The organism is Streptomyces sp. NPDC002499 (assembly GCF_053595415.1).
On sequence record NZ_JBSFXO010000010.1, the window covers coordinates 1 to 115,343 of the forward strand.

Below are 115,343 nucleotides of genomic sequence, written 5' to 3' on the forward strand. Positions count from 1 at the left end.
CAGGGGGGACCCTGTGGGAGAGTAGGACACCGCCGAACAATTCTTGAGAAAACCCCCGTACCGTTTATTCGGTACGGGGGTTTTCTGCGTTTCGGGTCTGTATGGGGAAAACCCCAACCTCCAAGCTCCATTGCCGCTAAAGACGTCCCGCCGCCTTGAGAGCCAAATACGCGTCCGCCAAGGCCGGCGCCAGTTCCTCCGGTGTTTCGTCGACGACGGTGACGCCGTGCCGGCGGAGTTGTTCCGCGGTGCGGTGGCGTTCGCTCTGGGCCTGGGCGGCGGCTGCGGCCTCGTAGACGGCTTCGGTGTTTCCGCGGGCCGTGGCCATTCTGGCGATGTAGGGATCCGCCACCGATGCCACCAGAATCGTGTGGCGCTGGGTGAGTTGGGAGAGCACCGGGAGCAGGCCCTCTTCGACGGGGGCCGTGTCGAGGCTTGTGAGGAGCACGATCAGGGAGCGGCGGGGGGCCGTACGGAGAGCGGTGGCGGTCAGGCCTCTGGCGTCCAGTTCGACCAGTTCCGGTTCGAGGGTTGCCATCGCGTTGACCAAGGACGGGAGGACGTCTCGGGCCGTGCGGCCCTGGGTGAGGGCACGTACCCGGCGGTCGTATGCGAGGAGGTCCACGCGGTCGCCTGCGCGGGAGGCCAGGGCTGCGAGGAGCAGGGCTGCGTCCATGGAGGCGTCCAGGCGCGGTACGTCGCCCACGCGGCCGGCGGAGGTGCGGCCGGTGTCGAGGACCAGGAGGATGTGGCGGTCGCGTTCGGGGCGCCAGGTGCGTACGGCGACCGTGGACTGGCGGGCGGTGGCGCGCCAGTCGATGGAGCGGGTGTCGTCGCCGGGGACGTACTCGCGCAGGCTGTCGAATTCCGTGCCCTCGCCGCGGGTCAGCAGGCTGGTGCGGCCGTCGAGTTCGCGCAGGCGGGCGAGTTTCGAGGGCAGGTGCTTGCGGCTGGTGAACGGGGGCAGGACGCGGACCGTCCACGGGACTTTGTGGGTGCCCTGGCGCGAGAAGAGGCCGAGGGGGCCGTCGGAGCGGATGGTCACGCGGTCTGCCTGGCGGTCGCCGCGGCGGGTGGGACGTAGCCGCGTGGTGATGCGACGGCGTTCGCCGGCGGGGACCGTCAGGCGGTGGCGGGAGGCCTCGACCTCGGTGCCGGGCTGCCAGCTGCTCGGGGGCCAGGCGTCACGCACGCGTGCGCGGAGTGGGTGACCCGAGGAGTTGGTGATCGTGAGGGTCACGTCGGCGGGTTCGCCCAGGCGGGCCGAGGTGTCGCCGGAGCGGGCGAGGCCCAGGCGGCGTACGGGGGCGGCCAGGGCGAAGTCGCAGGCGCAGGCGAGGGCCAGGGGGCCGTTGACCGCGAGGAGGCCCCACCAGCTGGGCTCCAGGATGCCGACGGGGACGGAGCCGAGGGCCGCGAGGAGGGCGGCGCGTCCGGTGAGTGCCATCAGCGGGGGACGGGGACGTGGGCGAGGATCGCGTTGATGACCGAGTCGGCTGTCACGCCCTCCATCTCGGCTTCCGGGCGGAGTTGTACGCGGTGGCGGAGGGTGGGCAGGGCGAGGGCCTTCACGTCGTCGGGGATGACGTAGTCGCGGCCCGTGAGCCATGCCCACGCGCGCGAGGTGGCCAGGAGGGCCGTGGCGCCGCGTGGGGAGACGCCCAGGGTGAGGGACGGGGACTCGCGGGTGGCGCGGCAGATGTCCACCACGTAGGCGGTGATCTCCGGGGAGACCGTCGTCTTCGCGACGGCGGCGCGGGCGGCTTCGAGGTCGGCGGGGCCCGCTACGGGGCGTACGCCGGCGGCGCGCAGGTCGCGCGGGTTGAAGCCCTCCGCGTGGCGGGTGAGGACGTTGATCTCGTCCTGGCGGGAGGGGAGAGGGATCGTCAGCTTGAGGAGGAACCGGTCGAGCTGGGCTTCCGGGAGGGGGTACGTGCCCTCGTACTCGACCGGGTTCTGGGTCGCGGCGACCAGGAAGGGGTCGGGGAGGGGGCGCGGGGTGCCGTCGACGGTGACCTGGCGTTCCTCCATGGCTTCGAGGAGGGACGACTGGGTCTTCGGCGGGGTGCGGTTGATCTCGTCCGCGAGAAGGAGGTTGGTGAAGACGGGGCCGGGCTGGAAGGAGAACTCGGAGCTGCGGGTGTCGTAGACGAGGGAGCCCGTGATGTCGCTCGGCATCAGGTCCGGGGTGAACTGGACGCGCTTGGTGTCGAGTTCGAGTGCGGATGCGAGGGCGCGGACAAGCAACGTTTTGGCGACCCCGGGGACTCCTTCAAGTAGTACGTGTCCGCGGCAGAGGAGGGCGACGACGAGGCCGGTCACGGCGGGGTCCTGGCCGACCACGGCTTTGGCGATCTCGGCGCGCAGGGCTTCCAGGGAGGCTCGGGCGGTGCCCGGATCCCCGGTGGTCCCGGCGTTGTCAGTGGTCGGATCCATCATGGACGGCGTACCTCTCTTTCGAGGGCGTCGAGTTGATCGGCGAGTGCGATGAGGGCCGTGTCGTCGCTGGGCGGCGGGCCGAAGAGGAGGGACTGCAGGGTGGTCTGGCCGTCGCCGTGGAGGTGGGCGGACAGAGCGGGGAGCAGGGTCTCGGGCGAGTGCGCCTGGGTGACGGGGACGCCTACGAGGGGGGCGAGTCTGGTGCGGGTGGTGGAGCGGAGAGCGGCGGACGCGCGGTCGCGGGCGTTGGCCTTGCGGTAGAGGCGCGCGCGGCCTTCGACGGTTTCGGAGGCGCGGATCGCCACGGGAAGTCTTTCGGGCACGAGGGGGCCGAGTCGGCGTGCCCGCCACAGGGCGGCGAGGAGTGCCGCGACGAAGAGCTGCAGTGTGCCCCAGAGCCAGCCGGAGGGGAGCAGGTCGAAGAGACCCTTCTCGCCGGTGTCGGTGGCGGAGATGTCGGAGAGCGAAGGGAGGTACCAGACCAGATGGGGGCGGGAGCCGAGGAGTTGGAGGGCGAGCGAGGCGTTGCCCTGGTCGTCGAGACGGTCGTTGAAGAGGATGTCGGGCGCGCCGAGGACCACGGTGTCGCCGTCCCCGGAGGTGTCCGGGATGCGCAGCAGGGTGGCCAGGCGTTCGCTGGGGTAGCACTCGTCGGCGCCGAGGTGCGTGGTGGTGTAGCGGATGCCGCCGGTGTCGGCGCGGCCCGCGGTGCGTGCGGCGGGCAGCGCGCAGTGCGGGGAGAGCGTCGAGTCGAGGCTGGTGGCGGGGTCGGCGGTGACGCCTGGGGCGAGCCTCTCCACGGATGCGCTGCCGGCGGCGACGAGGACGGTGCGTCCGCCGGAGCCGTGGGTCGAGGCGTGCAGGCGGGTCTGTTGGCGGTCGGTCAGCAGGTCGGGGGCGGCGATCAGGAGCGTGGTGTCCGGAGCGGCCGCGGCGCGTGCCTCGTCCAGGGTGGTGACCACGCGCGTGGAGACGCCGCGGTCGGCGAGGAGTTCGGCAACGGCGCGGCTGCCGTAGGGGTCGACGGAGCGCGGGTCGAGTGTGCCGTGCCGGGCGTCGGAGCGGATGACGGCGATCACGACGGCCGTCACCAGGACGAGCACGACGCCGAGTGCGATGCCTCGCGCGCGGGTCCACACCTGGCGTGGGGTGGGCGAGACCGAGGTGGCGGGGAGCGTGGCCTCGACGGTCACTGGGCGGCTCCCTGGCGGGCGGTGGGGGCCGTGCTGGGGCTGCTGCTGGCGAGTTGGGGCCTGGTGCGTTCGAGGTCGCGGTCGAGTTCGGCGATGCGGTGGTACGACTGCTCGCTCGCCCTGCGTCCGCCGTATGTCACGTCGTCGAAGTCCCGGGCGGCGGCGCGCAGCCGGTCTGTCTGGGAGGGCAGCGTGCGGCCGGCTTCCGCCGCGGCCTCGTCGGCGGTGCGGCCGGGGCGGATGTCGAGGAGGGCCCGTTCCTCCAGGGAGCGGACGATGGCGCGCATGCGTTCCTGGACGGCCTGGTTCCAGTGGCCCTGGGCGGCGTGTGCCTCGGCGGCGGCGCGGTGTTCGGCGGCGCTCCGGGGGCGGTCGTCGAACAGGGCGGCGGCGGAGACGGGTTGGCGGCGCGGTGTGCCCAGGCGCCACCACAGCACGCCCAGTACGGCGAGGACGGCCACGATGACGACGGTGAGGCCGAGCGCCCCGCCCGGCGTCGCGGTCGAGGCCGTGCCGAACAGCTTGTCGACCCATTTCCAGAAGGCGTTCAGGGCGCGCTCGAAGAGGCCGGGGTCGTTCTCGTGGTACATCCGCTTGGACAGCTCGCGCCGGGCGGCCTCCCGCGCGGGATCACGCGGGATCGTCACCGGCGGTTCGTCGGCCGAGCGCAGCGACAGTACGGAGGTGTCGCCGGCCCGCAGCAGGGTCCGTACGGACGATTCGGCGGCCCGTGGCAGTGCTGGCACCGCTGTGAGAACTCCCCCCGCCAGGCTCACCGCATCAGCTCCCCGAGCCGGCTGCGGTGCCGTAGTCCTGGACGCCGGCGGCGCGGGCCAGTTCGAGGTCGAGGGCCTCGCGACGGATGCGCTGGTCGATGTAGAGCAGCACGGTGACGCCGGCCGTGATCGGGAACGTGATCATCGAGCCGATCACGGCGCCGACACCGCTGATGATGAGGTACGTCCAACCGACGTCGCCGGCACCCGCGTTGAGGAAGCCGCTGACGCCGTCGCCGCTGAATGCCGAGGCGATCAGGGTGAAGGGGATGACGACGATCGAGGCGACGATGTTGGCGATGACGGTGGCGAGGAGCTGGATGCCGAAGACCCGCCACCAGGAGCCGCGGACCAGCTTCACGGAGCGGCTCATCGACTTCGTGATGCTCTGCTTCTCCAGCATCAGCGCGGGCGAGGACAGGGAGAAGCGGACCATCAGCCACACGGCGACGACCGCGGCTCCGAGGCCGCCCAGGATGCCGAGGGCGGCGCCCGGGCCGTCCGCTCCGGCGACGGCCACGAGGAGGCCGGGCAGGACGCCCACGATGACGATGCCGAACGCGATGAGCAGCAGCAGGAAGATCAGGCCGAACAGCCTGAGCAGCTGCGGGCGGGCGTCGCGCCAGGCCTCGCCGATGGTGACGGACTTGCCGAGTACGGCGCGGCTGGTGACGGTCGTCAGGAGGGCGGTGGCCGTGATCGTGCCGATCAGGGAGACCAGGAAGACGACGCCGCTGCTGATCATGGTGTCGCCCAGGGCGCGGGACACCTCGTCGAAGCTGGCGCTGGGGTCTTCGAGGGCGTCCGTGCTGACGGTGTCGTTCAGGATCAGGCCCTGGACGAGGATGACGATGATCTCGGTGAAGACCGCGACGGTCAGCGAGATGCCGAGGACCGTGCGCCAGTAGGTGCGCATGGTGGAGACCGCGCCGTCGAGGATCTCGCCTACGCCGAGCGGGCGGAGCGGGATCACGCCGGGCTTGGCCGCGGGCGGCGGGCCTCCCCAGGCGCCGCCTCCCCAACCGCCGTAGGGATTGCCTCCGTAGGGGCCCTGACCGCCGTAGCCGCCGGGACCGTAGCCACCGGGGCCGCCGGGTGCGCCCGGGCCTCCGTAGCCACCGCCGGGGGGCTGTCCGCCCCAGCCGGGGCCGGGTGGTGGGGGCGGCGGGGCCTGGCCCGGGTTCGGTGCGCCGGTGGGCGCGGACCACTGGCCGGCCGGGGGCTGCTCCTTGGACCACTTCGCGTTCTGGTCCTGCGGGTCCGTGCCGGGCTGGCCGGCGGGCTCCGCCGGGCCCGGACGGTCGGTGGGCACGGCCGGGTCGGACGCGCCGGGCTCCTGCCCGTCGGACGGGGCAGATCCGGGCGAGGCCCAGCCCGGAGTGTCGTTCATCGTCGCTCCTTCACGGTGCCCGTCCGCGGTCGCGGTGGCAGGTTGGCTGCCATCGTGCCATGGGGTGGTCACCGGGGTATCGGCCGCGGTATGGGCTGCGCACCTTCAATTGTCGGCCCGGTAAGGGGCAGACTGACCGCATGGCTGATCAGCACGCGCAAACCGGCGAGGACCACAGGCCCACCGAGATACCGGCGATCCGATGGGAGGAGCCACCCGAAGGCCCCGTACTGGTCCTTCTCGATCAGACGAGGCTGCCGGCCGAGGAGGTCGAGCTGGTCTGCACGGACGCGTCCGCGCTGGTGGAGGCCATCCGTTCGCTCGCCGTGCGCGGGGCGCCGCTGCTCGGCATCGCGGGGGCCTACGGCGTCGCGCTCGCCGCCGCGCGCGGGTTCGACGTGGACGAGGCCGCGGCCGTGCTGGCGGGAGCGCGGCCGACCGCGGTGAACCTCGCCGTCGGTGTGCGCAGGGCCCGGTCCGCGCACCGGGCCGAGTTCGCCAAGAGCGGGGACTCCGAGCTTGCCGCCCGGGCGGCGCTGGATGCGGCGAAGCGGCTGCACCAGGAGGACGCCGAGGCCAGTGCCCGGATGGCCGAGCGCGGGCTGGCGCTGCTCGACGAGCTGCTGCCCGGTGGCGGACACCGGATTCTCACGCACTGCAACACCGGCGCGCTGGTGTCGGGCGGCGAGGGGACGGCGTTCGCGGTGGCCCTCGCGGCGCATCGGGCGGGGCAGCTGCGGCGGCTCTGGGTGGACGAGACGCGTCCTTTGCTGCAAGGCGCTCGCCTGACGGCATACGAGGCGGCTCGCAACGGGATGGCGTACACCTTGCTCACGGACAACGCGGCGGGTTCGCTGTTCGCGGCCGGTGAGGTGGATGCCGTGCTGATCGGGGCGGACCGGATCGCGGCCGACGGTTCGGTGGCGAACAAGGTGGGGAGCTATCCGCTCGCCGTGCTCGCGCGGTACCACCATGTGCCGTTCATCGTGGTGGCACCGATCACCACGGTGGATCCGGACACGGCGGACGGGGCGTCCATCGAGGTGGAACAGCGTCCGGGGTACGAGGTGACCGAGGTCGCCGCGCCCCATGCGCCGGTCACGGGAGCGGGCGGCGGGATTCCGGTGGCACCGCTGGGGACCCAGGCGTACAACCCGGCGTTCGATGTGACACCGCCCGAGCTAGTGACCGCGATCGTCACGGAAGAGGGCGCCGTTTCGCCCGTGACGGCCGAGGCTCTCGCCGAGCTGTGTGCCAGGTCGCGTGAGGTGACGACAGGCTGACGGGACGACGTCGCTTCCCTCGACGGCAACGGCCCCTCCACCTGCGGTGATTCGTAGGCCGAGGGGCTGTGACGTGCACGGTTGACGGCATGGCGATGCCAGGGGAGTCGGTGGGTTGCGGTGGCGTGATGTCGGCGCAATGAGGCCAATTCGCGACCTACTGGAATCTGGTCGGATTCAACCACACTTGAACACATGGGCGGTTTATCGGATCAGACCTGGTTCGTGTGCGATCGCTGCGGTAAGGCGGGCCCGTCTGTGCGTGAGCGGGGGCGAATCCCTCTCATGGCCAAGCACTGCGACGGCTGTTGGCGCGCCCTCGCCGACGAGATGGCCGAAGTCGATGGAGCCACGGCCCCGCCTCGGCCCGAGCCCGACCTCGACGACATGTCGTGGATCGAACCGCCCAGGTGTCCCGAGTGCGGAGCGCTGATCCGCGTGTACCCGACCAACTACGACCGGTGGGTCAGTCTCGCGACGCTGGAGCTCCCGGCCAAGGACGTCCCCGAGGTCTACCGCTGGCGTTTGACCACGCTGCGGGGTCGATCACCCGTTCCCACGGATATCGTGGCGGTACGAGTCCGAGGGGTCGACCCACTGCCCGGTGAGCCCGTGGTGCCGGCTCACCGCATGGTGTGTGTCCCCGACGAGGCGTGAGTTTCACGCCACCGTGTCGGGAGCCGTTCCGTCGGTGGCGGCCGAGTGAGCGTGCGTGCGCGTCGCCGAGCTGACATCCGTCGCTGACATCAACGTCGGGGGACGGGGGCAGACAGTGACGACCGCCTGCCACTATGGTCACGGGGCAGTGACCTGCCTCACCTGCACCTTCGCCGCCGTTATGAGAATGGGATGATGTCGTTTATGAAGGGACGAGTCCTTGTCGTCGACGACGACACCGCACTGGCCGAGATGCTCGGCATTGTGTTGCGTGGTGAAGGTTTTGAGCCGTCTTTCGTAGCCGACGGAGACAAGGCGCTGGCCGCCTTCCGGGAGAGCAAGCCCGATCTGGTGCTGCTCGACCTGATGCTGCCGGGCCGCGACGGTATCGAGGTGTGCCGCCTGATCAGGGCGGAGTCCGGGGTGCCGATCGTGATGCTCACGGCGAAGAGCGACACGGTGGATGTCGTCGTGGGCCTGGAGTCGGGCGCGGACGACTACATCGTGAAGCCGTTCAAGCCGAAGGAGCTGGTCGCCCGGATCCGGGCGCGGCTGCGGAGGTCGGAGGAGCCGGCGCCCGAACAGTTGGCCATAGGCGATCTGGTCATCGACGTGGCCGGTCACTCCGTGAAGCGGGAAGGGCAGTCGATCGCGCTGACGCCGTTGGAGTTCGACCTGCTGGTCGCGCTGGCGCGGAAGCCGTGGCAGGTGTTCACGCGTGAGGTGCTCCTGGAGCAGGTCTGGGGCTACCGGCACGCCGCCGACACCCGTCTGGTGAACGTGCACGTCCAGCGGCTGCGCTCCAAGGTCGAGAAGGACCCCGAGCGGCCGGAGATCGTGGTGACCGTCCGAGGCGTCGGTTACAAGGCAGGGCCGAGCTGACATGTCCGGTGACAGTGCCGCTTCGGCGTCCGGGCACAGCGGGGCCCGCGCGGGGCGGCCTGTCGGCCCGGAGACGGCGGGCTCCCGCTGGGGGGACCTGCTGGAGGGCGGGCTGCTGCAGGGCGGGGTCCAGGGCAGCCCGGTGCTCCGCCTGTTCATGCGCTGGCTGCGCCGGCCGCTGCTGCCCGTCATGCGGCTGTGGCGGCGCAACATCCAGCTCAAGGTCGTCGTCACGACCCTGCTGATGTCGCTGGGCGTCGTGCTGCTGCTCGGCTTCGTCGTCATCGGGCAGGTGCGCAACGGCCTGCTGGACGCCAAGGTGAAGGCCTCGCAGAGCCAGGCCACCGGCGGCTTCGCGGTGGCCAAGCAGCGTTCCGACGAGGCGGCGGCGGGGACCGGGGACGAGGGTGCCGCGGCGACCGCGGACGACCGTTCCTCGCAGAACGTCATCGCCTGGATGAGCGACCTCGTGTCGTCGCTGTCCAGCGGCGGGCAGGGCGCCTTCGACGTGGTCACGCTCCCCGTCGACGACAGCGGTGGCGGTGGCGGGCGCGGCCCGCGTGCCTCCGGTGGCGTCGACCCCACCGTGAGCGTGCCCGAGGCCCTGCGCGACAAGATCAACGACAGTTCCTCGGCAGCCCAGAGCTACACCCGCATCGTCTACAAGGACGGCGGCAAGGAGTCCCAGTCGGCGCTGGTCATCGGCAAGCAGGTCAACGACCCGAACGGTGACCCGTACCAGCTCTACTACCTCTTCCCGCTCACGCAGGAGGAGAAGTCGCTGAGCCTGGTCACGGGCACGCTGGCGACCGCCGGGCTCTTCGTCGTCGTACTCCTGGGGGCCATCGCCTGGCTGGTGGTGCGGCAGGTCGTCACGCCGGTGCGGATGGCGGCCGGGATCGCCGAGCGGCTGTCGGCGGGGCGGCTTCAGGAGCGGATGAAGGTCACCGGCGAGGACGACATCGCGCGGCTCGGCGAGGCCTTCAACAAGATGGCGCAGAACCTGCAGCTGAAGATCCAGCAGCTGGAGGACCTCTCGCGGATGCAGCGGCGGTTCGTGTCGGACGTGTCGCACGAGCTGCGGACGCCGCTGACGACCGTACGGATGGCGGCCGATGTCATCCATGACGCGCGCGTGGACTTCGATCCGATGACCGCGCGGTCGGCGGAGCTGCTCGCCGACCAGCTGGACCGGTTCGAGACGCTGCTCGCGGATCTGCTGGAGATCAGCCGCTTCGACGCGGGCGCTGCGGCGCTGGAGGCCGAGCCGATAGACCTCAGGGAGGTCGTCCGGCGGGTGCTCAGCGGGGCCGCGCCGCTCGCCGAGCGCAAGGGGACGCACGTGCGTGTGATCGGCGACCAGCAGCCCGTGGTGGCCGAGGCGGATGCCCGGCGCGTGGAGCGGGTGCTGCGCAACCTCGTCGTCAACGCCGTTGAGCACGGTGAGGGCAAGGACGTCGTCGTCAAGCTGGCCTCGGCGGGCGGGGCGGTGGCGGTCGCGGTGCGCGACTACGGGGTGGGGCTCAAGCCCGGCGAGGCCACGCGCGTGTTCAGCCGCTTCTGGCGCGCCGACCCGGCACGCGCGCGTACCACCGGCGGCACGGGCCTGGGGCTGTCGATCGCCCTGGAGGACGCGCGGCTGCACGGCGGCTGGCTTCAGGCGTGGGGTGAGCCGGGCGGCGGTTCGCAGTTCCGGCTGACGCTGCCCAGGACCGCGGACGAGCCGCTGCGGGGCTCCCCGATACCGCTGGAGCCCAGGGACTCGCGGCGCAACCGCGGACTCGACGACGCGGGGCTGCCGCGCGCGGGCGGCGACAAGGCCGCCACCGTGCCCGCGCAGCCGACCGGGGACCAGATACCGATGACGCCGCGGCTGACCGGTGCGACCGCCACGGCCGACCCGACGGCGCTGCCCGGCAACGGCGCGCGCGTGGTGCCCCGGCCCGTCTCGGGCGCACGACGACAGGACGGGAAGCCCGCCGCCGACGGCGCGCGGAGCGAGACCGCCGGCCGCCAGGACGCCGGGCCGGGGGACGCGAACAAGCAAGGGGAGGCATCTCGTGGGCGCTGACCGCGTCGGGGGCGCTCGGCGGGGGGCCACGCGCGCGACGGCGTACGCCGCCTGTGGCGTCGTACTGCTGGCGGGCTGTGCCTCGATGCCCGACAGCGGGGATCTGCGCGGGGTCGAGTCCACGCCCCGGCAGGACACCCAGGTGCGGGTCTTCGCGATGCCGCCCCAGGACGACGCCCAGCCCTCGGACATCGTGTCGGGCTTCCTGGAGGCGCTGACCAGTGACGATCCGGGGTACTCGACGGCGCGCCAGTACCTGACCCGCACGGCGTCGCAGACGTGGCAGCCGGGGCTGTCCACCACGGTCCTGCAGAACGGTCCGGGGACCGAGGCCATCGGGCACGAGGTCGCCAACGACCTGACGTTCACGCTGACCGGCACCAAGGTCGCCACCGTGGACGAGCAGCAGTCGTACGCGGCCGCCAAGGGGGCCTATGCCGCGCCGGTGCACCTGACGCGGGACAAGAAGACCAAGCAGTGGCGCATCGACAGGCTGCCGCAGGGCGTCGTCATGGGGAAGTCGGACTTCCAGCGCAACTACATGTCCGTCAACAAGTACTACTTCGCGTCGAACACCACGGCGACCACGCAGGCGCATACCGCGGCGGTCGCCGACCCCGTGTACGTACGCCGGTACGTGGACCCCACGACGGAGATGGTCCGGTCCCTGCTCAACGGGCCGTCGAGCTGGCTCGACCCGGTGGTCCGGACGAGCTTCCCGACGGGTACGGCGCTCAAGAAGGGCGTCAAGGCGCTCACGCCGGACGACCAGAACAAGCTGACCGTGCCGCTGAACGAGAACGCCGCCCGGGTCGGCACGGCGAAGTGCAGCGAGATGGCGGCCCAGCTGCTGTTCACCCTGCAGAACCTCACCCCGATCGTGGACACGGTCGAACTCCGTTCCGGCAGCAAGCGGTTGTGCTCGCTCGGCGACGACCCGGGGGACCTCGTCGACACGCGCGCGTCGGCGCAGCATCCCTCCTACCTGTACTTCATCGACAGCAAGAAGCGGCTGGTACGGCTGTCGGCCGCCAATCCCGGCACCACGCCCGACCCGGTGCCGGGCGCGCTGGGAGAGACCGGCAAGGCGCTGCTGTCGGTGGCCGTGTCCCGGGACGAGCAGTCCGCGGCCGGGGTCGCCGACGAGGGCAAGGACCTGTACGTCGCCTCCCTGGTGTCGGGCGGATCGCTCGGGGACGCCGTGCTGACCAGCCACGGCTCGACCGAGGCCAACCGGCTGACGGCGCCCAGCTGGGACGCGCACGGCGACCTCTGGGTGGCCGACCGCGACCCCGCCGACCCCCGCCTGCTCCTGCTGGAGCAGGGCAGGGGCGAGCCGATCGTGGTGAAGGCACCCGGCCTCGACGGACGCATCCAGGACGTCCGGGTGGCCGCCGACGGAGTGCGGATCGCGCTCGTGGTGGCCAAGGGCGACCGGACGTCGCTGCTCATCGGGCGGATCGAGCGGACCGGCGAGACCGGCGGCAAGGACGAGCGGCCGACGGTCTGGGTGCAGGAACTGCGCTCCGCGACACCGGAGTTGGAGGACGTCACCGCCATGTCGTGGGCCGGGGACAGCCGGCTCGTGGTGGTCGGGCGGGAGCAGGGCGGTGTGCAGACCATGCGGTACGTCCAGATCGACGGCTCCACGCCGGAGGGTCCCGCGCCCGCGGCCCTGACCGGGGTCAAGGAGCTCACGGCGGCCGAGGACGAGGGGCTTCCGCTGGTGGCGTACTCGGAGGACGGGATCGTACGACTGCGGTCCGGGGCGCAGTGGCAGAAGGTGGTCACGGACGGGACGGCGCCGGTCTATCCGGGGTGAGTCCCACTCCCAGTCCTGGCATCAGCCGAAGCCACTAACTCCGGCCCCCAACGGCAGCCACGGCCACCGCCGCGAGTTGTCCACAGGGAGTTATCCACAGGGGTGGTCGGGCGGCTCGGGTCTTGGCACAGTGGTGGGCATGCGGGGGTGGTGGCAGGACCTCACCGATCTGGTGCTGCCGGCCGAGTGCGGAGGCTGCGGGAGGCCTCGCACGGTGCTCTGCCCGGAGTGCCGTGCCGCCCTGAGCGGGGCCGCACCGTGCCGGGTGCGACCGGTGCCGGAGCCGCCCGGGCTGCCCGTGGTGCACGCGGCCGCCCGGTACGCGGACGCGGTGCGGGCCGTGCTGCTGGCCCACAAAGAGCGCGGCGCGCTGGCTCTCACGGCACCGCTGGGCGCGGCTCTGGCGGGGGCTGTGCGGGCGGGACTGGGGGAGATCGGCAGTGAGCGGGTCGGTGGGGAGTGGACCGGCGGGGCGGAATCGTCGGCGGTCGGGGCGCGACTCGGCGGGGCTGTGCCGGCGCGGCCTCGGGGTGGCGGTATTCAGACGTGGGCCCGGGGCGACCTGAGCGGCGGCGCTCCTGTGCTGCTCGTCCCCGTTCCCTCCGCGGGCGGTGCGGTGCGGGCACGCGGGCATGACCCGGCGCGGCGGATCGCGCTCGCGGCCGCCGGTGAGCTGCGGCGGACCGGGACCCGCGCGCGGGTGCTGGCGGTGCTGCGGCAGAATCGGGCCGTGGCCGACCAGTCCGGGCTCAACTCCCGGCAGCGGCTGGACAATCTCGCGGGCGCGCTGGCGGTGGCCCCCGGCGGTGCGGGGCTGCTGGGCGGAGGGCGGGTCGTGCTCGTCGACGACCTCATGACCACGGGCGCCTCGCTGACGGAGGCGGCGCGGGCCGTGCGGGCGGCGGCCCATGGCCATGCCGACGAAGATCCGCGGGCGGCCGTGTACGCGGCGCTGAGTCGGGCAGACGGTGGTCAACGTATGAGTGGATCAAGTGACGCCGTTGACGTGATCTGCGCAGCTGTGGTCGCGGCGTCGCCTGATTCCTTCGAAATAAACCGGAACTGACTGGAAACTTGCATCGTTGCAGGTAATGAGAGGGTCAATTCACCAGAACGGAGGTACGCGGCGGTAGAGGGTGACGACATCCGTCCGGGCGAGATATGTTCGGTTGTGAGGAAAAGGCCCAGGCCATACCTCGCGTATCGGAATGCCGTGCTGCGGGTTTTGCACAATCACCCGCGCCGGTGGGGTGGAGATCTTGCCTGTGGGGGAGGAGGAGGTGGAAGTCACCGAGTCCGAGGTTCCGGTGGTTCACCGGAACCGGGTGCAAAGGGAGATGCTCCGCAGGCGAAGCGGGGCTATCCGGGAACGGAGTTCTGCGTGGACATCGTCGTCAAGGGCCGCAAGACCGAGGTGCCCGAGCGGTTCCGCAAGCACGTGGCCGAGAAGCTGAAGCTGGAGAAGATCCAGAAGCTCGACGGCAAGGTGATCAGCCTCGACGTGGAGGTGTCCAAGGAGCCGAACCCCCGACAGGCCGACCGTTGTGACCGAGTGGAGATCACGCTCCGCTCCCGCGGTCCGGTGATTCGGGCGGAAGCATCGGCCAACGACCCGTACGCGGCGCTCGACCTCGCGGCGGAGAAGCTGGACGCCCGGCTGCGCAAGCAGCACGACAAGCGGTTCTCGCGCCGCGGTGCCCGCAGGATCCCGGCGGCCGAGGTCGCCGACCACGTCCCGGGCGCGGCGACGCTCAACGGGAACGGCCACCCCGTCCACGAGGACGAGGTGGACGGAATCCCCACCAAGAAGATCGGCTCGCTGGAAGTGAAGGGTGACGGCCCCCTCATCGTCCGCGAGAAGACCCACGTCGCCTCCCCGATGACTCTCGACCAGGCCCTCTACGAGATGGAACTGGTCGGCCACGACTTCTACCTGTTCGTCGACTCCGAGACCAAGGAACCGAGTGTCGTCTACCGGCGGCACGCCTACGACTACGGCGTCATTCACCTGAGCACGGACCCGATGGTGGCCCAGGTGCAGTCCCCCGCGCCGGGGGGCACGCTGGGCGGCTGACCGGCCCCGCAGACCACTGAGCCTGTGCCCCTGGAGCGCGTGTGCGCCCCCAGGGGCACCGGTGTGCGACCAGTTCGCGCCTCGCGCGGTCACCGCGTTGTCATCCAGGCATGGAATCATGGCCACAGCGGCTCAACCGGTGGGCCGTTGCCTTGGGTTGGCGATGGCACAGCACCACAGGCCACAGCCTTCAGGGGGAGGAACGATGGCGGACAGCTTCGGACCGATGCATGACGGAGATGCCGACGGCGGCACCGTCGCCATGGGCCCGGACGCGGGCACACCACGCAAGGAGCCGATCAGGGTCCTGGTCGTGGACGACCACGCCCTCTTCCGTCGTGGCCTGGAGATCGTGCTCGCGGCCGAGGAGGACATCCAGGTCGTGGGCGAGGCCGGGGACGGTGCGGAAGCCGTCGACAAGGCCGCCGACCTGCTGCCGGACATCATCCTGATGGACGTGCGGATGCCCAAGCGCGGCGGTATCGAGGCCTGCACCTCCATCAAGGAGGTGGCCCCCAGCGCGAAGATCATCATGCTGACGATCAGCGACGAGGAAGCCGACCTCTACGACGCGATCAAGGCGGGCGCGACCGGATATCTCCTCAAGGAGATCTCCACGGACGAGGTGGCCACCGCCATTCGCGCGGTGGCCGACGGACAGTCGCAGATCAGTCCGTCCATGGCGTCGAAACTGCTCACCGAGTTCAAGTCGATGATCCAGCGCACCGACGAGCGTCGGCTGGTGCCGGCGCCGCGATTGACCGACCGCGAACTCGAGGTGCTCAAACTCGTCGCCACGGGGATGAACAACCGCGATATCGCCAAGGAGTTGTTCATCTCCGAGAACACCGTGAAGAACCATGTGCGCAACATCCTGGAGAAGCTGCAGCTGCACTCCAGGATGGAGGCCGTGGTCTACGCGATGCGGGAGAAGATTCTCGAGATCCGCTGACGCCGGTCGGTACAGGACCTCCGGCGGCGCATCGCGTGAACTCGGTCAGCGCAGCGCGGCGGTCAGCGCGCGGGTCACCTCCTTGATGAGAGGCTCGCGCAGCTCCGGCGCGTCCACCCGCTCCACGCGTACGTTCGTGCAGTCCACCCAGCTCGCCGCCTCGACCAGCGCCTCCGCCACCTTCGGGACCGCTTTCGCGCCGTCCAGGGTGACCTGCCTGGCGATCAGGGTCTGGCCCTCGCGGCCCGGGTCCACCCGGCCGACGAGGCGGCCTCCGGCGAGGACCGGCATCGCGAAGTAGCCGTGGATGCGCTTCGGCTTGGGGACGTAGGCCTCCAGGCGGTGGGTGAAGCCGAAGATCCGCTCCGTGCGCGCCCGTTCCCAGATCAGGGAGTCGAACGGGGACAGCAGCGTGGTGCGGTGACGGCCGCGCGGAGGTGTCTCCAGGGCCGCGGGGTCGGCCCAGGCCGGCTTGGCCCAGCCCTCGACCGTGACGGGCACCAGGCCCGAGTCGGCAATCACCGCGTCGACCTGCTCGCCCTTGAGACGGTGGTAGTCGGCGATGTCCGCGCGCGTGCCGACGCCCAAGGACTGGCCCGCGAGGGCTACCAGGCGGCGTACGCACTCGGCGTCGTCCAGGTCGTCGTGCAGCAGCTCGTCGGGGATCGCGCGCTCGGCGAGGTCGTAGACCCGCTTCCAGCCGCGGCGCTCCACGCACACCACCTCGCCGTACATCAGCGCGCGCTCCACGGCGACCTTCGAACCCGACCAGTCCCACCACTCGCTGGTGCGCTTGGCACCGCCCAACTCCGTGGCCGTGAGGGGACCTTCGGCGCGGAGCTGCTTGACGACCTGGTCGTAGGTGCCGTCGGGGAGGTCGTGGTTCCAGTGCGGGCGGGCGCGGTAGGCGCGGCGGCGGAAGGCGAAGTGCGGCCACTCCTCGACGGGGAGGATGCACGCGGCGTGCGACCAGTACTCGAAGGCGTGCGGCCGGGCCGGGGCGGTGCCGGGGGTCGCCGTCTGCCAGTAGGCGTCCTCGACCGTCCTGCGGCCCACCGCGCCGAGGCGGGCGTACGGGATGAGTTCGTGGGAGCGGGCCAGGACCGAGATCGTGTCCAGCTGGACCGCGCCGAGATGGCGGAGGACGCCCCGGACGCCCGCCCTGCGGTCGGGGGTGCCCAGGAAACCCTGAGCGCGCAGCGCGATACGGCGGGCCTCGTCTGCCGAGAGGTCGGTGAAAGGACGCGGGGTCGTCATGGTCCGCACGATAGAGGGCGGCACTGACAACGCAACGTGAGCTGCGGGTTTGCCGCTGCGCCGGTCATGACGAAAGCGCCGGCCCCGACCGACGCACCGGCCCTACGCGGGAGCCGGCAGATACGGCGCCGTCGACGGCAGTCCCAGATCCGACGGCAGCAGGGAACCCACCCAACAGTCCCGTCGTACTCCCTTGTTGTTGATCGAGGAGCGCAGCGTGCCCTCGACGACGAAGCCCGCTCGCTCCGCCACCGCGCGGGAGCCCGTGTTGCCCACCTCCGCGCGCCATTCGACGCGGTCGATCGACATCTGGGTGAATGCCCAGTGGGAGGCGGCGAGGGCGGCCTCGGTGGTGTAGCCGTGGCCGCGGTGCTCCTTGGCGCCCCAGAAGCCGACCTCGGCCACCCCCAGGGAGCGCATCGAGAGGCTCAGCATGCCCGCCAGGTCGCCTTCGGGTTCGGGAAGGAAGACGCCGAACGTGAACATGGAGGCGTTCGCCCAGCCGTCCGGGACCAGTTGTTCCGTGAAACTCCGCGCGTGCTCGGGCAGATAGGGCGACGGAATCGTGGTCCAGCGCTGAATGTCCGGGTCCTGGGCGGCCGCGTACACGGCGTCGGTGTCCTGCGGACCGACCGTGCGCAGAAGCAGGCGGGCCGTCGTGAGCGTCACGGGTTCCATCGGCCGATTCTGCTCGGAACGCCCGTGAGAGCGCCATCTTTTAGCGCTCCGTGAGCGGGTGATCACAATTCGCGCAATTCGTCGGCGGGGCGCGGCACCATCGGCGGGGCCCGGCCGTTGTTCCCTTTGAAGAAGATTTGAAGCAGCGCGCGAAGCGGTGGAGGTCGTCGTCGCGACAGGCCTCCCGGCTTGGTGGTGTCCTCGCATACGATGGCCGTTGCTCAGTAAGTCCAAGGAAACCGACTCTGCCAGGCCCGACCGGCAAGGAGACCAACCCCCGTGTCCGTCCTCTCGAAGATCATGCGTGCAGGCGAAGGCAAGATCCTGCGCAAGCTGCACCGCATCGCGGACCAGGTCAACTCCATCGAAGAGGACTTCATCGACCTCTCCGACGCCGAGCTGCGGGCCCTCACCGATGAGTACAAGCAGCGGTACGCCGATGGTGAGAGTCTGGACGACCTGCTTCCCGAAGCGTTCGCCACCGTGCGCGAGGCCGCCAAGCGCGTCCTGGGCCAGCGGCACTACGACGTGCAGATGATGGGCGGCGCCGCCCTCCACCTCGGCTACGTGGCCGAGATGAAGACCGGCGAGGGCAAGACCCTGGTCGGCACCTTGCCCGCGTATCTGAACGCGCTGTCCGGCAAGGGCGTTCACCTGATCACGGTCAACGACTACCTGGCCGAGCGCGACTCCGAGATGATGGGCCGCGTCCACAAGTTCCTGGGCCTGGAAGTCGGTTGCATCCTCGCCAACATGACGCCGGCCCAGCGTCGCGAGCAGTACGCGTGCGACATCACCTACGGCACGAACAACGAGTTCGGCTTCGACTACCTGCGCGACAACATGGCGTGGGCCCAGGACGAGCTCGTCCAGCGCGGCCACAACTTCGCCATCGTCGACGAGGTCGACTCCATCCTGGTCGACGAGGCCCGTACGCCGCTGATCATCTCCGGCCCGGCCGACCAGGCCACCAAGTGGTACGGCGACTTCGCCAAGCTGGTCACGCGCCTCAAGCGCGGCGAGGCGGGCAACCCCCTCAAGGGCGAGGAGGAGAGCGGCGACTACGACGTCGACGAGAAGAAGCGCACCTGCGCGATCCACGAGTCCGGGGTCGCCAAGGTCGAGGACTGGCTGGGCATCGACAACCTCTACGAGTCGGTGAACACCCCGCTGGTGGGCTACCTGAACAACGCCATCAAGGCCAAGGAGCTCTTCAAGAAGGACAAGGACTACGTCGTCCTCGACGGCGAGGTCATGATCGTCGACGAGCACACCGGCCGTATCCTCGCCGGCCGCCGCTACAACGAGGGCATGCACCAGGCGATCGAGGCGAAGGAAGGGGTGGACATCAAGGACGAGAACCAGACCCTCGCCACGATCACCCTCCAGAACTTCTTCCGCCTCTACAAGCGTCACGACCAGGCGGGCAAGGAGCAGTCCGGCCTGTCCGGCATGACCGGTACGGCGATGACCGAGGCCGCCGAGTTCCACCAGATCTACAAGCTCGGCGTGGTCCCGATCCCGACGAACCGGCCGATGGTCCGCAAGGACCAGTCCGACCTGATCTACCGCACCGAGGTCGCCAAGTTCGAGGCGGTCGTCGACGACATCGCGGAGAAGCACGAGAAGGGCCAGCCGATCCTCGTCGGTACGACGTCGGTCGAGAAGTCCGAGTACCTCTCGCAGCAGCTCTCCAAGCGCGGCATCCAGCACGAGGTGCTGAACGCCAAGCAGCACGACCGTGAGGCGCCGATCATCGCCCAGGCCGGCCGCAAGGGTGCCGTGACGGTCGCCACCAACATGGCCGGCCGTGGCACGGACATCAAGCTCGGCGGCAACCCCGACGACCTCGCCGAGGCGGCGCTGCGTCAGCGCGGGCTCGACCCCGAGGAGCACATCGAGGAGTGGGCCCACGCCCTGCCCGCCGCTCTGGAGAACGCCGTAGAGGCGGTCAAGGCGGAGTTCGAGGAGGTCAAGGACCTCGGTGGGCTCTACGTCCTCGGTACCGAGCGGCACGAGTCGCGGCGTATCGACAACCAGCTGCGCGGTCGTTCCGGCCGTCAGGGCGACCCGGGCGAGTCCCGCTTCTACCTCTCCCTCGGCGACGACCTGATGCGCCTGTTCAAGGCCCAGATGGTCGAGCGCGTGATGTCGATGGCGAACGTGCCGGACGACGTCCCGATCGAGAACAAGATGGTCACGCGCGCGATCGCGTCCGCCCAGTCGCAGGTCGAGCAGCAGAACTTCGAGACCCGCAAGAACGTCCTCAAGTACGACGAGGTCCTCAACCGCCAGCGCGAGGTCATCTACGGCGAGCGCCGCCGCGTCCTGGAGGGCGAGGACCTCCAGGAGCAGGTCGTGCACTTCATGGACGACACGATCGACGCGTACATCGGCGCGGAGACCGCCGAGGGCTTCCCGGAGGACTGGGACCTCGACCGGCTGTGGGGCGCCTTCAAGCAGCTCTACCCGGTGAAGATCACCGTCGAGGAGCTGGAGGAGGCGGCGGGCGACCGGGCCGGCCTGACCGCCGAGTTCATCTCCGAGTCCATCAAGGACGACATCCACGAGCAGTACGAGGGCCGCGAGACCCAGCTCGGCTCCGAGATCATGCGTGAGCTGGAGCGCCGGGTCGTGCTGTCGGTCCTGGACCGCAAGTGGCGCGAGCACCTCTACGAGATGGACTACCTCCAGGAGGGCATCGGCCTGCGCGCGATGGCCCAGAAGGACCCGCTGGTCGAGTACCAGCGCGAGGGCTTCGACATGTTCACCGCCATGATGGAGGGCATCAAGGAGGAGTCCGTCGGCTACCTGTTCAACCTGGAGGTCCAGGTCGAGCAGCAGGTCGAGGAGGTCCCGGTCGAGGACGCGGCGCCGGTCGACATGGCCAAGCAGGACGCGGTGCCGGCCCAGGCGACCGGCCGTCCGGAGATCCGCGCCAAGGGCCTGGACGCTCCCGCGCGCCGGAACCTGCACTTCTCCGCCCCGACCGTGGACGGCGAAGGCGGCACCATCGAGGGCGACTTCGCCGGTGACGACGAGCCGGTGCGCTCCGAGGCCGACGGCCTCACGCGCGCGGAGCGCCGCAAGCAGTCCCGCAGCCGCGGTCGCCGCAAGAAGTAGCCACGAGCAGCAAGTGACGGCGCCCGGAGCGCCGTGACGCGGGAAGGGCCGGGTCACCCCAGGGTGCCCGGCCCTTCGGCGTGCGGTGGGGCACGCACGGCGTCGGGGCCGGGTGGCGGGGCGAGGCGCCTCTGGGCCGAGTGGGCGGGCAAGGAGCCTCTGGGCCGGGTGGCCGGGCAGCAGCCTCTGGTCCGGGGGTCAGTCGTCGTCCGTGAGGTGCGTCGGGCGTGGGCCGCCCATCTCCACCGCCGTGCAGCGCCAGCGCAGGTCGACGCCCTGTTCCAGGCGGAAGGCCATGGCCCGCAGTTGGTCGCCGGCGCCGATCCGGGCGAAGGCCTCGATGGCGCCCTCGCGCGGGACGAAGTAGCCGATGTCGCGGACGACGGGTCGGGCGCCACGCGTGCGCAGGGGCGTGCGGTCGGCGAGCAGGGCCAGTTCGTCGTAGGCGCGGCCCGCGGTGTGCCGGAGCATCCAGTGCACCGGGCGCTGACCGCTCAGCACCGCCAGGAGCCGGTCGGCGAAGACGTCGGTGGGACGGGGCTGCGGGGCGGGCGGCCGGCGCCGGGCCTGGGCGGGGACGGTCGTCCGGCTCGCGGGACCGGTGACACCGCCCGCGGTGACCGGGGCCGGGACGGTACCGGGTGGGGCGTGGGCGGGGGTGCGCGCGGAGGGCGCGGTGCCGGGGGCGGTGTGCGTGGTGAGGCCGGTGGCGGTGCGTGCGGTGGGGCCGGTGGCGGTGCCTGTGGTGGGGCTGTTGGCCGTGCGCGGCGCGGGCACCCTCGTGATGTCCCGCGAGGGCGTCGCCGGGCCCGGAGCGATGGCGCCCTGGGTCGGTGTGGCCGTGCCCTGCGGCCGCCTGACGGTGCCCGGGGCGCTCGTGGTGCTCCGGCCCGGGCCCGACGCCGGGCGGCCGTCCGTGGGCCTTGTGCGCGGGGAGAGGGTGCCTGCGCGGGAGCCCGGCGGGCGGTCGCCGTCCGGGGCCGTGAGAGGCGCTGTGCCACCCGGCGTACGGGGTGGGGTGCCGCCCGGGCGGCTCGGGTCGCGGCGGGCCGGCGGACGGCCGGCCGTGCGGTGCTGCGCCCTGGTCATGACCTTGTGCATGGGAGTCCCCGTTCGCTCGGCCCGATGCATACCGGGCGGTAACTTTTGCGGTGGGGCTCTTGTACGGCGACGGAGGCGGCCGGGGCAAGGAAGCGCCGGCCCGGGTCGGGGTGGCCGGGATGTTCACTTATCCGAGTGATCGAGGGGGCGGGAAACCCCGTGTTCTCCGGGGTGCCCCGGGTGAGTTCCGAGGACGGGGGTGGACGCCCTTCAAGGTGCGGGTGGGGACTCGAAAGGGGACTCCAACCGAGTCCGGCGCGCGTCCCGCACGTATCCTGAAGGCCCTCCGGGAGGCGCGGCTCAGCCCTCCCCGGGACCCCTGCGGAACCCACCGACCGAAAGCAGCCGGCCATGCGCGTGTACGTCCCCCTGACCCTCTCCGGTCTCGCCGAGGCGTACAAGACGGGCGAGTTGGCGACCGGACCGTTCCTCGCCTACGCCGTCACCCCCGCGTTGCGCGAGTGGTACCTCTCGGACGACATCGAGGAACTGGAGTACGCGGCGCTGAACCGGGCCGCGCTGGCCTCCCTGCGGCAGCTGGCGGCGGACCCCGCGGCGGTACGGCGCCGGGTCGTCGTCGCCCTCGACGTGCCGGACGGTGCCGCGGTCGCCGACCCGGACCGCGGGCTCGATCCGGCGGCGCTGGGCGAGGTGCGGGTCGCCGGGACCGTGGCGCTGGCCAAGGCGGCCGCCGTGCACGTGGACGCCGACGACGCGGAGACGGACGTGGCCGCCGCGGCCGACGCCGTGGGTGCGGCGGACGGCGGGGACGACGACGCGCAGTTCGTGGTGGACGGGGCCGAGGACCACGAGCTGCTGTGGTTCGCGACGCAGGAGATCCCGAACCTGGTGGGGCTCGGGAGCTGAGGCCCCGACGCCGGCCGGCCCGGGGACTGAGGCCTCGGCCACGGCCGGCCTCTTGATTGTCAGTGGCGGCGGGTACGTTTTTGGCATGGGGACGCAGACAGGGGCCCACATCGTGTGGGACTGGAACGGGACGTTGTTCCACGACAACGACGCGATCATCGGTGCGACGAACGCGGCCTTCGCCGAGCTGGGCCTTGAGCCGATCACGATGGAGCGGTATCGGGCGCTGTACTGCGTGCCGGTGCCGAAGTTCTACGAGCGGCTGCTCGGGCGGCTGCCGACCGACGCCGAGTGGGAGGTCATGGACGAGACCTTCCACCGGTACTACACCGAGCACCGGGTGGGGTGCGGGCTCACCGACGGCGCGGTGGAGTTGCTCGCCGGCTGGCGGTCGGCGGGGCGCAGCCAGTCGCTCCTGAGCATGTACGGGCACGACGAACTGGTCCCGCTGGTCCGGGGATTCGGCATCGAGCCGCACTTCCTGCGCGTCGAAGGCCGGATCGGGCCGTCCGGCGGCAGCAAGGCCGAGCACATGGTCCGCCACCTCGGCGCACTGGAACTGGTGGAGCCGGCCCGCACGGTGGTGATCGGGGACGCCGCCGACGACGCCGTGGCCGCGCTGCACGTCGGTGCGAGAGCCGTGCTCTACACCGGCGGTTCGCACGGCCGGGCCAGCCTGGAGGCGGTGGGCGTACCGGTGGTGGACACCCTGGCGGAAGCGGTCGCGGAGGCGGAACGCATAGCGGCGTAGCCCTCCGGGGGTGGAGCGGTGTGAAACCGACGGCACGTCGAGCGGTGCGGGCGACTCGGGCCCGCGGCGGCGTCGGCCCGTCGGGGCGCGACGTCCGCGAGGACACCGCGCCCCGCCGCCTGGTAGCACCGGGCCTCGCCGACCGGTCACGCCGGTCCGCCGATCGGATGCGCCAGCTTCGCCGACCGGCCCCGCCGATCAGTCACCCCGGCTCGCCGACCAGTCCCCCCGGCCCCGCCGACCCAACCCAACCCCACCCCGCCCCCGCCGACCCAACTCCGCCCCGGCCGACCGCCTAGGTCACCGGTGCCTTCGCCCTCAGCACCGTCAGGAACTCCCGCATCCACGCCGGGTGGTCCGGCCAGGCTCGGGAGGAGACCAGGGTGCCGTCGACGACCGCCTCGGTGTCCTGGAAGGTGGCTCCGGCGGCCTGCATGTCGGGCTCGAGGGCGGGGTACGCCGTGACCCGGCGGCCGCGAAGGCTGTCGATCGCCGCGGTGAGCAGGGGGCCGTGGCAGATCTGGGCGACCGGTTTGTCCGCGTCGAAGAAGGACTTGAGGATCTTGCGCAGCTCGGGGTCGTTGCGCAGGTACTCGGGGGCACGGCCACCGGGGATGACGAGGGCGACGTACTGGCCGGGGTCGACATCGGCGAAGGCCAGGTCGGCGGGCCAGGTGTAGCCGGGCTTCTCGGTGTACGTGTCGAAGCCGGGTTCGAAGTCGTGGACGACGAACCGGAGCTGCTTGCGAGTGGGGGCCGCGATGTGGACCTCGTAGCCCTCTTCGCGGAGCCGCTGGTAGGGGTAGAGGACCTCCAGGGACTCCGCCGCGTCGCCGGTGACGATCAGGATTTTGGCTGTCATGTCGGCAACGTGCCCCCGTCGGGCGCGCTTGCCAAGGGGGCGTGCGCCGAACGGAGGAGGGAGGGAGCGCATGGGGGAGTTCCGCCGAAGACGGTCGCCGTGTCCGCACTGTCCGCGGTCGCGCGGAATACGCCCTCGGCGCGTACTTCGCTCCTGTGCAGAACGTCAAAGTTCCACCCCTGGTTTTGTACACATACGGCTCATGACGGGGCCCCCGCAAGGAGCGATAGCCTTGGTGGCGTGATCAGCGCGATAGCTCGCGGGGGCACTGTTGCCCCTGCCCTGCGCCCGGTGAACACGGACCACATCCGTGTCCGGGCGGCGGTCGCTGGTCCGCGCGGGCGGGACGGAGGCGTGAGCGCCCCCGAGGCGCCGCGCACCCCCCGGGAAGAGGCGCCGCCGAGAGCAGCGTCACACCCCGCAGGGGCGCCGACATTGGCTGATAACCCCCCGCTCGTCTCACCTCGCGGCATAGCGTCGGAACGGACCGGAGAACCCGGGCCGTGGCGTCGAGCCGCAGGGGAAGACCCCGTACTTCCTTCTACGTCACGCAACGGCGCGCGACAGGAGCCAGAGGACAATGCAGACCAAGCTGGACGAAGCCAAGGCCGAGCTGCTGGAGAGGGCCGCTCGGGTAGCTGAGAACAGCCCGGTCGGGGGGAACCTACCGACCGGGACGGCGGACGAGGGCGATCCGGACACCCCGGACAGCGAATCCGTACTCGCGTTCCTCCAGCGCTACTACCTGCACACGGCCCCGGAGGACCTGGGCGACCGCGAGCCGGTCGACGTCTTCGGAGCCGCGCTTTCGCACTACCGGTTGGCCGAGAACCGTCCGCAGGGCACGGCCAACGTGCGGGTGCACACCCCGACGGTCGAGGAGAACGGCTGGACGTGCAGCCACTCCGTCGTCGAGGTCGTCACCGACGACATGCCCTTCCTCGTGGACTCCGTGACGAACGAGCTGACCCGGCAGGGCCGCGGCATCCACGTCGTGATCCACCCGCAGGTCGTCGTCCGCCGTGACGTGACCGGCAAGCTCATCGAGGTGCTCACCACGCAGTCGGCCGGCGAGCTGCCGCACGACGCGCACATCGAGTCCTGGATCCACGTCGAGATCGACCGCGAGACCGACCGCGACGACCTCAAGCAGATCACCGCCGACCTGCTGCGGGTCCTGTCCGACGCCCGGGAGGCCGTCGAGGACTGGGACAAGATGCGGGACGCGGCCCTGCGCATGGCCGAGGAACTGCCCAAGGAGCCGGTCGCCTCCGACCTGCGCGCACAGGACGTCGAGGAGGCCCGCGAGCTGCTGCGCTGGCTGGCCGCCGACCACTTCACCTTCCTGGGCTACCGCGAGTACCAGCTGCGCGACGACGACTCGCTGGCCGCCGTGCCCGGCACGGGCCTCGGCATCCTGCGCTCCGACCCGCAGCACGCCGGTGACGAGAGCCACCCGGTCAGCCCGTCCTTCGAGCGGCTGCCGGCCGACGCACGCGCCAAGGCCCGCGAGCACAAGCTCCTGGTGCTGACGAAGGCCAACAGCCGCTCCACCGTGCACCGGCCGTCGTACCTGGACTACATCGGCGTCAAGAAGTTCGACGCGGACGGCAACGTGATCGGGGAGCGCCGGTTCCTCGGACTGTTCTCGTCCGCCGCGTACACCGAATCGGTACGCCGGGTTCCGGTCATCCGTCGCAAGGTCGAAGAGGTCCTGGACCGGGCCGGCTTCTCGCCCAACAGCCATGACGGGCGCGACCTGCTCCAGATCATGGAGACCTACCCGCGCGACGAGCTCTTCCAGACCCCGGTCGACGAGCTGCAGTCCATCGTCACCTCGGTGCTCTACCTCCAGGAGCGCCGGCGGCTGCGTCTCTACCTGCGCCAGGACGAGTACGGCCGCTACTACTCGGCCCTCGTCTACCTCCCGCGCGACCGCTACACCACCGGCGTCCGGCTGCGGATCATCGACATCCTCAAGGAGCAACTGGGCGGCACCAGCGTCGACTTCACGGCCTGGAACACCGAGTCGATCCTGTCCCGGCTGCACTTCGTGGTCCGGGTCCCGCAGGGCACCGAGCTGCCGCAGCTGTCCGAAGCGGACAAGGACCGCATCGAGGCCCGCCTGGTCGAGGCCGCCCGCTCCTGGGCGGACGCGTTCGGGGAGGCGCTCAACGCGGAGTGCGGCGAGGAGAAGGCCGCCGAGCTGCTGCGCAAGTACGGCAGCGCCTTCCCCGAGGGCTACAAGGCCGACCACTCCCCGCGCGCCGCGGTCGCCGACCTGGTCCACCTGGAACAGCTCAGCGACAGCGACTCCGAGGGCGGCAAGGACTTCGCGCTCAGCCTGTACGAGCCGGTGGGCGCCGCCCCCGAGGAGCGCCGGTTCAAGATCTACCGCAAGGGCGCCTCGATCACCCTCTCCGCGGTGCTGCCGGTGCTCAACCGGCTCGGCGTCGAGGTGATGGACGAGCGGCCCTACGAGCTGCGCTGCTCGGACCGCAGCATCGCCTGGATCTACGACTTCGGCCTGCGCATGCCCAAGGCGCAGAACGGCAACGGGGACTACCTCGGTGACGACGGCCGCGAGCGCATCCAGGAGGCCTTCGCCGCCACCTGGACCGGCAAGGCGGAGAACGACGGCTTCAACTCCCTGGTGCTGAGCGCCGGGTTGACCTGGCGCCAGGCCATGGTGCTGCGGGCGTACGCCAAGTACCTGCGCCAGGCGGGCTCCACCTTCAGCCAGGACTACATGGAGGACACCCTCCGCAGCAACGTCCACACCACCCGGCTGCTGGTCTCCCTGTTCGAGGCGCGGATGTCGCCGGACCGCCAGCGTGCGGGCCACGAGATCGTCGACGCCCTCCTCGAAGAGGTCGACGCGGCCCTCGACCAGGTGGCCTCCCTCGACGAGGACCGCATCCTGCGGTCCTTCCTGACGGTCATCAAGGCGACGCTGCGGACGAACTTCTTCCAGGAGGCGGCGGGCGGCAAGCCGCACGCGTACGTGTCCATGAAGTTCGACCCGCAGGCGATCCCCGATCTGCCCGCGCCGCGCCCGGCGTACGAGATCTGGGTGTACTCGCCGCAGGTGGAGGGCGTGCACCTGCGCTTCGGCAAGGTCGCGCGCGGCGGTCTGCGCTGGTCGGACCGCAAGGAGGACTTCCGCACCGAGATCCTCGGCCTGGTCAAGGCGCAGATGGTGAAGAACACCGTCATCGTGCCGGTCGGCGCCAAGGGCGGCTTCGTCGCCAAGCAGCTGCCGGACCCGAGTGTGGACCGGGACGCGTGGCTCGCGGAGGGCATCTCCAGCTACAAGACGTTCATCTCGGCCCTGCTCGACATCACCGACAACATGGTGGCCGGCGAGGTCGTGCCCCCGGCCGACGTCGTACGGCACGACGAGGACGACACCTACCTCGTGGTCGCCGCCGACAAGGGCACGGCGACGTTCTCGGACATCGCCAACGGGGTCGCGGAGACGTACAACTTCTGGCTCGGCGACGCCTTCGCCTCCGGCGGCTCGGCCGGTTACGACCACAAGGGCATGGGCATCACCGCCCGCGGCGCCTGGGAGTCCGTGAAGCGGCACTTCCGGGAGCTGGACGTCGACACCCAGAGCGAGGACTTCACGGTCGTCGGCATCGGTGACATGTCCGGTGACGTGTTCGGCAACGGCATGCTGCTGTCCGAGCACATCCGCCTGGTCGCCGCCTTCGACCACCGGCACATCTTCATCGACCCGAACCCGCAGGCGGCCCCCTCCTACGCCGAGCGCCGCCGCGTCTTCGACCTGCCCCGCTCCAGCTGGGCCGACTACGACACCGCCCTCATCTCCACCGGCGGCGGCGTCTTCCCCCGTACCGCGAAGTCCATCCCGGTCAACGCCCACATCCGCGAGGCCCTCGGCATCGAGGACAAGGTCGCCAAGATGACCCCGGCCGACCTGATGAAGGCCATCCTCAAGGCGCCGGTGGACCTGCTCTGGAACGGCGGCATCGGTACGTATGTGAAGGCGTCCACCGAGACCCACGCGGACGTCGGCGACAAGGCCAACGACCCGATCCGCGTCGACGGCGCCGAACTGCGCGTCAAGGTCGTCGGCGAGGGCGGCAACCTGGGCCTGACCCAGCTCGGCCGGATCGAGTTCGCGCTGGCCGGCGGCAAGATCAACACGGACGCGATCGACAACAGCGCGGGCGTGGACACCTCCGACCACGAGGTGAACATCAAGATCCTGCTCAACGGCCTGGTCACCGACGGCGACATGACCGTCAAGCAGCGCAACAAGCTGCTCGCCCAGATGACCGACGAGGTCGGCCATCTCGTCCTGCGCAACAACTACGCGCAGAACACCGCGATCGCCAACGCGCTCGCCCAGTCCAAGGACATGCTCCACGCCCAGCAGCGGTTCATCCGCCACCTGGTGCGCGAGGGCCACCTCGACCGGGCCCTGGAGTTCCTGCCGACCGACCGCCAGATCCGCGAACGCCTCACCCAGGGCCAAGGGCTGACCAGCCCGGAGACGGCCGTGCTGATGGCGTACACGAAGATCACGGTCGCCGACGAGCTGCTGCAGACCACGCTGCCGGACGACCCCTACCTGCGCAGTCTGCTGGACGCGTACTTCCCGACGGCGCTGCGCGAGGCGTACCCGGAGTACATGGACAAGCACCCGCTGCGCCGCGAGATCGTGACGACCGTGCTGGTCAACGACACGGTCAACACGGGCGGTACGACGTATCTGCACCGGCTGCGCGAGGAGACCGGGGCGTCGCTCGAGGAGATCGTCCGGGCCCAGACCGTGGCGCGCCGGATCTTCAGCTCGGCGCCGGTGTGGGACGCGGTCGAGGCCCTGGACAACAAGGTCGAGGCCGCCGTCCAGACCAGGATCCGGCTGCACTCGCGCCGGCTCGTCGAGCGCGGCACGCGCTGGCTGCTCAACAACCGGCGCCAGCCGCTGGAGCTCGCCGAGACGGTGGAGTTCTTCGCCGAGCGGGTCGAGCTGGTGTGGCAGCAGCTGCCGAAGCTGCTGCGCGGCGCGGACCAGGAGTGGTGGCAGCGGATCCACGACGAGCTGACCGGCGCCGGGGTCCCGGACGAACTGGCCACGCGCGTGGCCGGGTTCTCCTCGGCCTTCCCGGCGCTCGACATCGTCTCGGTGGCCGACCGCATGGGCAAGGAGCCGATGGACGTCGCCGAGGTCTACTACGACCTCGCCGACCGCCTCCACATCACCCAGCTCATGGACCGCATCATCGAGCTGCCCCGCGAGGACCGCTGGCAGTCCATGGCCCGCGCCTCCATCCGCGAGGACCTCTACGCGGCGCACTCGGCGCTGACCGCGGACGTCCTGGCGGTCGGCAACGGCACCTCGACTCCCGAGCAGCGCTTCAAGGCCTGGGAAGCGAAGAACGCGCCGATCCTCGGCCGGGCCCGCACGACGCTGGACGAGATCCAGGGCTCGGAGGCGTTCGACCTCGCCAACCTGTCGGTGGCGATGCGGACGATGCGGACGCTGCTGCGGGCGCACACGTAGCCAGGAGGAACAGAAGGAGCCCCGGACCGCGTCGAGCGGTCCGGGGCTCCTTCTGCGTGCCGGGTGCCAGGTCGGCCGAGTGGTCCAGGTGCGTCAGGCCGTCACAGCCGCCGCGGGCTTCGGCTTGGCCTTGGGCTTCGCCTTGTCGCTCTTGTCGCCGGTGAAGGCCTCGTACTCCGCGAGGACGTCCTCCGTCGGGCCGTCCATGCGCAGCACACCGCGCTCCAGCCACAGCACGCGGTCGCAGGTGTCGCGGATCGTCTTGTTGTTGTGGCTGACCAGGAACACCGTGCCCGCGTGCTTGCGCAGCTCGCGGATGCGCTGCTCGGAGCGCTTGCGGAAGGCCGCGTCGCCGGTGGCGAGGGCCTCGTCGATGAGCAGCACGTCGTGGTCCTTGGCGGCGGCGATGGAGAAGCGCAGCCGGGCGCCCATGCCGGAGGAGTACGTCCGCATCGGCAGGGTGATGAAGTCGCCCTTCTCGTTGATACCGGAGAACTCGACGATGTCGGCGTAGCGCTCCTTGATCTGCTCGCGGGACATGCCCATGGCGAGGCCGCCGAGGTAGACATTGCGCTCGCCGGTCAGGTCGCTCATCAGGGCCGCGTTGACGCCGAGGAGGGAGGGCTGGCCGTCGGTGTAGATCCGGCCGTTCTCCACCGGCAGCAGGCCCGCGACGGCCTTCAGCAGGGTCGACTTGCCGGAGCCGTTGGTGCCGATCAGGCCGATGGCCTCGCCCTTGTACGCGACGAAGGAGACGTTCCGTACGGCGTGCACCTTGCGGACGCCGGATGCCTGGTCGGCCTGCTTGCGGCGCAGCATGCGGTTGAGGGCGGCGGTCGCGGAACCGCGTCCGCCGGTGGTGCCGTTGACCCGGTAGACGATGTCGACGCTGTCGGCGACGACGGTGGGGATGTCGCTGCGGGTGGGCTGCTCGGTCATGCGGTCGGTGATCCCGTCTGCGAACTCTGCGGTCTCTTCGGTGTACTCAGCCACGGCCGTAGGTCTCCTCGGCCTTCCAGAAGTAGATGAAGCCACAGACCCCGGCGAGCAGGGCCCAGCCCACCGCGAGCGCCCACACGTGCGGCGGCAGCTGGCTCGCGTGGAAGCTGTCGATGAGGGAGTAGCGCATCAGGTCGATGTACACGGCGGGCGGGTTGGCCTTGAGCGCCGGAGCCACCCAGCTGGGCAGGTCGTCGTGCTGCTTGGTCAGCTTGTCGATGCTCCACATGACACCGGAGATGTACATCCAGGTGCGCAGCACGAACGGCATCAGCTGGGCGATGTCGGGGGTCTTGGAGCCCAGTCGGGCCATGATCATCGCGATGCCGGTGTTGAAGGTGAACTGCAGCACCAGGGTGGGGATCGCCAGGAACCAGGAGAAGGAGACCGGGATCCCGAAGCAGAGCAGGATCACGACCAGGGCGCACATCGAGAACAGCAGCTGCTGGAGCTGCTGGAGGCAGAAGGAGATCGGCAGCGCGGCCCGCGGGAAGTGCAGGGCGCGGACCAGGCCGAGGTTGCCGGAGATGGCGCGGGTGCCGGTCAGGATCGAGCTCTGCGTGAACGTCCAGATGAACACTCCCGTAACCAGGAACGGGATGTAGTCCGGCACGCTCCGCTTGGTGTCGAGCAGCACGCCGAAGATGAAGTAGTACACCGCCGCGTTGAGCAGCGGGGTCATGACCTGCCAGACCTGGCCGAGCTTCGCCTGGCTGTACTGGGACGTGAGTTTGGCGGTGGAGAAGGCGGTGATGAAGTGACGCCGGGCCCACAGCTCACGGACGTACTCGGGCAGGGAGGGACGGGCGCCGCTGACCGTGAGGCCGTGTCGCGCGGCGAGCGCCGCGAGATCGTCGTCGGCCGCAGCCGCCGTCGGGGGCGGTGTGTGGAGTACCTGGCTCACATCCGCTGCTTTCGTTCGGGGGGTGGGGGTGCGGGCGAACCGGCCCGCCGGCCGGCCGGTCCGTCACCCGGCGTTTCCTTACGCTTCTCTTCACGTTCTCTTACGTCGGGACGGGACCGTATCGTCGCAACGTGAGCGTAGGCCGAACCGGCGTCGGAACGCAACCGTTTCGTCGTCACGTCCTTCGCCAGGACGAGACCGTTTCGTCGCCGGGACGGAACCGTTCCGTCGTGACGCGCTGCGTGGGGACGGGACCGTATCGTCGCAACGCCCTATGCTGGGCCGTATGACGACGAACGCCGACGAGCCCCAAACCCGTCCGCGCCGCCGCACCCCCGCCGGAGCGGCCGTGCTCCGTCCGGATGTGACGGAAGCCATTCGGGCCGCCGTCTTCGAGGAGCTCGCGGCCGTCGGCTACGCGCGGATGTCGATCGAGGGGATCGCGCGGCGCGCGGGCGTCGGCAAGACCGCGGTCTACCGCCGCTGGCGGTCCAAGCTGCACCTGGTGCTCGACGTCGTCTCGGCGCTCGCGGTGCAGGGCCTGCCGGTGCCCGACACGGGCTCCCTGGAGGGCGACCTGCGGCTGCTGTACGAGTTCACCTCGCGCGCGTTGCGCCACCCCATCGCCTCGCAGATCATCCCGGACCTCCAGGCCGAGGCGGCCCGCAGCCCCGAGATCGCCGAGGCCATGCAGAAGGCGCTGCGCGAGGGGCAGGACGGTGTCGCCAGCAAGATCGTGGTGGCGGCGGCCGAGCGTGGTGAGATCAGCGGCGACCTCGACCGGGACCTGGCCCTCGACCTGATCTCCGGGCCCCTGTACTGGCGTTCGGTGGTCATCCGCAGCCCGAAGCTGCCCAAGGGGTACCTGGGCGCGCTGGCGCGGGCCACCGCGGCGGCGATCAAGGCGCTGTGAGTAGGCTGCGGTGATCAGGCCGCCGGTGGCCGACAGGACGTCGCCGTGCGCACGGTGACCGGAGTTGAGGCGGAACTGCCGTGAGAGTCGTGATCGCCGAGGACAACGCCCTGCTGCGTGAGGGCCTGGTCCTCCTCCTGACCTCCGCGGGACACGACGTGGTCGCCGTCGCGAGCACCGGCCCCGAGGTGCTCCCCGCCCTCCTGGAACACCGCCCCGACGCCGCCGTGCTCGACGTCCGTATGCCCCCCGGCTTCCGCGACGAGGGCCTGCGCGCCGCCCTCGAGGCCCGCGAACAGATCCCCGGCCTCCCGGTCCTGGTGCTCTCCCAGTACGTCGAGGAGTCGTACGCCGCCGAGCTGCTGACCGGCGGCGCGAGCGGGCTCGGCTACCTCCTCAAGGACCGGATCGGCCGGGTCGACGAGTTCCTCGACGCCCTGGAACGGGTCGCCGCCGGCGGCACCGCCCTCGACCCCGAGGTCGTCACCGAACTCCTCACCCGCCGCAAGGACTCCCCCCTCGACTCCCTCACCCCCCGCGAGCGCGAGGTCCTCTCCCTGATGGCCGAGGGCCACGACAACGCCACCATCGCGAAATCCCTGGTAGTCACCGAACGAGCCGTCCACAAACACATCGGCAACGTCTTCCTGAAACTGAGCCTGCCCCAGAGCGACAGCGGGCATCGCCGGGTGCTGGCGGTACTGGCGTACCTCAACAACCGGTAGCCAACCCGGAGATGGGCTCAGCGACCTCCGGCCGGCGTCGGCCCGGGCAGGTCAGCCCCGCCCCACCCCCGGATGCCGTCGTACCCACCCCGCCCAGGCCGACGTGATCATGTCCTGGATGTCGTGTTTGGCCTTCCAGCCCAGTTCGGTGGCGGCTCGGTCGGCCGAGGCGACTACTCGGGCGGGGTCGCCGGGGCGGCGGGGGAGGGGGGTCGGGGGGCGGTCGTAGCCCGTGAGGGTGTTGATGTGGTCGATCATCTCGCGGACCGATACGCCCTCGCCGCGGCCGATGTTGAGGGTGAGGTCGCGGCCGGGGGCGGAGCGCAGCGCGTGGGCGGCGGCGACGTGGGCCTCGGCGAGGTCGACGACGTGGATGTAGTCGCGTACGCAGGTGCCGTCCGGGGTGTCGTAGTCGTCGCCGAAGATGCGCGGGGGCGCGTTCTCGGTGAGCTTCTCGAAGACCATGGGGACGAGGTTGAAGACGCCGACGTCGGCCAGTTCGGGGGCCGCCGCGCCCGCCACGTTGAAGTAGCGGAGGGAGGCGGTGGAGAGGCCGGTCGCGCGGCCCGTCGCGCGGACCAGCCACTCGCCGGCCAGCTTCGTCTCGCCGTAGGGGGACATGGGGACGCAGGGGGTCTCCTCCGTCACCAGGTCCACATCCGGCATGCCGTACACGGCCGCGGAGGAGGAGAAGACGAAGGACGGGACGCCGGCCGTCGTGACGGCCTCCAGGAGGACGCGCAGACCCTCGACGTTCTCGCGGTAGTAGTGCAGGGGGAGGTGGACCGACTCGCCGACCTGCTTCTTCGCCGCGAGGTGGACGACCCCGGTGACCTCGTGGTCGGCGAGCGTGCGCGCCAGCCGTTCGCCGTCCAGCGTCGAGCCGGTCACCAGCGGCACCCCGTCCGGCACGCGCTCGGCGATGCCGGTGGACAGGTCGTCGTACACCACGGCCTGTTCGCCCGCCTCGGTCATCGCGCGGACGACGTGCGCCCCGATGTAGCCGGCGCCACCGGTGATCAGCCAGGTCATGTGCGTCCGTCCCCTCGTCGATGTGTCCCGCGTATCAGTGAAGCAGGCGGGGGGTGTCGGGCGGGGACCGGTGTCCTCGCCGTCCTCATGCGTCGTCAATCATCTGTAAGTGCTTGTTAGTAGTACAAAATGACTTCCGTGGAGAGTGAGGGTGCGGACGTCAGGCGTCGAAAACCTACGGAAGCCGTCGTGGCCGTGGCAGTGCCCGCGGCCGTCATGCTCGCGATCGGGCTGTGGGGGCTCGACCGCGGCGGGATATGGCGCGACGAGGGCGTCACCTTCCAGGTCGCGCGGCGCTCGGTCCCGCAGATCTGGCGACTGCTGCACGGCGTGGACGCGGTGCACGGCCTGTACTACCTGTTCATGCACGCCGTCCTCGCCGTCCACTCCGGCGAGGTCGTCCTGCGCCTGCCGTCGGTGTGCGCCGCCGCCGCGACGGCGGGTCTCGTCGGAGCGCTCGGGGTCCGGCTCGCGGGGGCGCGCGTCGGGTTGTGGGCCGGACTGCTGTACGCCGTGACCCCACTGACCGGGCACTACGCGCAGGAGGGCCGGTCGTACGCCCTGGTCGCGGCCGGCGTCGCGGGGGCCACGCTGCTCCTGGTGCGCGCGCTGGACGGCCGGTCCTGGTGGCCGTACGCACTCGTGCTCGCCGTCACCTGCCTGCTGCACGAACTGGCCGTACTCGTGCCGGCCGCGCACGCGGTCACGCTGGCCTGGACGCGGGCGCCGAAGCGCGCGTGGTGGGGCTGGGCGCGTGCGACGGGGGCCGTGGGTGTCGTACTGCTGCCGCTCGTGGTGGTGTCGCGGGCGCAGTCGGACCAGGTGGAGTGGCTGCCGGTGCCGGGGTGGGGGAGCGCGGAACGGCTGCTGCGCGACTTCGCGGCCGGACCCACCGGGGTGGTGTTCTGGGCCTGCCTGATGCTCGTGGCGCTGGGGCTGCGGGTGCGTCAAGTGGCCGCCGTCGCCCTGCCGTTGGCGGTGGTGCCGCCCGCGCTGCTGATGACGGTCTCGCAGGTGCGGCCCATGTACGACGACCGGTACGTGCTGTACGCCCTCGCCGGAATGCCGTTGCTGGTGGCGGCCGGCGCGGACCGGCTGGTCTCCGCCGACGTCGGCCGGTCGACGATGCGCCGCCGCCTGCTCCACAGCCCCGCCGCGGGCGCCCTCGCCATCGCCCTGACCTTCCTCCACGCCCTCCCCATGTACCGCCAGGACCGCGCCCCCGCCCACCGCCCCGACGACCTCGCCGCCGTCTCCGCGCTCGCCGCCCGCCAACTGCGCCCCGGCGACCCGGTGGTGTACCTCCCGTCGATCGGCCGGCGCGCGGCGCTGGTGTACCCCGAGGGGTTCCGGCGGGCCCGGGACATCGCGCTCGGCGAGCCCGGCCCACCGTCCGGCACGCTCTACGGCCGTGAGGTGGGCGCCGGTGAACTGCGCCGCAGACTCGCGCGCGTGCACCGGCTCTGGGTCGTCACCGAGCCGTACGCCCTGCGCACCCGCTGGCACCCGGGCGACCCCACCGAACGCGCCAAACTCACCGCCGTGGAGGAGCAGTTCGAGCCCGCGAGCGCGCAGCGGACGCGCTATGTACTCGGAGGAGTGGGCCTCCGGCTCTACGTCAGACGGCCGGACGCGTTCGGTCCGACGGCGGGGGTGGGGCCGGGTGCGGCGGTGGGGCTCGGCCCGACGGCCACGGCCGGCCCAACGGGTGGGTCGAGCAAGCAAGTTGCGCCCACCCCCGCGCTCACTCCGACGTCTCCTCCAGCGTCGCCGCGTCCAGCGCCGCGGTGAGGTCGTCGAGGCGGGACCGCAGCGCCCGGATCTCGTCCACGTCGAAGCCGGTCGCGGCGGAGATGCGGCGGGGCACCGCGAGGGCGCGCTCGCGCAGGGCGGCGCCCTCCTCCGTCAGGCCCACCTCCACCGAGCGCTCGTCGCGGGCGCTGCGCTCGCGGTGGACCAGACCGGCCGCCTCCAGCCGCTTGAGCAGCGGGGAGAGGGTGCCGGAGTCGAGCCGCAGGTGTTCGCCGAGCTTCTTGACGGGCAGCTCGCCGTGCTCCCACAGCACCAGCATCACCAGGTACTGCGGGTACGTGATCCCGAGATCCTTGAGGATCACGCGGTAGACACCGCCGAACGCGCGCGAGGCCGCGTTCAGGGAGAAGCAGATCTGCTGGTCGAGGCGGAGCCAGTCGGTGGTGGGCGGAGTGGGAGTGGGCGTGGTCATGGGTCAAGGATAGCCTTTGCGAGCCATTTAGTTGTACGCAATTTAATTGTGTGCTCTACTGGAACCCGTCAGGCGGTCGAAGAAGCCGAAGCCGCCGGCAGATGACTTTGAGAGGGATGGTTTTCCATGGACGCGCTCTACACCGCTGTCGCCACCGCCACCCACGGCCGCGAGGGTCGCGCCGTCTCCTCCGACGGCAAGATCGACCTCCCGCTGGCCTTCCCGGTGGAGATGGGCGGCAACGGCCAGGGCACCAACCCGGAGCAGCTCTTCGCCGCCGGTTACGCGGCCTGCTTCGGCAGCGCCCTCGGTGCCGTCGGCCGGCAGGCGAAGGTCGACGTCAGCGACGCGGCCGTCACCGCCGAGGTCGGCATCGGCAAGGTGGGCGAGGGCTTCGCCCTGAAGGTCACCCTGCGCGTCGAGCTCCCCGACACCGTGGACGAGGCCACCGGCCACAAGCTGGTCGAGGCCGCCCACCAGGTCTGCCCCTACTCCAACGCCACCCGCGGCAACATCGAGGTCACCCTCGTCGTCGAGTAGGTCCGCCGAGCGATCGAGCGGTACGACCTCACCCGACCCGCGCCAGCACCTCCCCCGTCCGCGGACTCCACGCCACCACCACGGCCTCCGCGGGCACGGGGTGCCAGCGCGTCAGCAGCAGCCAGCGCACGTGGTAGCGGCGGACGACGGCGGCGCGCCCGGCGCGGGTCGACCCAGGAGCGAGATAACCCTGGACATCGGCCAGCCGGCGCAGCCGCTCCCGCTCGTCCAGGGCCGGGTCCGGCCAGGCGGGCGCGGCGAGGTTCGGGCCGTAGCCCGCGATCGCGTGGACGGCGTAGTAGCCGTCGGTGATCACCACCTCGCCGGGTCCGATGTGCCGCGCGGCCCAGGCGTACGAGGGCCAGCGCGGCGGCTGTGCGAAGCCGACCGGATCCAGCGACCGCGGCACCACCGCCCCCGCCTGCACGGTCACGAAGCCGACGCAGGCGGCCATCGCCGCGATCTCGCCCAGCGTCCGCCGCCGCACCGACCACGGCCGGGGCGCCGCCAGTTCCACGGCGAGCGCGAACTGGAGCGGCACGAGCGTCAGTCCGAGGATCCTGCCGTACGTGTAGTGCCCGCCGAGCCAGCCGTACGCCACCACCAGGCACTCCAGGCCGAACATCAGCACCAGCGGATCCCGCGCCCACGACCACCACGCGGCCCCCGGTGTCTTGTCGCGTGCCCGCCGTGCCCGCAGCCACAGCGCCGGCAGCCCCAGCAGCGCCAGCCAGAAGTGGCCGGTCAGGCCCGAGTACAGCCGCCGGTGCAGCGCGTCCACGCTGCCGTCGGCGGCCAGCGCGAACACGTCGAAGTACGGCCACACCACCGCCACCAGCAGGGCCGTCCCGCCCGCGAGCGCCCAGCGCCCCGCCGCGGCGAGCCCCCAGCCGCGCTGCCATCCCGCCACGAACGCCACCGCGCCGAGGACCGCCGCCACCGCGGTGATCGGATGGATCAGCAGGATCAGCCCGTACAGCGCGCCGAGCCCCGCGTATCCGACCGGGCCCGGCAGCCCGCTCGGGCCGACGTACCGCACCCGCTCCGCGTTCCGTGCCCGCGCGCCCGTCAGCGCCCAGGCCCAGAAGGCGAGGCCGATCGCGAACGTCGACGGGTAGCCGAGGTTGCCCGTCATCGACATCAGCCCGAGATAGCCGCTCCACCAGGCCCGTTCGGTGCCCCACAGCAGGGTCATCGAGGCGACCGCGAGGACCGGGGCCCACGGTCTCGGCGTCAGCACGCGCGTGAAGCGGCCGATGCCGGTGAGCAGCACGAGCAGGTTCAGCGGACCGGCCAGCCGCAGCACCTCCCAGCCGCCCAGGCCGGTCAGCCGCGCGAACGCACCCTGGACCACCGCGTAAGGCGAGTAGTACGGGCTGCCCGCGCCCGGCAGGTCGGCCATCGGGTGGCGTGGCCGGAGCAGGCTCGCCTTGAGGCGTTCGACGACCGCCGCGTGCTGACCGGCGTCGCAGCACAGCGGCACCCGCCAGTACGCCAGCGACATCACCAGCCAGAACAGGAAGCCGAAGGCCTGGTAGGGAGTGGGGCGCCAGGGTCGGCCGCCGCGCAGCGCCGTCGCGCCGCGCACGATGCGCCGGGTGGCGAGAGCGGTGCTCACCGGTGAGCTGCGGGTCGGGGAGCGGAGGGTCGGTGAGCAGAGAGCCGGAGGGCAGAGGGGCGAGGCATCTGCCGTATGTTCCCGTCGGGGTCAACGACACCACCCGAGATCACCTCATCGAGTGAACCGCCGGTTTCCCGAGGCCCTGCTCCGGCCCTTGCCCCGGCACCCGCGCCCTTCCGCGCACCACAGGTTCAAGGAGCAACGGCACCCCCACCACCGGCAGCAGCCACGCCAGCACGATCAGCCGGTCGCCCCAGATGGTGATGTCCGGGTGCCCGGCCTGCGTGAGGATCCCCGTGAACGCGGCGGCGGCGAGGAAGCAGCCGAACGCCGGTCGCCGCCGTGCGCCGCACACACCGGCGGCCAGCGCCGTCAGGAACAGCGGCTCCCACAGCTGCCGACGCAGCCACTCCACCCAGAAGTTGAACTGGAGATGCAGGAACTCCGGCCACAGCCTTGCCCGGTCGGGCCGGGAGAAGTGGTCGGTGAGCAGATCCTGGAGACTCTCCGACTCGGAGGGGTAGTTGAGCGCCTTCGCCAGGAGCAGCGTCCCGAGCGCGGCGCCCAGGCCGACCCACGCGACCGCCACGAGGGCCCGCCCCGGCGACCTGCCCCGCCTGCGCCGGTGCACGGCGATCAGCGCGCCCGCCGTCGCCAGGCACAGCCCGAGGAACAGTGCCTGCGAGTGCTTCACCGTGAACAGCGCGAGCAGCGCACCGCCGACCAGCCCGAGGCCCGCCCGTGCGCGCCGCCCGTCCAGGACCAACGCGCAGCCCCAGAGCGCCGCCAGGGTCAGCGTCAGCATCAGGCCCTCGGTCATGGGGCGCATCGCGGTCGCCCCGCACGGCAGGACGTGGAACAGCGCCTGTCCGGTCAGGGCGAGCGGCACCGGGACCGACAGCGTGCGCAGGATCAGGAAGACGAGGACCCCGCCCGCGACCGTGACGGCCACGCCCGACACCCACAGCCCCCACGTCACGCCGAACACCGTGACGAACGGCACCAGGAACAGCGGGTACCCGGGCCGCACCTCGAAGATCCGCATGAACCGCTCCGGCATGAACGGCACGGTCGGCCCGCCCGTCTGTCCGGACCTCAACCGCGCCTGGACGCCTCGCAGTTCGGCAGTCCGGCACTCCCTCATGACCCGCGCGGCCGGGTCGGGCGCGTGGAAGCGGACGACGTCCACGCCCTGGTTGCGGCGCGCGATCGACGCCTTGCCCGCGCAGGCGTAGTCGATCGTGGCGGCCGCCGCCTCCTCCTTGCTGTCGCCGCGCAGACTCAGGGCGTAGGAGAGGTAGTTCTTGGTGTCCGGGGTGTCCCGGCCGGTGACGTTCGCGAGTTGGAGCACGGCGAACACCCCGGCCAGGACCAGCACCCAGGTGCGCGGCCTCACGACCGGGCGAGCAGATCGTGTCCGGAGGGGGAGGCGGAGGCGGGCGCGGGGATCCGGGCGGCCGACGGCCGTGGCATCTCCTCACCGAGCAGCAGGGTGCGGACGACCCGCTCGGCGGCGCGCCCGTCGTCGAACGCGCAGTAGCGCGCCCGGAATCCGGCCCGCAGCCGCGCCGACTCCTCGTCCTGCCAGGTCCCGGAGGTCAGCAGCCACGCCAACTCCCGGTAGGAGCGCGACACATGGCCCGGCGCCTGGGCCGTGATGTCGAAGTAGGTGCCCCGGCTCGCCGTGTACGCGCCCAGGTCGTCGGCGTGGACCACGATCGGCCGGTCCAGGTTGGCGTAGTCGAACATCACCGCCGAGTAGTCCGTGACCAGCACGTCCGAGGCGAGCATCACGTCCTCGACGTGCGGCTCGTCCGTCGCGTCGATCAGCACGCCCCGCCGGTGCAGTTCGGCCAGGCCCAGGCCGCGCGCGGGGCCGGTGGCGAGGGTGGGGTGCAGGCGGACGAGGAGGGTGTGTCCCGCGCCCAGGTCCTCGGCGAACCGGGCCAGGTCGACGCGGTCCACGTGGCCGCCCCTGCGGTAGTCGCGGCGGGTCGGGGCGTACAGCACGACGGTGTGCCCGGCCGGGATGCCGAGCCGCTCGCGGACCGCCTGTCCGTGTTCCGAAAGGCCGCCCTGCTTGCGGGCGTTGACCAGGATGTCGTTGCGCGGGCTGCCGGTGCGCGCGGACGCGAAGTGGCACGGGTATGCCCGCTCCCACACCAGCTCGGAGTGGAGGTTGGCGACCAGGCTGTGGTCCCAGCGGTCGGCGCGGCGCAGCAGCTGTGGCACGTCGAAGCCGTGCCGGGCGCCGGGCCGCTCCAGCAGGTCGGCGCCCATGTACTTGAGCGGGGTGCCCTGGTGGGTGTGGATGTGGACACTGCCGGGGCGCTTGGCGAGCGTGCCGGGCCAGTTGACGTTGTTGACGAAGTACGTGGCCCGGGCGGCGACTTGGCGGTACTGCGGGGAGTCGAGCAGGACGTGCTCGACGTCCGCCGGCAGCAGGGCCGCCGTCTCCTCGTCCCGGACCACCCACACTCCGCGCAGCTGCGGGGCGATCTCGCGGGCCTTGCGGTGGATCGCGCCGGGGTCGCCGAGGACGCCCTGGTGCGAGGAGGCCGAGTAGAGGACGAGGTCCGGGTCGAGGGAGCGGCGCGCGGTCAGGGCGGAGCGGCCACGGGTGAGGCGTACGCCGGCCGCCGTGCGCAACTTCCCTGCCCGGCGGGCGAGTTCGCGCCGGGCCCGGTCCGTCTGTCGCTTGGCGCGGTAGGCCTGGTAACTCCCTTCCAGCACCCGGAGTTCGGGGGCCGTGGTGGAGCCCTCGGGGCGGTGCGTGCGGAAGAGTTCCGCCGTGCGCCGGAAGAACTCGGCCTTGTCGCGGGGCGGCAGCCGGTCCGGCTTGGAGAGGATGTCCAGACAGTGCTCGCCCATCTTGGCGTGCAGGTAGGGCCGCCAACCCGCCTGCTCCGGGCGGGCGGTGAGGAACGCGAAGACCCGCTCGTACTGGTCGTGGATGTCGAAGTGCTTGCGGCTGGTGGTGGACAGGATGTTGCCCTGGCGGCGCTGGCGGTAGTTCAGGCAGATCCGGTCGAGGGTGGCGATCCGGTCGGCGCTGAGCAGCACCGGGAAGGTCCAGGGGGTGTCCTCGTAGTAGCCGGGCGGGAACTCGAAGCCGTGCTTGAGCACGAAGTCGCGGCGGTAGACCTTGTTCCACACCACCATCAACAGATCGAGGATCTCCGGGCGTTCGGCGACCGTGAAGGTGGTGTCGGCGGCCTCCGCGAGCACGTGCGCGAGCACGTTGCGGCGTGTGCCGCCCCACCAGTAGGTGCGCGCGTAGTCGAAGACCAGGACGTCCGGGTCGGACGTCTCGTCGAGGCGGTCGGCCAGGGCGCGCAGGGCGCCCGGGGTGAGGGTGTCGTCGCTGTCCAGGAAGAACAGGAAGTCGCCGGTGGCGTGCGGCATACCGGCGTTGCGGGCGCGGCCCAGGCCGACGTTCTCCGGCAGGTGCAGCACACGCACGCGCGGGTCGCGGGCCGCGTACTCGTCGAGGATCGCGCCGCAGCCGTCGGGGGAGCGGTCGTCGACGGCGATCACCTCGATGTCCCGGTAGGACTGCTCCAGAACGGAGTCGAGGCACTCGCGCAGAAAGCCCTGCACCTTGAAGACGGGGACGATGACGCTGAAGCGGGGCACTGCGGAGGTCACTTCCTTACGAGGGTGGCGGCGGGGGCCGGGACGCGTCGCGCGAGCGGGATCACGGACGGGATCTCCTCCGGCGGCCGGCCGAGGAACACCCGCCGTACGACGCGCTCGGCGGCGTACCCGTCGTCGAACTGGCAGAAGCGGTCCCGGAATTCGGCCCGCGCCGCCGTCGACTCGGGGCCCGCCCAGGAGCCGTCGCGAAAGACGCGGGCCAGTTCCTCGGGCGTCCGGGTCACCGGGCCGGGCGGTGCCTTCAGCAGGTCGAAGTAGACGCCCCGCGTCTCCTGGTAGACCTCCCAGTCGTCGGCGTACACGACGATCGGCCGGTCCAGGTTGGCGTAGTCGAACATGATCGACGAGTAGTCGGTGACCAGCGCGTCGGCGGCCAGGCACACGTCCTCCGAGGAGCGGTGCGCGGTGACGTCGATGATCCGGCCGCTGCTGGAGCCCCGGCCCCGGTCGTAGAAGTAGTGGGCGCGCAGCAGCACCACCACGTCCTCGCCGGCCGCCTCGCAGAAGGCCTCCAGGTCCAGGCCGGTCTCGAAGCCGGAGTGGTGGTCGCGGTGGGTCGGGGCGTACAGGACCGCCGTCTTGCCCTCCGGGACGCCCAACTCCCGCCGGATCCGGGCGACATCGTCGGCCGTCGCCGTGTAGAAGACGTCGTTGCGCGGATAGCCGTACTCCACCTGCTCGTAGGAGCCCGGGAAGGCGCGCTCCCACATCTGGGTGGAGTGGCTGTTGGAGGAGATGTTGTAGTCCCAGCGGTCCACCCGGCCCAGCAGCTTGGCGAAGCTGCCGGTCGCGGCGGCCACCACCGGGTACGTCGACTGGTCCACGCCCATCTTCTTCAGCGGGGTGCCGTGCTGCGTCTGGACGTGCACGCTGCCGGGGCGCTTGACCACGCCCTCCGCGAAGTTGGCGTTGTTCACCAGGTACTTGGCGCGGGCCAGCACCGACCAGTACCGGCGGCTGCCGATGACCGCGTACTCGATCCCGTCCGGCACCGAGTCCACCGCGTCCGGCTCGACCAGGAACACCGACCGGATGTGCGGGGCGAGTTGGCGGGCCATGGCGTGGATCGCGGCCGGACTGCAGGCGTAACCGCGGCCCCAGTACGCGCAGTACACGGCGAGGTTCTCGTCCAGCGGCCGGCGCAGATCACGCGCGTACAGCAGTCGGGTGCGCAGGCCGCGGGGGCGCGGGAGGCGTTCCGCCGCGCGGGTCGCCGAGCGGTTGGCGATCCGCAGGGCGCGGAAGGCCGCGTACGAGCCGCTCGCCAGCAACCGGTGCTGCATGCCGAGGCTGCCGCCCGGGGCCCGGTGGCCGGCGGGGCGGTGCCCGCGGTACAGCAGGCTCGCCCGGCGGAAGAAGGCGCGGCCCGTGTCGCCGAGGCGTGCCGGGTGCGCGGCCGTCTTCAGCACGGCGGCGAAGAGCTGCTCGAAGAGCGCGACGGACCGCTCGGCGGACAGGCCCAGTTCGGCGGCTCGCGTGAGCAACAGCTCCGTCTGGTCCAGGAGTTCGAGGTGGTGCGCGCCGGGCAGACCGAGCCGGCTGCCCTGGCGGCGCACCAGGTGCCGTACGACGACCGAGTGCAGCACGGCGACCCGCTCCGCCCTCATCGCGGCCAGTCCGCAGAAGCCGACGTCGGTGAAGTGGCCCTCGGGGAAGGCGAGTCGGTGCTCGGTGAGGAAGGCCCGGCGGTAGGCCGCGCTCCAGGCCGGCAACTGGACGCCGGTGAGCTGCGGGACCTGGTCGGGGGAGAAGGCGCCGGGCGGGCTCTTGGGCAGCAGCAGCGCGGCCGGGTTGGTCGCCTCGCCCTCCCACCAGGGGGTGCGCTCGTGCTCGAAGTGCAGGATGTCGACCTCGCCGGTCTCCGTCAGGCGGGCGTCCAGCGCCGCGAGCGCGCCGGGGACGAGCACGTCGTCGCCGTCCAGGAACAGCAGATGGGTGCCGTTCGCCGCGCGGATCCCGGTGGTGCGCGCCCCGGCCAGACCGGCCGCCGGCGGCGAGTGCACCGGGGCCACCCGGGAGTCCCGCTCGGCATACCCGGCGACGACGTCCGCCGCGGGCGCGTCGGGGGCGTCGCAGACCGGGATCAGCTCGAAGTCGCCGAAGGACTGCGCGAGGACCGAGTCCAGCGCCTGGGACAGCCGTCCCGCCACCCCATGGGACGGGACGATGATGCTGAAGCGGGGCATTCTGCTCTTTCTGTAAGTGTTCCGTTGAGCTCAGCTGGTGGGGCGGAGGCCCGGGCGGCCGGTCGGGCGCCACGTGGTCGGGCGGGTCGGTGTGGGCCTCGACGGGCTGGACGGCATGTGAACTCCCCAGGGTGAGAACGGTGTTCAGAGGCGGTCGGCGACGGTCGGCGGACCGGCGGGCCGCGGCACGGTCGCCTGCGCCTCGGTCGTCTGCGGGGAGTGCGCGCGGTTCGCGGCCGTCGACGGCACCGGGTGGCGCGCTTCGAGCGGGATCACCGACGGCAGGTCGCGCTCGCCGAACACGACGTGGCGTACGACCCGTTCGGCGGCGCGTCCGTCGTCGTACGGGCAGAAGCGCTCGCGGAACGCGGCCCGCAGCTGGGTCGAGCGGGAGCCGCGCCAGTGGCCGGTGGCGAAGATGTCGATCAGCTCGTCCTCGCTGCGGGCGACGGCGCCCGGCGGGAAGTCACGCAGGTCGAAGTAGGTGCCGCGGGCCGCCTCGTAGGCCTCGCGGTCCTCGGCGTGGATCACGAGCGGGCGGTCCAGGCCCGCGTAGTCGAACATCAGGGACGAGTAGTCGGTGACCAGCGCGTCCGAGGCGAGGCAGAGGAACTCGACGCTCGGGTGGTCGGTGACGTCGACGACCCGGCCGCCGTGCTGCGCGAGCGGGCCGCCGTGCCGGAAGTGGGCGCGGGCCAGCACCACGAAGCGCGGGCCCAGCCGGCGCAGGACGCGCTCCAGGTCGAGGTCGACGCGCTGGGTGCGGCGGTAGTCGCGGTGGGTCGGCGCGTAGAGGATCGCGACCGTGTCGTCGGGGATGCCGAGGGAGGCGCGCAGCCGGGCGACGTCCGCCGAAGTGGCCTTCTGGAACACGTCGTTGCGGGGACTGCCGTACTCGAGGGTGGTGTAGGTGCCCGGGAAGACGCGCTCCCAGGTGAGGGTGGAGTGGCGGTTGGCGGAGACGACGTGGTCCCACTGGTCGACGCCCGCCAGGAGCTGCTCGAAGTCCAGGTCGTGCGCGGCCGCCGGGCGTTCCTGGAGGTCGAGGCCCATGTGCTTGAGCGGGGTGCCGTGGTGGGTCTGCACGAAGACCTGGCCGTCCCGCTTGCGCATCCGGCGGTCGAAGTCGGCGTTGTTGACGAGGTACTTGGAGCGGGCCAGCGCCGTCCAGTACGCGGCCGTGTCCGGGGTCAGCCGGCGGGTGCCCGTCGGCACCGCGTGGTGGTGCTCGGGGCGGGCGATCCACGCCGTGCTGATGTGCGGGGCGTGCGCGCGGAACGCCTCCTCCAGCGCGCCCGGGTTGCAGCCGTGGCCGCGCCCCTGGTGGGCGGCGAACACCGCACGGTCGGCGCGCAACGGGAGGCGGAGCTGGATGCCGTAGTGCAGGCGGAGGGTGAACGCCCGCACCGCGCGGAGGAGTTTGGCGGTGCGTTTGGCCGTCCTGCGGTTCAGGGCGGAGGCCGACTGGAGCGTGTTGTAGGTGCGGTGCAGGCTCCAGCGGACCAGCGCGTGCCGCAGCCGCGAGGAGAGCGGGACGGGGGAGCCGGGGACGCGGTAACGGCGGTAGTGGGCGCGGGCCTTGCGCAGGAACTCGGCGCGGGCCGCGCGGGGCAGCCGCTCGCGGTGCGTGAAGACCTTCGCCAGGTGGTCGACCATGCGGCGGAACAACACCGGGCGCCAGCGCGTCAGTTCGGGGTGCTCGGCGACGTACGCGAAGACCCGGTCGTACTGCTCGAAGACGTCGAAGTGGCTGCGGCTGGTGGTGGACAGGATGTTGCCCTGGCGGCGCTGGCGGTAGTGGACGCAGACGCGGTCGAGGGTGGCGATCGACTCGGCGGCCAGCAGGGTCGGGTAGGTCCAGGGGGTGTCCTCGTAGTAGCCGGGCGGGAAGGAGAAGTCGTGCTCCTGCACGAACTCCCGGCGGTAGGCCTTGTTCCAGGCCACCATCAGCAGGTGCAGCAGGCCCGGGCGGTCCTCCAGGCGGAAGGGCGCCGGGCCCTGCTCGGTGAGCTGTCCCGCGGCCTGGTTGCGGACGGTGTCGCCCGACCAGTAGGTGCGCGCGTAGTCGTAGACCAGGACGTCCGGCTCGCCCGTCTCCTTCAGCCGGTCGGCGATCGCGCGCAGCGCGTGCGGGGTGAGGGTGTCGTCGCCGTCCAGGAAGACCAGGTAGTCGCCGGTCGCGAGCGCGAGACCCGCGTTGCGGGCCGGGCCCAGACCGCCGTTCTCCGGCAGGTGCACGGCGTGCACGCGCGGGTCGCGGGCCGCGAACTCGTCGATGACCGCCCCGCATCCGTCCGGCGAGCAGTCGTCGACCGCGATCAGTTCGAGGTCGGGATACGACTGCGACAGCACCGATTCCAGACAGGCGTGCAGATACGCCTGAACCTTGTGCGCGGGGACGATGACACTGAACCTGGGCAAGACACATCCAGTCGGTCGGCGCGGGCGATAAGCCCGGTCGGGCCTTGCCCGGGAACGGCCGATGGAGTGACTTGGTTACGGTTTCGTACGGCATAAGGGGGACTCCGGGTGAACGGAATCCCCCTTTCCTGTTGATTTCCGGCTACTTGACCGCGCCCGCCATCACGCCGGACACGAACTGCCGCTGGAACGCGAAGAACACGGCCAGCGGGATCACCATCGAGATGAACGCGCCGGGCGCGAGGATCTCGATGTTGCTGCCGAACTGCCGTACCTGCTGCTGCAGTGCGACCGTCAGCGGCTGCGACTCCGAGTTGGAGAAGACCAGCGCCACCAGCATGTCGTTCCACACCCACAGGAACTGGAAGATGCCCAGGGACGCGATCGCGGGCGCGCCCAGCGGCAGGATCACCGTGAAGAACAGCCGGGTCTCGCCCGCGCCGTCCAGCCGTGCCGCCTCCAGCAGTTCACGCGGGATCTCCGCGAAGAAGTTGCGCAGCAGGAAGATGGCGAACGGCAGCCCGAAGCCGACGTGGAAGAGCACCACGCCGATGATGTCGCCGAAGATCCCGATCTTGCCGAAGAGATCGGAGAGCGGGATCAGCGCCACCTGGACGGGCACGACGAGCAGCGCGACCACGAGCAGGAACCACCAGTCGCGGCCCTTGAAGTCCAGCCAGGCGAAGGCGTATCCGGCCATCGCGCCGAACAGCACCACAAGGAGCGTGGCCGGGACCGTGATCCAGATCGTGTTGAACAGCGCGTGGGTGATCGCGTCCTTCTCCAGGAGCGTCTGATAGCTCTTGGCGGTCAGCTGGCTCGGCGCGGTGAACACCTTCCACCAGCCCGAGGAGGCGATGTCGGTCGGGTCGCGGAACGAGGAGACCAGCAGCCCGAAGGTCGGCACCAGCCAGAACAGCGCGACCAGGATCAGGAAGATCCGCATCGCCCCGCCCGCAGCCCCGCTCGCCACCCGGGAGGCGAAGGAACGCTTGCCGCGCACGGCCGAGTCGAGGGTGGTCACCGCTCACGCTCCTTCCGCAGCCGGCGGATGTTGACGAACATCACCGGCAGTACGAGCAGCAGCAGGATGACGCCGATCGCGCTGCCCACGCCGTAGTTGCCGCCCCCGCCGAACGAGGACAGGAACAGTTGCAGGGCAAGGACGTTGGCGTCGTCCTGGCTGGGCTGCGGCGCGATGATGTACACCAGGTCGAAGATCTTCATCACGTTGATCATCAGCGTGACGAGGACGACGACCAGGACCGGCGCGAGCAGCGGCACCGTGACCCGTCTGAACACCTGCCACTCGTTGGCGCCGTCCACCCGGGCCGCCTCCAGCAGATTGCGGTCGACGCCGGCCAGACCCGCCGCGATCAGCACCATCGCGAAGCCCGCCCACATCCACACATAGCTGCCGATGATCGCCGGGGTGACCAGCGTCGGACCGAGCCAGTCGATGCCGTCGTACGGCGCCGCGAAGTTCGAGCCCGGCAACCGCAGTTGGGCTCCGTCGGCCGAGGCCGGCAGTGTGAAGACGCCGTCCGCGCCGCTCTTGGCGGAGGCGACCACCTTGCCGTCCTTCACGGCCTCGACCTTGACGCCCTTCAGCGCCTTCTCACCCGGGTCGACCTGCCCTTTCGTCCCGCCGCCGCCCAGCTTGAAGTCCAGCCATACGGTGCCGGTGACACCGGAACCGCTCGCCGCCTTCGCGTCCTCGGGGGTGCCGGGCAGCTTGTTCGGGGCGATGCCCACGAGGGGCAGCAGCGCCGGCGTGCCGGCCTTCACCGTGCCCGTCGAGGTGAACGAGCCGCCGCCGGACGCCTTGAGGTCGCTCGCCGTCGCGTTCGGCCGCGCCTTCGGATAGACCGACGACGACACGAAGGTGTCGTGCACCGCCTTGGCGACCGCGTTGGCGGCGCCCTGGCTCGGATCCTGCTCGTAGACCAGCCGGAAGATGATGCCGGCCGCGAGCATCGAGATCGCCATCGGCATGAAGACGATCAGCTTGAACGCCGTTCCCCAGCGCACCCGTTCGGTCATCACCGCGAAGATCAGACCGAGCGCGGTGACCACGGCGGGCGCCACCGCCACCCAGATCGCCGTGTTGCGTACGGCGGTCAGCGTGGAGGAGTTGGAGAAGATGTCGCTGTAGTTGTCCAGGCCGACGAACCCCGAGCCGTCGGCGTCGTAGAGGCTGCGCCAGACCGAGTACCCGATCGGGTAGACCACGAGCGCGCCCAGCAGGATCAGCGCGGGCAGCAGGAACAGCACCGCCACCCACAACCGGGTCCCCATCACGCTCTTGCGCGGTTGCCCGGAGGGCGTCGGCAGTGCGCCGGCGCCCTCCGCCTTCGCGGCGGTTGTCATCGCTGCGGGTCAGCCGGTCGCATAAGCCTTGGCCGCGTCGGACTCCAGTTTCTTCTGGGTACCGGCCACGTCCGACGGGTTGCGCAGGAAGTCCTGAAGGTCCTTCCACTCGCCCACACCCTGCGTACCGCCGAACGCGGCCGGCGCCTGGTCGGACATGTCGAAGCGGAAGTTGTCACCGGCCGCGATCAGCGCCTCGGCGATCTGCTTGGTGACGGCGTCCTTGTACTTGGCCGGGTCCATCTCCTTGTTGGGCGAGATGACACCGCCCTGCGCCGTCCAGATCTCGGCCGCGTCCGTGGAGGCCAGGAACGTCAGCAGCGCCTGCGCGCCCGCGCCGTCCTTCAGCGCCACGGCCACGTCGCCGCCGCTGACCACGGGCGACTCGCTGCCGACCGCCGGGAACGGGAAGACCTTCGCGTCCGTGCCCAGCTTCGCCTTGGTGTCGGCGTTGATGTTCGCGGTGACGAAGTCGCCCTCGTAGACCATCGCGGCCGGGGTGTCACCGGAGAAGGTCTGGGTGACCGACTTCGGGAACTCGGTGTTCAGCGCGCCCTTGCGGCCGCCCGCGATCAGATCGTCCTTGCCCCACAGCTGCGCGAGCGTGGTGAGGGCGTCCTTGACCGACGGATCCGTCCACTTGATCTTGTGCGTGGCCAACTGGTCGTACTTCTCCGGGCCGGCCTGCGAGAGATAGACGTTCTCGAACCAGTCGGTCAGCGTCCAGCCGTCCGCGCCGCCGATCGACACGGCCGGGGAGCCGGCGTCCGACAGGGTCTGCGCGGTGGAGAGGAAGTCCTTCCAGGTCTTCGGGGTGTCGGTGATGCCGGCTGCCTCGAAGGCCGCGGTGTTGTACCAGACCAGCGACTTGTTGGCGGCCTTCGCGTAGATGCCGTACTGCTTGCCCTTCCAGGCGCCCAGGTCCACCCAGCCCTTGGAGAAGTTCTTCTCCAACTGGGCCTGGGCGTCCGCGCCGAGGGGCTTGAGCCAGCCCTTGTCCGCGAACTGGTGCAACACGCCCACCTGGGGCAGGAACGCGACGTCCGGTGGCTGACCGCCCTCGATCTTCGTACCGAGGAACGTGGAGGTGTTGTTGCCGGTCGGCACGAAGTCGACCTTGGCGCCGGTGCGCTTCTTGAACTCGTCCAGGACCTTGAGGAAGTTGTCCTGTTCGGGTCCGGTCCAGACGGCGGCGACCTCCAGGGTCTGGCCGTTGAGCTTCGGCAGCTTCAGACCGCTGCTGCTCTCCGAACTCCCGCCACTCGCACCGGAGTCGTCCTTTTTGTCATCGCTGCCGCCGCATCCCGTGAGCGCGAGTGCGAGTGCTGCCGCGAGGAGCGCGGCTGCGGATTTGGCGGCCCTGCGTGTCCGGATCTTGCTGCACGTGCTGCGCATGACTGCCCCGTTCTTCGAGCTTCGTCGAACGTTCAGCGCTGTTCCGTGCGATCCGGTCTACGCCGGGTGTGCGAGGGCGGCAAGACTGCGATCCGTGTCAAGTGGGCGATCGTGACCACGTTGTGATTGGGCCGCGGGTCGGTGGGGGTGCGGGTTGTGTGGAGGCGGGGGTCGGCGGAGGCGGGGGTCGGTGGGGGTGCGCGTCCCTGGGGGCTACGCCCCCAGACCCCCATCGGCCCGAAGGGCCTCGTCCTCAAACGCCGGACGGGCTGAGATTGCCTGGACCCACGTGAAAGATGACCCCTCGATCACAGCAGCGACGGGACCTCCGTCGCCGAGACCTCTCGGGTCGCTCGTTCCAGTGCGCTCGCCAGGAGGGCCAGGTCTGTCGGGCCGTTGCCCAGTTCGCGGACGTGGCGGCGGGTCGGGGGGTCGCCCATGCGTTGCCAGTCGACGGGGACGACCGTGGGGCGCAGGGTGGCCGTGCGGGGGATGCGGCCGGTGACCCGGCCGCCCTGGAAGGGCATGGCCCTGCCGTCGGACCAGGTCAGGCGGCCGCGGCCGGGGGACGGTTCGTCCGGACCCGGGGTCGGGGCGTCCAGGGTGACGCGGAGGGCGGCTCGGCGGGACGGCTCCGTCTCCGCCGTACGGCCGCCGGGGCTCGTCGCGGCCACGAGGTGGACGCCGAGTCGCTCGCCCTCCCGGGCCACCGCCTCCAGCGCCCGCATCACGGAACCCGCCGCCGGCCGGCCGGGTGAGCCGAGCGCGGGGGAGACCAGTGCGTCCAGGTCGTCCACGACCACCACCAGCCGGGGCAACGGCGGTGCCGACTCCGTCTGCCGCCGCGCAGCCGCCGGGCGCAGCCGCAGCGTCGAACTGGGCGGGGTGTCCAGGTCACCGGCCCCGGAGGAGACGGAGGAGACGGAGGAGACGGAGGTGCCGGACGAACCGGACGCGCCCTGCGCCGTCGCCGTCCCCCGCGCCGACGCCCGCTGCGATACCAGCCGGCCCGACATCTCCCGGCTCGCGTGCCACTCCGCGAAGTCGGCGCGGCCCAGCAACTCGCCCCGCCGCTTCAGCTCGGCGCTCAGGGACTGCGCGAACTCCCGCATCCGCACGGGGTCGTTGGCGGTCAGATGGGTGGTCACATGCGGTACGTCCGTACAGACCCGCAGGCCCTCGCCGTGACCGCCCGCCGTGCCCACGCTGTCCCGGCCGTCGATCAGGACGATGCCCAGCCGGTCGGGGCGCTCGGCCGCGGCCAGCGAGGCGACGACCGCCCGCAGCAGTTCCGTGCGCCCGCTGCCCGCCGGGCCCTCGATCAGCAGGTGCGGCCCGTCCACCACGAGGTCCGCGCCGACCGGGCCGCGCGGGCCGGCCCCGAGCACGGCGGCGGCCCGGCCGTCGAGCGCCTGGGTGTCGTCCGCCGCGTCCGCCCAACGCGCCATCAGCGACGCCGGAGTGGCCCTGGCCAGCCCCAACTCGTCCAGCAGTCGCGCCGCTTGGGGCAACGGCAGGGACACGCGCGCGTGCCGGTCCCGCCCGGCGCCGTCCATCCGCAACGGCGCCAGCGCCCGCGCGAACCGCTCGGCCCAGGCGAGCGAGACGGCGTCCACGGCGGCGACACTGCCCGGGCCCACGGGACCCGGCGTCTTGGAGTCAGAGGTACCGGAGTCGGAGGTGCCGGAGCCGGATCGGAGCTGGTCGGGAGAGGGGGAGGGGGAGAGGGAGGAGGGAACCGGTGCGGGTGAGGTGCTCGGCGTGAGTCGGGAGGGCGTCCTGGCATCCGTACCCGCCATCGCCTCCGGCGTCGGCGCCCCGCCCCGAGCCACCCGCATCAGCCGCAGCGCCGTCGCCACGTCACCGCTCAGCAGCGCGACCGCGCCGCACTCCCGGAACGCCGGTGCCACCGCGCACGCCGCCTCGTAGGTGTCCGTCACCGGAGACGCGGGCGACGCCGGTGCCGTCTCGGCGAGGCACAGCACATGGATGCCGACGCGCGGTCCCTCCACGGCCAGCCGCGCCACCGCCTCGCGCACGGCGGCGCCACCGGTGTCCCCGTCCACGATCACCAGGGTGTACGGCCCCGCGAAGCCGTCGGTCCCCTCGGCGCCGTCGTCCTTCGCCCAGGAAGGGCGCCGGGGCGTGCTCCGGACCTCGCTCCGCCGGGCCGCGGGGACGGTGTGCGCGATCGCAGGGGCCTCGTCCAGTCGGCGCAGGAGTTCGTCGGTGCGGGCCGTGGCCTGTTCGCGGTCGTAGGCGAGCAGGAGGCCGCAGTCCTGACCGTGTCCGGGGCGCACATGCGGGAGCCAGCCGAGCCAGGACCACTCGGCGCTGCGGTCCTCCGCGGGGCGGGCGCGGTCGGCGCTGATCAGGACGATCTCCAGCGCCTCGGGGGAGTGCAGCGCGGCGAGTTGGGCCACGACCGCGCGGGCCAGCCCGGACAGCCGGGTGCGGGGGCCGGCCAGGCCGAGGGCCCCGGCCTCCCGCAGATCCGCCGTCACCGGCACGGCCGGCAGCAGACCGGAGCCGTCGGGTGCCGTGCGGTCCGCCGTGCCGAGCCGCACCGTGAGCGCCTCGCGGTGTCCCGGCTCGCGCTCCCACAGCCGCGGTCCGGGGCCCAGCGCCGTCAGCAGCAGGGCCGCGAGGTCCGGCCAGGTCTCCGGGGCCTGGGAACGGCCGGCGGTCGACGCGGGGCCCGCCGCCAGGTCGGCGCCGGCATCCGTGTCGTCGGTCTCGTCCGTGTCGTACACGTCTTGGTCGGCCGCGGAGTGCTCCCCGCGTCCGCCGGTCAGCCGGCGCGCCCACCCGGCGATGCCGCCGCGCCTGCGCGAGAGCGACGGGTCGCCGTCGGGGGCCGTGTCGTGCGTGGTCGTAGAAGACGTATTCGTGGAAGAAGTGGAAGAAGGCGTGCGTTCCGCCGAAGCGGCTCCCGCACCGACCGTCCCCCTCCCGTCCCCGTTCCCGTCCGCGTCTCCGTTCGCCGTCCACGCCCCGACGCCGAACACACCGGCGTGCGTGTCGCCGCTGCCGCCCGCCGGACCCGCCGAACCCCGGCTCTCGATCCGGGGCGCGCCGCCCTGTCCGGGGACGAGCGGGTCGGCCGGGCCGTGGTTCTGGGTGGGCAGTCCCCGTGAGGGGGTGGAGGTGTCGCCGCCGTCGGCCACGCGTGCGTGGAGGGCGTCGGGGGAGCCGGTCTTCGGGTCGGTCCCGGGGTGTCCGCCGTCGCAGGACACGCGCACGTGCCCCTCGCCGTCCGGGGCCGTCGGCACGCGCGCGCCGGGACCGCCGGCCGGGGTGAGGCGCAGGGCGGACTCGCCGACGCGCAGCAGGGCGCCGGGGGCGAGCCGCACAGGGTGGGTGCTCACGCGGCTGCCGTCCAGCAGAGTGCCGTTCGTCGAGCCGAGGTCGGCGACCGAGACGCGACCGTCCGCGGCGACCGTGACCGCGCAGTGCAGCCGGGAGACGTCCGGGTCGTCGAGCGGGACGTCGGCGTCGGCGGAGCGGCCGATGCGGATCTCGCCGCCGTGCAGGAGGTGGACACCGCCCGCGTCCGGGCCCGCTATGACGTGCAGTTGGGTCGGGGCGTCGTCCAGCTCGGGGTGCGGCTCGGGCTCGGCCGGGGCGCTCAGGGACAGCACCGCGCCGTCGATCAGCGGGGGTTCGCCGAGGGTGCAGCGCTTGTCGTCGAGGCGCTCCGCGCCCACGTACAGCACCACTGGGCCGCCGCCCTCGCGGGCTCGCTCGGACGGAGGCGCGCCACCGTCGCCGGAGACCGCCGACGACAGCGCCGACGCCACCTCGGCCAGGGCCGTGCCGGCGGGCGCGGTGACCAGCACGTCGCAGCTCGCGGTGCGGCCCCGGACCCGATCGGGCGGGCCCAGCGGGTCTACGACGGTCAGCCGGATCTGCATCGCCGTCAGCGGTCCCTTCTGCGCGGGTCTGCGCGGGCGCGGACTTTTCCCCCCACCCCACACGAGCACGTCGGCCAGTACTCCACGCATCCTCGCACCTGCCACTGACAACACGCCCACGGTCCAGCCAGAAGTGATCTTGATTGGTCGGCTCTGCCCTCAAAAGTGCCTGATCAGTACTTCACTGACGACCGCTTGAGATCGGTCACGCGCGGATCGGGCAACCGGAGGGACCGAGTCGAGCGTCTTTCCTTCGAACATGTACGACAAGCGGTACGTAAGACGCACAGAAAGTTGAGAAGTCGGTGCCGAGGGTGTCGGCACTACAGTGGGTCGGAACGTAGGCAATCAACAGGGAGCGCATGACGTGCGGCCGGTAGGCAGCAAGTACATCCTCGAGGAGCCGCTCGGACGCGGCGCCACGGGGACCGTCTGGCGAGCCCGCCAGCGAGAGACCGCGGGCGCCGAGGCGGCCGTGGCCGGTCAGCCCGGCGAGACCGTCGCGATCAAGGTCCTCAAGGAGGAGCTCGCGAGCGACGCGGACATCGTGATGCGGTTCCTGCGGGAGCGCTCCGTCCTGCTGCGCCTGACCCACCCGAACATCGTCCGGGTGCGCGACCTGGTCGTCGAGGGCGATCTGCTGGCCCTGGTCATGGACCTCGTCGACGGCCCCGACCTGCACCGCTACCTGCGCGAGAACGGCCCGTTCTCGCCGGTCGGCGCCTCCCTGCTGACCGCCCAGATCGCCGACGCGCTCGCCGCCAGCCACGCCGACGGAGTGGTCCACCGCGACCTGAAGCCGGCCAACGTCCTGCTCGCCCACCAGGGCGGCCAGATGCATCCGATGCTCACGGACTTCGGCATCGCCCGCCTCGCCGACTCCCCGGGCCTCACCCGCACCCACGAGTTCGTCGGCACGCCCGCGTACATCGCGCCGGAGTCCGCCGAGGGCCGCCCGCAGACCTCCGCGGTCGACATCTACGGCGCCGGCATCCTGATCTACGAACTGGTCACCGGCCGCCCGCCGTTCTCCGGCGGCTCCGCCCTGGAGGTGCTGCACCAGCACCTGAGCGCCGAGCCGCGCCGCCCCTCCACGGTCCCCGACCCGCTGTGGACGGTCATCGAGCGCTGCCTGCGCAAGAACCCGGACGAACGCCCCAGCGCCGAGAACCTCGCGCGCGCCCTCCGCGTCGTCGCCGAGGGCGTCGGCGTGCACGCGAACGCCGCGCAGATCGCCGCCGCCGACTCCGTCGGTGCCCTGCTGGTCCCCGACGCCATGCCCGCCGCGGTCCCCGGCTCGGCCGACCCGACCCAGGTGCTCCAGCACGGCCAGGGCATGTACGACCCGAACGCGGCGACCAGCTATCTGCCGCACACCGGCGCACCCGGCCCGGCCGGCGCCGCCGACCCCACCGCCGTACTGCCGAACACGGGCGCGGCCGACCCGACCGCGGTCCTGCCGCCGGTGCCACCGGGGCAGCCCGGCCAGCAGGGTCAGCAGCCCGAGCAGCCGCACCCCTGGCAGAACCAGCTGCGCGCGGCCCGCGACCGCAACGAACAGACCCAGGTCCAGTACCTCGACCCGAACGAGGACCCGCTGCGCCGCCGCCCCCAGCGGCAGGTCTCCCGCGACCAGCAGCCGCCGCAGCGGCAACGCCCGCCGCAGCGACAGCAGCCCGCCCCCGGCTACGGCTATCCGCAGCAGCAGCAGCAGCCGCAGCAGTACGGCCCGCCGCAGCACCAGCAGCCCCAGCGTCAACAGCAGCGCCCTCAGCAGCCGCAGCCCCAGCGCTACGCCCCGCCGCCGCAGCAGCCTCAGCGCGAGCCCCGGGAGCCGCGGCAGCGCGGCGGCGCCAACCCGATGAAGATCCCCGGCCTCGGCTGCCTGAAGGGATGCCTGTTCACGATCGTCATCCTGTTCGTCGCGAGCTGGCTGATCTGGGAACTGAGCCCGTTGCAGGACTGGATCGGCACCGGCAAGGGCTACTGGGCGCAGCTGAGCGACTGGTTCGACACGGTGACGGGCTGGATCGGGGACCTCGGCGGAAGCTCGTCGAACTAGCGGGACGTCGCCCGACGGGGTGCGCGAACCAGCCGAACCCTGCGAGCGAACCAGCCGAATCGTGCGAGCGAATCAGTCGAACTGGACGAACCGACGGCAGGGTTGGTGACTTGTCGACATCTGGCGGGTGATTTCCGCCTCCGCAGTGAAGGTTGACCCCTCGGACGCGTAGTTTTAGCGACAACACGCGTCGGTAGGAGCAGTCTTGGCACGGAAGATCGGCAGCCGGTACACCGCGAACCAGATCCTGGGGCGGGGCAGCGCCGGCACGGTGTGGCTGGGCGAGGGACCCGAGGGACCCGTCGCCGTGAAGCTGCTGCGCGAGGATCTCGCGTCCGACCAGGAACTCGTCGGACGCTTCGTGCAGGAGCGCACCGCCCTGCTCGGCCTCGACCACCCGAACGTCGTCTCCGTCCGCGACCTGGTCGTCGACGGCAACGACCTCGCGCTGGTCATGGACCTGGTCCGCGGCACCGACCTGCGCACCCGCCTGGACCGCGACCGGCGCCTGGCACCCGAGGCGGCGGTCGCGATCGTGGCCGACGTCGCCGACGGGCTCGCCGCCGCGCACGCGGCCGGAATCGTGCACCGGGACGTCAAGCCGGAGAACATCCTCCTGGACATGCAGGGCCCCCTGGGCCCCGGCGGCGCGCACCCCGCCCTCCTGACCGACTTCGGAGTGGCGAAACTCATCGACTCGCCCCGCCGCACCCGCGCCACGAAGATCATCGGCACGCCGGACTATCTGGCCCCCGAGATCGTCGAGGGCCTCCCGCCCCGCGCGGCCGTCGACATCTACGCCCTCGCGACCGTCCTCTACGAACTCCTCGCGGGCTTCACCCCCTTCGGCGGCGGCCACCCCGGCGCGGTGCTGCGCCGCCACGTCACGGAGACGGTCGCCCCTCTCCCCGGCATCCCCGACGAACTCTGGCAACTCCTCGTCCAGTGCCTCGCCAAGGCCCCCGCCTCCCGGCTGCGCGCCTCCGAACTGGCCGCCCGCCTGCGTGAGTTGCTGCCCATGCTCGTCGGAATGCCCCCACTGGACGTCGACGAGCCCGACCTGGAGCCCGAGGAGGAACCGGAGCCCGCCCGGGGCGAACCGGCGCTCTCCACCGGCGAACCGACCCGCCGCCGAGGCGCGGTCCCCCTGGTCCCCGGCGCCAAGCCCACCGACTCCAACCGCGACACCCATACGTCGATGCGCGTCCCCGCCCCCGACGAACTCGCCGGCGGCGCCCGCGGCACGGCCCGGGTCCCCCGTCCCGCGGGCGCCCGCCGCCCCGGCTCCGCCCGCCACAAGGCCATCGCCCGCCGCCGCCGGATCGCCCTGAGCGCGGGCACGGTGGTCCTGGTCGCGGCGGTGGGTGCGGGCGCGTGGTGGGCGACGTCGGGGGACGACGCGGGGGCGACCCCGCAGGACACCAGCACATCGTCACCGGCGACGCCATGACTCAGCCCCCGGCACTACGGCACGGAAGGTGCCGGTCACAGCTCGGGGACGCCTCACGACAGACCTCGGTTGCCACAGCCGTTAGGCTGGTGACGTGGCAGTCGTCGATGTATCCGAAGAGCTCAAGTCCCTCTCCTCGACCATGGAGTCGATCGAGGCCGTTCTGGACCTCGACAAGCTGAGGGCAGATGTCGCCGTGCTGGAGGAGCAGGCGGCCGCGCCGTCCCTGTGGGACGACCCGGAGGAGGCCCAGAAGGTCACCAGCAAGCTGAGTCACCTCCAGGCCGAGATCCGCAAGGCCGAGGCACTGCGCGGCCGGATCGACGACCTCTCGGTGCTCTTCGAGATGGCCGACGAGGAGGACGACCCGGACACCCGCGCCGAGGCCGAGACCGAGCTCACCTCGGTCAAGAAGGCGCTGGACGAGATGGAGGTCCGTACGCTCCTCTCCGGCGAGTACGACTCCCGCGAGGCCGTCGTCACCATCCGCGCCGAGGCCGGCGGCGTCGACGCCTCCGACTTCGCCGAGAAGCTCCAGCGCATGTACCTGCGCTGGGCCGAGCGGCACGGCTACAAGACGGAGCTCTACGAGACGTCGTACGCGGAAGAGGCCGGCATCAAGTCGACCACCTTCGCCGTGCACGTCCCCTACGCCTACGGCACGCTCTCCGTCGAGCAGGGCACCCACCGCCTGGTGCGCATCTCGCCCTTCGACAACCAGGGTCGCCGCCAGACCTCCTTCGCGGGTGTCGAGATCCTCCCCGTGGTCGAGCAGACCGACCACATCGAGATCGACGAGTCCGAGCTGCGCGTGGACGTGTACCGCTCCTCCGGCCCCGGCGGCCAGGGCGTCAACACGACCGACTCCGCGGTGCGCCTGACCCACCTCCCCACCGGCATCGTGGTCTCCTGCCAGAACGAGCGCTCGCAGATCCAGAACAAGGCCAGCGCGATGAACGTGCTCCAGGCCAAGCTCCTTGAGCGCCGCCGCCAGGAGGAGCAGGCCAGGATGGACGCCCTCAAGGGCGACGGCGGCAACTCGTGGGGCAACCAGATGCGGTCGTACGTGCTGCACCCGTACCAGATGGTCAAGGACCTGCGCACCGACTTCGAGGTCGGTAACCCGGAGGCCGTTTTCAACGGCGAGATCGACGGGTTCCTGGAGGCCGGAATTCGCTGGCGCAAGCAGCAAGAGAAGTAACTTTGTCGACTTGACAACCCCCGAGCAACTGCCGTCCAAAGGGCGGCAGTTGCTTTATGTCTGGGTTTTACATCACAGTCACAGGCGCCAACCCACCGCATAGGGCCCTTAGTTGGACATTGCGCTCGCAACGGCCTTGACGTTGCTTTGAAAAATGGGAAAGGTGCAGAGTGGCATGCGTATCTCTGGGGCGCATGTGAACCGGGGGGCCTCCATTGAGCCACTCCCGTCGATCACGGCCCCGGGCGCTGCCTCACCGACGATCAGCTACTGGGGGTAGCAAGCATATGACGAAGAAGACGCGGATCCGTGTCGCACGGATAGCCGCGGGCGCGGTGATCGCCGCGGGCGCCTCGCTGACCGCCGCCGGTGCCGCTTCCGCACTGGACATCACCGCGAGCGTCGACGGCAACGGGGCCAACGTGACCGTCGACGCCGGCCTCGACGACGAGACGCCGCCGGCGACCGAGCTCCCCACCGACCCGCCGACCACGCCGGAAGAGCCGACGGACCCGCCGACCACCGAGGTGCCGACGGACCCGCCGACCACGGACGACCCGACCGAGCCCACCCAGGAGCCGACGGAGCCCACCGAGGACCCGACGGACGACCCGACCGCCACGCCCACCGAGAGCAGCGGCACCGGGAGCGGTGGCAACAACGCCGACCCCAACGGCGGCTCCGACGCCTCCGCGCAGGACGAGGGCTCCTCCGCCCTCACTGACACGGGCTCGGACACCACGGCCCAGGGCGGCGGCGACGAGCTCGCCGAGACCGGTGCCGGCCAGACCGCGTTCCTGCTGATCGGCGCCGCGACCATGATCGCCGGCGGCATCGGCTTCCGTTTCCTGCCGCGCCTCGCGGGCGGCCGGGGCGGCGCTGCCGCCTGACGGTAGTCACGCGCTCACGCAGCGTGTGTGACGACGTACGACGAGGGGCCCGGAGCGAGTATGTCGCTCCGGGCCCCTCGGGGTGTCTGAGGACCCGCGCTACGCGGTCTGGTGCGCCACCAGCGCGAACGCCGCGATCAGCACCGCGAGCAGTGCGATCAGCGCCATGGGGTTCAGTCCCGCGAAGAAGTTCTCCTGCTGCAGCCGCTCGCGGTTGGCACGGCACACATGGCACCGGCCCTCACTCACGGGCGACGCGCAGTTCGCGCACACCAGCCGGTCGTACGTCATGCGCGCCCTCCTTGCCCAATGGTTCCTAGGAGAGAACGCCCGTCGGTCGCCGAACGTTCCCTCCCTCCACTCTGCCAGGTTCCTCCGAAGGGCGCGCGGGGGTCGCGTCACAGCCCCACGCCCCTGCCGGCGTGCACATATGGGCACATCCGATACGCAACCCACTCCCGCGCCTGCGGCGGCACACCCGACTCGCGTATGGTCACGCTCATCTACCCCCGGCGACCCGTGGTGCACCCGTGATCCGATTCGACAACGTCTCCAAGGTCTACCCCAAGCAGACCCGCCCCGCACTCAGGGATGTGTCCCTGGAAGTGGAGAAGGGCGAGTTCGTGTTTCTTGTGGGGTCCTCGGGCTCCGGAAAGTCCACCTTCCTGCGGCTGGTGCTCCGGGAGGAGCGGACCAGCCACGGCCAGGTGCACGTTCTGGGCAAGGACCTCGCGCGGCTGTCCAACTGGAAGGTGCCGCAGATGCGGCGCCAGCTGGGGACGGTGTTCCAGGACTTCCGCCTGCTGCCCAACAAGACGGTCGCCGAGAACGTGGCCTTCGCGCAGGAGGTCATCGGCAAGTCCAAGGGCGAGATCCGCAAGTCCGTGCCGCAGGTGCTCGACCTCGTCGGGCTCGGCGGCAAGGAGGACCGGATGCCCGGCGAGCTGTCCGGTGGTGAGCAGCAGCGCGTGGCCATCGCGCGCGCGTTCGTCAACCGGCCCAAGCTGCTGATCGCCGACGAGCCGACCGGAAACCTCGACCCGCAGACCTCGGTCGGCATCATGAAGCTGCTCGACCGCATCAACCGGACGGGTACGACCGTGCTCATGGCCACGCACGACCAGAACATCGTGGACCAGATGCGCAAGCGCGTCATCGAGCTGGAGCAGGGCCGCCTCGTCCGAGACCAGGCACGCGGCGTCTACGGCTACCAGCACTGACCGCGACCGTCCACGGAAAGGCCTGAAGAAGACGCCATGCGCGCCCAGTTCGTACTCTCCGAGATCGGTGTCGGTCTCCGCCGCAACCTGACCATGACGTTCGCCGTCATCGTCTCCGTCGCCCTGTCGCTCGCCCTGTTCGGCGGGTCGCTCCTGATGAGCGACCAGGTCAGCACGATGAAGGGCTACTGGTACGACAAGGTCAACGTCTCGGTCTTCCTCTGCAACAAGAGCGACGCCGAGTCGGACCCCAACTGCGCCAAGGGCGCGGTGACGGACGACCAGAAGAAGGACATCCTCTCCGACCTGGACAAGATGACCACGGTCGTCCAGAAGGTCACGTACGAGTCGCAGGACGAGGCGTACGCGCACTACAAGCAGCAGTTCGGCGACTCGCCGCTGGCCAGCTCCCTGACGCCGGACCAGATGCAGGAGTCGTACCGGATCAAGCTGAAGGACCCGGAGAAGTACCAGGTCATCGCGACCGCCTTCGACGGCCGGGACGGCGTGCAGTCCGTGCAGGACCAGAAGGGCATCCTGGACAACCTCTTCGGGCTCCTCAACGGCATGAACTGGGCCGCCCGCGCGGTGATGGCCCTCATGCTCGTCGTCGCCCTGATGCTGATCGTCAACACGGTGCGCGTCTCCGCGTTCAGCCGTCGGCGCGAAACCGGCATCATGCGCCTGGTCGGCGCCTCCGGCTTCTACATCCAGGCCCCGTTCATCATGGAGGCCGCCGTCGCCGGACTGATCGGCGGGTCGGTCGCCTGCGGATTCCTGGTGGTGGCCCGGTACTTCATCATCGACCACGGCCTGGCCCTCTCCGAGAAGCTGAACCTCATCAACTTCATCGGCTGGGACGCCGTCCTCACCAAGCTCCCCCTCATCCTGGCCACGAGCCTGCTGATGCCGGCGCTTGCGGCGTTCTTCGCGCTGCGCAAGTACCTGAAGGTTTGACCGCTCCCCTCTCCCGAGGGAGGGGATTCCTGGCTCGGGCGGCCTCCTGGAGCGGCGCTCCAGGAGGTCTTGTGCCTTCGGCACCAGCCGGGTTCAGACCTGCCCGGACGAGCATCACGCGCGCGGAGTTCTTGTCCCTCGGGGACACGAGCCCGCATGCGGTGCAGTTGTAGGTGCGTTCGGACAGCGGGAGGGCGTGCTTGGTTCTCGCGCCGCATCTTCCGCAGTCCATGGTGGTGTGGGCGGGGTGCACCAGGTGTACGTCCCGCGCGTGCTTGCGGCCCATCTCGATCAGGGCCTGTTTGGTCGCACCGATCGCAGCGTCCGCCGCCTTGCGCGCCATCGATGTCTTGGCGAGGAACTTCGGCCGGAGGTCCTCCACCGCGATGGCGTCATGGTCCCGGACGACCTTCTTGGCCCACTTGCGGGCGGTGTCCTGCCGTTGCCGGGCGATCTTTCGGTAGGTCTTCGCCCGCCAACTCTTTGCCTCCCGGAAGCCTTTCGAGGCCGTACGGCCCTTCTTCGGTCTGCGACGAGCCATCATCCGGTCGTACCGGCACAGCTTGGCCTGGGCCTTCCTGCCGTGCTCGGCGTGGGGCAGGTCGTGGCTGTCGCTGGTGGTGGTCGCGGTCTCCCGCACGCCCCAGTCCACCCCCAGCGTCCGGCCGGTCCGGGGGAGCGGTTCGACCTCGGCGGGGACGACAAAAGGAGGCGTACCAGTGTCCGAGGCTGTCCCGGTACACCCGCACCGACGAAGGCTCGGCCGGCAGTTCACGCGACCACACCACAGTCAGGGAGATACCGCCTGCCAAGTGCAGCCGCCCGTCCTTCAACCGAAAGCCGCGCCGGGTGTAGTTCAGACTCGGGTCGCTCGCGTGCTTCTTCTTCGGGCCGGGCATTCCCGCCCGCCTGGCGACGGGCAGGCGGGCCTGGATGTCCTTCAGCGCTTTCGTGCGCGCCGTGGCGAAGTCACGGATGATCTGCTGCTGCGGCACCGATGCCCCCTGGGCCAGCCAAGGCGTGACCCCGCGGCTCTCGGTCAGCATCTTGTCCAGACGGGCCGGGCCGCACATCTCCCCCTCGTGCCAAGCCCGCTTGGCACGGGCGACGCACTCGTTCCACACCCACCGGCAGCGCCCCCACTCGGCGAGCAGCGACCGTCGAGCGCCGGACGACACACGCAGGCGGTACGTGAACCGGGCGCGTCCGGCCTGGTCAGTCCCTTGCCTCGCAATCACGTCTGCGCCCCCCCGTCACACCACCGGCCGTATGTCACCTCGGACCACCGGATTTCCAGCACAGACCGTATGCACGACACTCGAACGCTTGGGCCAACTCTTGTGCTCTTCATGCCAACGAGCGAATGCTCGTACGTCTGATCACTTCCACATGATTTCGCCGTGACCTGCCTCGGGTGCCTCGGTGACGCATGCCACGAGGGCCGTACGGTCAACCGCCCGTACGGCTCTTCGCGTTGTCCTAGACTCACCGGCATGTCAGGTCGAGACCTGTTCTGTCAGCCCCGCCGCAGGCGCCGTGGGGCCGCTCTGACATTGGTGTTCGCGAGTGTGCTGGTGGCCGGCGCGGCCACCGGGTCGTTGCCCGAAGGGGAGCGGAAGTCCGCTGCGGGGCAGGACCGTTCGGCCACTCCGGCCGGTCGCCATGAGGATGTCGCCAAGGCCGCCGCCGATGCCATGGCCGACGGGAAGTCACCCATGGAGGCCGCCGAGCGGGCGGTCAGCCGCAGTGGCGACCGGTGGGGGGCCGTGTACTCCGAGGGGGAGTACGAGGAGTTCGAGGAGGCCCTCGACGGGCAGTACACCGGCGTCGGGCTCTGGGCCCGCCGGGAGCGGGACGGGCGGATCGAGGTGACCAAGGTGCAGTCCGGGTCGCCCGCGGCCGCCGCCGGGATCCGCAGGGGCGACCGGCTGCGCAGTGTCGACGGGGCGCACGTGGACGGACGCCCGGTCACCGAGGTCGTCTCCTTACTGCGCGGCGACGCCACGGACGCGGCGGCCGGTACGGCGGTGAAGCTGGGCCTGGAGCGCGGCACGCACGCGTGGAGCGAGACTCTGCGGCGGGCCAAGCTGTCCACCGACTCGGTCACCGTGGAGCGGCTGGCCGGCGGGATCACCGTCATCAGGATCGCCGCCTTCACCAAGGGCTCCGGTGACGTGGTCCGCACCGCCGTCCAGCAGGCCCCCGCCGACGCCGGCGTCATCCTCGACCTGCGCGGCAACTCCGGCGGCCTGGTCACCGAGGCCGTCACCGCCGCCTCCGCCTTCCTCGACGGCGGCCTCGTCGCCACGTACGACGTGGACGGCGAGCAGCGCGCCCTGCACGCCGATCCCGGCGGCGACACCACCAGACCCCTGGTCGCGCTCGTCGACGGCGGCACGATGAGCGCGGCCGAACTGCTCACCGGCGCGTTGCAGGACCGCGGCCGTGCGGTGGTCGTCGGCAGCCGCACCTTCGGCAAGGGCTCGGTCCAGATGCCGAGCAAGCTGCCCGGCGGCGGCGTCGCGGAGCTGACCGTCGGTCACTACCGCACCCCCTCCGGCCACACCGTCGACGGCCTCGGCATCACCCCCGACCTGGACGTCACCTCGCAGGGACAGGCGGCCGTCGAGCGGGCCGAGACCGTTCTGAGCGGGCTCGGGGACGCTTCGTAATCGACTTTCCCATCGCCCCCTCCGTAGTGCGAAAATGGACGGCACTATGAGCAAGGGAATGTACGTACCCAAGGAGTCCCAGCCCAAGCAGGGCGGTGGGGCCGCCGCCGGCAAGGCCAGGGACGGCGAGAAGGGCGGCAAGCGCAAGATCGTCGCCCAGAACAAGAAGGCCCGGCACGACTACGCGATCATCGACACCTACGAGGCCGGGATCGTCCTCTCCGGCACCGAGGTCAAGTCGCTGCGTGAGGGTCGGACCTCGCTGACCGACGGCTTCGTCCAGATCGACGGGGGCGAGGCGTGGCTGCACAACGCCCACATCCCCGAGTACCACCAGGGCACCTGGACCAACCACTCCGTGCGCCGCAAGCGCAAGCTGCTCCTGCACCGCGAGGAGATCGACAAGCTGGAGGCCAAGACCCAGGAGACGGGTCACACGATCGTGCCCCTTGCCCTGTACTTCAGCAACGGCCGTGCGAAGGCCGAGATCGCGCTCGCCCGAGGCAAGAAGGAGTACGACAAGCGCCAGACCCTGCGCGAGAAGCAGGACCGGCGGGAGTCGGACCGGGCGATCGCGGCGGCGAAGCGGAAGCAGCGGGGCGAGTAGCCGCCGGGAGGCTCCTGGTGGGCCCCCGGGTGTCCGCCCGGAATACGGTGGCATCGGCGTGCGTTGGTCCCGTACGATGGCAACTGCACCCCACAGCGGGTGTGACGCCCCCCTCGGGGGGTTTTGAAAAAACAACATGGGGATGATCGGTTTCGACAGCGGCTGTCGAAGCAGGTGAAGCGTGTCGAGGAAGCGGCAATGATCTCGTTAACCATATGTCGCAACCAATAATCGCCAATTCCAAGAGCGATTCCCAGTCCTTCGCCCTCGCTGCCTAATAACAGCGACTGAAGGACCCTAAAAGGGTGTCAGCCCGGGAGTGTTCCCGACCCGGTTCCTGGCATAATCTAGGGAACTAAACCATCGAGCCCGGTCACGGGGTTCGATGGGAAATCAAACAGTGACTGGGCCCGTCGGCGACTTGTTCGCGTGATCACCGGGGCCGAGAAAATCACAGCGAACTGCACACGGAGAAGCCCTGATTCTGCACCGGTGGACGCGGGTTCGATTCCCGCCATCTCCACTCATCCCATGTTTCTAATTGAATACAGCGACAAAGGCCCCGCCACTTTCGAGTGGCGGGGCCTTTGTCATGCCCGCTCGGCGTGCACGGAAGGCCGCCAGGCCAGGCAGATCATCAATGCCGTCGCCGTCGCCGCCGCGGTCACCGGTACGCCGAAGCCCGCCGTCGGCGATCCGCGCTCCACCGTCCAGCCGCCGATCGCCGAGCCGCAGGCGATGCCCGCCAGCAGGCCGGTCACCGCGAGGGTCATGCCCTCGTTCAAGTGGCCCTCGGGGGTGCGTTGTTGGACCAGTGTCATGGTGGTGATCATCGTCGGGGCCGTCGCCATGCCGGAGATCAGCAGGGCGAGCGCCAGCAGCGGGAGCGAGTCCGTGCGGGCGGCGGCCAGCAGCGGGAGCGTGAGGAGGGCCGTCATCGCCGCCACGCACCAGGGGAGGCGGTGTGCCGCGGGGCCTGTCGGCCGCAGGGCCCCGAACAGCAGGCCCGCCGCGCACGAACCCGCCGCCTGAAGGGCGAGGATCACTCCCGCCGCCGCCCGATGGCCCTCGGTGTCCGCGAACGCGATCGTGACGACCTCCATCGAGCCGAACACCGCGCCCATGGCGAGGCAGCCGGCCAGGAGCGGCGGTATGCCGGAGGCCCGGAGCGGGGAACCCGTCAGCACGCGCGCGTGCACCGGCGGCTCCGTGGAGCGCTGTGCGGCGAACAGCAGCACACCCGTCAGCAGCAGTCCCGCCCCGACCAGCGTGCCCGCCTCCGGGAAGAACGCCGAGCAGAGGAAGGCCGCGAGGACCGGGCCCAGCATGAAGCACAGCTCGTCGGCGGCCTGCTCGAAGGAGTTCGAGGTGTGCAGGGCGTCGTCGTCGCCCTTGAGCAGGTGGGCCCAGCGGGCGCGGGACATGCCGCCGGTGTTCGGGGTCGTCGCGGTGGCGGCGTAGGAGGCGAAGAGGGTCCAGGCGGGCGCCTCGTAGCGCACGCACAGCAGGAGTGCGAGGGAGCCGAGCGCGGCGATCGCCGTCGCGGGTACGGCGATCCGGGCCTGGCCGTACCGGTCGACGAGCCGCGCGGTCCGCGGGGCGACGACGGCCGTGGCGGCCAGGCCGGTCGCGGTGACGGCGCCGGCGAGGGCGTACGAGCCGCGCGTGCCGGCGATCATCACCACCGCGCTGATGCCGAACATGCCCATCGGGAGGCGGGCCAGCAGGTTGCCGAGGGTGAAGGCGCGGGCGCCGGGGACGGCGAAGAGACGGCGGTAGGGGCCGGGCGGGCGGGTGCGGTCGCGGTTGCCGAAGCGGGGGCCGAAGTCGACGGCGACCAGGGCGTCGGCGGTGACCGTGTACAAGACCTTCCGGGGATCCGAGGGGTCCGGGCGCTTCGGGGCGTCCCACGGCGGCGGTGGAGTCGGTTGCGGCATGGGCATCACCGTCGCCCCCGATCGAGCACCGGGTCCAACACCTTCTTCGGGCCGATTCACGCACTTTCGTTGTGAGTTGGCCCGCTGTAGGTTCGCCGGATGGCCGCTCACCTGGACACCCGCCTGCTGCGGGCCTTCGTCGTCGTTGCCGAGGAACTGCACTTCACGCGGGCCGCGGCCCGGCTCTTCGTCGCCCAGCAGGCGCTGAGCCGGGATGTGCGGCGGCTGGAGCGGGAGTTGAGGGCCGACCTGTTCGTGCGGACCACCCGGCAGGTGACGCTGACGGCCGACGGGGAGCGGCTGCTGCCGTACGCGCGGCGGGTGCTCGCGGCGCAGGACGAGTTGCTCGCCGCGTTCGGGGAGGCCCGGCCGCTGCTCGTCGACCTGAACTCCCCGGGCCTGGTCACCGGGCGGCGGGTGCTGCACCGGGCTCGTGAACTCGCCCCGCAGTGCGAGCTGATGGCCCGCTTCGAGAGCGGTCTGACGGGGGCGGCCGCCGAGCTGCTCGCGGGGCGGCTCGACGCGTCCTTCGGGCGGTTCGCGGGCCTCGATCCGGTGCTGCGGGCGCAGTTGGAGCAGCAGCCCGTGCGGTACGAGCCGATGGCGGTCGTGCTGCCCGAGGACCACCGGCTGGCCTCGCTGACCGAGGTGCCGCTGGCCGAGCTGGCGGGCGAGACGGTGTACGCCGGCGCGGGCAATCCCCGTACGCCGGAGTGGACGGATCTCGCGCGCCGGCTCTTCGAGGGGCGGGGTGTGTGGATCGCTCCACCGGCGCCGCTCGCGGTCGGGGACGAGGAGTTCGAGCGGATCATGGCCAAGATGCGGCGGCCGATTCTGGCTGTGGTGGATTTTCCGGCCATGCCCGCTACGGTCGTGCGCCCCCTGGTCGATCCCGTTCCCTGGTCACTCGTGTCACTGGTGTGGCGGAAGGGACTGGTGCACCCGGGCCTCGAAGCCCTCCGACGGGCCGCGGCGGAGCTCGCCGCCGCCGAGAGGTGGTTGCACCGGCCGGTGGAGGGGTGGATTCCAGCCATCGATCTGGACGCTGCCGGGACCAAGTAGTGACACGTGGCAAACACACAACCCGCACGTGCGCTACATTCTTCGCCTGAGCACTATGTGGTAAATGGGGCGCTCGGACCGGGTGGGGGCTCGGTTCGACGACGGGTGCTTGGGTCGTGGCGCACCGGATCTGTCCCGTGGGGGGATGTACGTGCGCGTGAAGAAGTGGCGAGAAGACGCCCAACCGGAATGGCCCCGATCTGCATCAGAGGTGCGGGCCGCGCCGAGGTCGGCGGGTGACACCCAGACGTTTCCGGAGACGGCGTTCCCGGACGTCCCGGGGGCGCGAATAACCGGAGCGCCGGGCGGAGTCGGCGCCGACGCCGACGAGACCGAGCTGCTGAGACCGGCCGGATTCCCGGCGGACGCGCGCACGGCCGCCCTGCGCGACCCCTGGGGGGAGTCCGCCGACGCCGAGCACACCCATGACCCGCACGAGGTGACCGTCCAGCTGGACGCCGTCAGCCTCCAGCAGGACATGCGTCTCAAGCAGGCGGCCGGTGCCCCGGACGGTGGCGCGGACGGCTCCGACGGGCCGGTCTTCGTCGACGAGTCGGGCCGCCGCAGCCGCCGGTTCCGCCGCCTGGGCATAGCCATCGGCCTGGCCTGCGCGGTCTACGCCGTCGTCATCGTCGCCACACTGCTGTCCGGCAGCTCCGACGCGCCCTGGCTGCCCGTGCCGGGCCAGCAGGACGACCAGCCGGCCGGCCAGGTCGACACCACCCCGAGTCCGGGGGCGTCGGTCAAGCCCTCCGGCACCGGCAGCGTCTCGCCCGGCGCGACCCCGACCGCAGGCGCGGGCACCGTCCCGACGCCCGGCTCCACCGGCACCGCACCCGGCCTCGGCACCCGCACCGACGGCACCGGCGCCTCCGCCGACACCGAGCCGACGGCGACGAAGACCACCACGAAGCCGGGCACCGACCCGAGCGACCCCGATCCGTCGACCTCGGTGGTCGATCCGCCGGTCACCGAATCGACCGACCCCAGCCCCACCACCTCGCCCGACCCCAGCGTCTCCACGTCCGGAGGCGGCACCGGCGTCGGCCCCGGCACGGTCGCCGCCGGCCCCGGCGAACCCCGTCCGATCGCCGTGGACCCGAACGGTCCCGCGCCCCACTCCCCGTCCCCGGAGCACATCCTCTGATGGCATCCCGCACCCGCCGTCACGGGGCCGCGCCCCCCGACAGCTCCCCGCGCCGCCGCCTGCCCATGCGCCTGCTGCTGCCCATGCTCGTCCTGGTCGCGCTGGTCGCGATGCTGATGCTGCGCGGCTACGTGCACAGCGAGATCCTCGCCGACCACCGGATCCAGCCCGAGGCCTCCACCGACAAGGTGCCGGAGAAGATCCTCGACGGCGGCCCGGTCATCGACACCCGCAGCGGCCGCACCACCAGCCTGGACGTGCCCGACCACCGGCTCGTCCTCACCTTCGACGACGGCCCCGACCCGACCTGGACGCCGAAGGTCCTGGACGTGCTGAAGAAGCACCACGCCCACGCGGTGTTCTTCGTCACCGGCACCATGACCTCCCGCTACCCGGAGCTGGTCCGGCGGATGATCGCCGAGGGCCACGAGGTCGGCCTGCACACCTTCAACCACCCCGACCTGTCCTTCCAGTCGAAGAAACGTATCGACTGGGAGCTCTCGCAGAACCAGCTGGCGCTCGCGGGCGCCGCCGGCATCCGCAGCTCGATCTTCCGGCCGCCGTACTCGTCCTTCGCCGACGCCATGGACAACAAGTCGTGGCCGGTGACGCAGTACATCGGCACCAAGGGCTACCTCACCGTCGTCAACAACACCGACAGCGAGGACTGGCAGAAGCCCGGCGTGCGGCAGATCATCCGCAACGCCACCCCCAAGGGCGGCAAGGGCGCCATCGTCCTGATGCACGACTCCGGCGGCGACCGGCACCAGACGGTCGAGGCCCTCGACCGGTTCCTGCCCGACATGCAGCAGAAGGGGTACGAGTTCGACAACCTCACCGAGGCCCTGGACGCGCCCAGCGCCTCGACCCCGGTCACCGGCGTCGAGCTGTGGAAGGGCAAGGCATGGATCTTCCTGGTCCGGGCCTCCGACGACATCACCGGCGTGATGGTGGTCGGCCTCGCGGTGATCGGCGCCCTGGTCATCGCCCGCTTCGTGCTGATGCTGCTGCTGTCGGGCGCGCACGCACGCCGGGTGCGGCGCAAGAACTTCCGCTGGGGAGCGCCGGTCACCGAACCGGTGACGGTGCTCGTGCCGGCGTACAACGAGGCCAAATGCATTGAGAACACCGTGCGTTCACTGATGTCGAGCGAACATCCCGTCGAGGTGATCGTCATCGACGACGGCTCCAGCGACGGCACGGCGCGGATCGTCGAGGCGCTGGGGCTGCCCAATGTGCGGGTGGTGCGCCAGCTCAACGCGGGCAAGCCCGCCGCCCTCAACCGCGGTCTGGCCAACGCCCGTCACGACATCATCGTGATGATGGACGGCGACACGGTCTTCGAACCCGCCACCGTCCGCGAACTCGTCCAGCCCTTCGGCGACCCGCGCGTCGGCGCGGTCGCGGGCAACGCGAAGGTCGGCAACCGCGACTCCCTCATCGGCGCCTGGCAGCACATCGAGTACGTGATGGGCTTCAACCTCGACCGCCGCATGTACGACCTGATGCGCTGCATGCCGACCATCCCGGGCGCGGTGGGGGCGTTCCGTAGAAGCGCGTTGGAGCGGGTCGGCGGGATGAGCGACGACACGCTCGCCGAGGACACCGACATCACGATGGCGATGCACCGCGACGGCTGGCGCGTCGTCTACGCCGAGAAGGCGCGGGCCTGGACCGAGGCCCCGGAGACGGTGCAACAGCTCTGGTCACAGCGCTACCGCTGGTCCTACGGCACCATGCAGGCGATCTGGAAGCACCGCCGCGCGCTCGTGGAACGGGGTCCCTCGGGCCGCTTCGGGCGGGTGGGCCTGCCGCTGGTGTCGCTGTTCATGGTCCTTGCCCCGCTGCTGGCACCGCTGATCGACGTGTTCCTCATCTACGGCGTCGTGTTCGGCCCGACGGAGAAGACGATCGTGGCCTGGCTGGGCGTCCTGGCGATCCAGCTCATTTGCGCCGCGTACGCCTTCCGGCTGGACAAGGAACGCATGACCCACCTCATCTCGCTGCCCCTGCAGCAGATCCTCTACCGCCAGCTCATGTACGTCGTGCTGCTCCAGTCCTGGATCACCGCGCTCACCGGTGGCCGGCTGCGCTGGCAGAAGCTGCGCCGCACGGGCGTGGTGGGGGCGCCGGGCGGCCCCGTGCCGAGCCGGTCCGGCCGCAGCAGCAGCAGTGATCGGAGGCCCGTGGGATGACGCACGGATACACGACCGGTACCCCGGAGTCGACGCCGGCCTACGGGATCCCGTACCAGCCGGTTCCATCGTCGCGACCGGCGCCCGCGCCCGCTCCCGAGCCTGCTGCGTCTTCCGCGGCTTCCACGAAGAAGCCGGGCCGCGACCGCTACCTCGACCTGCTGCGCTCCATCGCCCTGGTCCGGGTGGTCGTGTACCACCTGTTCGGCTGGGCCTGGCTGACGGTCGTCTTCCCCTCCATGGGCGTGATGTTCGCGCTGGCGGGCTCGCTGATGGCCCGCTCCCTGAAGCGACCGGCGTGGGGTGTGATCCGGGGCCGGGTCCGCCGACTGCTGCCCCCGCTCTGGGTGTTCAGCGCGGTCGTGCTGACGATGATGTTCGCGGGCGGCTGGGACCTGTCGAAGGACCCGGACCACGGCGGCGTCTGGGGCGTGGTCGAACTCGTCAACTACGTCGTCCCGTTCGGCGCCCCGCCGTTCCCCTGGAGCGTCGGCTCCAAGTCGGGCCTGCTGGAGAACACCTGGGCGGTGCAGGCGGCGGGCGTGCTCTGGTACCTGCGCGCCTACCTGTGGTTCGTGGTGGCGTCCCCGCTGCTGCTGTGGGCGTTCCGCCGGGCCCCGTGGCCGACCCTGCTCGCGCCGCTGGGCCTGACCGCGATCGTGGGTACGGGCCTGGTCACGATCCCCGGTGAGACGGGCAACGCGGTCTCCGACTTCGCGGTCTACGGCGGCTGCTGGGTCCTCGGCTTCGCCCACTACGAGGGCCTGCTCAAGGAGATCCCGCGCTACATCTCCGTCTCCTGCTCGGCGCTGCTGATGGCGTTCGGCCTGTGGTGGGCGTCGGGCCATCTGGGCCCGGACGGCTGGGACCTGAACGACATCCCGCTGGCCCAGGCGGCCTGGTCCTTCGGTTTCGTGGTGATCCTGCTCCAGTACTCCCCGTCGTGGCAGGAGCTGCCCGGCCGGCTGGCGAAGTGGGACAGGCTGGTCACCCTCTCCAACAACCGTGCCGTCACGATCTACCTGTGGCACAACCTGCTGATCCTGGCCACGGTCCCGCTCATCGACCTCGCCTACGACCTGCCGTTCATGCAGGGCGACCGCGCGGTCTCCGCGCTCGACTCGACGTACAACCTCTGGATGTTCGTCCTGGTCTGGCCGCTGATCGGGCTCACGATCGTCGCGTTCGGCTGGGTCGAGGACATCGCGGCGAAGCGGAGCCCCCGGCTGTGGCCGAACGGGGCCGGCAAGCGCGGGCGCAGGGCGTCGAACAGGGCTGCTGTCCGCGCGAGTTAGCGGTCGACGGAGTGGGGGCTTCACCGAGACGGCTTGCGGCGATGGCTCAGCAGGTCTCCCGGCTGGCACTCGAGTACTTCACAGATCCGGGTGAGCGTGGTGAACCGGATCGCCTTCGCGCGGCCGTTCTTGAGGACCGAGAGATTCACGTTGGTCACGCCGACCCGGTGGGCGAGTTCGGTGAGAGTCATCCCGCGCTCGTCCAGGAGCCGGTCCAGATGCACCTCGATGTCGTGGCCCTCGGGCTCCTGGCCCTCCTGGTCGTCGGGCGCCATCAGACGACGCCTTCGAGGTCCTCGCGCATGACCGCGCCGGCCCGGGTGATCCGGGCGAAGGTGAGCAGCCCGAGGCCGGTGAGCACGGCCAGATAGGGGGGCGACCACAGGCCCAGCCAGGTGCCCGCCGTGAAGTCCGCCGCCTGGGCGAGGTCCGCGAGCACGGCCGCCCTGGCGTTGGCCTCGACGATCTCGGCGACCAGGCTCCCGAGCAGCAGCCACCAGCCGAGGAGGCGGAGCCGGGCCGCCGTCCTCGCGGTGTAGACGCCGTCCCGGGCCGCGCCCTGGAGCAGTCGGTGCAGCAGGAAGAGGCCGCTGATCAGCAGCAACGTCGAGGGCAGTTCGCCGAGTTGGTTCAGTACGCGCAGGGTCGCGTCGGGGTGCACGGTGCAGTAGCGGGGGACGGAGCCGACCTGTGCTCCGGCCTCGGGGAGGAGGCCGACGGGGGCGTCCGAACTGTCGGTCGAGTCGTCGGTGACGCAGACGCTGACGTCCGCCCGGCCGCCGTGCACGACGCTGAGGATCAACCCCGCCGCCACGAGGGCGAGCAGGGCGCGCAGGACCACGGACACGACCGTGGCCATGGGTTCGAGCAGCTTCCGGTCCTCGGGCACGCCGCACCGCCTTGTTTATCGTTTATCGATGTTATCGAAAAACGATATGCCCCGTGGCGAGTCCGGCGCAACCCCGGTAAGGAAGGGCGTCGGAAGGCGTGGCGGATCCATGTGTGCCCGGTGGATTCCGGCCGCCGATCGCTAAGATGCGCGAGGCATGACGGGGGCAGGAGAACCACAGTGAGACAGGTGCCGAGTACAGAGCCGGACGCGGAGACGGCGTCCGAAGGGACGTCGGGCCCGAGGGCCCCGGTGTTCGGGCTGATCACGCCCGGGGACTGGTACCGCATTCCGCTGCGGCCGCGGGAGCGCCGTGAGGCGTCCATGAGCGCGCTGGTCAAACGGCAGTTCGCCGGGGTCGACGACCAGCCGGTCCTGCGCCGGAAGGTGGAGGAACAGCTGCGCGGGACCGCCGAGGCGGGCGTCGGGCAGGGCGGGGTCGTGCTGTACCTGTCCTTCCTCGAAGCCGGCGGCATCCCGCTCTCCGCCTCGCTGCTCGTCTCCCACCTGCACCAGAGGTTCGACAGCCTCGACGCCGTCGCCGCGCTGGCCGGCACCGGCGAGGTTGGCGTGGTCACGCTGCCCGAGGCGGGGCGCGCGGCCCGGCTGCTGCGGCGGCAGCGCACCAAGCAGGCACGGAAGCTGGGCTCCGAGTTCGAGGACACCGTCGTCGAGTACTTCGTCCCGGTGCCGGACCGCGACGAGGTGCTGATGCTGACGTTCAGCACGCCGTTGGAGCCGATCGCGGACGCCATGGTGGGCCTGTTCGACGCGGTGGCCGAAACCCTGCGCTGGCAGCGCCCGGCCGAGGAGACGAAGGGGGAGCGGGAGTGAGTGGCGACGAGGGGAAGCTCAAGGTCTCCACGGACGATCTGCACACGGCCGGGACCGGCCTGCGGACGGTGGCGACCGAGCTCGACGGGCTCGACAAGCTGATGGACGCCTACGACCTGCGCACGGTCGGGCACAAGCAACTGCACGAGCGGTTGCAGGACTTCTCGGACGGCTGGGACGACAACCGCAAGAAGATGATCGAGGAGATCCAGGGCCTGGGCACCCTCGCCCACGAGGCAGGCAAGGCCTACAAGGAAGTCGACACCGCGCTGTACGACGCGCTCGTGGGCAAGGGGAAGCAGCAGTGACCCGGCCCGCGGACCAGCGCTGGGAGGTCCTGGGGGAGCCCGCCGACCCGGTGCCCGGCGATGTCACGGACCTCACGGCGCTCGCCCGCCGGTTCGAACTCACGGCGAAGACCATCTCCGACACCGCCGAGGCGCTGCGCCGGCTCGGCAACCTGGAGAGCTGGGACTCCAAGGCGGGCCGCGCCTTCGCCGAGAAGGCGACCGACACGGCGAAGACGGTCAGCAAGGCGCACGACCGGTACGCCGACGCCTCCTCCGCCCTGAAGACGTACTACACCGAGCTCGAATCCGTGCAGACCGAGGCCGACAAGCTCCTGCACCAGGCCGAGACGAAGAGCGGCGATCTGACGACGGCCAGGTCCAAGGCCGACCATCCGCCGAAGGGCACCGACGCCGGCGGACAGAAGACGCTCGACAAGTCGGTGACCGACCTCCAGAAGGGCCTGGACGGACTGCGCGATCAGCTCTCCCCGCTGAAGACCCGCCACAAGAACGCGGGCGACAAGGCGGCGCGGGCCATCCACGACACCACCGAGCACGACGGCCTGAACGACTCGTGGCTGGACGACCTGCGCGACACCCTCAATCTCGTCGCCGACATCGCGGGAGCCGTCGCCGCGGTCTGCGGGGTGCTCTCGCTGCTGGTCGGCTGGATCCCGGTGATCGGCCAGGCCCTGGCCGGGGTGCTCGGCACCATCGCCCTGGTCGCGACCTGCGTATCACTGGTCTGTCACGTCCTGCTCGCCATCAACGGCGACGGGTCCTGGGGCGATGTCGCGATGGACGTCCTCAGCCTCGCGACCTTCGGCGTCGGGCGCGTCTTCTCCGCGGGCGGCAAGGCAGCCGCCGCAGTCGGCCGCAGCCGGGTCTGGACGGCCGCGACCGAGTACGTCAGAGGCTGGAACCCGGCCATGTCCTCCGCCGCACGCCGGGTGCTGGTCGAGTCGATGGTCGGCCCGCGCGCCGGTGCCACCGCCCGCGCGGCCCTGCCCGACGTGTCGCTCTCGGCCGCCTTCCGAGGGCTGCCGCGCTCCTTCGCGGACGACCTGGGCGCCATCCGCGGCAACTGGCGGGACGCCTTCAAGTTCGGCGACAACCTCTCCGCGGCCCGCGACGCCTACTCCGCGGCCGGCCCGCGCGGCCTGGCCAGCATGTACGCCGGTCCCGGCATGGTCGACGAACTGGCCCGCATCAAGAACATCGACCCGACCGACCTGAACTTCATCGGTACGCCGGACGCCTTCAAGCAGGCCATGAACTACAACTCCCTCGCCCTGGGCGGCACCGGGGTGGGCGCGACGGCCGACAGCTACCAGTTCGCCGGGCTGTTCGGCGGCGACGACGCGCCGTCGGTCACCGGCCCCGACGCGTCCCTGGCCGGGAAGTGAGCGGCGCGATGAAAGCCACGGAAGCCATGGAAGAGCCCGGCGCCGACTGGACCGAGTGCAAGGTCGCGCTGCCCGCCCTGCAGAACTGGCTGGTCCTGGACCTGGCCACCGAGGACCCCGAGTCCTGGGCCCGCGGCCTCGCCGCCGAGCACCTCGACAGCGGGGCCCGCCCGGAGTGGCAGGAGGCCTTCGCGACCGACCTGCTCTGGTACTGGGGCGCCGCCCGCCGGCAGGGCGCCCTGTGCGCGGCCCTGCTGGCGCCGGCCGACGGCGCGGTCATGGCGAGCTGCACCGTGCGCGAGCTGAAGCTTCCGGCCCAGTACCTGAGCGTCGCCGCGCTGCGCGCCGAAGTGGCGCTCGCCGAGGGCCCGTTCTTCGGCTCCCAGGACGTCACGGAGGTCGACCTCCCGCTGGGACCGGCGTTGCGTGTGCACCGACTGGAACCCACGGACCCCGAGTCCGACACCGGCGGCATCACGGAAGGCGTCGCCCACTACGTCCTGCCGAGTCGGTACCCCACGGCGCTGGAGTGCCGGCTGCTGTGGTCGACGCTCGGCTTCGGCGAGGAACTGGAGAAGGTGGCCGACGAGTTGGCGCGGTCGGTCACTTTGGCGTGACCGGAGTCAGCCCGCCTCGCGGGACCGGAGTCCGAGCCGCTCCCGGGGGATCATCGCCAGTGGCATCCAGCTGAAGCCGATCGCGAACACGGCGACGGTGGTCGTGACCGTCTTCGGGAGCACCCACCCGAGCTGGGCCACGATCACAGCGAGGACCAGCACGTACACGTCGAAGGCCAGCAGCGCGAGCAGCTTCCGCCCGGCCGCGCCGGCGCCCACCCTGGGTGTCTCCTCGTTGCCCTTCGCCATCCCGAACACCACCACCGGCAGCACGAACCCGGTGAGCGCGCCGGCCGCGATGCCCCCGACCACCAGGGCGTTCCGCCCGTCGTCGGGCACGATCGAGGACAGGGGCGCCGCGTCCGCCGCGGCGAGGACCAGCGCCACCGCCACGAACGCGCCGAGCAGCGTGGTCAGCAGTACGGCGACCAGCGCGCACGCGAAGGCGATGTTTCCGCTGAGGGACCGCTGGGACCGCTGAGCGCTCTGCGCTTTCGAGCGTGCGGAGCTCGGCTCGGCGGACATGGGCTCTCCTGCTCGTGTGGGGGTCGCTAGAGGATAGCCGTCACCACTTCGCACGCTGGCGACCTCTCGCCCGAGACCTCTCACCCCCTCCTCGCGCCAGGTGAGAGCAACGTTCCTTTCCGGTCACCGGGTGCCACAGCGCGGAAACGCGCTCTCCCTACCTTCGGGGCATGCCCGAGCCCAGGAATGCCCCCGTGGAGGCGTCATGACAGCCGCTGGTAAGTGGATCGAGCACTGGGATCCGGAGGACGAGACCTTCTGGCGCGAGAAGGGGGAGAAGATCGCCCGGCGCAATCTCCTCTTCTCCGTCCTGTCCGAGCACATCGGCTTCTCGATCTGGACCCTGTGGTCCGTGCTGGTGCTCTTCATGGGTCCGGAGTACGGGCTCACCCCGGCCGACAAGTTCCTGCTGACCTCGGTGGTCACCCTGGTCGGCGCGGTCGCCCGGGTGCCCTACACCTTCGCGGTCGCGATCTTCGGCGGCCGTAACTGGACCATCGTCTCGGCGGCCCTGCTCCTCGTCCCGACGATCGCCGCCTTCGTGGTGATGGAACCGGGCACGTCCTTCTCGACCTTCCTGTGGGTCGGCCTCCTCGCCGGCGTCGGCGGCGGCAACTTCGCCTCCTCCATGACCAACATCAACGCCTTCTTCCCGCTGCGGAAGAAGGGCTGGGCGCTCGGCCTCAACGCGGGCGGCGGCAACATCGGCGTACCGGTCATCCAGCTCGTGGCGCTCGCCGTCATCGGCGCGAGCGGCGGTCCGCGTGTGCTGCTCGGGATCTACATCCCGCTCATCGTCGTCGCCGCCACGCTCGCCGCGCTCTTCATGGACAACCTGGAGAACGTGAAGAACGACACCGGGGCCGCCAAGGACGCGGTGCGGGACGCGCACACCTGGATCATGGCGTTCCTCTACATCGGGACGTTCGGGTCGTTCATCGGCTACGCCTTCGCCTTCGGGCAGGTGCTCCAGGTCCAGTTCGGGCGGACCCCGCTGCAGGCCGCGTACCTCACGTTCATCGGTCCGCTGCTCGGCTCGCTGATCCGGCCTTTGGGCGGCTGGCTCGCCGACAAGTACGGCGGCGCGAAGATCACCCTCTACAACTACGTCGGCATGGCCGCCGCGACCGCCGTCCTGATCGTCGCCAGCATGGAGAAGTCGCTGCCGCTGTTCGTCACCGTGTTCATCGTCCTGTTCGTGCTCAGCGGGCTCGGCAACGGGTCGACGTACAAGATGATCCCCGGCATCTTCCAGACCAAGGCCCTCGCCAAGGGTCTTGAGGGGGAGGCGGCGGCCGCCTACGGGCGGCGGCTCTCCGGGGCCTCCATGGGGCTCATCGGCGCGGTGGGCGCGCTCGGCGGGGTCGGGATCAACCTCGCCTTCCGCCAGTCCTTCCTCAACTCCGGTTCCGGCACCGGCGCCTTCGTGGTCTTCCTCGCCTTCTACGCGGCCTGCTTCGCGGTGACGTGGGCCGTATACCTTCGCCGCCCGGCCACCGCGGCCCGCGCCACGGCTGCCGCAGAGTCGAAGCCCCAGCTCAGCTATGCCGAGGTGTGACGTAACACCGGCGACATGAAGCCGAACCGAGCCTGTCACGAGCGGTTGACAGGCTCGGTCGTCACGCGGGCCAGCCGACCTGAGCCGAAAGACCGGCCCTAGGAGTTCCATGTACGAGCAGCAGCAACAGCCGCCGGATCACTCCTCGCACGGACCCCTCGCCGGGTTCACCGTGGGGGTGACGGCCGCTCGTCGCGCCGACGAGCTGGGTGCGCTGCTCCAGCGTCGTGGCGCCGCCGTGCTGCACGCGCCCGCCCTGCGGATCGTGCCGGTCGCCGACGACAGCGAGCTGCTGGCCGCGACGAAGGGCCTGATCGACCGGGCGCCGGACGTCGTGGTGGCGACCACGGCCATCGGCTTCCGCGGCTGGGTCGAGGCGGCCGACGGGTGGGGGCTCGGGGAGGCGCTCCTGGACCGGCTGCGCGGGGTGGAGCTGCTCGCCCGCGGGCCCAAGGTCAAGGGGTCGATCCGGGCCGCCGGGCTGACCGAGGAGTGGTCGCCGTCCAGCGAGTCGATGGCCGAGGTGCTCGACCGGCTGCTGGAGGAGGGCGTCGACGGGCGCCGTATCGCCGTACAGCTGCACGGCGAGCCGCTGCCCGGGTTCGTGGAAGCGTTGCGGGCCGCGGGTGCCGAAGTGGTGGGTGTGCCGGTGTACCGGTGGATGCCGCCGGAGGACATCGGGCCGGTGGACCGGCTCCTCGACGCCACCGTCTCGCGGGGCGTGGACGCGCTGACCTTCACCAGCGCACCCGCCGCGGCCTCCCTGCTGAACCGGGCCGAGAAGCGAGGGCTGCTGCCCGAACTCCTCGCCGCCCTCCACCACGACGTCCTCCCTGCCTGCGTCGGCCCGGTCACCGCGCTGCCCCTCCAGGCCCACGGCGTCACCACGGTCTCGCCCGAACGCTTCCGCCTGGGCCCGCTGGTGCAGGTCCTGTGCCAGGAACTCCCGAGCCGCGCACGGTCGTTGCCGATCGCCGGCCACCGGGTGGAGATCCGCGGCCACGCGGTCCTCGTCGACGGGGCGCTGCGTCCCGTACCGCCCGCGGGTATGTCCTTGTTGCGCGCCCTGTCCCGCCGCCCGGGCTGGGTGGTGGCCCGCGCGGAGTTGCTACGAGCCCTGCCTGGCGCCGGCCGCGACGAGCATGCGGTGGAGACGGCGATGGCCCGACTGAGGACGGCACTCGGCGCGCCGAAGTTGATCCAGACGGTGGTGAAGCGGGGGTATCGGCTGGCGTTGGATCCGGCCGCTGACGCGAAGTACGCGGACGTATAGGCCTGGGGGCTGCCGCCCCCAGACCCCCGCTTCGGCCTGAACGGCCTCGTCCTCAAACGCCGGACGGGCTGAGTTGTGCTGACGCCCGCCGTGCAGCGCCGAACAGCACCAACCCCCGCGCCAACAATCCCATCGCCACCGTCGACCCCACCGCCCGCACGACGTTCCACGCCACCCACGGGTCCTCGAAGTGCTCGCGGGCCGCGGTCGGGTCGGTCATGTCCGCGAGGTCGTTGTTGAGCGGGATGTTGACGACGACGGTGATCAGGAAGACCAGGGCGTAGGCCAGGAAACCCGCCCACACCCACCACCGGTACGGCTGCCGGCGCAGTTGCCACGCCGAAACGGCGGACAGCGCCAGCGCGCCCATGAAGCTGAGGAAGAACACCGGGTTCTGGATCACGTCGTTGATGTCCCGCATGACGTCGACGAAGACCCGGTCGTCGCTGCGGGCCAGTGCCGGCATGATCGCGCAGGCGAAGGTGTAGAAGAGCCCGGCGATCAGGCCCATGGCGACCGTGGCCGCGCCCAGTACGAGTCCGGAAGCTGTCCTGTTCTGTGTCATGCCTCCAGTCAACGGACCCCGGCCCGCCCCGGACATCGCCGAGACGCGCACCCGCATAAGCGCCCGTCCACGGGTCCTGTGGGTATGAGGGGTTCCGGCCACGGGAGCGGGAAGGCACTGTATGAGGGAACGGTTCCTCTGCCCTCAGCTTCCCGAGCCAGGCGGTGACAGGCACATGGCACTGGGTACGGCCACGGTCGCGTACGAACTCCGGTACGACGCCGGACGGGTCTGTCTCGACCTGCTCGCGACCTCTCATCCCGAGGAACGGTTCGACTCCGTGGAGGTTCTGTGCGCGTGGATCACCGGCGCGGGCCTGGTCCCGCCGGGCGTCCCGCTGACCCACGCCGACCCGTCCTGGCTGGTCGACTTCCGTGAACTGCGCGGACAGATCGGACAGTTGGTCAGTGGGGCGGTGGCCACGCCGCCCAGGCCGACGTACGACATCGCGCTCGCCCGCGTGAACGAGATCGCCCGGGTCGCGCCGCCCGCCCCGCGGGCCGTGCGCGGCGAGGACGGGGCGCTGGTGCGGGAGTTGGACGGGCCGCCCGAGTGCGCGGCGCTGCTCGGGGCGATCGCGCGGGACGCCGTGGAACTGCTCACCGACCCGGTCGCGCGGGCCGGACTGCGGCAGTGCGAGGGCGACAACTGTCCGATCTTTTATGTCGATTCGTCCCGGGGCCGCAGAAGGCGCTGGTGCTCCAGCGAGGTCTGCGGAAACCGCGAAAGAGTCGCCCGGCACCGTCGGCGGGCGGCACTCGCCCGAGCCTAGGTGTCCGGTAAGCGGCTTCTGTGGGGGGAGTGCGGTCATGTTGTCGAAGTGATTTCGACAACACTGTGTTTGGTCCGAATATGCCAACGGCACCTGACCTCAGAGAGGCGATGTGGTGGAAATGTAAAGATCGCGCGGTAGGAATGTGCACCCATGTCCCCCTCGTCATGACACCCCGGAGAAAACTGTCGCCTCCCGTTGAACATGACGGAGACCACATCCGTACCTGTGGAGGAGCGACCGACTGGGGGATCCCCCGGACACCGGAGGTGGGCGTGCGCAAGGATTCCGTCGTGGCCAATGAACGTGGATCGAGGGCCCGACATCGCATGTCCCAGCCCTCGGAACCTGATGAGGAGCTGATGCGTGCCCTCTATAGAGAGCATGCCGGACCTCTCCTTGCGTACGTACTCAGGCTGGTCGCCGGAGATCGGCAGCGAGCAGAGGACGTCGTGCAGGAGACACTCATCCGTGCCTGGAAGAACGCCGGTCAGCTCAATCGAGCGACCGGATCGGTACGCCCCTGGCTGGTGACGGTCGCTCGCCGCATCGTCATCGACGGCCACCGCAGCCGGCAGGCCCGGCCGCAGGAGGTCGATCCGTCGCCGCTGGAGGTCATCCCCGCGGAGGACGAGATCGACAAGGCGCTGTGGCTGATGACGCTGTCTGACGCGCTCGACGACCTGACCCCGGCCCACCGGGAGGTGCTCGTCGAGACGTACTTCAAGGGGCGTACCGTCAACGAGGCGGCTGAGACGCTCGGAATTCCCAGTGGCACCGTGCGGTCACGCGTGTTCTACGCGTTGCGCTCGATGAAGCTGGCACTGGAGGAGCGGGGGGTGACGGCGTGATGAGTGTTTACGGGGGAAACCAGGGATTCGGCACAGGTGGTTCGGGTATGTCTGGCTCCATGATGGGATCTCCGGGCCCGAACGAACACGAAACCGTCGGGGCCTACGCACTCGGAATCCTCGATGACGCCGAGGCGACCGCCTTCGAAATCCACCTCGCCACCTGCGAGTGGTGCGCCCAGCAGCTCGACGAGCTGGCCGGGATGGAGCCGATGCTGGCCGCCCTCGCGGACCTGCCCGGCACCGGCACTCCCGCCATCGGCGAGTCCCTCTCCGCCAAGCCGAGCCCTCGGCTCGTGGAGAAGCTGGTCGACGAGGTCGGCGAGAAGCGTGCCCTCAAGCGGCGGCGCAGCTTCTACATGGTGGCGGCAGCGGCGGCACTGATCATCGCCGGTCCGCTGGCGGCGATCGCGGTGAACGGCGGCGGTTCGAGCGGCGGTACCGGTGACGAGGCCGGCGCCAAGGCCGCCTTCACCTCCATCTCCGACAAGGTCTCCGCGACCGACTCCTCCACCAAGGTCCAGGCGACCGTCGCGGTGGCGAAGAAGGACTGGGGCACCTGGGGTGTCGTCGAACTCAGTAACGTCAAGGGCCCGTTGAAGTGCTCACTCATCGCCGTCGGCAAGAACGGCGAGCGCGAGACGATGTCCACCTGGTCGGTCCCGAAGTGGGGCTACGGCATCCCGAACGCCAAGACCGAGCAGGCCAAGGCACCCCTCTACGCCCAGGGCGGGGCCGCTTTCCAGCCCAACGAGATCGATCATTTCGAGGTCATGACCTTCGACGGCAAGAAGCTCGTGGCAGTAGACGCGTAGTGAACGTAGCTTCCACCGGCCCCCTTCGCGTACGGTTGACGGCTGCCCAGCACGTCAGAAGGGGGCCCGGTGGCCGCACAGGCTCAGCAGGAAACCGCGGTCGACGCCGCAGCGGATTCGGTCCGCGATCGCGAGATCAGCGTCGAACAGAAACATCTCGACCGGGTGTACCAGCGCCTTGAGGAGAAGATCCACGAGGCCGAGTTCCTGATGAACGACGCGGCCAAGCGTGGCCAGGTCGGCACGCCCGGCGCGCTCGCCGAGCGGGACGCCCAGGTCTTCCGGGCCGGCATCCACCTCAACAGGCTCAACAACGAGTTCGAGGACTTCCTCTTCGGCCGGATCGACCTGCTCCTCGGCAAGGACGGCAAGAAGGGGCCCGACGGCGCCTACACCGCCGTGGAACCGGCCGAAGGCGCCGTACGGGACGACAACACCGCCGACATCGCGGAGACCCTGCACATCGGGCGCATCGGCGTCCTGGACTCCGAGTACGCCCCGCTGGTCATCGACTGGCGGGCGCCCGCGGCGGCGCCGTTCTACCGGTCCACCCCGGTGGACCCGGGACGGGTCGTGCGGCGCCGGGTGATCCGCTCCAAGGGACGCAAGGTGCTCGGTGTCGAGGACGACCTCATGCGCCCCGAGCTGACCGCCCTGCTGGACGGACAGCAGCTGCCCGTCATCGGTGACGGCGCCCTCATGGCCGCCCTCGGCCAGGCGCGCGGGCACACCATGCGGGACATCGTCGCCTCCATCCAGGCCGAGCAGGACCTGGTCATCCGCGCCCCCGCCGCCTCCGTGACGTATGTCGAGGGCGGTCCCGGGACGGGGAAGACGGCGGTGGCGCTGCACCGCGCCGCCTACCTGCTCTACCAGGACCGGCGCCGGTACGCGGGCGGCATCCTCATCGTCTCGCCCACCCCGCTGCTGGTCGCCTACACCGAGGGCGTCCTGCCCTCCCTCGGCGAGGAGGGCCAGGTCGCGATCCGGGCGATCGGCTCGCTGGTCGACGGCGCCGAGGCCACCCTGTACGACGCCCCGGCCGTGGCCCGCGCCAAGGGCTCCTACCGCATGCTCAAGGTGTTGCGGAAGGCCGCCCGCGGGGCACTGGAGCAGGGGCGCGCGGGTAGCGCCGGCTCCGCCCGGCCCGCCGCCGGCCAGCTCTCCTTCGGCGACGACTTCGGTGACGGACCCGGCGGGGACTCGCCCGAGACCGACCCGCGCGGACCGGTCTCCACCTCCCGGCTGCGCGTGGTCGCCTTCGGGCGCCGGCTGGAGCTGGAGGCGGACGCGCTGGAACGTATCCGCCAGAACGCGCTCAGCGGCACCGCCCCCGTCAACCTGCTGCGCCCGCGCGCCCGCAAGCTCCTCCTGGACGCCCTGTGGGCCCGGTCCGGCGCGGGCACCCGGCACACCGACCCGGAACTCGCCGCCGAACTGCGCTCGTCCTTCGACGAGGACATCACCGCGGAGGACGCGTTCACGGCGTTCCTGGACGCCTGGTGGCCCGAGCTGACCCCCAGAGCCGTGCTGGACGCGATGGCCGACGAGCGGCGCCTGGGCCGCTGGGCGCGGCGGATCCTCAACCCCGGCGAGATCCGCCGGGTGGCCCGCTCGCTGCGCCGGGACGGGTACTCCGTGCACGACATCGCCATGCTCGACGAGCTCCAGGCGATCCTCGGCGTCCCGGCCCGCCCCAGGAAGCGGCGCGAACTGGATCCGCTGGACCAGCTGACGGGTCTGGAGGAGCTGATGCCGACCCGCGAGGAGACGCAGTGGGAGCGGGCCGAGCGGCTCGCCCAGGAGCGTACCGAGTACGCGCACGTCATCGTCGACGAGGCCCAGGACGTCACGCCGATGCAGTGGCGCATGGTCGGCCGCCGCGGCCGGCACGCCACCTGGACGGTCGTCGGCGACCCGGCCCAGTCCTCCTGGTCCGACGTGGACGAGGCGGCCGAGGCCCGCGACGAGGCCCTGGGCACCCGCCCGCGCCGCCGCTTCCAGCTCACCGTCAACTACCGCAACCCCTCCGAGATCGCCGACCTCGCGGCGAAGGTGCTGGCGCTGGCCATGCCCGGCTCCGAGTCACCACGGGCGGTGCGCTCCACCGGCGTACAGCCCCGCTTCACCGTCGTACGGGAATCCCTGGCGCAGACCGTCCGGGCCGAGGCCGACCGGCTGCTCGGGCTCGTCGACGGCACGGTCGGTGTCGTCGTCGCGATGAACCGCCGCGAGGAGGCGGCGCGCTGGCTCGCCGGGCTGGGCGACCGGGTGGTGGCCCTGGGCAGCCTGGAGGCCAAGGGCCTGGAGTACGACGCGACGGTCGTCGTCTCCCCGGCCGAGATCGCGGACGAGTCACCGGCCGGACTGCGGGTGCTGTACGTGGCCCTGACCCGGGCGACCCAGCAGCTCACCGTGGTCTCCGCCGACCGGGACGAGCCGGACGCGTCCGGCGTGCCCGATCTGCTGAGGGACTGATTCCTGTGAACTCCCCGTACGGGAATGGCCTTACGGGATCTGTTTGTTAGCCTGGACGTGACACCGGCCCGATCCAAGCCCCCGGGCCCAACCTTCGTCGCTACGAGCGACCACTTGCCGCGAGGCGAGCATGGCGGGTCGGTGTCACTCTCTCCTCTCCCCTGTGAACACAAGGTTCGCAATCCGGTCCGACTAACGCCTACTCATCGGTAGGTGCGACCATCGGACGGCACAAAGCATCACAGGTGAAAGCAGAGGAAGTCGGCCATGGCAACGGCGCCCAGCGTCTCCTACTCGATCACGGTCCGTCTGGAGGTGCCCGCCAGCGGAACGGCGGTCTCCCAGATCACCACCGCCGTGGAGTCCCACGGAGGCTCGGTCACCGGCCTCGACGTGACGGCGTCCGGGCACGAGACGCTCCGGATCGACGTCACCATCGCCGCGACCTCCACCGCGCACGCCGACGAGATCGTCCAGCAGCTGCGCGGCATCGAGGGCGTCACCCTCGGCAAGGTCTCGGACCGTACGTTCCTGATGCACCTCGGCGGCAAGATCGAGATGCAGTCCAAGCACCCCATCCGCAACCGTGACGACCTCTCCATGATCTACACCCCGGGCGTGGCCCGCGTGTGCATGGCGATCGCCGAGAACCCCGAGGACGCCCGGCGCCTCACCATCAAGCGCAACTCCGTTGCGGTCGTGACGGACGGCTCCGCGGTCCTCGGCCTCGGCAACATCGGCCCCAAGGCCGCGCTGCCGGTCATGGAGGGCAAGGCGGCCCTCTTCAAGCGGTTCGCCGGCATCGACGCCTGGCCGCTGTGCCTGGACACCCAGGACACCGACGAGATCGTCGCGATCGTCAAGGCGATCGCCCCCGGCTTCGCCGGCATCAACCTGGAGGACATCTCCGCGCCGCGCTGCTTCGAGATCGAGGCCCGGCTGCGCGAGGCCCTCGACATCCCCGTCTTCCACGACGACCAGCACGGCACGGCGATCGTGGTCCTGGCCGCCCTCACCAACGCGCTGCGCGTGGCGGGCAAGGAGATCGAGAACATCCGGGTCGTCATGTCCGGTGCGGGCGCGGCCGGTACGGCCATCCTCAAGCTGCTGATCGCCGCGGGCGTGAAGAACGCCGTCGTCGCCGACATCCACGGCGTCGTGCACTCCGGCCGCGAGGACCTGGTGGACGCGGCGGCCGACTCGCCGCTGCGCTGGATCGCCGACAACACCAACCCCGAGAACCTGACGGGCACGTTGAAGGAAGCCGTTCGCGGAGCGGATGTCTTCATCGGCGTCTCCGCCCCGAACGTGCTGGACGGGGACGACGTGGCCGCCATGGCCGACGGCGCCATCGTGTTCGCGCTCGCGAACCCCGACCCCGAGGTCGACCCGGCGATCGCCCGTCAGACGGCGGCTGTCGTGGCCACCGGCCGCTCCGACTTCCCGAACCAGATCAACAACGTGCTGGTCTTCCCGGGTGTCTTCCGCGGCCTGCTGGACGCCCAGTCCCGCACCGTCAACACCGAGATGATGCTGGCCGCGGCGACCGCTCTCGCGGACGTCGTGACCCGGGAGGAACTCAACCCGAACTACATCATCCCGAGCGTCTTCAACGACAAGGTCGCGGGCGCGGTGGCCGGAGCGGTCCGGGACGCGGCGAAGGCGGCGGGCGCGGCCTCGTAGGCGCGATGTCGTAGCCGTGGCGTACGGTGCAAGGGCTGTGAGGATCACCACCTGGCCGCCTCGGCGCGTCGTGGAACGGCGAGTTGATGACCGCCCTTTAGGGTGGCGGGCACGCTCAGGCCTTCCGTGTGACTCCCCAGGGTGTACTAGCGACTCCCTATGGGTGCCGGATTGGCTTTCCCGCCGCAGGTAGGGGCAGGATGCCTCCCTGGGCGCGAGCGCATCGGACTTCACAGCGCCTACACATGCGGCTCCGCCGCGTGGCACGCCCCAACAGCAAGAAGAACACGGGAGTAACGACATGAACCGCAGTGAGCTGGTGGCCGCGCTGGCCGACCGCGCCGAGGTGACCCGCAAGGACGCCGACGCCGTTCTGGCGGCGTTCGCCGAGACCGTCGGTGAGATCGTCGCCAAGGGCGACGAGAAGGTCACCATCCCCGGCTTCCTGACCTTCGAGCGCACCCACCGTGCCGCTCGCACCGCGCGCAACCCGCAGACCGGTGACCCGATCGACATCCCCGCCGGCTACAGCGTCAAGGTGTCCGCGGGCTCGAAGCTCAAGGAAGCCGCCAAGGGCAAGTAAGCCTTCGCGTACGCGACGGCATTGCGTACGAGGCTCAGCAACGCGAATGGGGCGGCCACCCGGTCAGGGTGGCCGCCCCATCGTCGTAGAAACGCTTCTCTGGGCTTTCGCCCCGGGGCTATCCGAGTGCCTTGCCCGGCAGTTCCACCTTCGCGCCCAGCTCCACGAGCTTCTCCATGAAGTTCTCGTAGCCGCGGTTGATGAGGTCGATGCCGTGGACCCTGGACGTGCCCTGGGCGGCCAGCGCGGCGATGAGGTAGGAGAAACCGCCGCGCAGGTCGGGGATGACCAGGTCGGCGCCCTGGAGGCGGGTGGGGCCCGACACCACGGCCGAGTGGAGGAAGTTGCGCTGGCCGAAGCGGCAGTTCGAGCCGCCCAGGCACTCGCGGTACAGCTGGATGTGTGCACCCATCTGGTTGAGTGCGGAGGTGAATCCGAGGCGGGACTCGTACACCGTCTCGTGGATGATCGACAGGCCCGTCGCCTGGGTCAGCGCCACGACGAGCGGCTGCTGCCAGTCCGTCTGGAAGCCCGGGTGCACGTCCGTCTCGAGGGCGATGGACTTCAACTGGCCGCCCTGGTGCCAGAACCGGATGCCCTCGTCGTCGATCTCGAAGGCACCGCCCACCTTCCGGTAGGTGTTCAGGAACGTCATCATCGAGCGCTGCTGGGCGCCGCGGACGTAGATGTTGCCTTCGGTCGCCAGCGCCGCGGACGCCCACGAGGCGGCCTCCAGGCGGTCCGGGAGGGCACGGTGGTTGTAGCCGCTGAGCCGGTCCACGCCCGTGACGCGGATCGTGCGGTCGGTGTCCATCGCGATGATGGCGCCCATCTTCTGAAGGACGCAGATCAGGTCCTCGATCTCCGGCTCCACCGCCGCGTTCGCGAGCTCCGTGACGCCCTCCGCGAGGACGGCCGTCAACAGCACCTGCTCGGTCGCGCCCACGGACGGGTACGGCAGCTGGATCTTCGTACCGCGCAGCCGCTGCGGTGCCTCCAGGTACTGCCCGTCCGCCCGCTTCTCGATCGTCGCGCCGAACTTCCGCAGCACCTCGAAGTGGAAGTCGATCGGCCGGCCGCCGATGTCGCAGCCGCCGAGCCCCGGGATGAACGCGTGGCCCAGGCGGTGCAGCAGCGGGCCGCAGAGCAGGATCGGGATGCGGCTGGAGCCCGCGTGCGCGTCGATGTCGGCGACGTTCGCGCTCTCCACGTGGGAGGGGTCCATCACCAACTCGCCCGGCTCCTCACCCGGACGGACCGTCACCCCGTGCAGTTGCAGCAGGCCGCGTACGACACGCACGTCACGGATGTCCGGAACGTTGCGCAGTCGACTCGGCTCACTGCCCAGCAGGGCGGCGACCATGGCCTTCGGTACGAGGTTCTTCGCACCGCGGACCCGGATCTCGCCTTCCAGCGGGGTTCCACCGTGGACAAGCAGTACGTCGTCAGAGCCGTTGACGGTCATGTATCTCGCGTTCCGGTGAGGGGGGCAGGGCCAGAGGGGCAAGCGTAATCGCCGCGTACCCCCCTTCTGTAAGCCCAGGCACGCCTCAGCCACGTCATAGCTCTGTCACAACACGAACCGCTGCACGTCGGACACATGGGGTCACCGCCGCTCCCGTGCGCTCGGGACGCACCTGTGCGCCCTGAGCTGCATTCACCCGCGAACACCCATTGCCTCCCCACGCGGAGGGAAGATGCGGGATCATGTCTGCCATGACCGAGGTGTCCTCGCTCACAGGGCGGCTGCTCGTGGCCACGCCCGCCCTGGCGGACCCGAACTTCGACCGTGCGGTGGTGCTCCTTCTCGACCACGACGAGGAGGGCTCCCTCGGTGTCGTCCTCAACCGGCCGACCCCGGTCGACGTCGGCGACATCCTGGACGGCTGGGGCGACCTCGCCGGCGAGCCCGGCGTCGTCTTCCAGGGCGGCCCGGTCTCCCTCGACTCCGCCCTGGGCGTCGCCGTCATCCCCGGCGGCTCCTCCGCCGAGCGCGCCCCGCTGGGCTGGCGCCGGGTGCACGGCGCGATCGGCCTGGTCGACCTGGAGGCCCCGCCGGAACTCCTCGCCTCGGCCCTCGGCTCCCTGCGGATCTTCGCCGGATACGCCGGCTGGGGTCCGGGCCAGCTGGAGGACGAGCTGGTGGAGGGCGCCTGGTACGTCGTCGAGTCGGAGCCCGGCGACGTCTCCTCGCCGTCCCCGGAGAGACTCTGGCGCGCGGTCCTGCGCCGCCAGCGCAACGAGCTCGCGATGGTGGCCACGTACCCGGACGACCCTTCGCTCAACTGATGCGTGTGAGCTTCAGTACCCTTGGCGCCATGAGCACTCTTGAGCCCGAGCGCGGGACTGGTACGGGGACCCTCGTAGAGCCGACGCCACAGGTGTCCCACGGCGACGGCGACCACGAGCGCTTCGCCCACTACGTCCAGAAGGACAAGATCATGGCGAGCGCCCTCGACGGGACCCCCGTCGTGGCGCTGTGCGGCAAGGTCTGGGTGCCGGGCCGCGATCCGAAGAAGTATCCCGTCTGTCCCATGTGCAAGGAGATCTACGACTCCATGGGCAGTGGTGGGGACGACGACAAGGACAAGTAGCACCACGTAACACCTGAGGCTTCTCAAGGCCCCTGGGGCGCGTTCGGCGTGCCCCGGGGGCCTTTTGCATGTCACGAAGTGGTTGAGACCTCTTGTGGGCGTGTTCATGTTGTCCCTAGTCTCCGGAGCGTTGTGCAGAGCGAAACAGTCATTGCATATGTTGCAACGCACTCTCGGAGGACCACTCCATGAAGCTCTCTCCCCGACTCGCCGTCGTGCTGACCGCCCTGGTCGTCACCGCCTGCGCCCCCCAGACCTCCTCCAACTCCTCCTCCGAGAAGGACGACAAGGACGGCACCCTGCGGGTGTGGCTGTTCCAGGAGGTCGGCAACGACCCGAAGGAGAAGGTCGTCGACTCCGTGGTCGACGCCTTCCAGAAGGCGCACAAGGGCACCAAGGTCGACGTCGAGTACATCCCCGTCGAGACCCGCGCCCAGCGCGTCAAGGCCGCCTTCAACGACCCGAAGTCCGCGCCGGACGTGATGGAGTTCGGCAACACCGACACCGCCGGGTACGTCCACGACGGCGGACTCCTCGACGTCACCAAGGAGTTCGGCGCCTGGAGCGAGGCCAAGGACACCGACCCCACGGCCAAGCAGTCGGTCACCGTCGACGGCAAGCAGTACGGCTCCCCGTTCTACGTCGGCGTCCGCGCCCTGTACTACCGCACCGACGTCTTCAAGGACCTGGGACTGCAACCCCCCAAGACGATGGCCGAGTTGGCCACCACGGCCCGCAAGATCCGCGCCGAGAAGCCCGACCTGTACGGCCTGGTCGTCGGCGGCGCCTACACGTACGGCGCGATGCCCTTCGTCTGGGCCAACGGCGGTGAACTCGCCACCGGCGAGGGCGACTCATACACCTCCGCCATCGACAGCGCGGCCGCCCAGAAGGGCATCAAGGCCTACACGTCCCTGTTCACCTCCGACAACTGTCCCGCCGCCAAGTGCGCCGGGATGGGCGGCAACGACACGATCACCGCGTTCGCGGCCGGCAAGGCCGGCATGGCGATCGGCGGCGACTTCAGTCACGCGGCCGTCGAGGCGGGCAAGGTGAAGGGCAAGTACGCGGTGGTGCCGCTGCCCGGTGTGGCGTCAGGGTCGATAGCCCCGGCCTTCGCGGGCGGCAACAACATCGGTGTCCTGAAGAGCACGTCGCACCGCTCGCTCGCCGTCGATCTGATGGAGCAGCTCACCTCGAAGAAGACCCAGGCCTCGATGTTCGACGCGATGGGCTTCCTGCCGACGTTCACCGATGTGCGGGACGCGGCCGCGGCGAAGGTGCCGTTCGAGAAGCCCTTCGTGCAGACGCTGGGTGCCGGGACCAAGTTCGTGCCCGCGTCGCCGGGTTGGTCGCAGATCGACTCCCAGCTGGTGCTGCCGAACCTGCTCCAGGAGGTCATCAGCGGCAAGAAGAACGTTGACGCTGCGGCGAAGGAAGCGGCGACGAAGATGGACGACGCGTTTGGCTCCGCCGGGTGATGCCGGTCGCGTCTAAGAGCTCGGGGGGCGCGGAGAGTGGACGGGTGCGCGCCGGTCGTGGCTGGTCGCGCAGTTCCTCGCGCCCCTTGCGGCATCAGCGGAACCTTGGTCGTTGGACCCCGTGGCTCTATCTCGCCCCTGCCCTCGTCGTGCTCGGTGGGTTGCTGGTCTATCCCATCTACCAACTCGGGCTGATCTCCTTCTTCCACTACACGCAGGCTCAGGTGAGTGGTGGGGAACCGACCACCTTCGAGGGGTTCGGGAACTACAGCACGCTCTTCTCGGACCCCGAGTTCTGGCAAGTCCTGCTGGCGACCGTGGTGTTCGCGGCCGGGTGCGTGGTCTCGACGCTCGCCGTCGGCTGCGCGCTCGCCGTGCTGCTCACCCGGGTGCGGGCCGTGCCGCGGCTTGCGTTGATGCTGGCCGCGCTCGGCGCTTGGGCGACCCCGGCGGTCACCGGGTCCACCGTCTGGCTCTTCCTCTTCGACCCGGACTTCGGCCCGGTGAACCGGATCCTCGGCCTCGGCGACCACTCGTGGACGTACGGACGGATCAGCGCGTTCTTCCTCGTCCTGCTCGAAGTGGTGTGGTGCTCCTTCCCGTTCGTGATGGTCACGGTCTACGCCGGCATCCGCGCCGTACCGGCCGAGGTCCTCGAGGCCGCCGCGCTGGACGGCGCCTCGCAGTGGCGGATCTGGCGGTCCGTGCTGGCGCCGATGCTGCGGCCGATCCTGACCGTGGTGACCATCCAGTCCGTCATCTGGGACTTCAAGGTCTTCACGCAGATCTACGTCATGACCAACGGCGGCGGCATCGCGGGCCAGAACCTCGTCCTGAACGTGTACGCCTACCAACAGGCGTTCGCGTCCTCGCAGTACAGCCTCGGCTCGGCGATCGGCGTCGTGATGCTGCTGATGCTGCTCGCCGTGACGCTCGTGTACCTGCGGCTGCTGCGCCGGCAGGGGGAGGAACTGTGAATCTCGTACGGGCCCAACTGCGGCGCCCCTGGCGGCTGGCGGCCGAACTGTCGGCGCTGCTCGTCGCCGTCGTCGTCGCCTTCCCCCTCTACTGGATGGTGCTCGGCGCCTTCAAGCCCGCCGGTGAGATCGAGTCCAGCGAGCCGCGGCCCTGGACGCTGGCGCCCTCGCTGGATTCCTTCCGGCGCGTGTTCGGGCAGCAGGATTTCGGTCGGTATTTCGTCAACAGCCTGGTCGTCGCGGGCAGTGTCGTGATCGCCTCGGCACTCATCGCGTTTCTCGCCGCGACCGCCGTGACGCGATTCCGGTTCCGCTTCCGGACCACGCTGCTGATCATGTTTCTGGTCGCTCAGATGGTGCCGGTCGAGGCGCTCACGATCCCGTTGTTCTTCCTCATGCGGGACTTCAACCAACTCAACACGCTGGGCTCGCTGATCCTGCCGCACATCGCGTTCTCGCTGCCCTTCGCGATCTGGATGCTGCGGGGGTTCGTGAAAGCCGTGCCGGACGCGCTGGAGGAGGCCGCGTACATGGACGGGGCGAGCCGGGCGCGATTCCTGTGGCAGATCCTTTTCCCGCTGGTCTTCCCGGGGCTCGTGGCCACGAGCGTGTTTTCCTTCATCTCGGCCTGGAACGACTTCCTGTTCGCCAAGTCCTTCATCATCAGCGACACGTCCCAGTCGACCCTGCCGATGGCCCTGCTGGTCTTCTTCAAGCCGGACGAGCCGGACTGGGGCGGCGTGATGGCGGCGTCCACGGTGATGACGATTCCGGTGCTGGTGTTCTTCGTACTCGTACAGCGACGTCTGGTCTCGGGGCTGGGCGGAGCGGTTAAGGACTGACGTGACTTCACTGACGGAACTGATCCCGGCGCCTCGCGCGGTCGAGGGTGCGGGGCGGTGCGGTTTCCCGTTCGAGTCGGACACCGCCCTGTGGGGCGAGCCCGGCACCGAGGGCACCCAGCGCTGGCTGCGGTCGACGCTCGGCGCCGCCCTCGGTCTGCCGTTGGCACCGGGGCGGGAGGGGGAGCCCAACACCGTTGCGCTGCGGCTCGACGAGACCCTGGCGCCGGAGGCGTACCGCCTTGAGGTGGTCGCCACGCTGGGTGTCACGATCACCGGCGGCAGCGCGGCCGGCGTGTTCTGGGGCGCCCAGACGCTGCGTCAGCTGCTGGGCCCCGCGGCCTTCCGGCGCGCGCCGATCGACCCCGGCACGACGTACGGCGTGCCCCACCAGACCATCGAGGACGCCCCGCGATTCGGCTGGCGTGGCCTCATGCTCGACGTCGCCCGGCACTTCATGCCCAAAGAAGGCGTGCTGCGCTACCTCGACCTGCTCGCCGCGCACAAACTCAACGTCTTCCACTTCCACTTGACGGACGACCAGGGCTGGCGCGTCGAGATCCAGCGGTACCCGAAACTGACGGAGACCGCGTCCTGGCGGTCCCGCACGAAATTCGGCCACCGCGCCTCGCCGCTGTGGGACGAGAAGCCGCACGGAGGCTTCTACACCCAGGACGACATCCGGGAGATCGTCGCGTACGCCGCCGAGCGGCATATCACCGTCGTCCCCGAAATCGACGTACCGGGCCACTCGCAGGCCGCCATCGCCGCGTACGCGGAACTCGGCAACACCGACGTCATCGACACCACCGCCCTCTCCGTCTGGGACACCTGGGGGGTCAATCCCAACGTACTGGCCCCCACTGACAACACTCTTGAGTTCTACGAGGGGGTGTTCGAGGAAGTGCTCGCGCTCTTCCCCTCGGAGTTCATCCACATCGGGGGTGACGAATGTCCCAAGGACCAGTGGCGGGAGTCGCACACCGCGCAGAACCGCATCAAGGAACTCGAGCTCGCGGACGAGGACGAGTTGCAGTCCTGGTTCGTCCGGCACTTCGACACGTGGCTGTCCGCGCGCGGGCGCCGGCTCATCGGCTGGGACGAGATCCTGGAGGGCGGCCTCGCCGAGGGCGCGGCGGTCTCCTCCTGGCGGGGCTACGGGGGCGGGATCGCCGCCGCGCGCGCGGGCCACGACGTCGTCATGTGCCCCGAGCAGTACGTGTACTTGGACCACCGTCAGCACGGCGGCCCCGACGAGCCCGTACCCATCGGGTTCGTGCGCACCCTGGAGGACGTCTACCGCTTCGAGCCCGTTCCGGCCGAGTTGACCCCCGAGGAGGCGCGGCACGTCCTCGGTACCCAGGCCAACGTGTGGACCGAGGTGATGGAGGATCAAGCGCGCGTGGACTACCAGACGTTCCCGCGGCTCGCGGCCTTCGCCGAGGTGGCCTGGAGCGCCCTGCCGGCCCCGGCGGAACGGGACTTCGCCGATTTCGAGCGCCGGATGACCACCCACTACGCGCGCCTCGACGCCCTGGGCGTCGCCTACCGCCCGCCGACCGGTCCGCTGCCGTGGCAGCGACGCCCCGGTGTGCTCGGCCGCCCGATCGAGGGGCTGCCGCCGCACAGGTAGCCCACCCCGCCGAACAACTGGGCACCCCTGCCGAACAGGTAGGGGAAAATCGTCGCAAGCATCACCGAAGAGTGCCAATTCGCACGCTCCGGTGATGCGGTGCGAAAACGGGTCATCTCGCTGGTGAGGGGGGCGAATGCCGCCTAGCGGACCCCTGTCTTCGGCCCCTGCGAAGATGTGCCAGAGTTGCCACGTCCGCCCTGTCAGCACGTACCGTACGGCAGCACAGGTGGGACCAGGTGGGGCAGCGGGAAGGGGCAGCCGGTTTGACCACGCAAGCACCGCAGTCGGCGCAGTCCGTCACGCTGCCCACGACGCTGGACGAAGCCGTGGCGGCCCTGTCCGCCATGCCCGCCGCCGTGCCCGTGGCCGGCGGCACCGACCTCATGGCCGCCGTCAACTCCGGGCAGCTCAGGCCCGCCGCGCTGGTCGGCCTCGGCCGCATCAGCGAGATCCGCGGCTGGCAGTACCAGGACGGCCACGCGCTGCTCGGCGCGGGACTCACGCACGCGCGTATGGGCCGCCCCGACTTCGCCGCCCTGATCCCGGCGCTGGCCGCCGCGGCCCGCGCCGCCGGTCCGCCGCAGATCCGCAACGCGGGCACCCTGGGCGGCAACATCGCCTCGGCCGCCCCCACCGGGGACGCGCTGCCCGTGCTGGCCGCCCTGGAGGCGACGCTGATCATCGCGGGTCCGGCCGGCGCCCGCCGGGAGATCCCGGTCTCGCACCTGCTGGCCGGCGTGGACATGCTGCGCGGCGGCGAACTCATCGGCTTCGTAAGGATGCCGCTGCTGCACGCGCCGCAGGTCTTCCTGAAGGCCACCGGACGGACCGGCCCCGGACGCGCCGTCGCGTCCGTCGCGGTCGTCCTGGACCCCGCCCGGCGCGGAGTGCGGTGCGCCGTCGGAGCCATAGCGCCGATGCCGCTGCGCCCGCTGGACGCCGAGCACTGGGTCGCCCGCCTCATCGACTGGGACAACGGCCGCACGATCGTCCCGGAGGCGCTCACCGCCTTCGGCGAGTACGTCGCCGCGGCCTGCATCCCCGACCCGGTCCCGGAGCCGGACGGGTCCGTGCAACCGCTTCCGCCCGCCGTACTGCATCTGCGGCGCACCGTCGCCGCGCTGGCCCGACGAGCACTGGGGAGGGCGCTGTCGTGACCGACGACCAGCACGGAGAAGGCGCCCCCCAGGGCGGCGGCCGCTGGAACCCGCTGCCCCAGGGCGACTACGACGACGGCGCCACCGCCTTCGTGAAACTCCCCGAGGGCGGCATCGAGGCGCTCCTGGCCTCCGCCGAGCCGCTGGCCGCGCCGGGGCACGGGTATGTGCCGCCGCAGATAGCGGCCACGCCCGGCTCGACCGACGCCGACCCCTCGGGGACCGGCGGTTGGGCGATGCCCGCGCCGGGCGAGGGCGCCCAGTGGCCCGACCCGAACAGCGTCCCGCAGGAGGGCGACCGGTTCGCGTACAACCCCGCGTCCACGCAGCAGTGGGCCTTCGAGGAGCCGCCCGGCGGCAGCGGGACCCCGCCGCACGGGACGGGACACCCCGGTCAGCCCGGCCAGGACGTGACCGGGCAGTGGTCGATTCCCGTCGCCGACGGTGATCTTCCGGACGAATCGGGCGAGTTCACCACGTCGTCCCTGGTCCAGCAGTGGGGCGGCACCCCGCCGGCCACCCTGCCCGGCGGCGCCGCCGCGCCCTGGGCGACGGACGGGACGGGGCAGCCGTGGGCGCAGGAGTCGGGCGCCCTCACCGACGAGTCGCCGGGAGTCGGCGAACCGCATGCCGCTGCCGGACACGCGGGCACGCGCCGCCCCTTGAGCATGCCGCCGCACTCCGACGAACCGGACGTCGACGACCACGCCGGAGCCCGGCAGGCGGCCGGCGCGCAGGACATCGCGCCTCGCACGGACGAACAGACGCCGGAGGCCTACGGGGAAGTCTCCGCCGTAGCCGCCTCACGGCCCCCTCACGGCCCCGGAGAGGCCGCAGCGGCGGCGAGAGTGTCCGAGGGCGCCCAGGAGGCCGCTGAGGCGCCTGAGAGGCCCGTGGAGCCCTTCGCCGGGTCCGCCCGGGACACCGCGAACGGACGGAGCGACACCGAGGCTCACGCCTCCGCCGGCTCCGACACCCGTGACGCGTCGGACGGTTCGGACACCGCGGTCCGCCCGGCGCCCGCCGGTCCCGTCGAGTCCGACGGCCACGAAGGCTCCGCCGACGACGGCCACGCGGTCTCCGAGGGCCACCCCGACACCTCGGCCGACGCCGCCCCGCCACCGCCTCCCGGCGAGGAACACCCCCTCGCCTCCTACGTCCTGCGCGTCAACGGCGCGGACCGGCCCGTCTCCGACGCCTGGGTCGGCGAATCGCTGCTCTACGTGCTGCGCGAGCGGCTCGGTCTCGCGGGCGCCAAGGACGGCTGCTCGCAGGGCGAGTGCGGGGCCTGCAACGTCCAGGTCGACGGACGGCTCGTCGCCTCCTGCCTGGTCCCCGCCGTGACCGCCGCGGGCTCCGAAGTACGCACCGTCGAAGGCCTCGCCGAGGACGGACAGCCCTCGGACGTGCAACGGGCGCTCGCCCGCTGCGGCGCCGTCCAGTGCGGCTTCTGCGTGCCCGGCATGGCGATGACGGTCCACGACCTCCTGGAGGGCAACCCGGCGCCGACCGAGCTGGAGGCCCGCCAGGCCCTGTGCGGCAACCTGTGCCGCTGCTCCGGCTACCGGGGCGTCCTGAACGCCGTCAAGGAGGTCGTCGCCGAACGCGAGGCGCACTCCGCCGGAGACTCGTCCGAACAGGACGGCGACGAGGCACGTATTCCTCACCAGGCGGGCCCGGGAGCCGGCGGGATCAACCCGTCCGCGTTCGAGCCCCACCGGGCGCACGACCAGGCGCACGGACAGGACGGAGGCCAGGCGTGACCAACGAAGCCGCCACCGCGACCAGCACCGCGGAGGCAGCCCCCGCCGCCGAGCCGATCCCGCACGGCCTCGGCTCCTCCCTGCCGGCGGCCGACGCGCGCGCGAAGACCGAGGGCACGTTCCCGTACGCGGCCGACCTGTGGGCCGAGGGCCTGCTGTGGGCCGCCGTACTGCGCTCCCCGCACCCGCACGCGCGCATCGTCTCCATCGACACCACCCACGCGCGGGAGATGCCCGGCGTACGGGCCGTCATCACCCACGAGGACGTCCCCGGCAGCGAGTTCTACGGGCGCGGCGAGGCCGACCGCCCGGTCTTCGCCTCCGAGGTCGTACGTCATCACGGCGAGCCCATCGCGGCCGTCGCCGCCGACCACCCCGACACCGCGCGCATGGCCGCCGCCGCGATCAGCGTCGAGTACGAGGTGCTCGACCCGGTGACCGACCCCGAGCAGGCCTTCGAGGCCGAACCGCTGCACCCCGACGGCAACCTGATCCGGCACATCCCGCTGCGCCACGGCGACCCCGACGCGGCCGGCGAGATCGTCGTCGAGGGCCTCTACCGCATCGGCCGCCAGGACCCCGCCCCCATCGGCGCCGAGGCCGGCCTCGCCGTGCCCCGCCCCGACGGTGGCGTCGAGCTGTACCTGGCCTCCACCGACCCGCACGGCGACCGCGACACGGCCGCCGCCTGCTACGGCCTCGAACCCGAGCGCGTGAAGATCGTCGTCACCGGTGTGCCCGGCGCCACCGCCGACCGCGAGGACCAGGGCTTCCAACTCCCGCTCGGCCTGCTCGCGTTGAAGACCGGCTGCCCGGTGAAACTCACCGCCACGCGCGAGGAGTCCTTCCTCGGCCACACCCACCGCCACCCCACCCTGCTGCGCTACCGCCACCACGCCGACGCCGAGGGCCGGCTGGTCAAGGTCGAGGCGCAGATCCTGCTCGACTCGGGCGCCTACGCCGACACCTCCGCGGAGGCCCTGGCCGCCGCCGTCGGCTTCGCCTGCGGCCCCTACGTCGTCCCGAACGCCTTCATCGAGGGCTGGGCCGTACGCACCAACAACCCGCCCTCCGGCCACGTACGCGGCGAGGGCGCCATGCAGGTGTGCGCCGCCTACGAGGCGCAGATGGACAAGCTGGCCAAGAGACTCGGCGTCGACCCGGCCGACCTGCGCATGCGCAACGTCATGGCCACCGGCGACGTGCTCCCGACCGGCCAGACGGTGACGTGCCCCGCGCCGGTCGCCGAACTCCTCCAGGCGGTACGGGACTTCCCGCTGCCCGCGCTCCCCAAGGACACCCCCGAGGACGAGTGGCTGCTGCCCGGCGGTCCCGAGGGCGCGGGCGAACCGGGCGCGGTGCGCCGGGGCGTGGGCTACGGCCTGGGCATGGTGCACGTGCTCGGCGCGGAGGGTGCCGACGAGGTCTCCACGGCGACCGTGAAGGTCCACGACGGCATCGCGACCGTGCTGTGCGCGGCGGTGGAGACCGGCCAGGGATTCACCACGCTCGCGCGCCAGATCGTCCAGGAGACCCTCGGTATCGACGAGGTGCACGTCGCGCCCGTGGACACCGACCAGCCGCCGGCCGGCCCGGGCTGCCGCGGCCGGCACACCTGGGTGTCGGGCGGTGCGGTGGAGCGCGCGGCCAAGATGGTCCGCACCCAGCTCCTGCAGCCGCTGGCGCACAAGTTCGGCATGTCCACGGAGCTGCTGCAGATCACCGACGGCAAGATCACGTCGTACGACGGAGTCCTGTCGACCACCGTCACCGAGGCGATGGACGGCAAGGAACTGTGGGCGACGGCCCAGTGCCGCCCGCACCCGACCGAGCCGCTCGGCGAGCACGGCCAGGGCGACGCCTTCGTCGGCATGGCGTTCTGCGCGATCCGCGCGGTCGTGGACGTCGACATCGAACTCGGCTCGGTACGCGTCGTGGAGCTGGCGCTCGCCCAGGACGTCGGCCGCGTGCTCAACCCGGCGCAGCTGACCGCCCGGATCGAGGCGGGCGTCACCCAGGGCGTGGGCATCGCGCTGACGGAGAACCTGCGTACCGCGCGCGGGCTGATCCGCCACCCAGACCTCACCGGCTACTCCCTGCCGACGGCCCTGGACACCCCCGACATCCGGATCGTCAAGCTCGTCGAGGAGCGCGACGTGGTCGCCCCCTTCGGCGCGAAGGCGGTCAGCGCGGCGCCCGTGGTCACCTCCCCGGCGGCCATCGCGTCCGCCGTACGGGCCGCGACGGGCCGCCCGGTGAACCGCCTGCCGATCCGCCCCCAGGCGGCCGTGGTCACGTCCCAGTGACCTCCTTGTAGTCGCTGTGCTGCGCGGGGTCGTCCTGATCACCGGCGTGATGGCGGCCGGCAAGTCGACGGTGGCGCAGGCGCTGGCGGAGCGCCTCCCGCGAGCGGCACACGTGCGTGGAGACGTCTTCCGGCGGATGATCGTGACGGGCCGCGAGGAGTACGAGCCCGGCGCCCGGGGCGGGGGAGAGGCCCAACTCCGGCTGCGGTACCGGCTGTCGGCGGCCACGGCGGACGCGTACGCGGAGGCCGGGTTCACGGCCGTGGTGCAGGACGTGATCCTGGGCGAGCGACTGGAGACGTACGTCGGCCTGGTGCGCACGAGGCCGCTCCACGTCGTCGTCCTGGCACCGGACGCGGATGCGGTCGCCGCACGCGAGGAGGGCCGCCCGAAGACCGGCTACGGCACGGCCTGGACGATCCCGGCCCTCGACGACGTACTGCGTACCCGCACACCCCGGATCGGCCTGTGGCTGGACAGTTCGGAGCTGACGGTGGGGCAGACGGTGGAGGCGATCATGGCGGGACGGGAACGGGCGAGGGTGTCCTGAACGTCCTGTGATCCGGTGGATGCGGCTCGGGGGCCGTTGTCAGTGGCTGGGCGTAGTGTTCTGGGCAGTGGGGAACGGGCGGCCGACGCATCCGTCCGACGGCCGCCTGTGCGGGGGCTGTGAGCGGGAACATTCCGGGGGAACGGGACGATGAGCACGACCGATGTCGCCACACCGGCGATCACCTTGACCGAGGATCAGCTCGATCCGTACGTGACGCACGGGCCGACGCGCGACTGGCTGACGGGGCCCGGACTGCCGGGCGACAGCGGCCTGTTCAGCTTCCTGGATCTCAGCCGGGAGGGCCTGCGCACGGTAGGGGACGCGACGGCCGACCCGGACGCCCGGGACGCCCGGGACGCCCGGGACGACCGCCTGGCGGCGGAGCTGCGCGACCAGTTGGTGATAGGCGCGTTGCTGGGCCCGGCGGGCCTGGAGACGGAATCCCTCCTCCTGGACGGCGCGACGGGCGAGATCGCGACGACGTACTTCCTCCCGGACCGCCCCGACCTGATGGACGCGCGCCCGCTGGCCCCCTCGCTGCGGACGCTGATGCGCTGCGCCACGGCGGCGGACGAACTGGCGGGATTCCGCGGTCGGTTCGCCTCCTACGCCGGCCGCTTCGGCCCGAAGGTGGCGACGGAGGCGTCCCGACAGCTGCTGGCGCTCTTCGAGGAGGGCGAGGACAGCGAGGGGGGCACCGACGGCGAGATGGCGCCGTTCTGGAAGATGGCGGCCCTGATCCGCCCGCTGTCCCTGGTGGCGGGCCCCGGCACGACCTCCGGCCTGGCCCTCGACCTCCCGGCCCGCCTCCTGGACGAGGAGTTCGGGCAGGGCAAGGTGGCCCGCTTCGAGGACCTCGACTTCCCGGCGACCCTCACCCACGTCCCGACCCGCCGCTTCCTGCGCGAACGGGGCCTGCCGGAGGACGGCTTCCTCTTCTCCCTGGACACGGACGTCCCGCTCCAGACCCTCGCCGAGTACTACGAGGACAACCGCGCCGACACCCCCCAAGGCCAACTCCCGCCCCGGGCGGCCGACTTGATACGCCTCGGCCACCTCATCGAGGACAACAGCCTGGTCGTGGACGGCGCGACGGGCGCGGTCCTCAACTGGAGCGAGCCGGACGCCACGCTGTACCCGCTCAACACGGACGTCTCCACCCTGGCCTTCACCCTCTGGCTCCTCCACCGAGAGAAGACGATCGACGACGGCCTGTCGGGCGAACTGACGAGCAGGGCGTACGACCAGCTGGCATCGACGATGCTCCAGACGCTGGCGACGGTCGATCCGACGGGGGTGGATGTGGGGGCCGGCCACCATTACTGGACGGAGACGTTTCAGGATGAGGCGGGTGGGGTGCTCTGAAGAGGGTTGGGCGGGCCTGAGGCCGCGCGCGATTCGCCGCACTGCACCGCTTCTGGCGATCCGTGGTCGGGTTAAGCGCTGATGGAGGCCGATCCGGGTTCTCCCGAACGAGCATGGCCGTAGCCCGTCGCACCGTCGGGACTGGGCTGAATGGAAGATTCTGTTGGCCGAGGCGAAAGTGTGTGACGGGCGTCTACACGACGCGCGCCACATAGCCGCCACGGTACTGCTAATTCTGGGTGTCCCGGAGCGTGCAGTTATAGGCCTCATGGGGTGGTCGACGACCGCGATGGCCGTTCGATATCAGCACACGATCGATGCTGTTAGGGCTGACGTTGCGAAGCAGGTAAACGGAATCACCTGGGAGCGGGATTAACTTTACTCAATGAACGGCAGTGGTTTCGTGTTGCCTGACTGCCTCCTGAAGTTTGGGGGCAGTCAGGCAATCATGGGGATTGCAGGAAGCGAGTGACTGCTGGGTCAGTAACGGGTCGACTCTCCTGGCTCATTTAGTCTTTTTGGTAGATGGTCGGGGTATGAGGCTGCGTGCAGATGTAGTCTCCGAGGTTAACAATCCTGCGAGACTGGGGGAGTTGCGCAAGTGAAGAGCGTAGCCCACTGGGCAAGTGGCGTAGCGATACATGCGGTGTCCGTTGCCTATTCCATTGCTTCGCGACGTACATCGAATGGGACTAGGGAAACAGGAGCTCCGGCAGAGACGTTCGTGATTTCTGGTAGGCGTGAAACTGGCCAATTCTCGGAATGGATTGGTGACGATGTTCGCCATCTCGATAATCTGCGAAGTGATGTCGAAGTGGTTCGAGGAATTACTGTTGCGAGGACGGTAGAACGGCAGTTTCAAGTGGTTACTGAGAAGAGTTCTGTGATTGAGGGCACTCTCAAGGCGTCCGGTACTCTTGTTGGTGTTTCGACTGAAATTGAAAGTCGTGTCGAGCGGGCTCACGCGGATTCGATATCGAAATCTCTAATGTTGACTCATAGCGTTGAGGAATACGTAGAGTATGTGGTCAATCCTCGCTCGGAAATCACCGTCACCCTTCAGTGGAAGCGGTTGTGGCAGCGTGGGGAGTACACGCTCGACGGATGCTTCGGGACGGTTCTTGCCGTGCCTTACCAAGAGTCGATTGGCTTGAGCTTCGATGTCGCCGTATCTGGCTCATGAGTCGTTGACACCCTGGATTAGCGAGTCCTTCTCAACGGAGTGAGCCGCCGACTGAGACGGGAACTGAGGCGGACCACCGCAAAGGGCGGCACCCTCGGAGGGCGCCGCCCTTTCGTTTTGCCTGTTCAGGCACTGGAGGCCGTGGCGGGAATCGAACCCACGTAACTCGCTTTGCAGGCGAGTCCCTAAACCACTCGGGCACACGGCCGTGTTCGTGGGATCAAGGTAGGGCGGGGTGGGGGAGGGGTTCAAGGGGATCGCGAGGGCTGCAACGGGACTGCCATACGCCGTTCATGAACCGAGGTGTGGGGCTGAGGGTGTACGACCAAGGTCCCGGGCCGAGTGGGACTCGGGACAGGGGTCAAACCCCGTTGTGGGTCTTACGCTGACGGCCATGACCGTCCTTGAGCCGCGTGATGCCGATGTCGTGGAGGAAGCCGTAAGCAGTCCTGATGGTGGCGTGCTGAGTCGGTCCTACCGGGCGCTCAGCGTGGGGATCGTCTCCGTCGTGCTGCTGATCGCCTTTGAGGCGACCGCCGTTGCCACGGCGATGCCTGTCGCCGCGCGGGAGTTGGACGGGGTGGCGTTGTACGCGTTCGCCTTCTCCGGGTACTTCACGACCAGTTTGTTCGGCATGGTGCTCGCCGGGCAGTGGAGCGATCGGCGGGGGCCGCTCGGGGCGTTGACCACGGGGATCGGGGCGTTCGCCGTCGGGCTGGTGGTGGCGGGGACCGCCGGGGCGATGTGGGTGTTCATTCTCGGGCGGGCCGTGCAGGGGCTGGGGGGCGGGCTGGTCATCGTTGCCCTGTATGTGGTTGTGGGGCGGGCCTATCCCGAGCGGTTGCGGCCGGCCATCATGGCGGCGTTCGCCGCGGGGTGGGTCGTGCCCTCCATCGTCGGGCCGCTTGCTTCGGGGGCCGTGACCGAGCACCTCGGGTGGCGGTGGGTCTTCCTCGGGATACCGGTGCTGGTCGTGCTGCCCTTGGCGCTCGCGCTGCCGCAGATACGGCTGCGGGCGGCCGGGGCTGTGGACGGCGGCGCGTCCGGGGCCGTGGACGGCGGCGCGGCCGGGTCCGCCGCCGGGTCCGCCGCCAAGGCCGCCTCCTTCGACCGGCGGCGGATTCGGCTCGCCCTCGGGATCTCCCTCGGGGCCGGGCTTCTTCAGTACGCCGCTCAGGATCTGCGCTGGATCTCGTTGCTGCCCGGCGCCGTGGGGGTCGCGCTGCTCGTGCCGGCCGTGCTCGGGCTGCTTCCGCGCGGTACCTACCGGGCGGCGCGCGGGCTGCCGTCGGTGGTGTTGTTGCGCGGGGTGGCCGCGGGGTCCTTCATCAGCGCCGAGTCCTTCGTGCCGTTGATGCTGGTCACCCAGCGGGGGTTGTCGCCGACGTTGGCCGGGTTCTCACTCGCGGCGGGCGGGGCGACCTGGGCGCTGGGGTCGTGGGTGCAGGCGCGGGCCCGGGTGGAGCCGTACCGGGAACGTCTGATGGGGGCCGGGATGGTGCTGGTCGCCGCGGCCATCGCGACCGCGCCCAGCGTGCTGATCCACTCCGTGCCGGTCTGGACCGTCGCCGTCGCCTGGGGGTTCGGCTGTTTCGGGATGGGGCTGGTCACCTCCTCCAGCAGCGTTCTGCTGCTCAAGCTGTCCGCGCCGGAGGAGGCCGGTACGAATTCCGCTTCCCTCCAGATCTCCGACGGGCTGTCGAACGTCGTGCTGCTGTCGGCGGGCGGGGCGGCCTTCGCCGCGCTGGGCGGGGGCACGGTGGCTCATGCGGCGACTGCCGCGGACGGGCCTCATCCGGCTGCCTTCGCCGCGGTCTTTCTGCCGATGGCGGGGGTGGCGTTGGTGGGGGCGTGGGTGACTACGAGGCTGCAGGCCGCACCCTGATTGGTACCAATTTGGCCCCACCCGGTGGTACCGTTTTGGTATGGCTATGAACCTGCGTCTTCGTGACGACCAGACGGAAGCCCTGAAGCTGCGCGCCGAGGAGGAGGGCGTCAGTATGCACGCGATACTGCTGCGGGCCGTGGACGACTATCTGGCCAGGACGGCGCACGAGGCGCTGGTCCGCAAGGCTGCCAAGGAGCAGACCGTCAAGTGGGCGGAGCTCCTGGAGCGGCTCAAGTGACGTTCATCTATCTCTCGGCCGAGGACGTCCTGGCCATCGCTGAGCGGGCTGTGGACGATCAGACCGTTGTCGTGCGTGACGCGGGTCTGCTGGAGTCGGCCGTGCACCGCCCCTCGGCCTCGATGTTCGGGCAGGAGGCCTACACCGACCTGTTCGACAAGGCGGCGGCGCTCCTGCAGTCGCTGGCCATCAACCACCCCTTTCTCGACGGGAACAAGCGCACTGCGTGGGTGTCCTGCGTCGTTTTCCTGGCCATGAACGATGTGCAGTTGCGGCCGGACATCGACGCTGCCGAGCGTCTGGTCATCGCCGTGGCGGCGGGCTCCATGGAGGAGGTCAAGGACATCGCCGAGGGGTTGCGGGCCCTGGCCGAACAACCGATGTGACGTCGATCCCACCCACGGCCGTCCGGCGTCGTCCTCCGTTGACACCGCCGGCCCGCCGGTAGGGTGGCCCGGTTGTCATACACGTAGCCCCTCACGTAGTCCCTTGTACGCAGCTGAGCCGCCCGACCCCTCTACGGAGACCGTGACTACCACCGCCGCTTCCTCCTCGCACAGCCATCACCTCTCCCCGGCCTTTCCCGGCCGGGCCCCCTGGGGTACCGCAGGCAAACTGCGTGCCTGGCAGCAAGGGGCCATGGAGAGGTACGTCCAGGAACAGCCGCGTGACTTTCTCGCGGTCGCGACGCCCGGCGCCGGCAAGACGACCTTCGCGCTCACCCTCGCCTCCTGGTTGCTGCACCATCACGTCGTGCAGCAGGTGACCGTGGTCGCGCCGACCGAGCATCTGAAGAAGCAGTGGGCGGAGGCGGCCGCGCGGATAGGGATCAAGCTGGATCCCGAGTACAGCGCGGGGCCGCTCGGCAAGGACTACCAGGGCGTCGCCGTCACCTACGCCGGCGTCGGCGTGCGGCCCATGCTGCACCGCAACCGGGTCGAGCAGCGCAAGACGCTGGTCATCCTCGACGAGATCCACCACGCCGGTGACTCCAAGTCCTGGGGTGAGGCGTGCCTGGAAGCCTTCGAGCCGGCCACCCGGCGGCTCGCGCTCACCGGTACGCCCTTCCGGTCCGACACCAACCCCATCCCCTTCGTCACGTACGAAGAAGGCAACGACGGGATCCGGCGGTCCTCCGCGGACTACACGTACGGGTACGGGTCCGCGCTCTCCGACGGGGTCGTCCGGCCCGTCATCTTCCTCTCCTACAGCGGCAACATGCGCTGGCGGACCAAGGCCGGTGACGAGATCGCCGCGCGGCTCGGTGAGCCGATGACCAAGGACGCCATCAGCCAGGCCTGGCGTACGGCGCTGGATCCGCGCGGCGAGTGGATGCCGAGTGTGCTGCGCGCCGCCGACCAGCGGCTGACGGAGGTCCGGAAGGGCATCCCGGACGCCGGCGCCCTCGTCATCGCCACCGACCAGGAACAGGCGCGCGCCTACGCCAAGTTGATCCGCGAGATCACCGGGTCCAAGGCGACCGTCGTCCTGTCCGACGACTCCGGCGCGTCCGCGCGCATCGACAAGTTCAGTGCGGGCGACGACCGTTGGATGGTCGCGGTGCGCATGGTGTCGGAAGGTGTCGACGTACCCCGGCTCGCGGTCGGGGTCTACGCCACCACCATCTCGACGCCCCTCTTCTTCGCCCAGGCCGTCGGACGCTTCGTACGGTCCCGGCGGCGCGGCGAGACCGCCTCGGTCTTCCTCCCCACCGTCCCCGACCTCCTCACCTTCGCCAACGAGATGGAGGTCGAGCGCGACCACGCCCTCGACAAGCCCAAGAAGGAGGGCGAGGAGGACCCGTACGCCGAATCCGAGAAGGAGATGGAGGAGGCGAACCGGGAGGAGGACGAGGACACCGGGGAGCAGGAGCAGTTCTCCTTCGAGGCGCTGGAGTCCGACGCCGTCTTCGACCGGGTGCTCTACGACGGTGCCGAGTTCGGCATGCAGGCGCACCCGGGGAGCGAGGAGGAGCAGGACTACCTCGGTATCCCCGGGCTCCTCGAACCCGACCAGGTGCAGATGCTGCTCCAGAAGCGGCAGGCCCGGCAGATCGCGCACAGCCGCAAGAAGCCGGACTCCGAGGCCGACCTCCTCGAGATGCCGGCCGAGCGGCGGCCCGTCGTCTCGCACAAGGAGATGATGGAGCTGAGGAAGCAGCTCAACACCATGGTCTCCGCGTACGTCCACCAGACCGGCAAACCGCACGGCGTCATCCACACCGAGCTGCGCCGCACCTGCGGCGGGCCGCCGAGCGCCGAGGCCACGGCCGGGCAGCTGCGGCAGCGGATCGCCAAGGTCCAGGAGTGGGCCACGCGGATGAAGTGACCCTCCGTCGCGACGGCGGAGGGCGGGGTGGGCGGGCGCCCGGCTCCGGTGCGGCCGCCGGGCTCCGGTGCGGGCGGCCTGCGGCCCCCTGAATCCGGTGCCGGCCGACACCTGAATTCGGTGCCTTGACGTCTCGTATCAGGACAAACGTAGGTACTCCCGCCCTACCGGTGCCCGGATTCTGGACGGAGCCTTCCGCTGAGCGAACCCGCTTCGCTACTGTCCCGCTACGCACACGCCCCGTGGCAGCGCCGCCGCGGAGCGCAGCCGTGAAGCGACGCGGTCCGGAGCGCCGGACCGCCGGCCGACCGGCGGCCTCTGAAGCGCGTCACTGACGGGACTCGGTGACGCAACCGCCGCGATGAGAGCCGCCGACCTCACCACTTGGAGGAGTGGGCGTCGTGACCGCGGAGACCTCTCAGACGCTCGACCGGGGACTGCGTGTCCTCAAGCTGCTGGCCGACACCGACCACGGGCTGACCGTCACCGAGCTTTCCCATCGACTGGGGGTGAACCGGACCGTCGTGTACCGGTTGCTCGCCACACTGGAACAACACGCGCTCGTACGCCGGGACTTGGGCGGTCGCGCCCGGGTCGGACTCGGCGTACTGCGCCTGGGCCGGCAGGTGCATCCCCTCGTACGAGAGGCCGCACTGCCCGCGCTCAGGTCGCTGGCCGAGGACATCGGGGCGACCGCGCATCTGACGTTGGTGGACGGCGCGGACGCGCTGGCCGTGGCTGTCGTCGAACCGACCTGGACGGACTATCACGTCGCCTATCGGGCCGGGTTCCGGCATCCGCTGGACCGGGGGGCCGCCGGCCGGGCGATCCTCTCCGCGCGGTCGCAGCCGCTGGGGGAGCCGGGGTACACGCTGACGCACGGGGAGTTGGAGGCGGGGGCGAGTGGAGCCGCCGCGCCCTTGATCGGGGTGACGGGGGTGGAGGGCAGCGTCGGGGTGGTGATGCTGGCGGACGCGGTGCCGGAGCGGGTGGGACCGAGGGTCGTCGACGCAGCGCGAGAGGTCGCGGAGGCGCTGCGCTGAGCCGCGGCTCGGCTTTCGTACCGGCGTTTCGTGGATGCCGGTGTTGATGGCGCCGTCTGGGGGCTGCCGCCCCCGGCCCCCGCTTTCGGCCTGAACGGCCTCGTCCTCAAACGCCGGACGGGCTGAAATATGCTCACCGTCCCCCAGGCCCGCCCACCACCTGGCCTGAAGTCACTCTCACGTTAGATTGACCCCGTGCTCTCTCGCCTCACGCGCCCCCAAGCCGTCGCCGTCTGTGCTCTGCCCGTCGTGGCCCTGATCGCCACGGCGGTCTTCGCGCCGTTGCCGTTCTCGCTGACGCAGCCGGGGATGACGGCGAACGTGCTCGGCGAGAACAAGGGCACCCCGGTAATCACGGTCACGGGCGCGTCGACCCGGACGACGACCGGGCAGCTGCGCATGACGACGATCGAGGCGACCAATCCGGACACGCACGTCTCGCTGAGCCAGGTGCTCGACGCGTGGTTCGCCACGGACCGGGCGGTCATGCCGCGGGACTCGGTCTATCCGAGCGGGCAGAGCACCAAGGAGATCGAGGCGCACAACACCGAGCAGATGGAGCAGTCCCAGGACGCGGCGACGCAGGCGGCGCTGAACTACCTCGACCTGAGCGACAAGAAGGTCAAGGTCACCCTCAAGCTCGCGGACGTCGGCGGGCCCAGCGCGGGGCTGCTCTTCACGCTCGGCATCATCGACAAACTCGACGGCGACGGCAACGGCGGCGACCTCACGGGTGGCCGCACCATCGCCGGTACGGGGACCATCACTGAGGACGGGACGGTCGGCGCGGTCGGTGGCGTGGCCCTGAAGACGCAGGCCGCGCGGCGCGACGGGGCGACGGTGTTCCTCGTGCCCAAGGACGAGTGCGCCGACGCCAAGTCCGAACTGCCCAAGGGGCTGCGGCTGGTCCCGGTGACCGACCTCAAGGGCGCGGTGAAGGCGTTGGTGACGTCGGAGGCGGGGAAGGGAACCGTCCCCAGCTGCTAGACGGCGGTCGGCTATACGGCCGGTACGGGCTTGGGCGCGGCGGCCAGTCGCAGGCCGACCTCGACCAGGGTCCAGCCCACGCGGGTACGGATGTTGCGGGGGCGCTTCGCTTGACTGACCAGGTGGTGTTCGGCGGCCTGGGCCTGGAGTTCGGCGGCGCGCAGGCGGTGCAGGGCGAGATGGGTCTCGGGGTGCATCGGGCTCGGCCTCTCAGTCCGTGGTGAAGGGGAAGGCGTGCGTGTGGACGCGGACCGTCTGCGCGTCGGGGTGGTCCTCGGCCTCGGGAAGATCCCGGTAGCTGTCCACGAGGGCGTGCATCTTCTCGACGAGTTCATGGGTGAGTTCCGGGGTGAGCCGGAGCGTCATGCTGCTCATGTCGGTGCTGCGGGCCCATTCCGCCGACCAGTCCTCGCGGGTGCCGAGCCAGGTCGACACCTCTCGGGCCTGGGTCGTCGCCACCTCGTGCAGATAGAGGTCCGCGGCCCCGCGTACGGCCGCGCTGGTGTCGTCGAGGAGTGAGTCGTCGAAGACCAGGCCCTGGACGGCGGCCCGCCACCAGCGCTCGCGTCCCTTGCCCCGCTCGGGAGCGTCCTCGACGAAGCCGTGCGCGGCGAGCTGCCGCAGGTGGTAGCTGGTCGCACCGCTCGACTCGCCCAGTTTCTCAGCGAGTTGGGAGGCGGTGGCCGGTCCGCCGAAGCGCAGGGCGTCGAGCAACTGCATGCGCAGCGGATGGGCCAGTCCCCTGAGCGAACGGGCGTCCAGATGGCGGACGTCGGGCTGTGCGGGCTCCGTCATGCGTACCAAGGTAGACTTGCAAAGGATGCTTTGCAAGGGGTTCTTTGCATCGACTTCTTTGTAAGTCCCGCCCCCGCGCGGTCACTTCACAAACCCCTCCGCCTTCATCCAGTCCAACGCCACCTGATGCGGATCCTCCCCGTCCACATCCACCTTCGCGTTCAGCGACTGCGCCACCGTGTTGTTCAGCTTCTTCGTGATCGGTTCGAGGATCTCGGCGATCGCCGGATACTTCTCCAGGGCCTTGGAGTTGATCTCCGGAGCCACGTTGTAGTTGGGGAAGAACTTCCGGTCGTCCCGCATCACCGCGAGGTTCATGGACCTGATGCGGCCGTCGGTCGTGAAGACCTCGCCGTAGGTGCAACTGCCCTTCGCCACCTGGGTGTAGATGATCCCGGTGTCCATCTGCGTGATGTTCTTCGCGGGCAGGCTCATCCCGTACGCCTTCTCCATCCCCGGCAGCCCGTCCGCCCGGTTGGCGAACTCGCTCTCCACGCAGACGCTGACCGCCCCCGGGTCCGACTTCGACAGCGCCGCCACGTCCGACAGGGTCTTCGTGCCGTACTTCTTGTAGTGGGACTGGTTCATCGCCAGCGCGTAGGTGTTGTTCAGGGCGGACGGCGGCAGCCAGGTCAGCCCGTTCTTGAGGTCCGCGTCGTGCACGGCCTGCCACTGCTGCTCCGGGTCGGTGATCGGCTTGCTGTTGCCCTGGTACGTGATCCACGCCGTGCCCGTGTACTCGTACATGCCGTCCGCGTCCCCGCTCTTGACGGCCTCCCGCGCGCCGATGGAGCCCTGGATGCCCGTCCGGTCCAGGACATCCGCGCCGGCCGCCTCGAACGCGATCCCCATCATCGCGCCGAGGATCAGCTGCTCGGTGAACTCCTTCGAGGTGACGGTGAGATGGGCGCCCTTGAGGGGCTCGCCCTTGCCGACGGAGCCGGGGGAGACGTCGTCGACCATGGGGGAGCCGCTGGTCAGACCGCACCCGGAGGCCAGCAGCGCCAGCATCCCGGCCGTCACCGCATACCCGCGCTTCACGTCCGTACCTCCAAGCCCCGCGGCCGCAGCAGCAGTTCGGCCAGCGAGGCCAGCCAGTCCACCAGCAGCGCCAGCGCCACGGTGAGGATCGAGCCGACCATCAGCACCGGCATCCGCTGGTTGGTGATGCCGGTGGTGATGAGCACTCCCAGGCCGCCGCCGCCACCGAAGGTCGCCAGGGTCGCCGTACCGACGTTCAGGACGAGCGCCGTACGGACGCCCGCGAGGATCAGCGGTACGGCCAGGGGTAGTTCGACCCGTGCCAGGACTCCCAGGGGCGACATGCCGATGCCCCGCGCGGCCTCCAGCAGGGTCGGGTCGTTCGCCTTCAGGCCCGCGATCGTGTTCGACAGCACCGGCAGGACCGCGTAGACGATGATGCCGATCAGAGCCGCCTTCATGCCGGTGCCCAGCCAGATCACCAGCAGTGCCAACAGGCCGATCGCCGGGGTCGCCTGGCCCGTGTTGGCGAACGTCATCGCCACCGGCGTGGCCTTCCGGAAGGCCCTGCGGGTCAGCAGGATGCCCAGCGGGATGGCGATGATCAGCACGAAGAACGTCGAGATCACCGTCAGCTCCACATGCTGCCAGAGCGCCTTCGTCACCTGGCCGCCCGAGAGCGCGTTCTCGGAGATCGCATCGAGGTCCGCCTGCTGGAACCACAGCCAGGTCGCGAGCAGCAGTACCACCAGGAACCCCGGCAGGACGGTCAACTTCTGCCAGGTGACCCGGTGTTCGGCCGGCGCCGGCGGTGGCGAGGCCTCCTGTTCGGCCTCGCCGATGTCCCGGAAGGCGTGCCCCTTGACGTCGTGCTCGCCGGCGGGCCGCTTCTCGTCCGACGAGGTGGTCACGCCTGCCGCCCCTCTCCGTCACCCTCCTGCTCCGCGTGCGTCTGCGCGGCCCGGGCCTCCTCCAGTTCGTGGTGGTGCTCCATGGCCTCCAGGCGGTCGGCCTCCAGCAGTTCGTGCACGGAGTTCATGAGCGTCTCCATGTCGACGACACCCTCGTACTCACCGCGCCGCCCGGTCACCACCGTCCGCCCCGCGTTGTCGGTCAGCACCGCCTCCAGCGCGTCCCGCAGGGTGGCGTCCCGGGTCACCGTGTCGTGCACCAGCGTGCCCGCGCGGGCCAGCGAGCCGCGGGCCCGCATCAGGTCGCCGCGTCTGAGCCACTTGTAGGGGCGGCCCCGCTTGTCGAGCAGCAGGATCTCGTTGGTGCCGCTGTCCCGGAGCTTGTCGAAGATCAGCTGGAGCGGGTCGTCGACGGTCACCGTCGGGTAGTCCCGGACCTCGACGTCCCGCACCCGGGTGAGATTGAGTCGTTTGAGGGCCGCACCCGCGCCCACGAACCCGGACACGAAGTCGTCGGCCGGGTTGGTGAGGATCGCCTCCGGGGTGTCGAACTGGGCGATGTGCGAGTGCTCGCGCAGCACGGCGATCCGGTCGCCGAGCTTGATCGCCTCGTCGAAGTCGTGCGTGACGAAGACGATCGTCTTGTGCAACTCGTGCTGGAGCCTGATCAGTTCGTCCTGGAGATGGTCCCGGGTGATCGGGTCCACCGCGCCGAACGGCTCGTCCATCAGCAGCACCGGCGGATCGGCCGCCAACGCCCGTGCCACGCCCACCCGTTGCTGCTGGCCGCCCGACAACTGGCGTGGATAGCGGCCCCGGAACTCCGCCGGGTCGAGCCCGACGAGGTCCAGCAGCTCCTCGACCCGCGCCCTGGTCCGCGTCTTGGACCAGCCGATCATCCTCGGTACGAGGGAGATGTTCTGGGCGACGGTCATGTGCGGGAAGAGACCGGCGGACTGGATCGCGTAGCCGACCTTGCGGCGCAGCTTCACCGGGTCGATGTCGGTGACGTCCTCGCCGCCGATGCGGATGCGGCCGCCGGTCGGCTCGATCAGCCGGTTGATCATCTTGAGCGTGGTGGACTTGCCGCAGCCCGACGGGCCGACGAAGACGACGAGTTCGCCCGCCTTGATCTCCATGTTCACGTTGTCCACGGCCGGGGTGCGGCTGCCGGGGTAGCGCTTGGTGAGGTTCTCCAGCTCGATCGTCGCCCCGGTGGTGGCGTTCGGCGTCTCGGGCACGGAGGTCTCGGACGTACCGGTCTCAGTCACGGATGCCCCTCGGAATGGTCAGCCGTCCGATCAGGACGTAGGCGGCGTCGAACAGCAGCGCCAGGACGACGATCCCGAGCGTGCCCGCGAGGACCTGGTTGAGCGCGTTCTTGCTGCCCAGCGAGGCGATGCCACGGAAGATCTCGTTGCCGAGGCCGGGCCCGGAGGCGTACGCGGCGATGGCCGCGATGCCCATCAGCATCTGCGTGGAGACCCGGATCCCGGTCAGGATCGGCGGCCAGGCCAGCGGCAGCTCCACCCGCACCAGCCGCATGACCCGGGACATCCCGATCCCGCGCGCCGCGTCCACCAGCGAGGGGTCGACCCCGCGCAGCCCGACGATCGCGTTGCGCACGATCGGCAGCAGCCCGTACAGCGTCAGCGCGATCACCGTGGGCGGCACGCCCAGGCCGACGATCGGGATGAGCAGGCCGATCATGGCGAGCGACGGCACGGTCAGGATGGTCGAGGTGGCCGTCGTCGCGAGGTTCCCGGCCCATTCGCTGCGGTAGGTGACGACCCCGATCAGCACCCCGATCAGGGTGGCCACCACCATGCACTGGAAGACGGCGCTGGCGTGCTGGTAGGCGTCCGT

General features: G+C 70.8%; 93 protein-coding genes, 1 tRNA gene, 1 other RNA gene and 2 pseudogenes (1 of these 97 running past the window's edge). 60 read left to right on the forward strand and 37 right to left on the reverse strand.

The features are described 5' to 3' along the window. Positions 1 to 136: 136 nt before the first annotated feature. Genes ACWD5F_RS27620 through ACWD5F_RS27640 form a run of 5 tightly spaced genes read right to left on the reverse strand, consistent with a single transcriptional unit; the run spans position 137 to position 5,798 of the window. Positions 137 to 1,447 (reverse strand): DUF58 domain-containing protein, encoded by a 1,311-nt coding sequence (locus tag ACWD5F_RS27620; protein WP_451258300.1) that lies wholly within the window; start codon positions 1,445 to 1,447, stop codon positions 137 to 139. Then, positions 1,447 to 2,436 carry an AAA family ATPase gene (locus tag ACWD5F_RS27625; RefSeq protein ID WP_451258302.1) on the reverse strand — a complete coding sequence of 330 codons (990 nt, stop codon included), beginning with the start codon at positions 2,434 to 2,436 and terminating at the stop codon, positions 1,447 to 1,449. Before ACWD5F_RS27625 ends, ACWD5F_RS27620 begins: the two co-directional genes overlap by 1 nt. Then, positions 2,436 to 3,632, reverse strand: a complete 1,197-nt coding sequence (locus tag ACWD5F_RS27630; protein ID WP_451258304.1) for a DUF4350 domain-containing protein — start codon at positions 3,630 to 3,632, stop codon at positions 2,436 to 2,438. Before ACWD5F_RS27630 ends, ACWD5F_RS27625 begins: the two co-directional genes overlap by 1 nt. Then, the gene (locus ACWD5F_RS27635; protein ID WP_451258306.1) at positions 3,629 to 4,408 is read right to left on the reverse strand and encodes a DUF4129 domain-containing protein; all 780 of its coding nucleotides are present in this window, start codon (positions 4,406 to 4,408) and stop codon (positions 3,629 to 3,631) included. The genes ACWD5F_RS27630 and ACWD5F_RS27635 overlap by 4 nt, the downstream gene beginning before the upstream one ends. Before the next feature lie 4 nt (positions 4,409 to 4,412). Then, complete coding sequence (locus ACWD5F_RS27640) at positions 4,413 to 5,798, reverse strand: DUF7544 domain-containing protein (protein ID WP_451258308.1); 1,386 nt, start codon at positions 5,796 to 5,798, stop codon at positions 4,413 to 4,415. Positions 5,799 to 5,938: 140 nt separating this feature from the next. Here ACWD5F_RS27640 and mtnA point away from each other — a divergent pair, with 140 nt between their 5' ends. The 8 genes from mtnA to ACWD5F_RS27680 all read left to right on the forward strand — a co-directional run bounded on the left by mtnA (position 5,939) and on the right by ACWD5F_RS27680 (position 15,539). Further along, positions 5,939 to 7,081 (forward strand): S-methyl-5-thioribose-1-phosphate isomerase, encoded by a 1,143-nt coding sequence (mtnA, locus tag ACWD5F_RS27645; RefSeq protein WP_451258310.1) that lies wholly within the window; start codon positions 5,939 to 5,941, stop codon positions 7,079 to 7,081. 285 nt (positions 7,082 to 7,366) lie between these two features. Next, on the forward strand, positions 7,367 to 7,738 hold the full coding sequence (locus ACWD5F_RS27650; protein ID WP_451258312.1) for a DUF6083 domain-containing protein: 372 nt from the start codon (positions 7,367 to 7,369) through the stop codon (positions 7,736 to 7,738). Positions 7,739 to 7,930: 192 nt separating this feature from the next. Beyond that, positions 7,931 to 8,620 carry a two-component system response regulator MtrA gene (gene mtrA / locus ACWD5F_RS27655; protein WP_016438163.1) on the forward strand — a complete coding sequence of 230 codons (690 nt, stop codon included), beginning with the start codon at positions 7,931 to 7,933 and terminating at the stop codon, positions 8,618 to 8,620. Between the two features lies 1 nt (position 8,621). Next, positions 8,622 to 10,691 carry an MtrAB system histidine kinase MtrB gene (gene mtrB / locus ACWD5F_RS27660; RefSeq protein WP_451258314.1) on the forward strand — a complete coding sequence of 690 codons (2,070 nt, stop codon included), beginning with the start codon at positions 8,622 to 8,624 and terminating at the stop codon, positions 10,689 to 10,691. After that, positions 10,681 to 12,513 (forward strand): LpqB family beta-propeller domain-containing protein, encoded by a 1,833-nt coding sequence (locus ACWD5F_RS27665; RefSeq protein WP_451258316.1) that lies wholly within the window; start codon positions 10,681 to 10,683, stop codon positions 12,511 to 12,513. The genes mtrB and ACWD5F_RS27665 overlap by 11 nt, the downstream gene beginning before the upstream one ends. Positions 12,514 to 12,652: 139 nt before the next feature. Continuing rightward, complete coding sequence (locus ACWD5F_RS27670; protein WP_451258318.1) at positions 12,653 to 13,579, forward strand: ComF family protein; 927 nt, start codon at positions 12,653 to 12,655, stop codon at positions 13,577 to 13,579. 315 nt (positions 13,580 to 13,894) lie between these two features. Then, a complete protein-coding gene (gene hpf / locus ACWD5F_RS27675) occupies positions 13,895 to 14,587 on the forward strand; it encodes a ribosome hibernation-promoting factor, HPF/YfiA family (protein ID WP_124000375.1) in 693 nt (230 codons plus the stop codon). A gap of 205 nt (positions 14,588 to 14,792) precedes the next feature. Continuing rightward, positions 14,793 to 15,539, forward strand: coding sequence for a response regulator transcription factor (locus ACWD5F_RS27680; RefSeq protein ID WP_124000374.1), 747 nt, complete (start codon positions 14,793 to 14,795; stop codon positions 15,537 to 15,539). 45 nt (positions 15,540 to 15,584) lie between these two features. Here ACWD5F_RS27680 and ACWD5F_RS27685 read toward each other — a convergent pair whose 3' ends face one another. Beyond that, positions 15,585 to 16,796, reverse strand: a complete 1,212-nt coding sequence (locus ACWD5F_RS27685; protein ID WP_451258321.1) for a winged helix-turn-helix domain-containing protein — start codon at positions 16,794 to 16,796, stop codon at positions 15,585 to 15,587. Between the two features lie 102 nt (positions 16,797 to 16,898). Further along, complete coding sequence (locus tag ACWD5F_RS27690) at positions 16,899 to 17,474, reverse strand: GNAT family N-acetyltransferase (protein ID WP_401727157.1); 576 nt, start codon at positions 17,472 to 17,474, stop codon at positions 16,899 to 16,901. 279 nt (positions 17,475 to 17,753) lie between these two features. Between ACWD5F_RS27690 and secA the strand changes: the two genes are divergently transcribed. Next, positions 17,754 to 20,597 (forward strand): preprotein translocase subunit SecA, encoded by a 2,844-nt coding sequence (gene secA, locus ACWD5F_RS27695; protein WP_451258323.1) that lies wholly within the window; start codon positions 17,754 to 17,756, stop codon positions 20,595 to 20,597. 198 nt (positions 20,598 to 20,795) lie between these two features. On the opposite strand, the gene ACWD5F_RS27700 is transcribed toward secA, so the two are convergent. Further along, a complete protein-coding gene (locus ACWD5F_RS27700; RefSeq protein ID WP_451258325.1) occupies positions 20,796 to 21,686 on the reverse strand; it encodes an Rv3235 family protein in 891 nt (296 codons plus the stop codon). 363 nt (positions 21,687 to 22,049) lie between these two features. On the opposite strand from ACWD5F_RS27700, the gene ACWD5F_RS27705 reads away from it, so the two are divergent. Both ACWD5F_RS27705 and ACWD5F_RS27710 read left to right on the forward strand, forming a co-directional pair. Further along, positions 22,050 to 22,565, forward strand: a complete 516-nt coding sequence (locus ACWD5F_RS27705) for a DUF6912 family protein (protein WP_401727153.1) — start codon at positions 22,050 to 22,052, stop codon at positions 22,563 to 22,565. A gap of 85 nt (positions 22,566 to 22,650) precedes the next feature. Beyond that, the gene (locus ACWD5F_RS27710) at positions 22,651 to 23,316 is read left to right on the forward strand and encodes an HAD family hydrolase (protein WP_401727152.1); all 666 of its coding nucleotides are present in this window, start codon (positions 22,651 to 22,653) and stop codon (positions 23,314 to 23,316) included. A 295-nt stretch (positions 23,317 to 23,611) separates the two neighbouring features. Here the strand turns inward: ACWD5F_RS27710 and ACWD5F_RS27715 are convergent, their stop codons facing one another. Beyond that, complete coding sequence (locus ACWD5F_RS27715; protein WP_124000368.1) at positions 23,612 to 24,178, reverse strand: DJ-1/PfpI family protein; 567 nt, start codon at positions 24,176 to 24,178, stop codon at positions 23,612 to 23,614. A 580-nt stretch (positions 24,179 to 24,758) separates the two neighbouring features. Here ACWD5F_RS27715 and ACWD5F_RS27720 point away from each other — a divergent pair. Continuing rightward, entirely contained in the window at positions 24,759 to 29,714 is a 4,956-nt protein-coding gene (locus tag ACWD5F_RS27720; protein ID WP_451258328.1) for an NAD-glutamate dehydrogenase, read from the forward strand. Between the two features lie 93 nt (positions 29,715 to 29,807). Here the strand turns inward: ACWD5F_RS27720 and ACWD5F_RS27725 are convergent, their stop codons facing one another. Both ACWD5F_RS27725 and ACWD5F_RS27730 read right to left on the reverse strand, forming a co-directional pair. Beyond that, complete coding sequence (locus ACWD5F_RS27725) at positions 29,808 to 30,653, reverse strand: ABC transporter ATP-binding protein (RefSeq protein WP_451258902.1); 846 nt, start codon at positions 30,651 to 30,653, stop codon at positions 29,808 to 29,810. Positions 30,654 to 30,699: 46 nt separating this feature from the next. Continuing rightward, positions 30,700 to 31,617 carry an ABC transporter permease gene (locus ACWD5F_RS27730; RefSeq protein ID WP_401727147.1) on the reverse strand — a complete coding sequence of 306 codons (918 nt, stop codon included), beginning with the start codon at positions 31,615 to 31,617 and terminating at the stop codon, positions 30,700 to 30,702. A 286-nt stretch (positions 31,618 to 31,903) separates the two neighbouring features. Here ACWD5F_RS27730 and ACWD5F_RS27735 point away from each other — a divergent pair, with 286 nt between their 5' ends. After that, positions 31,904 to 32,530, forward strand: coding sequence for a TetR/AcrR family transcriptional regulator (locus ACWD5F_RS27735; RefSeq protein ID WP_401727145.1), 627 nt, complete (start codon positions 31,904 to 31,906; stop codon positions 32,528 to 32,530). An 80-nt stretch (positions 32,531 to 32,610) separates the two neighbouring features. Continuing rightward, positions 32,611 to 33,255, forward strand: coding sequence for a response regulator (locus tag ACWD5F_RS27740; RefSeq protein ID WP_451258331.1), 645 nt, complete (start codon positions 32,611 to 32,613; stop codon positions 33,253 to 33,255). Positions 33,256 to 33,306: 51 nt separating this feature from the next. Here ACWD5F_RS27740 and galE read toward each other — a convergent pair whose 3' ends face one another. After that, positions 33,307 to 34,287 (reverse strand): UDP-glucose 4-epimerase GalE, encoded by a 981-nt coding sequence (gene galE, locus ACWD5F_RS27745; protein WP_451258333.1) that lies wholly within the window; start codon positions 34,285 to 34,287, stop codon positions 33,307 to 33,309. 189 nt (positions 34,288 to 34,476) lie between these two features. Between galE and ACWD5F_RS27750 the strand changes: the two genes are divergently transcribed. Then, complete coding sequence (locus ACWD5F_RS27750) at positions 34,477 to 36,078, forward strand: glycosyltransferase family 39 protein (RefSeq protein ID WP_451258335.1); 1,602 nt, start codon at positions 34,477 to 34,479, stop codon at positions 36,076 to 36,078. On the opposite strand, the gene ACWD5F_RS27755 is transcribed toward ACWD5F_RS27750, so the two are convergent. Beyond that, positions 36,032 to 36,511 carry a MarR family winged helix-turn-helix transcriptional regulator gene (locus ACWD5F_RS27755; protein ID WP_402350256.1) on the reverse strand — a complete coding sequence of 160 codons (480 nt, stop codon included), beginning with the start codon at positions 36,509 to 36,511 and terminating at the stop codon, positions 36,032 to 36,034. The genes ACWD5F_RS27750 and ACWD5F_RS27755 overlap by 47 nt on opposite strands. Before the next feature lie 126 nt (positions 36,512 to 36,637). Here ACWD5F_RS27755 and ACWD5F_RS27760 point away from each other — a divergent pair, with 126 nt between their 5' ends. Next, a complete protein-coding gene (locus tag ACWD5F_RS27760) occupies positions 36,638 to 37,051 on the forward strand; it encodes an organic hydroperoxide resistance protein (RefSeq protein WP_124000360.1) in 414 nt (137 codons plus the stop codon). 28 nt (positions 37,052 to 37,079) lie between these two features. On the opposite strand, the gene ACWD5F_RS27765 is transcribed toward ACWD5F_RS27760, so the two are convergent. The 9 genes from ACWD5F_RS27765 to ACWD5F_RS27805 all read right to left on the reverse strand — a co-directional run bounded on the left by ACWD5F_RS27765 (position 37,080) and on the right by ACWD5F_RS27805 (position 54,615). Then, positions 37,080 to 38,669: a hypothetical protein gene (locus tag ACWD5F_RS27765; RefSeq protein ID WP_451258338.1), complete on the reverse strand. Its 1,590-nt coding sequence runs from the start codon at positions 38,667 to 38,669 to the stop codon at positions 37,080 to 37,082. A gap of 109 nt (positions 38,670 to 38,778) precedes the next feature. Further along, a complete protein-coding gene (locus ACWD5F_RS27770) occupies positions 38,779 to 40,068 on the reverse strand; it encodes a hypothetical protein (protein WP_451258340.1) in 1,290 nt (429 codons plus the stop codon). Further along, the gene (locus ACWD5F_RS27775) at positions 40,065 to 42,308 is read right to left on the reverse strand and encodes a bifunctional glycosyltransferase/CDP-glycerol:glycerophosphate glycerophosphotransferase (protein WP_451258904.1); all 2,244 of its coding nucleotides are present in this window, start codon (positions 42,306 to 42,308) and stop codon (positions 40,065 to 40,067) included. Before ACWD5F_RS27775 ends, ACWD5F_RS27770 begins: the two co-directional genes overlap by 4 nt. Positions 42,309 to 42,316: 8 nt before the next feature. Continuing rightward, on the reverse strand, positions 42,317 to 44,515 hold the full coding sequence (locus tag ACWD5F_RS27780) for a bifunctional glycosyltransferase/CDP-glycerol:glycerophosphate glycerophosphotransferase (RefSeq protein ID WP_451258342.1): 2,199 nt from the start codon (positions 44,513 to 44,515) through the stop codon (positions 42,317 to 42,319). Positions 44,516 to 44,659: 144 nt separating this feature from the next. Continuing rightward, on the reverse strand, positions 44,660 to 46,936 hold the full coding sequence (locus tag ACWD5F_RS27785) for a bifunctional glycosyltransferase/CDP-glycerol:glycerophosphate glycerophosphotransferase (RefSeq protein ID WP_451258344.1): 2,277 nt from the start codon (positions 46,934 to 46,936) through the stop codon (positions 44,660 to 44,662). 142 nt (positions 46,937 to 47,078) lie between these two features. Then, positions 47,079 to 47,882 (reverse strand): carbohydrate ABC transporter permease, encoded by an 804-nt coding sequence (locus ACWD5F_RS27790; protein ID WP_451258906.1) that lies wholly within the window; start codon positions 47,880 to 47,882, stop codon positions 47,079 to 47,081. A gap of 74 nt (positions 47,883 to 47,956) precedes the next feature. Beyond that, a complete protein-coding gene (locus ACWD5F_RS27795; RefSeq protein WP_451258346.1) occupies positions 47,957 to 49,306 on the reverse strand; it encodes a carbohydrate ABC transporter permease in 1,350 nt (449 codons plus the stop codon). Between the two features lie 9 nt (positions 49,307 to 49,315). After that, on the reverse strand, positions 49,316 to 50,701 hold the full coding sequence (locus tag ACWD5F_RS27800; RefSeq protein WP_451258348.1) for an ABC transporter substrate-binding protein: 1,386 nt from the start codon (positions 50,699 to 50,701) through the stop codon (positions 49,316 to 49,318). 308 nt (positions 50,702 to 51,009) lie between these two features. Then, the gene (locus ACWD5F_RS27805) at positions 51,010 to 54,615 is read right to left on the reverse strand and encodes an FHA domain-containing protein (RefSeq protein WP_451258908.1); all 3,606 of its coding nucleotides are present in this window, start codon (positions 54,613 to 54,615) and stop codon (positions 51,010 to 51,012) included. Positions 54,616 to 54,982: 367 nt separating this feature from the next. On the opposite strand from ACWD5F_RS27805, the gene ACWD5F_RS27810 reads away from it, so the two are divergent. From ACWD5F_RS27810 to ACWD5F_RS27825, 4 genes are all read left to right on the forward strand, one after another. Then, the gene (locus ACWD5F_RS27810; protein WP_451258350.1) at positions 54,983 to 56,677 is read left to right on the forward strand and encodes a serine/threonine-protein kinase; all 1,695 of its coding nucleotides are present in this window, start codon (positions 54,983 to 54,985) and stop codon (positions 56,675 to 56,677) included. 205 nt (positions 56,678 to 56,882) lie between these two features. Then, positions 56,883 to 58,127 carry a serine/threonine-protein kinase gene (locus ACWD5F_RS27815; RefSeq protein ID WP_401727120.1) on the forward strand — a complete coding sequence of 415 codons (1,245 nt, stop codon included), beginning with the start codon at positions 56,883 to 56,885 and terminating at the stop codon, positions 58,125 to 58,127. Between the two features lie 94 nt (positions 58,128 to 58,221). Then, a complete protein-coding gene (gene prfB, locus ACWD5F_RS27820) occupies positions 58,222 to 59,328 on the forward strand; it encodes a peptide chain release factor 2 (RefSeq protein ID WP_401727118.1) in 1,107 nt (368 codons plus the stop codon). Positions 59,329 to 59,615: 287 nt separating this feature from the next. After that, entirely contained in the window at positions 59,616 to 60,218 is a 603-nt protein-coding gene (locus tag ACWD5F_RS27825; RefSeq protein WP_401727116.1) for a hypothetical protein, read from the forward strand. 99 nt (positions 60,219 to 60,317) lie between these two features. Here the strand turns inward: ACWD5F_RS27825 and ACWD5F_RS27830 are convergent, their stop codons facing one another. Further along, complete coding sequence (locus ACWD5F_RS27830) at positions 60,318 to 60,509, reverse strand: hypothetical protein (RefSeq protein ID WP_124000348.1); 192 nt, start codon at positions 60,507 to 60,509, stop codon at positions 60,318 to 60,320. A gap of 239 nt (positions 60,510 to 60,748) precedes the next feature. Between ACWD5F_RS27830 and ftsE the strand changes: the two genes are divergently transcribed. Both ftsE and ftsX read left to right on the forward strand, forming a co-directional pair. Then, the gene (gene ftsE, locus ACWD5F_RS27835) at positions 60,749 to 61,438 is read left to right on the forward strand and encodes a cell division ATP-binding protein FtsE (RefSeq protein ID WP_020132390.1); all 690 of its coding nucleotides are present in this window, start codon (positions 60,749 to 60,751) and stop codon (positions 61,436 to 61,438) included. A gap of 36 nt (positions 61,439 to 61,474) precedes the next feature. Continuing rightward, positions 61,475 to 62,395 (forward strand): permease-like cell division protein FtsX, encoded by a 921-nt coding sequence (ftsX, locus tag ACWD5F_RS27840; RefSeq protein WP_451258354.1) that lies wholly within the window; start codon positions 61,475 to 61,477, stop codon positions 62,393 to 62,395. A gap of 37 nt (positions 62,396 to 62,432) precedes the next feature. Here the strand turns inward: ftsX and ACWD5F_RS27845 are convergent. Continuing rightward, positions 62,433 to 63,441 (reverse strand): annotated as a pseudogene (locus tag ACWD5F_RS27845) (RNA-guided endonuclease InsQ/TnpB family protein); the annotation flags it as partial. Between the two features lie 447 nt (positions 63,442 to 63,888). Here ACWD5F_RS27845 and ACWD5F_RS27850 point away from each other — a divergent pair. The 3 genes from ACWD5F_RS27850 (at position 63,889) to ssrA (ending at position 66,200) form a co-directional block, all read left to right on the forward strand. Continuing rightward, positions 63,889 to 65,067 (forward strand): S41 family peptidase, encoded by a 1,179-nt coding sequence (locus ACWD5F_RS27850; protein ID WP_451258356.1) that lies wholly within the window; start codon positions 63,889 to 63,891, stop codon positions 65,065 to 65,067. 58 nt (positions 65,068 to 65,125) lie between these two features. Further along, on the forward strand, positions 65,126 to 65,674 hold the full coding sequence (gene smpB / locus ACWD5F_RS27855) for an SsrA-binding protein SmpB (protein WP_416962260.1): 549 nt from the start codon (positions 65,126 to 65,128) through the stop codon (positions 65,672 to 65,674). Between the two features lie 138 nt (positions 65,675 to 65,812). Further along, positions 65,813 to 66,200, forward strand: a transfer-messenger RNA (tmRNA) gene (gene ssrA / locus ACWD5F_RS27860). Positions 66,201 to 66,264: 64 nt separating this feature from the next. On the opposite strand, the gene ACWD5F_RS27865 is transcribed toward ssrA, so the two are convergent. Then, positions 66,265 to 67,611 (reverse strand): MFS transporter, encoded by a 1,347-nt coding sequence (locus ACWD5F_RS27865; RefSeq protein WP_451258358.1) that lies wholly within the window; start codon positions 67,609 to 67,611, stop codon positions 66,265 to 66,267. Between the two features lie 99 nt (positions 67,612 to 67,710). Here ACWD5F_RS27865 and ACWD5F_RS27870 point away from each other — a divergent pair, with 99 nt between their 5' ends. From ACWD5F_RS27870 to ACWD5F_RS27885, 4 genes are all read left to right on the forward strand, one after another. Continuing rightward, complete coding sequence (locus ACWD5F_RS27870) at positions 67,711 to 68,673, forward strand: LysR family transcriptional regulator (protein WP_451258360.1); 963 nt, start codon at positions 67,711 to 67,713, stop codon at positions 68,671 to 68,673. Between the two features lie 145 nt (positions 68,674 to 68,818). Further along, positions 68,819 to 69,820, forward strand: a complete 1,002-nt coding sequence (locus tag ACWD5F_RS27875) for a hypothetical protein (protein ID WP_451258362.1) — start codon at positions 68,819 to 68,821, stop codon at positions 69,818 to 69,820. Then, entirely contained in the window at positions 69,820 to 72,015 is a 2,196-nt protein-coding gene (locus ACWD5F_RS27880; protein WP_451258364.1) for a glycosyltransferase, read from the forward strand. Before ACWD5F_RS27875 ends, ACWD5F_RS27880 begins: the two co-directional genes overlap by 1 nt. Continuing rightward, a complete protein-coding gene (locus ACWD5F_RS27885) occupies positions 72,012 to 73,310 on the forward strand; it encodes an acyltransferase family protein (protein WP_451258366.1) in 1,299 nt (432 codons plus the stop codon). Before ACWD5F_RS27880 ends, ACWD5F_RS27885 begins: the two co-directional genes overlap by 4 nt. A gap of 20 nt (positions 73,311 to 73,330) precedes the next feature. Here the strand turns inward: ACWD5F_RS27885 and ACWD5F_RS27890 are convergent, their stop codons facing one another. Beyond that, positions 73,331 to 73,585: a helix-turn-helix domain-containing protein gene (locus ACWD5F_RS27890; protein ID WP_451258368.1), complete on the reverse strand. Its 255-nt coding sequence runs from the start codon at positions 73,583 to 73,585 to the stop codon at positions 73,331 to 73,333. Then, complete coding sequence (locus ACWD5F_RS27895) at positions 73,585 to 74,199, reverse strand: hypothetical protein (protein ID WP_451258370.1); 615 nt, start codon at positions 74,197 to 74,199, stop codon at positions 73,585 to 73,587. Before ACWD5F_RS27895 ends, ACWD5F_RS27890 begins: the two co-directional genes overlap by 1 nt. 189 nt (positions 74,200 to 74,388) lie before the next feature. Here ACWD5F_RS27895 and ACWD5F_RS27900 point away from each other — a divergent pair, with 189 nt between their 5' ends. Genes ACWD5F_RS27900 through ACWD5F_RS27915 form a run of 4 tightly spaced genes read left to right on the forward strand, consistent with a single transcriptional unit; the run spans position 74,389 to position 77,346 of the window. Beyond that, positions 74,389 to 75,033, forward strand: coding sequence for a hypothetical protein (locus ACWD5F_RS27900; protein ID WP_451258372.1), 645 nt, complete (start codon positions 74,389 to 74,391; stop codon positions 75,031 to 75,033). Further along, complete coding sequence (locus ACWD5F_RS27905) at positions 75,030 to 75,341, forward strand: hypothetical protein (RefSeq protein ID WP_401727098.1); 312 nt, start codon at positions 75,030 to 75,032, stop codon at positions 75,339 to 75,341. The genes ACWD5F_RS27900 and ACWD5F_RS27905 overlap by 4 nt, the downstream gene beginning before the upstream one ends. Next, positions 75,338 to 76,729 carry a putative T7SS-secreted protein gene (locus tag ACWD5F_RS27910; protein ID WP_451258374.1) on the forward strand — a complete coding sequence of 464 codons (1,392 nt, stop codon included), beginning with the start codon at positions 75,338 to 75,340 and terminating at the stop codon, positions 76,727 to 76,729. The genes ACWD5F_RS27905 and ACWD5F_RS27910 overlap by 4 nt, the downstream gene beginning before the upstream one ends. Before the next feature lie 8 nt (positions 76,730 to 76,737). After that, a complete protein-coding gene (locus tag ACWD5F_RS27915) occupies positions 76,738 to 77,346 on the forward strand; it encodes a hypothetical protein (protein ID WP_451258376.1) in 609 nt (202 codons plus the stop codon). 6 nt (positions 77,347 to 77,352) lie between these two features. Here ACWD5F_RS27915 and ACWD5F_RS27920 read toward each other — a convergent pair whose 3' ends face one another. Further along, positions 77,353 to 77,871: a hypothetical protein gene (locus ACWD5F_RS27920; protein WP_451258378.1), complete on the reverse strand. Its 519-nt coding sequence runs from the start codon at positions 77,869 to 77,871 to the stop codon at positions 77,353 to 77,355. Positions 77,872 to 78,076: 205 nt separating this feature from the next. Here ACWD5F_RS27920 and ACWD5F_RS27925 point away from each other — a divergent pair, with 205 nt between their 5' ends. Continuing rightward, on the forward strand, positions 78,077 to 79,429 hold the full coding sequence (locus tag ACWD5F_RS27925) for a nitrate/nitrite transporter (RefSeq protein ID WP_451258380.1): 1,353 nt from the start codon (positions 78,077 to 78,079) through the stop codon (positions 79,427 to 79,429). Between the two features lie 109 nt (positions 79,430 to 79,538). After that, positions 79,539 to 80,702, forward strand: coding sequence for a uroporphyrinogen-III synthase (locus ACWD5F_RS27930; protein ID WP_451258382.1), 1,164 nt, complete (start codon positions 79,539 to 79,541; stop codon positions 80,700 to 80,702). 52 nt (positions 80,703 to 80,754) lie between these two features. On the opposite strand, the gene ACWD5F_RS27935 is transcribed toward ACWD5F_RS27930, so the two are convergent. Continuing rightward, entirely contained in the window at positions 80,755 to 81,267 is a 513-nt protein-coding gene (locus tag ACWD5F_RS27935) for an anthrone oxygenase family protein (protein WP_451258384.1), read from the reverse strand. Between the two features lie 175 nt (positions 81,268 to 81,442). On the opposite strand from ACWD5F_RS27935, the gene ACWD5F_RS27940 reads away from it, so the two are divergent. The 6 genes from ACWD5F_RS27940 (at position 81,443) to ACWD5F_RS27965 (ending at position 88,449) form a co-directional block, all read left to right on the forward strand. After that, a complete protein-coding gene (locus tag ACWD5F_RS27940; protein WP_451258386.1) occupies positions 81,443 to 82,039 on the forward strand; it encodes a CGNR zinc finger domain-containing protein in 597 nt (198 codons plus the stop codon). A 329-nt stretch (positions 82,040 to 82,368) separates the two neighbouring features. Beyond that, positions 82,369 to 82,890, forward strand: a complete 522-nt coding sequence (locus ACWD5F_RS27945; RefSeq protein ID WP_010039908.1) for a sigma-70 family RNA polymerase sigma factor — start codon at positions 82,369 to 82,371, stop codon at positions 82,888 to 82,890. Further along, positions 82,890 to 83,705 (forward strand): anti-sigma factor family protein, encoded by an 816-nt coding sequence (locus ACWD5F_RS27950; RefSeq protein WP_451258388.1) that lies wholly within the window; start codon positions 82,890 to 82,892, stop codon positions 83,703 to 83,705. The genes ACWD5F_RS27945 and ACWD5F_RS27950 overlap by 1 nt, the downstream gene beginning before the upstream one ends. A 69-nt stretch (positions 83,706 to 83,774) precedes the next feature. Next, a complete protein-coding gene (locus ACWD5F_RS27955) occupies positions 83,775 to 86,183 on the forward strand; it encodes a HelD family protein (protein WP_451258390.1) in 2,409 nt (802 codons plus the stop codon). A gap of 267 nt (positions 86,184 to 86,450) precedes the next feature. Next, positions 86,451 to 87,866, forward strand: coding sequence for an NAD-dependent malic enzyme (locus ACWD5F_RS27960; RefSeq protein WP_401727082.1), 1,416 nt, complete (start codon positions 86,451 to 86,453; stop codon positions 87,864 to 87,866). A 301-nt stretch (positions 87,867 to 88,167) separates the two neighbouring features. Then, positions 88,168 to 88,449 (forward strand): HU family DNA-binding protein, encoded by a 282-nt coding sequence (locus tag ACWD5F_RS27965; RefSeq protein ID WP_006374476.1) that lies wholly within the window; start codon positions 88,168 to 88,170, stop codon positions 88,447 to 88,449. Positions 88,450 to 88,567: 118 nt separating this feature from the next. On the opposite strand, the gene murA is transcribed toward ACWD5F_RS27965, so the two are convergent. Further along, positions 88,568 to 89,914 (reverse strand): UDP-N-acetylglucosamine 1-carboxyvinyltransferase, encoded by a 1,347-nt coding sequence (gene murA / locus ACWD5F_RS27970; protein ID WP_451258393.1) that lies wholly within the window; start codon positions 89,912 to 89,914, stop codon positions 88,568 to 88,570. 251 nt (positions 89,915 to 90,165) lie between these two features. Between murA and ACWD5F_RS27975 the strand changes: the two genes are divergently transcribed. The 13 genes and pseudogenes from ACWD5F_RS27975 (at position 90,166) to ACWD5F_RS28035 (ending at position 104,306) form a co-directional block, all read left to right on the forward strand. After that, positions 90,166 to 90,738, forward strand: coding sequence for a YqgE/AlgH family protein (locus tag ACWD5F_RS27975; RefSeq protein ID WP_280881959.1), 573 nt, complete (start codon positions 90,166 to 90,168; stop codon positions 90,736 to 90,738). A 29-nt stretch (positions 90,739 to 90,767) separates the two neighbouring features. Further along, the gene (locus tag ACWD5F_RS27980) at positions 90,768 to 91,043 is read left to right on the forward strand and encodes a DUF3039 domain-containing protein (protein ID WP_124000320.1); all 276 of its coding nucleotides are present in this window, start codon (positions 90,768 to 90,770) and stop codon (positions 91,041 to 91,043) included. A 188-nt stretch (positions 91,044 to 91,231) separates the two neighbouring features. Further along, positions 91,232 to 92,524, forward strand: coding sequence for an extracellular solute-binding protein (locus tag ACWD5F_RS27985; RefSeq protein ID WP_451258395.1), 1,293 nt, complete (start codon positions 91,232 to 91,234; stop codon positions 92,522 to 92,524). Continuing rightward, positions 92,524 to 93,501: a carbohydrate ABC transporter permease gene (locus ACWD5F_RS27990; RefSeq protein ID WP_451258398.1), complete on the forward strand. Its 978-nt coding sequence runs from the start codon at positions 92,524 to 92,526 to the stop codon at positions 93,499 to 93,501. The genes ACWD5F_RS27985 and ACWD5F_RS27990 overlap by 1 nt, the downstream gene beginning before the upstream one ends. Next, the gene (locus ACWD5F_RS27995) at positions 93,498 to 94,343 is read left to right on the forward strand and encodes a carbohydrate ABC transporter permease (RefSeq protein ID WP_450352991.1); all 846 of its coding nucleotides are present in this window, start codon (positions 93,498 to 93,500) and stop codon (positions 94,341 to 94,343) included. The genes ACWD5F_RS27990 and ACWD5F_RS27995 overlap by 4 nt, the downstream gene beginning before the upstream one ends. Before the next feature lies 1 nt (position 94,344). Then, positions 94,345 to 95,976: a beta-N-acetylhexosaminidase gene (locus ACWD5F_RS28000; protein ID WP_451258400.1), complete on the forward strand. Its 1,632-nt coding sequence runs from the start codon at positions 94,345 to 94,347 to the stop codon at positions 95,974 to 95,976. 266 nt (positions 95,977 to 96,242) lie between these two features. Then, positions 96,243 to 97,136 (forward strand): FAD binding domain-containing protein, encoded by an 894-nt coding sequence (locus tag ACWD5F_RS28005; protein ID WP_124000315.1) that lies wholly within the window; start codon positions 96,243 to 96,245, stop codon positions 97,134 to 97,136. Then, positions 97,133 to 98,899 carry a 2Fe-2S iron-sulfur cluster-binding protein gene (locus tag ACWD5F_RS28010; protein WP_451258403.1) on the forward strand — a complete coding sequence of 589 codons (1,767 nt, stop codon included), beginning with the start codon at positions 97,133 to 97,135 and terminating at the stop codon, positions 98,897 to 98,899. Before ACWD5F_RS28005 ends, ACWD5F_RS28010 begins: the two co-directional genes overlap by 4 nt. Next, positions 98,896 to 101,205, forward strand: coding sequence for a xanthine dehydrogenase family protein molybdopterin-binding subunit (locus ACWD5F_RS28015; RefSeq protein WP_401727069.1), 2,310 nt, complete (start codon positions 98,896 to 98,898; stop codon positions 101,203 to 101,205). The genes ACWD5F_RS28010 and ACWD5F_RS28015 overlap by 4 nt, the downstream gene beginning before the upstream one ends. 19 nt (positions 101,206 to 101,224) lie before the next feature. Beyond that, entirely contained in the window at positions 101,225 to 101,755 is a 531-nt protein-coding gene (locus ACWD5F_RS28020) for an AAA family ATPase (protein ID WP_451258910.1), read from the forward strand. A 150-nt stretch (positions 101,756 to 101,905) separates the two neighbouring features. Next, positions 101,906 to 103,123, forward strand: a complete 1,218-nt coding sequence (locus tag ACWD5F_RS28025; protein ID WP_451258405.1) for an SUKH-4 family immunity protein — start codon at positions 101,906 to 101,908, stop codon at positions 103,121 to 103,123. 97 nt (positions 103,124 to 103,220) lie between these two features. Continuing rightward, positions 103,221 to 103,499, forward strand: a pseudogene (locus tag ACWD5F_RS28030) (tyrosine-type recombinase/integrase); the annotation flags it as partial. 225 nt (positions 103,500 to 103,724) lie between these two features. Continuing rightward, complete coding sequence (locus ACWD5F_RS28035) at positions 103,725 to 104,306, forward strand: hypothetical protein (RefSeq protein WP_451258407.1); 582 nt, start codon at positions 103,725 to 103,727, stop codon at positions 104,304 to 104,306. 133 nt (positions 104,307 to 104,439) lie between these two features. Here the strand turns inward: ACWD5F_RS28035 and ACWD5F_RS28040 are convergent. Beyond that, positions 104,440 to 104,514: transfer RNA gene (locus ACWD5F_RS28040), tRNA-Cys, on the reverse strand. A gap of 186 nt (positions 104,515 to 104,700) precedes the next feature. Between ACWD5F_RS28040 and ACWD5F_RS28045 the strand changes: the two genes are divergently transcribed. The 6 genes from ACWD5F_RS28045 to ACWD5F_RS28070 all read left to right on the forward strand — a co-directional run bounded on the left by ACWD5F_RS28045 (position 104,701) and on the right by ACWD5F_RS28070 (position 110,790). Beyond that, the gene (locus tag ACWD5F_RS28045) at positions 104,701 to 106,191 is read left to right on the forward strand and encodes an MFS transporter (RefSeq protein WP_451258408.1); all 1,491 of its coding nucleotides are present in this window, start codon (positions 104,701 to 104,703) and stop codon (positions 106,189 to 106,191) included. Between the two features lie 40 nt (positions 106,192 to 106,231). After that, positions 106,232 to 106,432, forward strand: coding sequence for a ribbon-helix-helix protein, CopG family (locus tag ACWD5F_RS28050; RefSeq protein WP_196462387.1), 201 nt, complete (start codon positions 106,232 to 106,234; stop codon positions 106,430 to 106,432). Continuing rightward, the gene (locus tag ACWD5F_RS28055; RefSeq protein WP_451258410.1) at positions 106,429 to 106,818 is read left to right on the forward strand and encodes a type II toxin-antitoxin system death-on-curing family toxin; all 390 of its coding nucleotides are present in this window, start codon (positions 106,429 to 106,431) and stop codon (positions 106,816 to 106,818) included. The genes ACWD5F_RS28050 and ACWD5F_RS28055 overlap by 4 nt, the downstream gene beginning before the upstream one ends. A gap of 142 nt (positions 106,819 to 106,960) precedes the next feature. Beyond that, the gene (locus ACWD5F_RS28060; RefSeq protein ID WP_401727060.1) at positions 106,961 to 108,760 is read left to right on the forward strand and encodes a DEAD/DEAH box helicase; all 1,800 of its coding nucleotides are present in this window, start codon (positions 106,961 to 106,963) and stop codon (positions 108,758 to 108,760) included. Positions 108,761 to 109,161: 401 nt separating this feature from the next. Beyond that, complete coding sequence (locus ACWD5F_RS28065) at positions 109,162 to 109,803, forward strand: IclR family transcriptional regulator (protein ID WP_124000305.1); 642 nt, start codon at positions 109,162 to 109,164, stop codon at positions 109,801 to 109,803. A gap of 195 nt (positions 109,804 to 109,998) precedes the next feature. Next, on the forward strand, positions 109,999 to 110,790 hold the full coding sequence (locus ACWD5F_RS28070) for a S16 family serine protease (RefSeq protein ID WP_451258413.1): 792 nt from the start codon (positions 109,999 to 110,001) through the stop codon (positions 110,788 to 110,790). A gap of 11 nt (positions 110,791 to 110,801) precedes the next feature. Here the strand turns inward: ACWD5F_RS28070 and ACWD5F_RS28075 are convergent, their stop codons facing one another. The 6 genes from ACWD5F_RS28075 to ACWD5F_RS28100 form a co-directional block, all read right to left on the reverse strand. Beyond that, entirely contained in the window at positions 110,802 to 110,987 is a 186-nt protein-coding gene (locus ACWD5F_RS28075) for a hypothetical protein (protein WP_451258415.1), read from the reverse strand. A 13-nt stretch (positions 110,988 to 111,000) separates the two neighbouring features. After that, complete coding sequence (locus ACWD5F_RS28080) at positions 111,001 to 111,585, reverse strand: ArsR/SmtB family transcription factor (protein ID WP_451258417.1); 585 nt, start codon at positions 111,583 to 111,585, stop codon at positions 111,001 to 111,003. Positions 111,586 to 111,666: 81 nt separating this feature from the next. Continuing rightward, complete coding sequence (locus ACWD5F_RS28085) at positions 111,667 to 112,596, reverse strand: glycine betaine ABC transporter substrate-binding protein (protein WP_451258912.1); 930 nt, start codon at positions 112,594 to 112,596, stop codon at positions 111,667 to 111,669. A gap of 26 nt (positions 112,597 to 112,622) precedes the next feature. Further along, a complete protein-coding gene (locus ACWD5F_RS28090) occupies positions 112,623 to 113,477 on the reverse strand; it encodes an ABC transporter permease (RefSeq protein WP_451258419.1) in 855 nt (284 codons plus the stop codon). Next, positions 113,474 to 114,748, reverse strand: coding sequence for a betaine/proline/choline family ABC transporter ATP-binding protein (locus tag ACWD5F_RS28095; RefSeq protein ID WP_451258421.1), 1,275 nt, complete (start codon positions 114,746 to 114,748; stop codon positions 113,474 to 113,476). The genes ACWD5F_RS28090 and ACWD5F_RS28095 overlap by 4 nt, the downstream gene beginning before the upstream one ends. Beyond that, on the reverse strand, positions 114,741 to 115,343 hold the 3' portion of the coding sequence (locus tag ACWD5F_RS28100; RefSeq protein WP_401727050.1) for an ABC transporter permease. Its footprint extends 45 nt past the window's final position; the window shows 603 of its 648 coding nt (coding positions 46-648); the start codon falls outside the window, past its right edge; its stop codon occupies positions 114,741 to 114,743. Before ACWD5F_RS28100 ends, ACWD5F_RS28095 begins: the two co-directional genes overlap by 8 nt.

Coding starts and splice junctions, on each gene's coding strand:
- ACWD5F_RS27850 (WP_451258356.1), top strand. CDS start 63,889: ATGTCAGGTCGAGACCTGTTCTGTCAGCCCCGCCGCAGGCGCCGTGGG.
- ACWD5F_RS27925 (WP_451258380.1), top strand. CDS start 78,077: ATGACAGCCGCTGGTAAGTGGATCGAGCACTGGGATCCGGAGGACGAG.
- ACWD5F_RS27760 (WP_124000360.1), top strand. CDS start 36,638: ATGGACGCGCTCTACACCGCTGTCGCCACCGCCACCCACGGCCGCGAG.
- ACWD5F_RS27950 (WP_451258388.1), top strand. CDS start 82,890: ATGAGTGTTTACGGGGGAAACCAGGGATTCGGCACAGGTGGTTCGGGT.
- ACWD5F_RS28050 (WP_196462387.1), top strand. CDS start 106,232: ATGGCTATGAACCTGCGTCTTCGTGACGACCAGACGGAAGCCCTGAAG.
- ACWD5F_RS27800 (WP_451258348.1), bottom strand. CDS start 50,701: ATGCGCAGCACGTGCAGCAAGATCCGGACACGCAGGGCCGCCAAATCC.
- ACWD5F_RS27705 (WP_401727153.1), top strand. CDS start 22,050: ATGCGCGTGTACGTCCCCCTGACCCTCTCCGGTCTCGCCGAGGCGTAC.
- smpB (WP_416962260.1), top strand. CDS start 65,126: ATGTACGTACCCAAGGAGTCCCAGCCCAAGCAGGGCGGTGGGGCCGCC.
- ACWD5F_RS27865 (WP_451258358.1), bottom strand. CDS start 67,611: ATGCCGCAACCGACTCCACCGCCGCCGTGGGACGCCCCGAAGCGCCCG.
- ACWD5F_RS27890 (WP_451258368.1), bottom strand. CDS start 73,585: ATGGCGCCCGACGACCAGGAGGGCCAGGAGCCCGAGGGCCACGACATC.
- ACWD5F_RS27640 (WP_451258308.1), bottom strand. CDS start 5,798: ATGAACGACACTCCGGGCTGGGCCTCGCCCGGATCTGCCCCGTCCGAC.
- ACWD5F_RS27885 (WP_451258366.1), top strand. CDS start 72,012: ATGACGCACGGATACACGACCGGTACCCCGGAGTCGACGCCGGCCTAC.
- ACWD5F_RS27790 (WP_451258906.1), bottom strand. CDS start 47,882: ATGCGGATCTTCCTGATCCTGGTCGCGCTGTTCTGGCTGGTGCCGACC.
- ACWD5F_RS27915 (WP_451258376.1), top strand. CDS start 76,738: ATGAAAGCCACGGAAGCCATGGAAGAGCCCGGCGCCGACTGGACCGAG.
- ACWD5F_RS28085 (WP_451258912.1), bottom strand. CDS start 112,596: ATGCTGGCGCTGCTGGCCTCCGGGTGCGGTCTGACCAGCGGCTCCCCC.
- ACWD5F_RS27670 (WP_451258318.1), top strand. CDS start 12,653: ATGCGGGGGTGGTGGCAGGACCTCACCGATCTGGTGCTGCCGGCCGAG.
- mtrA (WP_016438163.1), top strand. CDS start 7,931: ATGATGTCGTTTATGAAGGGACGAGTCCTTGTCGTCGACGACGACACC.
- ACWD5F_RS27830 (WP_124000348.1), bottom strand. CDS start 60,509: ATGACGTACGACCGGCTGGTGTGCGCGAACTGCGCGTCGCCCGTGAGT.
- ACWD5F_RS27875 (WP_451258362.1), top strand. CDS start 68,819: ATGTACGTGCGCGTGAAGAAGTGGCGAGAAGACGCCCAACCGGAATGG.
- ACWD5F_RS27805 (WP_451258908.1), bottom strand. CDS start 54,615: ATGCAGATCCGGCTGACCGTCGTAGACCCGCTGGGCCCGCCCGATCGG.
- ACWD5F_RS27620 (WP_451258300.1), bottom strand. CDS start 1,447: ATGGCACTCACCGGACGCGCCGCCCTCCTCGCGGCCCTCGGCTCCGTC.
- ftsX (WP_451258354.1), top strand. CDS start 61,475: ATGCGCGCCCAGTTCGTACTCTCCGAGATCGGTGTCGGTCTCCGCCGC.
- ACWD5F_RS27980 (WP_124000320.1), top strand. CDS start 90,768: ATGAGCACTCTTGAGCCCGAGCGCGGGACTGGTACGGGGACCCTCGTA.
- ACWD5F_RS27960 (WP_401727082.1), top strand. CDS start 86,451: ATGGCAACGGCGCCCAGCGTCTCCTACTCGATCACGGTCCGTCTGGAG.
- ACWD5F_RS27725 (WP_451258902.1), bottom strand. CDS start 30,653: ATGACCGAGCAGCCCACCCGCAGCGACATCCCCACCGTCGTCGCCGAC.
- ACWD5F_RS28080 (WP_451258417.1), bottom strand. CDS start 111,585: ATGACGGAGCCCGCACAGCCCGACGTCCGCCATCTGGACGCCCGTTCG.
- ACWD5F_RS27720 (WP_451258328.1), top strand. CDS start 24,759: ATGCAGACCAAGCTGGACGAAGCCAAGGCCGAGCTGCTGGAGAGGGCC.
- mtrB (WP_451258314.1), top strand. CDS start 8,622: ATGTCCGGTGACAGTGCCGCTTCGGCGTCCGGGCACAGCGGGGCCCGC.
- ACWD5F_RS27685 (WP_451258321.1), bottom strand. CDS start 16,796: ATGACGACCCCGCGTCCTTTCACCGACCTCTCGGCAGACGAGGCCCGC.
- ACWD5F_RS27945 (WP_010039908.1), top strand. CDS start 82,369: ATGTCCCAGCCCTCGGAACCTGATGAGGAGCTGATGCGTGCCCTCTAT.
- ACWD5F_RS27735 (WP_401727145.1), top strand. CDS start 31,904: ATGACGACGAACGCCGACGAGCCCCAAACCCGTCCGCGCCGCCGCACC.
- ACWD5F_RS28075 (WP_451258415.1), bottom strand. CDS start 110,987: ATGCACCCCGAGACCCATCTCGCCCTGCACCGCCTGCGCGCCGCCGAA.
- murA (WP_451258393.1), bottom strand. CDS start 89,914: ATGACCGTCAACGGCTCTGACGACGTACTGCTTGTCCACGGTGGAACC.
- ACWD5F_RS27690 (WP_401727157.1), bottom strand. CDS start 17,474: ATGGAACCCGTGACGCTCACGACGGCCCGCCTGCTTCTGCGCACGGTC.
- ACWD5F_RS27825 (WP_401727116.1), top strand. CDS start 59,616: ATGACGAAGAAGACGCGGATCCGTGTCGCACGGATAGCCGCGGGCGCG.
- mtnA (WP_451258310.1), top strand. CDS start 5,939: ATGGCTGATCAGCACGCGCAAACCGGCGAGGACCACAGGCCCACCGAG.
- ACWD5F_RS27880 (WP_451258364.1), top strand. CDS start 69,820: ATGGCATCCCGCACCCGCCGTCACGGGGCCGCGCCCCCCGACAGCTCC.
- ACWD5F_RS27935 (WP_451258384.1), bottom strand. CDS start 81,267: ATGACACAGAACAGGACAGCTTCCGGACTCGTACTGGGCGCGGCCACG.
- ACWD5F_RS27870 (WP_451258360.1), top strand. CDS start 67,711: ATGGCCGCTCACCTGGACACCCGCCTGCTGCGGGCCTTCGTCGTCGTT.
- ACWD5F_RS27795 (WP_451258346.1), bottom strand. CDS start 49,306: ATGACAACCGCCGCGAAGGCGGAGGGCGCCGGCGCACTGCCGACGCCC.
- ACWD5F_RS27680 (WP_124000374.1), top strand. CDS start 14,793: ATGGCGGACAGCTTCGGACCGATGCATGACGGAGATGCCGACGGCGGC.
- ACWD5F_RS27715 (WP_124000368.1), bottom strand. CDS start 24,178: ATGACAGCCAAAATCCTGATCGTCACCGGCGACGCGGCGGAGTCCCTG.
- ACWD5F_RS27710 (WP_401727152.1), top strand. CDS start 22,651: ATGGGGACGCAGACAGGGGCCCACATCGTGTGGGACTGGAACGGGACG.
- ACWD5F_RS27940 (WP_451258386.1), top strand. CDS start 81,443: ATGGCACTGGGTACGGCCACGGTCGCGTACGAACTCCGGTACGACGCC.
- ACWD5F_RS27965 (WP_006374476.1), top strand. CDS start 88,168: ATGAACCGCAGTGAGCTGGTGGCCGCGCTGGCCGACCGCGCCGAGGTG.
- ACWD5F_RS27930 (WP_451258382.1), top strand. CDS start 79,539: ATGTACGAGCAGCAGCAACAGCCGCCGGATCACTCCTCGCACGGACCC.
- ACWD5F_RS27780 (WP_451258342.1), bottom strand. CDS start 44,515: ATGCCCCGCTTCAGCATCATCGTCCCGTCCCATGGGGTGGCGGGACGG.
- ACWD5F_RS27985 (WP_451258395.1), top strand. CDS start 91,232: ATGAAGCTCTCTCCCCGACTCGCCGTCGTGCTGACCGCCCTGGTCGTC.
- galE (WP_451258333.1), bottom strand. CDS start 34,287: ATGACCTGGCTGATCACCGGTGGCGCCGGCTACATCGGGGCGCACGTC.
- ACWD5F_RS27920 (WP_451258378.1), bottom strand. CDS start 77,871: ATGTCCGCCGAGCCGAGCTCCGCACGCTCGAAAGCGCAGAGCGCTCAG.
- ACWD5F_RS27990 (WP_451258398.1), top strand. CDS start 92,524: ATGCCGGTCGCGTCTAAGAGCTCGGGGGGCGCGGAGAGTGGACGGGTG.
- ACWD5F_RS28045 (WP_451258408.1), top strand. CDS start 104,701: ATGACCGTCCTTGAGCCGCGTGATGCCGATGTCGTGGAGGAAGCCGTA.
- ACWD5F_RS27625 (WP_451258302.1), bottom strand. CDS start 2,436: ATGGATCCGACCACTGACAACGCCGGGACCACCGGGGATCCGGGCACC.
- ACWD5F_RS27755 (WP_402350256.1), bottom strand. CDS start 36,511: ATGACCACGCCCACTCCCACTCCGCCCACCACCGACTGGCTCCGCCTC.
- ACWD5F_RS28025 (WP_451258405.1), top strand. CDS start 101,906: ATGAGCACGACCGATGTCGCCACACCGGCGATCACCTTGACCGAGGAT.
- ACWD5F_RS27650 (WP_451258312.1), top strand. CDS start 7,367: ATGGCCAAGCACTGCGACGGCTGTTGGCGCGCCCTCGCCGACGAGATG.
- ACWD5F_RS27975 (WP_280881959.1), top strand. CDS start 90,166: ATGACCGAGGTGTCCTCGCTCACAGGGCGGCTGCTCGTGGCCACGCCC.
- ACWD5F_RS27700 (WP_451258325.1), bottom strand. CDS start 21,686: ATGACCAGGGCGCAGCACCGCACGGCCGGCCGTCCGCCGGCCCGCCGC.